Raw genomic sequence first — 112,545 nt, 5'->3', positions numbered from 1 at the left:
CGCGCTTCCTGGCGCTCGGCCGGCCCCTGCCGGGATGGCACTTCGCCGCCCTCGACACCCCGCTGGACTTCGCCGCGCTGGACAGCCGTCACCCGCACACCCTGTTCCTGGCCCAGGCGCGCACCGAGGCCCTGCTGGCCGAACGGGCGCACGGGCTGGGGGTGCGGATACACCGCGGGCACGCGCTCACGGGCCTGCGGCAGAACGTGGACGGGGTCGAGGCGGAGGTGCGCGGGCCGGACGGGGACCTGCGGATGGTTCGCGCCGCCTACCTGGTCGGATGCGACGGCGGGCGCAGCTTCGTCCGGCAGGCGGCCGGAATCGACTTCCCGGGCACGGACGAGACCCTGACCGGAGTGCTCGGCGACTTCGCCACCGTCGGGACCGACCCCGCGGCCCTCGCGACCGCGCGCACGGCGGGCGTCCTCGCCGTCCCCCTGGAGGACGGGCTCACCCGCTTCGTGTACATCGATCCGGAGCAGATGCGGACGCCGGCGCGGGTACCGGTGACCCTGGAGGAGTTCCGTACGGCGCTGGTGCGGATCTGCGGCTCGGACTTCGGGGTCGACCGGCCCCGCTGGCTCTCGCGCTTCGGCAATGCCACCCGGCTGGCCGCCGCCTACCGCTCCGGCCGCGTTCTCCTGGCGGGCGACGCCGCCCACATCCACTTCCCGGCCGCGGGCCAGGGCCTCAACACCGGGCTCCAGGACGCCATGAACCTCGGCTGGAAACTGGCGGCGGAGGTGCACGGCTGGGCCCCGCCCGGTCTCCTCGACACCTATCACGCCGAGCGCCACCCCGTCGGCCGGGCCGTCACCGAGAACACCGAGGTGCAGACGCTGCTGGCGGAGCTGCCGCTGGTGGCCCGGTACCGGCGGCCGGCCGCCGCGCTGCGCGGGCTCTTCGAGGAACTGCTGGGAATGCCCGAGGTCAACCGCCGCCTCGCCGACCAGGTGTCCGCGCTCGGCACCACCTACCCGGCTGTCCACCCGGCCGCCTCCCCCGACGCCGATCCGCTGGTCGGCCGCCGGATGCCCGACATCGGCCTGAGCGTGACCGGCTCGGACGGCTCGGCCGGTTCGGACGGCTCGGACGGTTCGGACGGCTCGGACGCGACGCGGGTGTACGAGCTCCTGCACCGGGGCGGCTTCGTCCTGCTCCGGCTCGCGGACGCGCGGGACCCGCAGCCGGAGGCGTACGAGGCCCCCGCCGCCGGACGGGGCCCGCGGATCGCCGCCGTCACCGCCCGCGCCGCCGGGGAACACCCGGAGCTCGGCGGGGTCCGCGAGGTCCTGGTCCGCCCCGACGGGCACGTCGCCTGGGCCACCAGGAGCGCCGACGCCGGGCTGCGCCGCACCGGGCGCGAGCGCGCGCTCGCCGCGTGGGCGGCGCGGGCCGCCGCACCGTGAGCATGGGTGTGCCGCACCCGGGCAGAGGGCGGCCTGGTTGCCGGCTCCCCGCGGGCCGAGGCTGAGGGTCCGCATCCCCTCACGTCAGGACCTCCGCATGCCCCGCAACGACACCACCAGCACCGCCGTCCTCGATCGGATCCGGCTCCGGTCCACCGATCCGGGACGGCGCGTCCTGTTCACCGGCGCCACGATCGTCACGATGGACCCGGACCTCGGTGTCCTCGACCACGCGGACCTGCTGGTCGTGGGCGATACGGTCGCGGCGGTCGGGCCCGGCCTGAACCGGGACGGCGCCGTGGTCGTCGACGCCACCGACACGATCCTGACGCCCGGCTTCGTCGACACCCACCGTCACGCCTGGCAGACCCAGCTGCGCCGGATCATGCCGGACGTGGACGATCTCGGCGGCTACGTCTCGGCCACCCTGGCCGGCTACGCGCCGGTCTACCGGCCGCAGGACATGTACGCCGGCACCCGCCTGGCCGCACTGTCCGCCATCGACAGCGGCATCACCTGCATGCTGGACTTCTCCCACAACGCACGCACGCCCGAGCATTCCGACGCCGCCGTCCAGGCGCTGCTGGACACCGGAATCCGAGGCGTCCACGCCTCCATGGGACCGCACTTCGGGGACTGGGACCGGCAGTGGCCCGGCGACCTGGCCCGGCTCAAGCGGCGCTGGTTCAGCAGCGACGACCAGCTCCTGACCCTCCGCGTGGCCGCACTGGCCACCGACGAGATCGCCGGTCCCGCTCTCGCGTACGGCCCTGAACTCGCGCGTGCGGCCCGTGATCTGGGGGTCGGTGTGAGCGTGGACGCGGTCTTCGGTGCCCCCTCCTCCCGCGCGGTACTGCGGTGGGCGGCGGACGGCCTGCTCGGCCCCGGCCTGACCCTCATCCACGCCACCGGTCTGACTCCGCAGGCCTGGCAGGCGATCGGAGAGAGCGGCACGACCATCGCCCTGGCCCCTGCCTCGGACGCGCAGATCGGACTGGAGACCGCGGTACCGGCCGTCGACGAGGCCCTGGCGGCCGGCATCCGGCCGGGGCTGAGCATCGACGTCGAAGTCGCCCTGGCCGGAGACATGTTCACGCAGATGCGGACCTTGCACACGGTCCAGCGGATGCGGGCGGTGAACGCCGTCCACGGCACCGGCGTGCAGCCGGTGCGCATCACCACCCATGACGTCCTGGATTTCGCCACCCTCCAGGGCGCCCGTACCAACGGCCTGGACGCGGTGACCGGCTCCCTCACCCCGGGGAAGAAGGCCGACCTGCTGGTCATCCGCGCCGAGGACCTCAACAACATGCCCCTCAACGATCCGATCGGGACCGTCGTCCTCGGCTCGGACGCCCGCAACATCAGCGCCGTTCTCGTGGGCGGCACGCCCCGGAAATGGAACGGGCAGGTCCTGGACGTGGACCTGCCCGCCCTGCGCGAGGAGGTCCAGGCGTCCCGCGCGTACGTGCTCGGCGCCGCGGGCGGCCGGGCCGCCGGGCGGTCATGACGTCCGGCGGTCATGACCTCCGGCGCGTGGCGTGCAGGCTGCCGAGCAGGGCGAGGCCCCGGGCGCTAGGGCTTCCCGGTTCGGCGTGGTAGATCACCAGTTGCTGGCCCGGCGCGCCGAGCACGGCGAAGGCCTGGAAGCCGAGCGAGAGCGGTCCGACGTCGGGGTGGTCGAGCTCCTTGGTGTCCTGGGTCTTGCCATGGACGGTGTGAGCGGCCCAGAGTGCCGTGAACTCCGCGCTGACCTGCCCGAGTTCACGGATCAGGGCGCCCAGGCGCGGGTAGTGCGGATCGAGGCCGGCCGCGTGGCGCAGGCCGGCCACCACCGCCTCGGCCGCGCGGTCCCAGCGGACGAAGAACGGCCGGGCCGCGGGGTCGAGGAACGTCATGCGCGCGAGGTTGTCCCGCTGCGCGAACGGGGAGAACAGCGCGTCGGCCATCGCGTTGGCCGCCAGCATGTCGGCGGCAGGATTCAGCACGAACGCCGGGGTGCCCGTGTACCCGTCCAGCAGTTGGCGCAGGGGGGCGGCGATCGACTCCCTCGGCTGCGGCCGGTCACCGTCCGGCGCGGTGCCCGCCAGCCGGAAGAGGTGTTCCCGTGCCGCTTCGTCCAGGCGCAGGGCGCCGCTGATCGCGTCGAGGATCTGCGGGGAAGGGCCGCGTTCGCGCCCCTGTTCCAGCCGGGCGTAGTAGTCGCTGTTCATCCCGGCCAGGACCGCGACCTCCTCGCGGCGCAGCCCTGCCACGCGGCGGCGTCCGTAGGAGGCGAGCCCCACGTCGTCGGGCCGCAGGCGTGCGCGCCGGGCACGCAGGAAGTCTCCGAGATCGCTGCTGGTCACGGCTTCAGACTAGGGCGCGCTCCCGAGCGGTGCCTGGGTACGGCGCACCCAGGCAACTGCCCCGCCCCGCCCCGCCCCGGCGCGGAGCGCCGCGCCGCCGACGGGAACGGGAAATGCGAGGCGGCTCGCCCGTGTGGCTGAACTGCCGTTCGTAATTGGCGCGTTCCCGCTCATACCGACGGCCGATCCGTCGGATGATCTTGCGTAGGCTCGTGTCGTCCGATCCGTACGACCCCCCACCGGAGGAGCATCGTGCCCCTGCCCATGAACCGTCGTCTGGCCTTCAGTGCGGCCCTGCTGGCGGTGATGGCCGCCCTGGCTCCGGCGACCACCGCCCACGCCGCCCCGACCACCCCCGATCTCGAAGCGCTGACCCAGGCGTTGCGGAACACGACCGCCGCCGGTGCGCCGGGCGCCCTGGCCCGTTTCAGCGGACCCGACGGGGTCAGTGTCCGGACCGAGGGGGTACGCGACAGGACCACGGGCTCGGCGATGGACCCGCAGGCCCGCTTCCGGATCGGGAGCGTCAGCAAGACGTTCTCTTCCGTCGTCCTGTTGCAGCTGGTGAACGAGGGCCGGATCGACCTGGACACCGCCGTCAACCAGTACCTGCCCGGACTGCTGCCCGACGACCGGATCACGGTGCGTCATCTGCTGAGCCACCGCAGCGGGCTGGCGGACTACACGAACGCCATGTTCGAGCACACCGTGCCGGGCTTCGAGGCCGTGCGCAACAAGGTGTTCAGCTACCAGGAGCTGGTGGACCTCTCGCTCCGCGAACCCCGCACGACCGAGCCCGGCGTCGCGTACAAGTACTCGAACACCAACTTCGTCGTCGTCGGCATGCTCATCGAGAAGGCCACCGGCAACGGGGTGGCCAAGGAGTACGAGCGGCGCATCTTCAAGCCGCTGAAGCTGCGCAACACCTCCTACGTGCACCCCAGCGCGCAGATCAAGGGGCTGCACACACGCGGCTACCTCCACCCCGACGAGGCCGGTGCGCCGCTGGTCGACTCCACCGAGCAGACGGTGTCGTGGGCCCAGTCCGCCGGAGCGGTGATCTCCAATCCCGCCGATCTGAACACCTTCACGTCCGCGCTGCTCGGCGGGCGACTGCTGCCCGCCGGCATGCTGGACGCCATGCTCACGGCGACGCCGACGGACACCACGAACACCCGGTTCTACGGGCTCGGCCTGCGCCGCTACGACCTGTCGTGCGGTACCTCGGTCTACGGGCACACGGGTACCGTGCAGGGCTTCTACACCTACGCCTTCTCCACCCGCGACGGGCGCCGCTCCCTCTCCGCGATGGCGAACACCTCGAACAAGGGGGAGGCGAACACGGCCCTCGGCGGGACCCTCGAAGCGGCGTTCTGCGGCAAGCCTGCCCCGAAGGCCACGGCACGCGGATTCGGGATCGCCCCGGCCGAGATGGACCTGCTGGAGCACAGCGCGCGCTGACGCACGGCGCCGTCGCCCCGGGCGGGGCGGACCCGGCTCGCGCACTCCTGCACCTACCGCGCCGAGCCGGGCCGCTCCGCCGCCCTCCCCATCACCGTCCCCATCTCCGTCCCCATCTCCGCCCCGCTGCCGCCGTCGACGCCGAATCGACAGCGGAACGGGCCCGGCGTACGCTCGAAGTCGAAGCCTCATCGCCTTCCCGCGCCGTGCCCGTTTCCCCGGGCGGAGTCGGCGGCCCGGACAGCGCGCGGACCATTCCCCCTTCGGCGGTCCTCGGACCGCGCTGCCCCGGGGCAGGTCCCGGACCCATCGCACGGGGAGCTTCGATGGCCACCTTCTACGACGACTCGGCCAAGGCCCACATCACCTCGGACGGCGCCAACGTCACACGCGTCCGGCACAGCGAGGGCCTTCCGGTCAGCGACGCGAACGACCCCGTCGAGGCGGCGAACGCCTACCTCCGGGACTCCGCCGACCTGCTCGGGCTGGAGCGGCCACAGCTGACCAACCTGCTGGCGCGGGCCGGGTCCATGGCGCCCGAGCCGAGGGGCATCGAGTACCGGCTGGAGGACGACAAGCGGCTCTTCGACGCGGCGACCGTCTCCTACGCCCAGACCTACTTCGACGTGCCGGTCTTCCGCCGGGGCATCGCGGTCGAGGTGAAGCAGGGGCCGAACCGGATCGTCGGCGTCACGAACAACACCGAGCCCGGGCTGGAAGGTGAACTGCCGAGCGAGGAGCGGATCGCCTTCTACCGCAGGCTCTTCGAGGACGGCGCCGGATTCCTGGGCCGCCTCACGCGGGGCGGGAGTGCGGGGGCCGCGGTCCCGGCCGAGGTGAAGGAGGCGACCCGGACCGTCCGGCGCGCGCTCGGGCTCCCCGGCACGGCGACCGCCCGGAAGCGGACGGGCGGCGGCGCGACCGCCTCCGCCACCGCCTCCACCCCCGCGTCCGGCACCGGCACCGGCACCGGTCTGATGAACGGACGTTTCGTCGCCTACCGCTACCGGCCGGAGCGCCGCTTCGCCGGCAAGCCGGAGCCTCCCCGACCCCCGGACGCGGAGGAGGGCGCCGAGGCCCGGGCCGTGGAGGACACCGCACCGCCGTTCCCGGACATCGCCCCGGTCGACCCGTCGATCGAGCCCGGACGTACGTACCTGTGCGCCGAGATGACCGTCCGGCACGACCTCCCCCGTTTCGGCGCACTGGTCTGGCTCCTCCTCGCCGAGGTGGAGACGGGCTCGGTCCTCTACATCGAGTGCCAGACCTGCTTCGTCAACGGCATGGTCTTCCGGGTCGACCCCAATGTCGGCAGCGGCGACCTGACCGTCACCTCCGACGACGGCGACGCGATCCTGCAGAACCACGATTCGAGCGAGCCGCTCCACGACCTGGACCCGCCCGTCGCGGGGGTCCAGAACCTGCGGGGCACCTATGTGGTCATCCGGGACGTCGAGCCGCCGGCCGTGTCCCCGCCCACGCGGCCGGCAGGCTCGGACTTCAACTTCCGGCCGAGGAGCGACGACTTCGCCGCGGTGAACGCCTACTACCACCAGACCCAGCTGTTCCGCAGGATCGCCGACCTGGGCTTCCCGATCGCCGGCTACTTCGACGGTACGGACTTCCCCATCCCGGTCGACCACCGCGGGACGGGCGCGGACACCGTCAACGCCCACTGGTCCCCCAACGGATCCGGCGGCACCGGCCACCAGTGCTACGCCCTGTGCGACCTCACCAACACCGCCCAGCCCCTGGGCCGGGCGGTCGATCCCTGGGTGCACTGGCACGAGATGGGCGGCCACGGGTCCCTCGGTGACCACGTGGGCGGGGGTACCTTCGGCTTCGCGCACAGCGCCGGCGACGGCCTGGCCGCCCTGCAGATGGACCCCGCGTCCGCGTTGCGGGGGACCTCCGAGCGGTTCCGCTACGCGCCGTTCCGGCCGTCCGTGTCGCGCCGTTTCGACCGTACCTGGCGGTGGGGAGGCCCCGAGGACGACGAGGAGTACCAGAGCGAGCAGATCCTGGCCACCTGCCACTTCCGGATCTACCGCGCGCTCGGCGGCGACCACGAGGACCGGGGCAGGCGGCTGTTCGCCTCCCGCGCCGCGACGTATCTGATCCTGCGCGCCATCGGGCAGCTGAGTCCCGGCACCAACCCCTCGAACGAGGACCCGGTCACCGGGCTCCGGGTCCCCGGCCGCGGCGCCCAGCTGTGGTGCGAGCAGTTGCAGGCGGCGGACGTGAACAACTGGGTGTCGGAGGGCCTGTCGGGCGGCGCCTACAACAAGGTGATCCGCTGGGCGTTCGAGAAGCAGGGGTCCTACGGCGGCGAACCCCCGGCCGTCGACGTGTACGTGGACGACGGGCGCGCCGGGGAGTACGGATTCCAGCAGGTTCACTGGGCCAATCCGTCCATGTGGAACCGGAACACGCCCGACGGCCTGCCGGGACACCAGCCCGCCGTCGTGGGGGCGAAGAACTTCTTCTACGTGAAGGTCAGGAACCGCGGTGCCTCGGCGTCGGGGGTGGTGACCGTCCAGGGCTACCATTGCCTGCCCGGAGCGGGTCTCACCTGGCCGGGCGACTTCACGCCGATGTCACCGGCGGCGGGTCTGACCGCGTCCGGTGTCCCGGCCGACAGCTCCGGGGAGGTCGTGTTCGGTCCGTTCGAGTGGACGCCCGCCGAGAACGTCCACGGCCACGACTGCGCGCTGATGATCGCCTCCACGGCGGGCGACCCGAGCAACGTCGCCCGGTTCACCGGATCGGAATCGATCCAGGAATGGCGGCTGGTTCCGTGTGACAACAACATCGGCCAGCGCAACGCCACCCCGGTGCCCGGCGGCGCGGGACCCCAGGCCCTGGTCTCGGCGATGACCGACGCGGTCTTCGTGGCCCGCAACAACCTGCCGCGGCCCGCTCGCATGGAGCTCAGGGTCTCCCTGCCCGGGGTCCTCGCCGGGAAGGGATGGACGCTCGACATCGGTGACGCGGCGAACGGATTCCGGCTGGACCCGGGCGCGAGCCGCCGGCTGAAGCTGCGTCTGGTACCGGGTGCGCCCTTCACGGCCGGCGAACTGAGGGCGGCCGGCGAGCAGCCGATCGATGTGGCCCTGCTGGCCGACGGCATGGAGACCGGCGGGATGCGCTACACCGTCGACCCCGGCCTGGGAGCGGTCACCGAGGCCGGGCCGAACCGCCTCCGGGCCGTGCGCGCCGACGCGGACGCCGCCGGGCACACGGTCAGGGACCGGGACAGGGACGGGGACCGGGACGGCGACAGGGACCTGACGCGTGACCTGCTGGAGCGCCTCGGCGTGGACGGGGCGGACGTCACGAAGGTCACGGTGCGGAAGATCAGCCTGGACATCGAGTTCGGTCCCGACTCCGGCTGACCCGGCCCGTGGGTGATGCGTGGGCCTTGTGAAGGAACGGCCCATCTGATGAATCATCAGGTCAGCTGTCCCGGACTATTGACTCTGTCGACGGCAGTCGCGATTCTCGTCCCACCGATTGTGGGGTCCATGACAAGCCACGCCTGTGGCCGTGGCTCGTCATGTCCCCGAACGGATCCGGCTCCTCGACCGCGCCATCCGGCTGACCTTAAGACGTGAGTGATGACCATTTCTCGACACACGCACCACAGGCGTAGGCCCCTGGCGGTCCTGTCATTGCTCCTCGCCGTGGTGGCCATGGTGCTCGGCCCCGTACCCGCTTCCGCCGCCGACCCCGGCTGGTGGAACCCGGTCGCACGGCCCGCACCCGACTCCGACATCAACGTCACGGGCGAGCCCTTCAAGGGGACCGACTCCCAGGGACGGGTCCGGGGCTTCGTGGACGCGCACGACCACCTGATGTCCAACGAGGGCTTCGGCGGCCGCCTCATCTGCGGCAAGCCGTTCTCCGAGGCGGGGGTGACCGACGCGCTCAAGGACTGCCCCGAGCACTACCCCGACGGCACGCTCGCGATCTTCGACTTCATCACCAAGGGCGGTGACGGCAAGCACGACCCGAACGGCTGGCCGACCTTCAAGGACTGGCCCGCCCACGACTCGCTGACCCACCAGCAGAACTACTACGCCTGGGTCGAGCGGGCCTGGCGCGGCGGTCAGCGCGTGCTCGTGAACGACCTCGTCACCAACGGCGTCATCTGCTCGGTCTACTTCTTCAAGGACCGCGGCTGCGACGAGATGACCGCCATCCGGCTCGAAGCGCAGAAGACCTACGACATGCAGGCCTACATCGACAAGATGTACGGCGGCCCGGGCAAGGGCTGGTTCCGGATCGTCACCGACTCCGCGCAGGCCCGCGACGTCATCCAGCAGGGCAAGCTGGCCGTGGTCCTCGGGGTCGAGACCTCCGAGCCCTTCGGCTGCAAGCAGATCCTGGACATCGCACAGTGCAGCAAGGCGGACATCGACCGCGGCCTGGACGAGCTGTACCGTCTCGGGGTGCGCAGCATGTTCCTGTGCCACAAGTTCGACAACGCCCTGTGCGGGGTCCGCTTCGACGAGGGCGCCCTGGGTACGGCCATCAACGTGGGCCAGTTCCTGTCGACCGGGACCTTCTGGAAGACCGAGAAGTGCACCGGCCCGCAGCACGACAACCCCATCGGACTGGCGGCGGCCGCGCCCGCGGTGCAGAGCAAACTCCCCGCTGGGGTGGCGGTCCCGTCCTACGGCGCCGACGCCCAGTGCAATACGCGCGGACTCACGGAACTCGGCGAGTACGCGGTGCGCGGCATGATGAAGCGCAAGATGATGCTCGAGGTCGACCACATGAGTGTGAAGGCCGCGGGCCGGTCCTTCGACATCATGGAGTCCGAGTCGTACCCGGGTGTGATCTCCTCGCACAGCTGGATGGACATGGACTGGACCGAGCGGGTCTACAAGCTCGGCGGTTTCATCGCCTCGTACATGAGCGGCGCCGAGGGATTCAGCGCCGAGGCGAAGCGGACGGACGCGCTGCGCGACAAGTACAACGTCGGCTACGGGTACGGCACCGACATGAACGGCGTCGGCGGCTGGCCCGGACCGCGCGGGGCCGACACCCCGAACCCGGTGCGCTACCCGTTCCGCAGCACCGACGGCGGCTCCGTCATCGACCGGCAGACCACCGGCTCGCGTACGTGGGACCTCAACACCGACGGCGCCTCGCACTACGGTCTGGTCCCCGACTGGATCGAGGACATCCGCCTCGTCGGCGGCCAGGGCGTGGTGGACGACCTGTTCAAGGGCGCCGAGTCCTACCTGACCACCTGGGGGAACTCCGAGAAGCACAAGTCCGGGGTGAACCTCGCCACGGGCTCCCCGGCCTCGGCGTCGAGCGCGGAGTGGTGGAACCCCTTCGTGAACTTCTCCGCGGGCCGGGCCGTGGACGGGGACTCGGGCACCCGCTGGGCGAGCGAGTGGAACGACAACCAGTGGCTGCGCATCGACCTCGGGTCCGCGAACCGGGTGGGGCGCATCACGCTCGACTGGGAGGCCGCGTACGGGAAGGCGTACCGCATCGAGGTCTCCACGGACGACACGAACTGGCAGACCGTCTGGTCCACGACCGCGAGTGACGGCGGCCTGGACACGGCCCGCTTCTCCGGGGTGCCGGCCCGCTACGTCCGCGTCCAGGGACTCCAGCGCGGCACCCAGTGGGGGTACTCGCTCCACGAGGTCGGCGTCTTCAGCAGCTGATCGCGCCGAAAGAAGTCCAGGGGCCGGGGCCGGCCGGATCTGCTGATCCGGCCGGCCCCGGCCGCCATGGCATCGCGCACCACGCACCACGCACCGCAGCACGAACCGAAAGGAACGCCCATGGCACGGATGCCCTCGGCCGAGCGGCGCCGGCAGCTGACCGAGGCCGCCATCCGCGCGATGACCCGCGACGGCGTCGCCGCGACGACGACCAGGTCGATCGCCGCCGAGGCGGGCGTGTCCCTGAGCGTCTTCCACTACTGCTTCGACTCCAAGCAGGCGCTGCTCGAATCCGTCATCGCGGCGATCACCGACCACAGCGTCACCCTGGTGAGGGAGGCGATCCAGCCGAAGGCCACCCTTCGGGAGACCGTCCGGGCGGGCTTCCAGGCGTACTGGGACCATGTGTCCGCCCACCCGGGCGAACACATGCTCACCTACGAACTCACCCAGTACGCCCTGCGCCGACCGGACTTCGAGCACCTGGCACGGCGGCAGTACGAGCGGTACTGCGACACGTACACCGAGCTGATCGAGCAGCTCCGGCACCACATGGCCTTCGAACTCCGCGTGCCCGTGAGCGTGCTGGCCCGCTATCTGGCCGCCATGACCGACGGGCTGACGCTGCACCATCTCGCTCTGGGCGACGACAGGATCTCGGCGGACATCCTCGACATGATCACCGACCATGTGGCGGGCCTCGTCGGCGACGGCAGTCCGGAAGAGGCGGCCTAGACCTCGGCGCGTACCTGCCGGGCCGCCTCGACCAGGTTCTCCAGGGAAGCCCTGGTCTCCGGCCAGCCCCGGGTCTTCAGGCCGCAGTCGGGATTGACCCACAGCCGCTCCGCCGGGATGGCCTCCAGCCCCTTGCGCAGCAGAGCCGTCGCCTCGGCCACGGAGGGGATCCGCGGCGAGTGGATGTCCCAGACGCCGGGGCCGACCTCGCGCGGGTAGCCGGCGCCCGCGAGTTCACCGGCGACCTGCATGTGGGAACGGGCGGCCTCCAGGCTGATGACGTCGGCGTCGAGGTCCTCGATGGCCTCCACGATGTCGCCGAACTCGGCGTAGCACATGTGCGTGTGGATCTGGGTGTCCGGGCGGACTCCGCCGGTGGTGAGCCGGAAGGACTCGGTGGCCCAGGCGAGGTAGGCGGCGTGGCCGGCGGCCCGCAGCGGGAGGGTCTCGCGCAGGGCGGGCTCGTCGACCTGGATGACCGGGGTGCCGGCCGCCTCCAGGTCGCCCACCTCGTCGCGCAGGGCGAGCGCCACCTGGCGGGCGGTGTCGCCGAGGGGCTGGTCGTCGCGGACGAAGGACCAGGCGAGCATGGTGACGGGGCCGGTCAGCATGCCCTTGACCGGCTTGGACGTCTGCGACTGGGCGTACGTGGTCCAGCGCACGGTCATCGGGTCGGGGCGGGAGATGTCGCCGGCCAGGACGGGCGGGCGGACGTAGCGGGTGCCGTAGGACTGGACCCAGCCGTGCTGGGTGGCCAGGTAGCCGGTGAGCTGCTCGGCGAAGTACTGGACCATGTCGTTGCGTTCGGGCTCGCCGTGCACCAGGACGTCGATGCCGGCCTTCTCCTGGAAGGCCAGGACCTCCCGGATCTCGGCCCGGATGCGGTCCTCGTAGCCGGCGGTGTCGATGTGCCCGGCCCGCAGGCCGGCGCGGGCCGTACGCAGTTCGGTGGTCTGCGGGAACGATCCGATCGTGGTCGTCGGAAGCAGCGGGAGACCCAGGTGCGCCCGCTGGGCGGCGGTCCGCTGCGCGTACGGCTGGGCGCGCCGCCCGTCCGCGTCGGTGACGGCGGCGGTGCGGGCCCGGACCGCCGGATCGTGGGTGAGGGCGGAGCCGGCGCGGGAGGCCAGGTCGGCCCGGTTGGCGGCGAGTTCGGCGGCGATGGCGTCCGTGCCGCGGGCCAGGCCCCGGGCGAGGACGGCGACCTCCGCGGTCTTCTGGCGGGCGAAGGCGAGCCAGCGCCGGACCTGCGGGTCGATGTCCCGTTCTGCGGCGGCGTCCAGCGGCACGTGGAGCAGGGAGCAGGAGGCGGCCACGTCCACCCGGTCGGCGAGCCCCAGGAGGGTGCCGAGGGTGGAGAGGGACTTCTCGTAGTCGTTGATCCAGATGTTGCGGCCGCCCACGACACCGGCGACGAGGCGCTTGCCGGGCAGGCCCCCCACGGCGGCGAGGTCGTCGAGGTTTGCGGCCGCGGCCTCGGTGAAGTCCAGGGCGAGCCCCTCGACGGGTGCCTTGGCCAGCACGGGCAGAGCCTCGCCGAGCCGGTCGAAGTAGGAGGCGACGAGCAGCTTGGGCCGGTCGGTCAGGCCGCCGAGCTCCCGGTACGCGCGGGCGGTGGCGTTCAGCTCGGCCGGGGTGCGGTCCTGCACCAGGGCGGGCTCGTCCAGTTGCACCCACTCGGCTCCGGCGGCGCGCAGGTCGGCCAGGACCTGGGCGTAGACGGGCAGCAGCCGGTCGAGCAGGGCCAGCGGATCGAAGCCGGCGGCGACGCCGGGGGCGGGCTTGGCCAGCAGCAGGTAGGTGACGGGTCCGACCAGGACCGGGCGGGCGGTGTGGCCCAGCGCGAGCGCTTCCTCCAGCTCGGCGACCTGCCGGGTGGAGTCGGCGGTGAAGACGGTGTCGGGGCCGAGTTCCGGGACCAGGTAGTGGTAGTTGGTGTCGAACCACTTGGTCATCTCCAGCGGCGCCACGTCCTGGGTGCCGCGCGCCATCGCGAAGTACCCGTCGAGCGGGTCGGCCGCGACGGCGGCGCGGTGCCGCTCGGGGACGGCGCCGACCATCACGCTGGTGTCCAGCACGTGGTCGTAGTACGAGAAGTCACCGGTCGGCACCTCGGTGATGCCTGCGTCGGCCAGCTGCTGCCAGTTGGTCCGGCGCAGGTCGCGGGCGGTTTCCCGGAGGGCGTCGGCGGCGACGCGGCCCTTCCAGTAGCCCTCGACGGACTTCTTCAGTTCGCGGTTCTGGCCCTGGCGGGGGTAGCCGTACACGGTGGCCACGGTGGGCCGTCCTGCGGCGGCGGGGGTCGTGCGGGTCACGGAACTCTCCTTCGCGAGCGTTCTCCTGTGGACCCGGTGAGGGCCGAGGGCGCGAAGGGATGACGAACCGGGCGGATCCCGACCGGGTACGGGTACGTGCAGCTGCACGCGCCCGCGGTCGTCCGCCTGATGTGTCGCCGACCCGCCCACGAGGTCACCGGGATTTCCGTGCGCGATCGGTCGCGTACGGGCAACGGGCAGGTCTTCGGACTCGCGGGCACGTCTCGTCGTACGGATGCCGTACGAGACTCCTACTGGCCGTCGCTTCCCAGGCCCGTCCGGGCCCAGTGCGTATGACGGCGGTCGTTCCCGCTCACCGCTGCGGGGCAGTCCCGGATTCCCACCGGGTTCCCTCTTACGACGCATCCCGCCTGGCGGACGGGGCGAACCAGCTGCCCGGCCAGAGTAGACGGCGTTCCCTGCCGGCGCGCGGAGTTGTCCGGCATCCGGATGGTGGGGTGAGACCCACGAGGGTCGAAATCCAGCCATTGAGTGAATTGCATCACTGAGGCGCGAGTTGTGTCCCTCTTGTCCGTTTACCGGATCGAACTGCCCGGTCAGGGCAGTACGTTGCAGCTCTCTGCATCGAGATCGCTCGATGACCACCGGAAGACCGAGGAAGTATGGGTTCCCCGATGAGCGCCCGCCCGAGGGCTGCCCTCGTCGTACGCGCCGCCCTGGTGTCCGTGCTGGCCTGGGGCGGTCTCACCGCATGTGCCGCCGGCGAGGAGGAGCTGCGGTACGCGACCGACTACGCGGGCCACGAACCGCTGGGCGTGGTCGGGTACCCCACCTCCGAGTCCCTCAGGATCACCCAGAAGCTGATCTGGCGGCTCGCCGACGGCAAGGCCGAGGAGGTGGAGTCGCTCGCCGCCGACCCCGATGACGCGAAGGGGGACGTCGAGCGGACCGCCCGGAACTGGATCCGGGCCTTCCACGAGGGGGCCAAGGGGAAGGTGACCGCAGAGTTCTACGACGAGGGCTCGGTGCGGCAGCTCGTCGTCGTGTACTTCCACGACACCGGCCAGACCAAGTCGTTCGTGGTGCGCCTCACCGGAAAGACCGGAGAGGACGGCTGGCGCGTGACCATGCGGGAGCCGGACCCGAAGCAGGCCTCGGCGGTCCCCGACTGGGTTCCGAGGACACCCGGGGGCCTCGGCTCGAAGACGGCTCGATGACCCGGTCCGGCATCGTCGCCAGGTGAAAGGCGCCGTCCCGCGGATCACTCCGCCGGACGGCGCCCTCGGTCTCCGCGGCAACGGGAGCGGTCGGATCAGGACCGGTGCAGCAGCGTGGTCAGGACCGCGTGGAGGACCGCTGCCGGATCCGCCACCGCCTGCGGCGAGCGCCAGGCCACGAAACCGTCCGGGCGGACGAGGATCGCGCCTTCCGGAGTCGTGCCGTGCACCTCGGTCCAGTCGCCGCCGTTCGCCGGGATCAGGTCGGCCTCCGGGCCGGTGCCGATCGCGTACACGTCCAGGGGCAGGCCCAGCTGTTCGGCGACGGACCGCCCCGCGGCACGCCACGGCGTGTCCTCGGAGCACAGCAGAACGAAGGAACGCTCGTAGAGGTCCACGGTGGACTTCGGCTCCGGATCCCCCGGACCGCAGAGCCACATGTGCGGTGCACGGCTGCCCGGATCGCCGCAGAGCCGCATCCGTTCGGGCACGACGGGCCGGTCCGGGTCGGCTCCCAGCACCGCGCCCCGGTTGTAGCGGTAGCCCATGGCCACGGAGAGCACCCCGCCCTGCCGGCCGCCGCCGGCGCCACCGCCCGGCGCGGAGTCCGGCGCGGAGTCCGGCGCGGAGTCCGGCCCGGCCGCGGGTGCGGGCGCGGCCCCGGAGGTGGACCCGGGCTCGGGGTCGGGCTCGTACCCCGGGTGGCTGTGCTCCGCCGAACGCGCCGAGGCGCGCTCGCTCGTCGCCCGGGCCACCGGCAGCCGCTCGGCCTCGTAGGTCTGCAGCAGCCCCGGCCCGGCCGAACCGTCCAGCACCGCGGCGAGCTTCCAGGCGATGTTGTGGGCGTCCTGGATGCCGGTGTTCGAGCCGAACGCCCCGGTGGGGGACATCTCGTGGGCGGAGTCACCGGCCAGGAAGACCCGGCCGGCCCCGTACCGCTCGGCGACCCGCTCGGCGGCGTGCCACGGGGCCTTCCCGGTGACCTCGACGTCCAGGTCGGGAGCGCCGATGGCCCGGCGGATGTGCTCCACGCAGCGCTCGTCGGTGAAGTCCTCCAGCGTCTCGCCCCGGTCCGGGTGCCAGGGCGCGTGGAAGACCCACCGCTCGCCGTTGTCGACCGGCAGCAGGGCGCCGTCGGCATCGGGCTTGGTCAGGTAGCACACGATGAATCGCCGGTCGCCGACCACGTGGGCCAGCATCTGGGACCGGAAGGTGATGCTCACGTTGTGGAACAGGTCCCCGGAGCCGCTCTGGCCGATCCGGAGCGCCTCCCGCACGGGGCTGCGCGGCCCGTCGGCGGCGACGAGGTAGTCCGCGCGCACCGTGCTGTGCTCCCCGGTCTCCCGGTTCTTCACGATCGCGGTGACCCCGCCCGGGTCCTGGTCGAAGGAGAGGAGTTCGGTGGAGAACCGCAGGTCGGCTCCGAGTGAGGGGGTCACGGACATCAGGACGGGCTCGATATCGTTCTGGCTGCACAGACACCATGCCGCCGGACTGAAGCGCGCGAGCGCGCCACCCGGGTCGATTTCCTCGAAGAGCCACTCCTGATCGTCACCGGTCAGCGAGCCGCCCTGCATGATGCCGTGGTTGTCCGCCAGGACCGAGGCGGCCTCGCGGATCCGGTCCTCGACACGGGCGACCCGGAACAGTTCCATCGTCCGTACGTTGATACCGCGTCCGCGTGGGTGCATCGAGGTACCCGCGTGCTTCTCGACCACCATGTGTCTGATGCCATGCCGGCCGAGGAAGAGCGAGGTGCACAGACCCACCAGCGAGCCGCCCACGATGAGGACCGGGACGTGGTGGTCGACGTTTTCCTTCATGGCTCTTCCATGCCCTGTACGAGCCCGGTTCCCTCGCTCGTTCACCCGCTTGGTTCTCTCCTCTCGCGCCGCAGGGATTACGGGACAACGATCGGTTCGGGTGGCGCCGCCCCGTGGCGACCGTGTGGTCTCGAAGGAGTGTGAACGATGACAACCTTGTCGGAACGGATATCCCAGTCCGCCTTCGACGGCTCGAGGCTTCGGGTCGTGCTGCTGCTGGATCTGTACGACGGTGCGCAGAATCAGTTCCTGGAGGTGTACGAACATCTCCGCAAGCAGGTGTCCTCCGTCCCCGGACACATCAGCGACGAGTTGTGCCAGTCGATCGAGAATCCGTCGCAGTGGCTCATCACCAGCGAATGGGAGAGCGCACCGCGGTTCTTGGCCTGGGTCAACAGCGAGGAACACGTCGCGTCGGTGCAGCCGCTCCACGGCTGCGTACGGGACACCCGCTCGCTGCGTTTCAGCGTGCTGCACGTGACCGGCAAGGGGCCGGGCCCCGGCACCCTCTCCCCTGCCGGCCCGCCCTCCGCCGCCTCTTCACCGGGCGCCGCGGACCGGGCCCGGGACAGCCTCCAGGTCGCTCCGCGGCGCGGTGACGGCGTGGTCCGCCACGCGCTCACCTTCACCGTGAAGCCCGGCAGCGAGCCGGTGGTGGCGGAACTCCTGGCCGGGTACACCTCCCCGCAGGCCCAGGTCGACGAGAGCACCCGGCTGCGCCGCACCTCGCTGTTCATGCACGGCAACCGTGTCGTGCGGGCGGTCGAGGTCGAGGGCGACCTTCTCGCGGCCCTGCGCCATGTGTCCCAGCAGCCCGAGGTACGGGCGCTGGAGGAGGCCATCAACCCGTACCTGGAGCAGGACCGGGATCTCAGCGACCCCGGATCGGCCCGGATGTTCTTCACCCGTGCGGCGCTCCCGGCGGTGCACCATGTGGCGGCCGGCGGCCGCGAGTCCGCGGACGTCAGGCGGCACGCCCTGTTCTACCCCGCGAAGGACGGGTGCGGCATGGCGCTCGCCCGGCTGCTCGCCGGGCAGGACGAGGCGGCCGTGGACGACCCGACGAGCCCCATCGAGGGCAGCACCGTCTTCCAGCGCGACGACATCGTCGTGCGCCTCCTCGACCTGCGCGGCCCGCTCGACGCGCGCCCCGCACTGGCCCTCGGCGTCGAGGGCGACCACAAGGCGGCCGTGCTCGCCCGGCTGCTCGACAGCGCCAAGGACGGCGTCCCCACCACCGACCAGGAGATCTCCCGCTTCCTCGCGCGCTCTGAAATGCGCCTGATCACCGACCGGCGTGCGCCGGTCCAAGCCTGAGGAGTTGTCCCTCATGACCGCTCGACTGACCATGGAAGAACTGGCCGCCCTGATGAAGAAGGGGGCCGGCGTCACCGTCGACCCCGCGGCCATGGCGAGCCGCCCCGACTCGGGCTTCGACGAGTGGGGGCTCGACTCCCTGGGACTCCTCGGCATCGTCGGTGAGCTGGAGAACCGGCACAGCAAGCCGCTGCCCGCCGACGCGGACCGGTGCAAGTCGCCGCGCGAGTTCCTCGACCTCGTCAACAACGCCCTGGCGGCCTGACGCCTGCGCCCGGGACACCCGGTAACGCCCTCGAGACCGGCTTCGTGCCGGTCTCGAGGCGTTGCGGTCCTATGCCGGCCGGCGTCACCCGGGCACGGTGCACTCGAACGCGTGCAGGTACGCGTTGACCGGCCGGATCTCGCCGATCACCAGTCCGGCGTCCTCCATGCGGGCGCAGAGGCTGGCCTTGGTGTGCTTCGCGCCACCGACGTTGAGCAGCAGCAGCAGGTCCATGGCCGTGGTGAACTTCATCGACGGGGTGTCGTCGACCAGGTTCTCGATGATCACGACCCTGGCCCCGGGGCGGGCCGCCTCGACGACGTTGCGCAGGGTTCTGCGGGTGCTGTCGTCGTCCCACTCCAGGATGTTCTTGATGATGTACATGTCGGCGTCGACCGGGATGGCCTCACGGCAGTCCCCGGGGACGATGTCGGCCCGCGCGGCGAGCGGACCGTCCTCGCGCAGCCGCGGATCCGCCTTCGCCACCACGCCCGGCAGGTCGAGCAGGACGCCTCGTACCGCCGCGTGCTTCTCCAGCAGGCTCGCCAGTACGTGTCCCTGGCCGCCGCCGATGTCCGCGACGACCGAGATCCCGGTGAGGTCGAGGAGCTCCGCGACGTCCAGCGCCGACTGCATGCTGGAGGTGGTCATGGCCCGGTTGAACACGTGGGCCGACTCGTGCGCGTCCTGGTGCAGGTAGTCGAAGAACCCCTTGCCGTACAGCTCGTGGAAGACGCTGCCGCCGGACCGGACGGCGTCGTCGAGCCGCGGCCAGGCCTGCCAGGTCCAGGGCTCCGTGCACCACAGGGCGATGTAGCGCAGGCTGTGCGGGTCGTCCTCGCGCAGCAGTCGCGACATCTCCGTGTGGACGAACTTCCCGTCCTCCGTCTCCGCGAAGATCCCGTAGCAGGACAGGGCGCGGAGCAGCCGTTGCAGGGGCAGCGGCTCGGAGTCGACCGCCACCGCGAGTTCGGCGGCGGTGGCGGGCGACTCCCCGAGGGCGTCGGCCACCGCGAGGCGGGCCGCGGCCCGTACGGCGGCGGCGCAGGCCGCTCCGAAGACGAGCTCCCGCAGGCGCATGGCCGGCTGGGGGGTGTGCTGGGGGGACGGGATCGGGGTCGGGGTGGGACTTACCGTGGTCATGAGGCCTCGATTCTGCTGATCAGGGAGGTCACGCGTCAGCACATCCCGGCCGGCACGGAAGATGCGCACCGGTTGTTGACGAACTGGTTGCCCGTGCCGGTCCCCTGGTTGGCCAGGTCCGCCGGCTTGTTGTCGCGCACCACGTTGTCCCGGATGACGTTGTCGGTGTTCGTCGCGCCCACGAAGCTCTTGAACAGCAGGATTCCGCCCGACAGCGGGGAGGCTCCGACGTTGCCGCGGATGTCGTTCGAACGCACGACCGTTTCCTCGGCTCCGGTGAGGACGATGCCGACGCCCTGGATGTCGGGGAGGCGGCTGTTGCCCTTGCAGAACTTGTTGTTCTCGTGGATCCGGTTGTTGCGGATGGTCATGTCCCCGGCGCCGGGCTCACCCTCGTCGCCGACGACGAAGATGCCGCCGCAGTTGCCGGTGAGGGTGTTGCCGTAGACGGAGAGGTTCCGGACGCGCCGGACGGTGACGCCGATCCGGTTGCCGGTCAGCGTGTTCCTGCGGACCACGGCGCCCAGGGTGTCGGTGGCACCGCCCTCCCGGTCGACGGTGTTGGCGATGAAGAGGCCCGACTCCACGTTGTCGCGGGCGGTGTTGTCGCGGAAGAGCCCGCGGGTGGAACGCTCCTGGGCGATGCCCCAGGTGCCGTTCTTCTCGGCGATCACCCGCTGGACGCTCAGCCGGTCGGTGTAGGAGGCCCAGATGCCGTTGCGCTTGAAGCCCGAGACGGTCAGCGACCGGATGTCCACGCCGACGACGGGCTGCTCCGCCGTCCCCATGACGCAGATTCCGGTGTCGGCCTGCGAGCAGGCGAGCGCCCGGCCGGACGGTGCCGTCGCCGCGGTCGGCGTCGCGGCCGCTCCGGGTGCCACCGGCGCCGCCGACGCGCCGGGGGCCGGCGCCACCGGGGCGACCGGCGTGACCGGCGTGACCGGTGTGGCAGCCGTGACCGGCGGCTTGATCACCGTACGGGCACCGAAGCCGCGCAGGGTCAGCCGCTTGGTGATCAGCACGTTCTCGTAGTAGGTGCCGGGCATCACGGTGATGATGTCGCCCGGCCTGGCGTAGTTCACCGCGTCCTGGATCGAGTCGCCCGGGTGCACTCTGCGTCCGGCCTCGGCGGCGGCGGTCGGCGCGAGCACGCCGAGACCTGCGGCCATGACGACTGCGATGCACGTGAGGGACTTGATTTGTCGGTTCGTCACGATTCTGAAGTTATGGGCGATTACGACCTATTGCCACACCGCATGGGCGGATGGATACATCTCGTGGGCAAACGGCCGCATTTTGCCGTCCGGAGGAGTGGATAGTCGTACTCCGGGAGACGGCCGAACGGGGTGACGCCCGATCAGCTCCGGCCCTACGGCGTGTCGCCCGGCCCGGACGGACCCCGGAGGCGCGTCACACGGCGGCGAGGCTCGCCGCTCCGAAGGAGACGTCGAAGCGGTCGCACCAGATGGTGACGCTGGTGAACTCGGCGACGTTCACGTCGGCGGGCACCGGGTAGTTCTGGTCCCCCTTGTTGCCCTTGAGCTTGCCGAGGCTCACGTGCTTGCCGTCGTCGAAGACGCGCCAGCCCGCCACGCCCTCCTTCACCGGGGCATCGGTCAGCCACACTCGCAGGTCCGGGCCGTTGCTGGTGTCGAGGTTCGCCAGCCGCAGGGTGTGGGACCCGTCGGGGAGCCGGATGAGCTCCACCGCGCCGGTGGTGCTGTGCTCGTGGCTGATGAGCGTCCCGCGGGCCACGGTCACCGCGGCGGCCGGGGCACCCGGTACGGCCGCGGGCGCGCCCGGGCCCGACGGCGCGGCGGCGGCCGGGAGCGCCTCGCGGACGGTCTCGTCCTGCCACAGCTTCCACGGCTGCAGCCAGTACAGCGCCACCGCCAGCACCACCGCCGCCGCGATCGATGCTCCGCCCCACAGCCGTCCGCGCCTTGTCCGTGTCACTGCCGTTCCCTCTTCTTCGCCTTTGCCGGTCACTACGTACGGATTCAACGCGGCCGGGCCGCCGTGCGCCATGCCCGCACCGATGACGAAAGTCTTACGCCGCTCCGCCCGGCGGTTGCCCGCCGCTCTGCGCCCGGGCTGGTGGCAGGGGGTTTCCCGGGCGCTGCCGCGATGGTCAACGGGCAACCCGTCGACCCCGGTGCGGGCCGGGGGCAGGCTGGAGCCGTCAGCACGAGGCCAGCACCACAAGGGGAAATCATGCGCAAGATGTTCCGCGGCGCCGCCGCGCTCGCCACCTCCGTCGTGGCCGTGATCGCGCTCAGCGGTACGGTCGAGGCCAAGCCGGCCGACGCGTGGGCCGGCTGCCCGGACGGGGCGGTCTGCATCTACCCTCAGAACCAGAACCCCGCCGTCAAGCCGACGCACGTCTTCTACACCTACGGGGCGCACAAGCTGACGAATCAGTTCGGGAACCACTGGGTGCTCAACAACCAGTACGGCGGTGCGACCGCACATCTGTGCACCGGCACCGGAGGCTCGGGCTGCGGCAGCCCCATCGCCGCCAAGACCGGTGTCTACGCCGACCTCACGCCCGTCAACTCGGTCCGGCTCAACCCGTAGCGGCACCCCCTTCAGGGCGGCGTGCGGAGCCGTCGGCCGGGCGGCTCCACACATTTGTGTGCTGGTCATACCGGTTCGAAGGGGCGGCCGTCCGCCCCACCCCCGCTGTAGCCTGGGCGCTCCCGTACCGCTGCCTGGGCGCGCACTGCCATGGGGGATGTCTTGGGGGATCCGGACCGCCGGCGGAAGACCGACCGCCCGCACGAGTCCGACGACGCCGCGATGCCCTTTCCCGCACAGCTGAGACGTCTGCGGGTGCAACGTGGCCTGTCCCTCGCGGACCTCGCCCGGCAGACCCATTACAGCAAGGGCTATCTGAGCAAGATCGAGACCGGCTCGAAGCGCGTCACCGTCGACGTCGCACGACGCTGCGACGACGTACTGCGGGCCGGGGGTGAACTGGTGCGGATGGTCCGGGAAACGGGGCCGCGCGGCGACGGCGGGGCCGACGGCAGCGGCGGCAGCGGCGCCGGTCCGCAGGCCGACGGTGCGTGCCCCTACCGGGGCCTGCCGGCCTTCACCGCACGGGAGGCCGGCTGGTTCTTCGGCCGGGACCGGGCGACGGCCGAGCTGATCGAGCGCGTCTTCGAACGGATCGGCGACGGGCCGCTGATGCTGCTCGCCCCGTCGGGCGCCGGCAAGTCCTCCCTGCTGAACGCCGGTCTCGTGCCGGCGCTGCGCGGGGGCGGCTTCCCGATGCCGGGCTCCGACACCTGGCCCGTGCTGCGGTTCACGCCCACCGCACACCCGCTGGGGGAACTGCTGGACTGCGCCGCGAAAGCCCTGGGCGGCGATCTCGGCATCACCGTGGGCGAGGTCCGGAACCGGCCGCACGCGCTGCTCGAAGCCGTCCGGCGGCGCTCGGGCGGTCCCCCGGCGGACGGACCGGACCGGACGCCGCCGCCCCCGCGTCCGGTGCTGCTCGTCGACCAGTTCGAGGAGCTGTTCACGCTGTGCTCCGACGAGGACGAGCGGCGGGCGTTCGTCCGGGTGCTGTGCGCGCTGGCGGCCGCGCGTCCCGAGCCGGACGGCCTCGAAGCAGAGGCTGTCGACCCCGCCGTCGTGGTGCTCGGCGTGCGGGCCGACTTCTCCGGGGACTGCCTGGACCTGCCGGAGCTGGCCACGGTCTTCACCCGGGGGCTGTTCGTCCTGCCCCCGATGTCCCTGGCGGAGCTGCGGGAATCGATCACCCGCCCGGCGGACCTCGCCGGCCTCACCCTCGAACCGGGCCTGTTCCCGCTGCTGATGCGCGATGCCGGACTGCGCGACGACCATCCCGACCGGACTCCCTCCGGGGTGCTCCCCCTGGTGTCGCACGCCCTGCTGGCCACCTGGCGCCAGCGCGAGGGCGCCACCTTGACCGTCGACGGGTACGAGCGCACCGGCGGCATCCAGGGGGCGATCGCCCGCACCGCCGAGGAGGTGTTCACCCGCCTGTACCCGGCCGAGCAGAACACGCTCCGCCGCGTCCTGGTGCGGCTGGTGCACGTGGCCGACGGTACGGGCGCCACGCGCCGCCGGATGAGCCGGACCGCCCTGATGGAACAGCTGGCCGACGCGGGCCCCGCCGCGGCCGCGCTCGACACCTTCGTCCGGGCCCGCCTGATCACCATGGACAGCGACACCGTCGAGATCACCCACGAGGCCCTGCTGCACGCCTGGCCGCGGCTGCGCGGCTGGATCCGCGCCGACCGGGCCGGGCTGCTGGTCCACCAGCAACTGGCCCACGCCGCCGCCGAATGGGGGCGCGAGGGCCGCGATCCGTCGGCGCTGCACCGCGGGACCCGGCTGGAGACCGCCCGGGCCTGGGCCGACGAGCACGACGGCAGGAGTCGGCTCGGCCCGCTGGAGGCCGCCTTCCTGCGGGCGAGCCAGGACGCGCAGGACAGCCGTGAGCGGCAGGCCGGGCGGCAGGTGCGGCTGCGGCAGTGGACGCTGGCCACGCTCGTGGTCCTGCTGGTCCTCGCGATGGGCGCGGGCGGGCTCGCGTACCAGCAGCGCGCGGGCGCGCTCGGCCAGGAGCGCGTCGCCCGTTCGCGGGCGCTCGCCCTGGAGTCCGCGGCGCTGGCCGCGGGCCGGCCCGAGGCCTCGATGCTGCTCGCCGGGGAGGCGTACCGGACCTCGGCGACGAGCGAGGCCCGCGGGGCGCTGCTGAGTACCCAGTCCCAGCCGTTCGTCGCCCGCCTGGGCGGGCACGGCGGGCCGGTCAACGCGGTGGCCTTCGGCCCGGGCAACGGCACGCTGGCGACGGCCGGTTCCGACGGGACGGTGATCCTGCGGCGGGTGGCCGACCGCCGGACGATCGCGACCTTCACCATGCCCGGGCGGGTGCGCGCGGTGGCCTTCAGTCCCGACGGCTCGATGCTCGCGGCCACGTCGACGGACGGGCCGGCGCGGCTCTGGGACACCGCCGGACGCGGCGCGGGGGCGCAGCTCCCGGCGAGTACGGCGGGTGCCCGGGCCGTGGCCTTCGCGCCCGACGGGCGGAGCCTGGCCGTCGCCGGTGCCGACGGGACGATCGGGCTGTGGGACGCCGCCGGGGACCACCACGCCCTCGCGTCCCTCACCGGCCACACCGGGCGGGTGAACGCCCTGGCGTACGCCGCCGACGGCCGGACGCTGGTGTCGGCCGGCGCCGACCGGACCGTACGGCTGTGGGATCCGGTGGAGGCAGGTCCCACGGCCGTCCTCACCGGGCACACCGACGAGGTGCTGGGCGTGGCCTTCGCCCCGGACGGCCGTACGGTCGCCACAGGGGGCGTCGACCGCACGGTACGGCTGTGGGACGTGGCCGGGCGCCGGACGACCGCCACGCTGACCGGGCACAGCGACGACGTGAACGGGGTCGCCTACACCCCGGACGGGACGACGGTCGTCAGCGCGGGCGGCGACGGTACGACCCGGCTGTGGGACGTGGCCGGGGGCCGGGCCACGGCCACGCTCGCCGGCCACACCGACTACGTCCTCGGGGTGGCCGTGGACAGCGGTGGCGCGGTGCTGGCCACCGCCGGTTTCGACCAGTCGGTGGTGCTGTGGGACCTGCGGGGCGCGGTACTGACCTCGCGGCCGTTCACGGAGGTCTGGCACGCCGCGTACAGCCCGGACGGGAAGTGGCTGGCCACCGCGGAGTCCGATCACGCGGTACGGCTGTGGGACGTCGCGGGGCGCCGGGTGCTGGCCACGTTCGCGGGGCACAGCGAGACGGTGTTCTCGGTGGCCTTCGCGCCCGACGGGCGGACCCTGGCCTCGGCCGGCTCCGACGGCACGATCCGGCTCTGGGACACCGCGGCCCGCGGCCGGTCCACCGTGCTCGACGGACCGGGCGGGACCGTGTTCGCGGTGGCCTTCTCCCCGGACGGGCGGACCCTGGCCTCGGCCGGTTCCGACGGCGCCGTCCGGCTGTGGGACGTGGCGGGGCGCCGCCCGCTCGCCGTCCTCACCGGTCACACGGACTTCGCCAACGATGTGGTGTTCAGCCCCGACGGGCGCACTCTGGCGAGCGCCGGGGACGATCTGACGGTCCGTCTGTGGGACGTGGCGGGGCGCCGCCCGCTCACCGTCCTCACCGGCCACCGGGGCGCGGTGCGCGGTGTGGCCTTCAGCCCGGACGGGCGGACGCTGGCGAGCAGCGGCAACGACGGGACCGTCCGGCTGTGGGACGCGCGGCGCCACCGCTTCCAGGCGGCGCTGGCCGGGCACACCGGCTCGGCGCGGGGCCTCGCCTTCTCCCCCGACGGCCGCACGCTCGCGAGCAGCGGCAACGACCGCACGGTCCGGTTGTGGGACGTGGCCGGGCGCCGGACGCTGGCCACGCTGTCCGGCCACGCGAACGCGGTGTGGGGCGTCGTCTTCGCCCCCGACGGGCGGACGGTGGCCAGCAGCAGTACGGACGGCACCGTACGGCTGTGGGACCTGGACGTCGGGGCGCGGCTGGCGGCGGTCGACAGGCTGCGAACGTCCGGGCCCGGGGGGCGGGACGGGGGGCGGGACGGGGGGCCAGCCTGAGGGGGGCCTTGCCGGTCGGGCTCAGGCGTTCGCGACGACGAGCAGGGTGCGTGCCGCGGCCGGGCCCGACAGGCGGCAGCGGTGCGGGAGTTCGCCCCGGTGGTGGGCGCTCTGGCCCGCGCGCAGGGTCAGCGGGTCCTCGCCCTCGACCTCCAGGACGATCTCGCCCTCCAGGACGTAGAGGAAGTCCTCTCCGGGGTGTTCGAACCAGCCGCGCTCGCCCCGGCCGGGCTCGAAGTGGTGCTCGTAGGCCTCCATCACGGTGCTGCGCCCGCCGGGGATGAGCACCTGGGCGATCTGTCCCGCGGCCTCGTTCACGCGGATCACCTGGGGGTCGCTCTCGTGGCTGACGGCGCCGGGCCGGTCGGGCGGCCGCAGGAAGGTGCCCGGGGTGACGTCCAGGGCCTCGGCGATCCGGTAGATCGAGCTGAGGCTGGGCGTGGCGAGTCCGCGTTCCAGCTGGCTGAGGAAGGGCTGGGAGAGGCCTGAGCGGGCGGCGAGTGCGGCCATGGAGACGCCGCGCTGCTTGCGGCAGCCGCGGATCACCCGTCCGACCTCGATCGCTTCGGGGGTGGGTTCTGGGCGAGACACGCAGGTGAACGTACCTCATCGGGTCCGGCGTGCCGGGGGCCGCGGGAGGTTTCGCACGGCCGCAACACTCTCGTCATAAGCGTGGTCAATTATTGACCTCACTTATCAACGCGTCGGAACGGACGCGCCGGAACAAACGAGGAGCCGCCCCGTGCACGCCACCCCCTCACCCCCCGGCCGGGGCCTCGCCGGACTCGGCCCGGCCCTGGGCGCGGCCGGTGTCGTACTCGCGCTCTGGTACCTCCTCGCCCACTCCGGCGGCGTCGCCCCGGGACTGCTGCCCACACCCGGGCAGACCGCGGCCGCCCTGGCGGACAGCGCCCGCAGCGGCACCCTGGTCGCCGACCTCGGCGCCAGCCTGGCCCGGGCCGGACAGGGCTTCGCCCTGGGCGCCGTCATCGGCAGCGCGCTCGGCTTCACCACCGGCTACCTGCCGAAGGTGTCCGCGGCCGTCACCCCGGTGATCTCCTTCCTGCGGCCGATCCCGGCCATCGCGCTGGTCCCGCTCGCGACCGCCTGGTTCGGCATCGGCGAGAGTGCCAAGCGCCTGCTCATCGCGTACGCCGTCCTGCTCGCCGTCTGGCTGTACGTCCACGACGGGGTGTCCCGGGTGCCGGTCTCCCATCTGCGGGCGGCCCGGTCGCTGGGGGCCCCGCTGCACCGGCGGTTCACCGAGGTGCTGCTGCCCGCCGCCGCTCCCGCCCTGCTCGCGGCACTGCGCTACGGGGCCTCGGTGGCCCTGCTCGCGCTGGTGGCGGCCGAACTGGGCGGCGCGGACAGCGGACTGGCGTACCGGCTCCAGGTGGACGGCCAGTTCCTGCGGGTGGACCGGATGTTCGCGGGGCTGCTCGTGCTCGGGCTGCTCGGGGTGGCCGTCGACCTCGTACTGGCCGCCGTGGGCCGCCGGTTCGTGCACTGGAGCGCGTCATGAGCCTGGAGGTACGGCTGGAGGGGCTCTCGGCGGGCTACGGGGCCGGTGCGCCGGTACTGGAGCACACCGACCTGGAGTTCGCGGCGGGCTCGTTCACGGCGCTGCTCGGGCCCAGCGGATGCGGCAAGTCCACGGTCCTCAACACGGTGGCCGGCTTCGTACGGCCCACCGCCGGGCAGGTGACCGCGGGCGCGGTGCCGGTGCGCGGGCCCGGCCCGGAGCGGGGCGCGGTGTTCCAGCATTACGCGCTGTTCCCGTGGCGCACGGCCCGCGGCAACGTCGAGTTCGCCCTCAAGCGCCTCGGACTGCCCCGCGCGGAGCGCCGCCGGCGCGCCCTCGCGGCGCTGGCCGAGGTGGGGCTCGCGGACGGCGCGGAGAAGTACCCGGCCCAGCTGTCGGGCGGCATGCAGCAGCGGGTGGCGCTGGCCCGGGCACTGGCCGCGGAACCCGAAGTGCTGTTGATGGACGAGCCGTTCGGAGCGCTGGACGCGCTGACCCGGACCCGGATGCAGACCCTGCTGCGGGAGCTGTGGCAACGCCGAGGCACCACCGTCCTGTTCGTCACGCACGACATCGACGAGGCGCTGGCGCTCGCCGGGCGCGTGATCGTCCTCGGCGGGAGTCCCGGGCGGGTGCTCGCCGACCACGCCGTGCCGGCCGGGCCGCCCGATCCCGACCTGCGCTCCCTGATCGCCCGCCACCTCGGCTCCGAATGATCCCGCTCATGTCCACGGAAGGACCGTTCACCATGCTCAGACCCCGCGCGGTGGCCGCCGTACTGCTGGCCGCCCTGCTCTCCCCGCTCGCCACGGCCTGCGCCGGTGCCCCGTCGGGCCCGGCGGACGGCGGCCGTCCGGCCGTCACCCTCGCCGCGAGCGACCATCTCGGCGGCGCCCCCGTCCACGTGGCCGAGGAGCGCGACCTCTGGTCGGCCGAGGGCATCGAGGCCACCGTCACCACCCAGCCCACCGGCCGGGACGCGCTGAACGCCGTACTCGGCGGCCAGGCCCAGCTCGGCGTCGTCGGCGATCTGCCCGCCGTGACGGCCGCGCTGAGCGGGCGCGAGCTGCGGGTCGTCGCCGACCTGTCCCGGTTCTCCGACTGGCGCCTGCTCACCCGGACCGACCGGCAGATCACCGGCTTCGCCGCACTGAAGGGCCGCAAGGTCGGAGTCCCGCAGGGCACGAACGTCGAGTACGCGCTGTCGCGGATGCTCGCCTCGGCACAGCTGACCGCGGCGGACATCACCGTGGTCAACCTCGCCCCGAACCAGGTCACTTCGGCCCTGGCCCGCGGGGACATCGACGCCGGGGTCACCTTCCCCAGCTTCTACGACGCCGCGCGCACCGCCCTGGGCGGCTCCTACGCCGAGCTCCCCTTCACCGGGTACACGGCCAGGACCCTCCTCGTCGCCGGACCCTCGGCGAACGAGGAGAGCACCACCGCGGTCCTGCGCACGCTGCTGCGCGCCCAGCGGGAGCTCGGCGCCGACCCGGCCGGGGCGCGCAAGGCCCTACTCGCCCAGTCCAGGGGCGTCCTCCAGGCCGCCTACGTCGACACCTACCAGCCGCGCTACACGTACGGCGCCACCCTCTCCCCCGAACTTCTGGCGCAGCTGGAGGAGGAGGCCGCCTGGGCCAAGGCCGCCCAGAACCTGCCCGGCGCCGCCGACCGCGCCGCACTGCTGCGGTACCTGAACGCCGGCCCCCTGACGGCCGTCGACCCGGCCGCCGTCACCGTCCGCTGACCACGCACACGCTCACGCAAGCGCAAGCACACACGCACACACACCCAGGAGAGATCCCATGACCGTCGACCAGAACACCCTGCGCCGCCGCGGCGTCGGCCTGATCGCCCACGACGCCGAGCGCAGCTACGGCGGACTCACCCTCTACACACCGATCACCAGCGCCGGCGAGATCCACCTCGTCGACATCGAGGGCCGGCCGGTCCACACCTGGAACTCCCCGCACCCGCCCGGCCGCCAGGCGCAGATCCTGCCGAACGGAAACCTCTTCTACGCGGCCAAGGACACGAGCGGCCCGACCCTCTTCCCCATCTGGGACGTCTACCACGGCGGCATCTTCCAGGAGCTGGCCCCGGACTCGACCGTGATCCGCGAGGTCCGGCACCCCTTCCACCACCACGACGCCTCCCTCCTGCGCAACGGCAACCTGATCATCGGGGCCGTCGAGCCGCTGGGCCCGGCCGACGCGGCCCGGATCCGGGGCGGCATCCCCGGATCGGAGGCGCCCGGCGGCGTGATCTACGGGGACGTGGTGTACGAACTGACCTGGGACGGGGAGATCGTGTGGCGCTGGGCCGCCATCGAGCACCTGGACCCGGAGGAGGTGCCGCTGAACCCGCACTTCGCCCGCAACCACTGGCCGATGGCCAACACCGTCAACGAGAGCGCGGACGGCTCGATCGTGGTGGGCTTCCGCAGCGCGTCCACCACCGTGTCGGTGGACCGCGCCGACGGGTCCGTGCGGTGGCGCATCGGCCCGGACGTGCTGGCCCAGCAGCACCATCCGCACGAACTGCCCGGCGGCACCCTGCTGGTCTTCGACAACGGCACCTACCGCGACACCACTTCGGTGCCGTACTCGCGGGTGCTGGAGCTCGACCCGTCCACCGGCAAGGAGGTGTGGGCGTACGAGGACAACCCGCCGCAGAACTTCTTCAGCCCGTACATGTCCAGCGCCCAGCGCCTGCCGAACGGCAACACCTTCATCGCCGAAGGCTCCTTCGGACGGCTCTTCGAGGTGACCCCCGGCGGGGAGGTCGTGTGGGAGTTCGTGGTCCCGCAGTTCCGGTCCTTCGGGGAAGGCGTGGGCCTGGAGTCCTCGGCCGGCGCCCAGAACTCGGTCTTCCGCGCCCACCGGTACGCCGCGGAGCAGATCCCCTGGCTGTGAGGCACACCCTCACACCCCTCACACCCCGTCAGTCCCCCCACACCCCACACACTCCACGCACCCCGAATTATTTCACCGGAAGGCGTTTCATGTACGGCTGATTAAATTGCCGCACGCTTATCCGGATACCGGTCAGGAGCGTTGACAGCCCTTCTCCCGGCTGCCCAGTTTACGCCGCAGATAACGACATCGGCGGCCTCTTCTTTCCGGCATGACGGCTGCCTTTCGATTCTTCGATTTGTCGAAGCTGCCGGAGTGTCCGTGACCGAATCCCTTGTCCTCGCCGCGCCCACCGGCCCTTCCGGCCCGCCCGCGCCGGCCGAGCGGGTCCGCCCGCTCCGCCGGCCCGGGCGGTGGCTCGCCACCGGCGTCGTGCTGGTGCTCGCCTCCCAGGCCGTGCACGGGCTGCTCACCAACCCGTTCTACCCATGGGACCGCTTCGCCTACTGGTTCCTGCGGCCCGTCATCCTCGACGGGCTGCTCATCACCCTCCAGGTGGCCGCGTACAGCGCGGTGCTGGGCCTGGCCGGCGGTGTTCTGTTCGCCCCCGCCAGGCTCTCCGCGAACCCGGTGCTCCTGGACCACCCGGCCTGGGCCTCCCTGTCCGGCGCGCACACCGCCTTCGCCGAGCACCCGGCGGGCGGCGGCACCCGCGCCGCCCGGTACTCCCCGCACGTCTCGCCCTTCGCCGCCCTCGCCGACCCGGACGACCCGCGTTCCTGGGCCGACCTGCGCGCGCTGGTCGGCGACGGCGAGGTCGCCTCGCTCGCCGGGGTGCTGACCCCGCCCGACGACTGGGAGACCGTCGGGCGGATCCAGGGCGTCCAGCTCGTCGACACCTCGCTGCGCGCCGAGCCGGCCCCGGAGGCGGTCCGGCTGGGCGCCGCCGACGTGCCGGAAGTCCTCGGGCTGATCCGGCTGACCGAGCCCGGGCCCTTCCTGCCCCGTACCGTCGAGCTGGGCGGCTACCTCGGCATCCGCCGGCAGGGCCGGCTGGCCGCGATGGCCGGGGAGCGGCTGCGTCCGCCCGGCTGGACCGAGATCAGCGCGGTGTGCACCCATCCCGACCACCGGGGCCAGGGCCTGGCGACGAGGCTGGTGCGGGCCGTCGCCGCGGGCATCCGGGAGCGGGGCGAGGTCCCGTTCCTGCACACCGCGGCGAGCAACACGCGTGCGATCCGGCTCTACGAGTCGATCGGCTTCACCCTGCGCCGCCGGCCCTTCTTCCTGGCCGTCCGGGCCCCGGGCAACACCGCTGCCAACTTCTCTTAATATTCCCGTCATTGTATGGCACCGCTATCGGGCGTAGCGTTTTCGAAGAAATTGATGACGGGCCGAATCAAGTGTTCCCGCATCGGCTTCCCCTTTCCGTACGCCGAGCAGGAAGGCGCAATTCTCCGTGTCCGTTTCCTCATCGTCCCCGGCGCCCCTGCACCTCGCCGTCGCCCTCGACGGCGCGGGCCGTCACCCGGCCGCCTGGCGCGAGCCGGGTGCCCGGCCCGCCGAGCTCTTCACCGCCCGCTACTGGGCCGGTCTCGCCGCCGAGGCCGAGACCGGACTGCTCGACTTCATCACCTTCGAGGACGGCCTCGCCCTTCAGTCCTCCTCGCCCACCGGACCCGACGCGCGCACGGACCGGGTCCGCGGGCGGCTGGACGCGGTGCTCACCGCCGCCCGTGTCGCACCCCTGACGCGGCACATCGGGCTCGTCCCGGCCGTGACGGCCACCCACACCGAGCCCTTCCACATCTCCAAGGCGATCGCGACGCTCGACCACGTGAGCCGCGGCCGGGCCGGTCTGCGGATCCAGGTGTCGGGGCTCGCCCACGAGGCACGGCACTTCGGGCGGCGGACCGCTCCGTTCGCGGACGGGGAGCTGTACGCGGAGGCCGCCGACCACGTCGAGGTGATCCGGCGGCTGTGGGACAGCTGGGAGGACGACGCCGAGATCCGCGACGTGGCCACGGGCCGGTTCGTCGACCGCGAGAAACTGCACCACATCGACTTCGAGGGCCGCCACTTCAGTGTGAGGGGTCCGTCGATCACCCCGCGCCCGCCACAGGGACAGCCCGTCGTCAGCGCGTCCGGCGACGGCGAGGCCTCGTACGCGCTCGTCGCCCGGTCCGCCGAGGTCGGGTACGTGGCCGCGCACGACGGCGACGGTACGCGCGCCGCCGTGTCGGCGATCCGGCGCGCCCGGGAGGCGACCGGGCTCGCGGCGGACCCGCTGCACCTCTTCGGGGACCTCACGGTGTTCCTCGACGCGGACGCTCCGGCGGCCGCCGCACGCCTGGAGCGCCTCGACGCGCTCGCGGGTGTCGCGTACGCCGGTGACGGCGCGGTCTTCACCGGGAGCCCCGGGCAGTTGGCGGACCTGCTCCTGGATCGGCGTGCGGCAGGCCTGTCGGGCTTCCTGCTGCGGCCGGGCGTGATCGCCCACGACCTGCCCGCCCTCACCCGGGGGCTGGTGCCGGAGCTGCAGCGGCGCGGGGCCTTCCGCCAGGAGTACGAGGCGGACACCCTGCGCGGCCTGCTCGGGCTGGACCGCCCTGCCAACCGTTACGCGCGGCCCGCAGCCTGATCACGGCCCGGCCCGCCGCCCGACCCGGACCCTCCGGAAGGACGAACCATGAGCAGCAAGCCGCTCAAGCAGATCCATCTCGCGGCCCACTTCCCGGGCGTCAACAACACCACCGTGTGGAGCGACCCGGCCGCCGGCAGCCATATCGACTTCGACTCGTTCATCCACTTCGCGCAGACGGCAGAGCGCGCCAAGTTCGACTTCCTCTTCCTCGCGGAGGGGCTGCGGCTACGCGAACAGGGCGGTGAGATATACGACTTGGACGTGGTCGGCCGGCCCGACACCTTCACGGTGCTCGCCGGTCTGGCCGCGGTGACCGAGCGCCTGGGCCTGACCGGCACCATCAGCTCCACCTTCAACGAGCCCTATGAGGTGGCCCGCCAGTTCGCCACGCTCGACCACCTCTCGGAGGGCCGGGCCGCGTGGAACGTGGTCACCTCCTGGGACGCCTTCACCGGCGAGAACTTCCGGCGCGGCGGATTCCTGCCGCGCGAGGACCGCTACACCCGTGCCCAGGAGTTCCTGGCCACCGCCACCGAGCTGTTCGACTCCTGGGACGGCTCGGAGATCGCCGCCGACGCGGGATCCGGCACCTTCCTGCGGGACGCGCGGGCCGGGGCCTTCGCCCACCGGGGCCGGCACTTCGACATCGAGGGCCACTTCAACGTGCCGCGCAGCCCGCAGGGCCGTCCGGTGATCTTCCAGGCGGGCGACTCCGACGAGGGCCGGGAGTTCGCCGCCGCCGGCGCCGACGCGATCTTCGGCCGCTACGGAACCCTCGACGCGGGAAGGGAGTTCTACGCGGACGTCAAGGGCCGGATCGCCAGGCACGGCCGTACGCACGACCAGTTGAAGATCCTGCCCGCGGCCACCTTCGTCCTCGGGGACACCGACGCGCAGGCACGGGAGATCGCGCACGAGGTGCGCCGCCTCCAGGTCAGCGGGCAGACCGCGATCAAGTACCTGGAACACGTCTGGAACCGGGACCTGTCCGCCTACGACCCGGACGGTCCGCTGCCCGAGGTCGACCCCCGGGTCGGGGAGAACACCATCGCCCTCGGGCGGGCGAGCGTACGGCAGTTCCGTGATCCGCTCGCCACCGCCCGGCAGTGGCGCGAGCTGGCCCGGGCCAAGAACCTGTCGATCCGCGAGCTGGTCATCGCGACCACCGCCGACCAGACCTTCGTCGGCTCGGCCGCCACGATCGCCGAGTCGATCAATACGCTGGTGCAGGCGGACGCCGCCGACGGTTTCATCCTGGTCCCCCACATCACCCCGGGCGGTCTGGACGGCTTCGCGGACTCCGTCGTACCGCTGCTCCAGGAGCGGGGGGTCTTCCGCACCGAGTACGAGGGCACCACCCTGCGCGACCACCTCGGCCTCGCGGTTCCGGCGCCGCCCCCGGCTTCGGCCCCGGCTCCAGCTCCCGCTCCGGCCCCGGCCCCGGCCTCGTGAAATTCCTCGCGATCACCCTGATCACGGACTCCCCCGACCCGGCGACGGGTGGCCTGAGGCCCACCCGGGAGCGGTTCCGTGAGGTGGTCGCCGCCGCGCTGCTGGCGGAGGAGCTCGGCTTCGACGGCTTCGGCGTGGGCGAGCGCCACGAGCGGCCGTTCCTGTCCTCCTCGCCGCCCGTGGTGCTCAGCCACATCGCCGCGCTGACCCGCCGGATCCGGCTGTTCACCGCCGTCACCACCCTGAGCCTGCTCGACCCGGTGCGGGCGTACGAGGACTACGCGACGCTCGACCACCTCAGCGACGGCCGCCTGGAGCTGATGATCGGCAAGGGCAACGGCACGGCGCAGCGCGAGCTGTTCCAGGTCTCCCCCGAGGACCAGTGGGAACGCAACGCCGAGGGCTACGAGCTGTTCCGCCGGATCTGGCGGGAGGACAAGGTGAGCGCCGAACCGCGCTTCCGGCCCGCGCTGAGCGGTGCGGAGGTGCTGCCGAGGCCGTTCCAGCGGGCCCTGCGGGTCTGGCACGGCAGTGCCACGAGCCGGGAGTCGGTCGATCTCGCGGCGCGTTACGGCGACCCGCTGTTCTCTGCGAACGTCACCCACCCGATCGGCCCGTACGCGGAACTGATCCGCCACTACCGGGAGCGCTGGGAGCACTACGGGCACGATCCGGCCCGGGCGGTGGTCGGCGCGGGCACGGCCGGGTACCACGCGGCCCGCACCTCGCAGCAGGCGGTCGCGGCGTACCGGCCGGCGTTCGCGCGCTACCTCGCCTTCCACCAGCAGCTGGGCACGGCCCCCGTCTTCCCGACCCTGGAGGACTTCGTCGAGCGGAGCTCGGCACTGATCGGCAGCCCCCAGCAGGTGATCGAGAAGGTGCACCGCTACCACGAGGCCTTCGGCCACACGGCCCTGCACCTGCGGGCAGAGGCGGGCGGGCTCGCCGAGGCGGACCACCGCGCCTCGCTCGAACTCTTCCAGTCGGACATCGCGCCGGTCCTGCGCCGTGCGATACCCGACCCCTGCTTCCCCGACCTTTAAGGAGCCCGGACATGCCCGGCATCCCCCTCGGGGTCCTCGACCTCGTCCCCGTCCCGTCCGGTTCCACCGCCGCCGAGGCCCTGCGGCACAGCATCGATCTCGCCCGGCGGGCCGAGGAGTTCGGCTACGCCCGCTACTGGTTCGCCGAGCACCACCTCAATCCCGGGGTGGCCGGAACCTCCCCGGCGGTCGTGCTCGCGCTGACCGCGTCCGCGACCTCGGCCATCCGGCTCGGCTCCGGCGCGGTGCAGCTCGGGCACCGCACCGCGCTGTCGACCGTCGAGGAGTTCGGCCTGATCGACGCGCTGCACCCCGGGCGCATCGACCTGGGGCTGGGCCGCTCGGCGGGCCGGCCCCCTCGGCCGTCCGACGGTCCGGGCCCGCGGCCGCCGGTCACCCCGGTCGTGGACGGGTACACCCCGAACGGGCTGCGGATCCCCGACCCGTTCTCCTTCGCCCATCTGCTGGGCCATCCGCGGGTGGCCCTCCAGCAGAAGCTGCTGAACCTGCCGGGGGCCCAGCCGCAGGAGTACGGCGAGCAGGTCGACGACGTGCTCGCGCTGCTGCGGGGCGAGTACCGCTCGCCGGAGGGGGTGGAGGCGCATGCCGTCCCCGGCGAGGGGGCCGACGTAGAGGTGTGGATCCTGGGCAGCAGCGGCGGGGTGAGTGCGGAGACGGCGGGTCGCAACGGGCTCCGGTTCGCGGCCAATTACCACGTCAGTCCGGCGGCGGTGCTGGAGGCGGCCGCGGGGTACCGGGCCGCTTTCAAGCCCTCGGCCGAGCTGGAGCGGCCCTATCTGACGGTGTCCGCCGATGTGGTGGTGGCCGAGGACGATGAGGCGGCGCGCGAACTGGCCACCGGGTACGGGGCCTGGGTACGCAGCATCCGGACGGCCGAGGGGGCCATCCCCTACCCCACCCCGGCCGAGGCGCGGGCCCTGCCGTGGACCGACGCGGACCGGCGGCTGGTGGCCGACCGGGTGGAGACCCGGTTCGTCGGCTCCGCGCGGACCGTCGCCGATCACCTGGAACGGCTCCAGGAGGCGACCGGCGCGGACGAGCTGCTGATCACCACGATCACCCACGGGCACGCGGACCGGGTGAACTCCTACCGGCTGCTCGCCGAGGAGTGGCACCGCCGGGCAGCGCACTGACGGGGTCACACGCCGTGGCGCACTGGCTCCGGCGGCGCGTCGGAGGACGCCGGGGCCCGGCCGGTGCGAGCGGCGAGCACCCTCGGCAGGACGACCAGGGCGAGGGCGATCAGCTCCAGGCATACGCCCGCCCACGCCAGGGCGGCCGGTGAGAGCCGGTCGAGCACCGCGCCGCCGACCGCGCCGCCCAGGGCCACCCCGAGGTACGAGGCCGAGCTGTTGACGGAGATGGCCACGCTCGGGGCCGTCGGCGCCAGGTCGAGCACGCGGTGGATGGCGGTGGGCGGTTCGGCCCAGTAGACCGTGCCCCAGGCGACCGTGACGGCGAGGAAGACCACCACCACGAGCCCCGAGCCGGAGGCGAAACAGCTCGCGAGCACGGCCAGCAGCGCCATGCTGACCACGACGCCCGACACCGATCCGGCGAAGGTGCGTTCCGCCCCGATGCGGTCGCTGAGCCGGCCGCCGATCACATTGCCGAAGGCGCCCGCGACACCGAACACCAGCAGGACGAGGCTCACCCGGGCGTCGTCCATGCCCGTGGTGGCGCGGGTGAAGGCGGCCAGGTAGGTGAAGACAGTGAAACAGCCCGCCACCGCGAACAGGTTGGCGAGGACGGCCAGCATCACGGGCCGCTGCGCGCCGGTCCGCACCCGGTCGCGCATGCTGATCACGGGCGGCTGGGGCACGGGGGGCAGCACCAGGAACAACCCGATGAACACGGGCACGGCCAGTACCACGACCAGCGCCAACGTGAGTCTCCAGCTGCCGAGTTGCCCGACCAGGGTGCCTCCGGGCACCCCGAGCGCGGTGGCCACGGTGAGTCCGCCGATGATCAGGGAGACCGCGCGGCCCCGGTACCGCTCCCCCGCGAGCGCGGTCGCGGTGGCCGCGGCCGTGTTCATGTAGAGCGCGGCGCTGATCCCGGCCAGGATCCGGGCCGCCATCAGTACCCCGTACGTCGGGGCGAAGGCGCCCAGCAGGTTGGCGAGCAGGAAGGCGAGCATCGAGCCGCGCAGCATGACGCGCCGGGACAGGCCGGCGGTCACGGTCATCAGGACCGGGGCGCTGATCGCGTAGCTCAGCGCGAAGGCCGTGACGAGCTGTCCGGCCATCGGTTCGGACACGTCCAGCTCACCGGCGATGAGGGGAAGAATCCCGCTGATGACGAAGCCGTCGGTGCCGACGGCGAAGGAGCCGATGGCGAGAAGCGCCAGAATCACCTTGTGGGGCATCACGCCTCCGGTCCGGTGGCCGGCCGCGGTACCTCGACGACGAAGAAGAGGAAGGTGGTGTGGGTCGAAAGGTCACGGAAGCCGTCGGGGAACAGCTCGCGGGCGGCCGTGTCGGGTTGCGGCTCGCTGATGACGGTGAGGCGGAAGCCGGCGCTGGTGAAGGCATCGGTCATCGCGTGCAAGGGCCTGCGCCAGAACCTCATCGGGACGGCCTGCCCGTCGAACGTCCAGTCGAAGGTATAGCTGGTGGTCGCAAAGTAGTCGGGCCGGGGATCCTGGATCGTGTAGGCCACGAACGGGTGGTCCACCGACGCGATCAGCCGCCCGCCGGGCCTGAGCACCCGCCGTAACTCGGCCAGCGCCGGCCCCCAGTCCTCCAGGTAATGCAGCACCAGCGACGCGATCACGTCGTCGAACGCGCCGTCGGCGAACGGCAGGCGGTCGCGCAGGTCGGCCACGTGCAGGGCCACGCCCTCACCGAGCCGTCGCCTTGCCAATGCGAGCATCCCGGCGCTGGCGTCGATTCCGGTGACGACCGCGCCGCGGTCGCGCAGTGCGGCGGTCAGAGGGCCCGACCCGCAGCCGGCGTCCAGGATCCGGCGACCGGCCACGTCGCCGGCGAGGGCTAACATCGCGGGCCGCTCGTAGTACGCGTTCACGAGGTTGTTCTCGTTCTCCGCCGAGTACGCCTCGGCGAAACGGTCGTAGTCGTTCACCCGGGCCGGTTCGGCAGACAGGGCGCGGGCCTCGGGTGTATCGGTTACTCGGTCCATCGACGCAGCCTAGTAGTCACATGATCCACCGGGCAGGCCTCCTCGGACCCGACGGAGATCGTCGAGCCCGAGTGGAACGGCGCGGACGGTGCCTGATCACGGGTACGGCCGCCTGGATCAGGACCGGGCTATTCAGTGTTGCCAAGTACCGGTAGTCAGCGAGGGGCCACCGCGCAAGGTGTACTCCCTGAACGCGCCGCGAGCCGCCCACTGCCGGAGGCGTCCGGCGGCGGGCGGCTCGTCCGTCAGTTGTCGCGGACCGCGACGATGCCGTTGAAGACACCGACGTACGCGGTGCCGTCGGGGCCGAGGGTGATCGGGGCCCAGTTGTTGTCGTAGAGCGGACCGGTGCCGGTCAGCTGCCGCCAGCGGCGCTCACCCGTGCGGAAGTCGACGGCCGTGAGGTACCAGGCGTCGATGCCCCAGGCGTTCGGCTCCTTCTCGTAGAAGTAGAGCAGCCCGTTGGCGGTGGAGAGCTTCGGGACCACGGAGGGAGCGCGGATCGCGCTCTCCCAGACCGTGTCGCAGCCGCTGCCGTCGGCGCGGACGTCGATGCGGGCCACGCCGCCCACGACGGACTTGCCCAGCAGCAGGGTGGTGGGGTTCTCGTAGCCGTAGTTGTTCTCGACGACGATGCTGTTGCCCCAGGTGATGAGGGAGTTGTCGGTGGTCGAGGCGCCGGAGCCGAACACCGGCACCTTGCAGACCAGCCGCCGGTCGGCGGGGACGTCCACGCCCCGCTGGTAGACCAGGACGTTCATCCGGTCGTCGGCGTTGTCGGTGATGGCGACGTAGCCCTGGCCGAAGAGGTCCGGGGTGGTGCCCGAACCCTGGTTGACCGAGCCGGGCTTGGACGCCGTGCCCCGGTCGTACGCTTGGCGCCACTGGATCTCGGGGGTGCCGTCGGTACCGGCACGGAAGCTGTAGAGCGCGTGGTCGGAGACGATGGAGACACCGTCCTCGGCGACCGAGAAGGAGTTCTGGATCTCCTCGCCCCGCAGCTGGACGGAGCGGATCTGCGAGGTCGCCGGATCCACCGTGCCGACCCGGCCCTGTCGGGTGACCCACCAGATGCGGCCGTTCCAGTCGGGCATCACGGAGGTGACGGGGTCACAGGTACCGCTGGGCCACAGGTTGGTCCAGGTCACACAGTCGTGCGGGACCTGCCCGGTGAGGTCCCAGTCGTCGTCGACCGTGAACTTCCAGCTTCCGTCGGGGTTCTGGGAATGGGCCAGGCGCAGGATGTGCTGGCGGGAGTCGGCCAGCACGGCGCGGTCCAGGTTGTCCAGGTAGAAGTAGGCGCCGCCCGAGGTGTCCTTGAAGATCTTCGCGAAGTCGAGCGAGGTGATCGCCTCGACCGTCGAGGAGCGCTGCGGGAGCTGGTGTTCCGCGAGCGTGGCGAGCGTACGGGGCTCCAGGAGCTTGACCTTGAAGCCGGAGAAGGTGCCGCACACCGTGACGAGCCGGCCGGCCGAGTCGAAGGTCGCGGTCGCGCACTCGCCGCCGAGCGCGGCGATCTTCTCGCTGGTCACCTTCGGGTTCTTGCCGAGCGGCCCCGCCCAGGGGGAGGTGGCGCTGCCCGCCGCGTCGGAGTGCATGCCGCTGCGGCCGTTGGGCGCGAGGAAGGGGTGCTGCGGCGGCGCCTCGCCGGGCAGGGGGGCGGCGGCCGCGGGGGCGCCGTCGTAGTGGGTGACGAGTCGGTGGCCGGGGGCCTTGGGTATCTCCTCGGCCTGGGCCGGCGAGCCGCCGTACATCACCGTGAGTGCGGCGACGACGGGCAGCACGGCGCAGTTCAGCGATCTTCGGAACATCCGGGCTTCCTCCATGTCTCTCAGCGTTGTTGACATTGCGTCTGATGTCGCGCCGCCGCCAGACGCTAGATCGCACCGCTCGAGGAGTCCATGGATGGGCCGGATGATTCACGAAGGCGCAACAGTCGATCAAGGGTGGAGGCTGGACACGACGTTCGCGGTGGCCGTCAGGCCGTTGTGGATGGTCGCGGCCAGGCTGCTGCTCGCGAGGTAGAAGCCGAGGAGCGCACAGACGAGGGCGTGCGAGAACTTGAGGCCGCCGCTGCGCAGGAAGATCCAGGCCAGGATGAGGAGCAGGACGACCGCCGAGAGGGAAATCACCATCGAAACCTCCTTACTCGCCGCCATGGTGGCGCAGGAGGGGGTGCCTTCGGGCGAAAGACGTGTCCGCCGTACGGGTGTTGACCGTCCGTGACGGCCGGTCGGTCCTTGACGAACTCGTCGCGGACCGGCCGCCCGTCGCCGGCCGCGCGGGCCCGCGGGCGAGCAGCTCGCTGCCGCGGCCCGACGGCTGCCCGGGAGCAGGCCGCAGCCGCTCTCCCCGACGGGGGCCGGGCAGAGGCTCGCGTCGGCGCCGGACGGGAACAGAAGAAGACGAACCCGGGCACGCCGCGGGCCGCCTGGCGCAGGGGTCTTGTCGGGCTCCCGCCCGCCGTGCCATATATGTCTAGACCATTAAGGAAGCCGAGGAAGGCACCCCGTGCGACGCAGCGCCCCCACGCTCGCCCTCTGCCTGGCCGTCGCAGGCATCACCGGCATCACCGGCATCACGGCCTACACCGCGCCCGACACCGAACCCCCGCCCGCCCCCGCCGGACTGACTGCCCAGGCCGGCAGCGCCACCAGCGTCCACGTCATGTGGGACGCGGCGGCCGACCGGGACGGGGTGACCGGCTACCAGGTCTTCGAAGCCGACCGCCTGGTCCGCGAACTCCCCGCCGAGAAGACGATGGTGGACATCACCGGCCTCGCCCCGCAGACCGGTTACGCCTTCACGGTCCGGGCCGGGGACGCCGCCGGGAACCTCTCCGGACCCGGCCCGGCCGCCCGGGTGACCACCCCGGCCGCCAAGGCCGAGGACCGCACGGCCCTCACCGCCCCGGCCACCACCACCGCCCGGGCGACCGGGCCCCGGTCCGCCCAGGTGTCCTGGACGGCGGCGACCGACGACTCGGGCGTCACGGCCTACGACGTGTACCAGGGCGGCGTCCGGATCCACACCGCCGGCCCCGGCGAGAGCGCCACGGCCCTGAACAACCTGCGGCCGGACACCGTCTACACCTTCACCGTCCGGGCCCGCGACGGGGCGGACAACTCCTCCCCCGACGGCCCGGCGGTGGACGTGACGACCCCGCCCGCTTCCGGCGACGGTCCCGGCACGGCCCCCGCCGAATTCGCCGCGACCGCCTCCCCGGGCGCCGTCACACTCACCTGGACCGCCCCGGACACCGGCGGCGAGACCACCGAGTACGAGCTGTACGTCAACGGACTGCCCACGACCGTCATCCAGTTCGGAGCGGGTGCGGTGCCCAGCGGCCGGGCGGAGCACCGGCTCACGGTGGCCGAGCCGGCCGGCACGGTCTGGGCCGTGAAACTGCGCGCCAGACTCCCCGACGGCAACTGGGGATCCTTCTCCGCGGAGCGGCGGATCACACTCGTCGCATGAAAGAAGACACCGATCCGGCCTGAACGGCACGGCCGCACCGGAAGATCGCGCACAATACATCCGTGTTCGGTGAGTACTCGTTCAATGACAATCAGGCAGACTCGACGGACGGCGATCCCGGACCGGGCCCCTGCCCGGTGCCCGGCAACCTGCCCCCGGAACCTGCGAGCTTCGTCGGCCGGGAGGATGAACTCCGGCTGCTCGACGGCCTGTTGAACGAGCGAAGACTGATCACCCTCACCGGGGTGGGCGGTGTCGGCAAGTCACGGCTCGCCCTGCGCGCCGTCGCCGCCGCCCGCCAGGCGCGCCCCGACGGGGTCTGGTGGGCGGAGCTGTCGCCCCTGCGCGATCCGAGCCTGCTCACCGCCACCGTCGCCCACACCGTCGGCCTCGCCGACCACTCCCCGCGCCCGCCCGACGAGGAGCTGTGCGCGTGGATGGCCGACAAGGAACTGCTCCTGGTGCTGGACACCTGCGAGCACCTGGTGGCCGACTGCCGCCATCTGGTCGGCGAACTCCTGCAGTCCGCGCCCGGTCTGACGATCCTGGTCACCTCCCGCGAGCCGCTCGGCATGCCGACCGAGGAGGTCGTCGAGGTCCGGCCGCTGCCCTGCGAGGGGCCCGACAACGACGCCCTCACGCTCTTCCGGGCGCGCGCCCTGGCCGCGACCCCGCGGGCGGCGGCCGTCTTCACCGACCCCGCGCGGACCGCGGTGGCCGCCGAGGTGTGCCGGCGCCTGGACGGCATCCCGCTCGCGCTGGAACTCGCGGGCGCCCGGCTGCGGTTGTGGACGCTGGAGCACATGGCCGAGCGGATCGGCGAACGCTTCGAGGTGCTGTCCGACGCCCGGGCCGCGCTGCCGCGCCGCCACCAGACCATGCGGACCACGATCGGCTGGAGCCACGAACTGTGCGAGCCGCTGGAACGGCTGCTGTGGGCCCGGCTCTCGGTCTTCACCGGTGACTTCGACATCGCCGCGGCGCGCGCCGTCTGCTCGGGCGGGCCGCTGGCCGCCGCCCGGGTGGAGCGTGTACTGGCAGGCCTCGCCGCCAAGTCCGTGGTCCTGCGCATCGAGGAGCGCGGGACCGGTGCCCGCTACCGGATGCTGGACACGATCCGCGAGTACGGGCAGGACTGGCTGGGCGAGCTCGGCGAGGTGGAGATCGTCACCGACCGGCACGCCCACTGGTACGCGGCGCTCTCCCAGGCCGCCGACCGGGGGTGGATGGGCCCGGGGCAGGTGGACTGGTACCGCAGGATCACCGCCGAGCACGCGCAGTTGCGTACCGCCCTGGAGCACTTGATCGCCGCCGACCCGACGGCGGCGCTGGAGATGGCCGGGGCCCTGTGGTTCTACTGGTTCGCATGCGGGCACGTGCACGAGGGCCGCGGCTTCCTGGAACGGGCCCTGCGCGCCGCTCCGCGCACGGGGGTCGCGTACAACCAGGCCGTGTGGGCCCTCGGGCTCACCGCGCTGCTCCAGGGCGACATGGACGCGGCGCAACAGCTCGGCGACGAGTGCACGCGCGACGCGGCCCGGCTCGCGGACCCCGAGCGGGAGCTGCGCGCCGCCTATCTGGCGGGGGCGTCCGTCCTCATGCCCGGCGACCCCGTACGGGCCCTGCGCCTGGCCGGCCCCCGGGCCCGGGCGGGCCACGGCGGGCGGACCAGCGGTACGGGCTGGCTCATGTGCCGGCTGGTCAACAGCTATGCCCTGTGCGACCTGCGGCGCTTCGACGAGGCGACCGCCGAGGCACAGGCCCTGCGGGAGGCCTGCGCGGAGCTCGGCGAGCGCTGGCTGCGGGCGTACGCGGACTACGTCCTGGCCGTGGCGGCGCTGGGCCTCGGCGACCACGGGGAAGCAGCGCGGCACGTACGGGCGATGCTCTCGGGGAAACGGCTGCTCGGCGACCGCTTCGGCATCGCGCTCGGCCTGGACCTGCTGGCCGCGGCGGTGGCCGGGCTGGGCGACGGGGAACTCGCGGCGCGGCTGCTCGGCACCGGGCACGCCTGGTGGCGCACGGTGGGCCGGCCGCAGATGGGCTCACCCTCGCTGACGGCCCTGCGGGACCAGGGCGAGCGGCAGGCCCGCGCGGCGATCGGGGACGCCGCCTACGAGGCGGCGTTCCTGGGCGGCGCGGCTGCGCCCACCGGCTGAGTCCCGGCCGGTGGGTCTTGAGTACGGCCTAAATCCTGGGCTCCCGTCAGTACGGGAGGGGTCTGCCCGACGGTGTGCGCAGGTCCAGGTCTCGGGGGGCGGGCTTCGGGACGGGCTTACGGATCAGCTGCTGGCGCATGCTGCCTCCTCGCTCAGACCAGGGCCGGGCGGCGGGGTTCCACCGTGCGGCTGTCGGGGAGCAGTTCACCGGTGTCGTCGAACACCACGACTCCGTTGCACAGCAGGCTCCAGCCCTGTTCAGGATGGGAGGCCACAATGCGGGCGGCGTCGTGATCGGCGCTGTCGGCAGTAGGGCAGGGTGGCTGGTGGGAGCACATGGCGCACCTCCTCGCGAAGTGGGGCGGCAGCGCCGGTGGTCACCCGGTCGAATCCGCGATCCACGGTGGCGGTGAGTATTACTGATCGCCACCCCCGGACGGAACCCATATCCGCCGTCCAGTTCACGGTGTGTATGCCCGATTACCATGCGCTCATGCCCGCTATCCGGATCGTTCACCGCACGTCTTTGCCGCCGGTCGAGGCGTGGCCGATGCTCACGGACTGGGAGCGCCACGGCGAGCAGGTCCCGCTCACCCGGACGATCATCGAGACGGCTCCCCCGACCCACGTCGGAACGATCTTCACGGCCCGGACCGGCGTGAGCAGGATCACATTCGACGATCGCATGGAGGTCGTCGTGTGGCGACCCCCTGCGGAGGATTCGCCGGGATTGGTCCGGCTGGAGAAGCGCGGCCGGTCGGTGACGGGCTGGGCGGAGATCGAGATCCGCCCTCTCGTCACGGGCGGCGCGGAGATCCACTGGCGGGAGGAGCTGCGCCTGCGCGGCCTCCCGCGCGCCCTGGATCCCGTGGTCGCGGCGGCGGGCCGTCTTCTCTTCGGCCGGGCCCTCGCACGGCTGCTGCGGCCTTAGGGTTTCCTGATCACCGTGCCGGTGATCACGAAGCGACCGAGGAGATCTCCGTGGCCACTCCGCCACAGCCGCAGCAGCAGGGCGCCGGCCCGTACAACCCCTACACCGCGCCCGTCCCGCAGCAGGGCGGCCCGGCCGGCCCCGGGTACGCGGGACCGCAGCCCCACGGCGCGTACGGCGCGTACGGCACGTACCCGGAGCCCGGCCGGTACGGCTGCCGGCTGTGCGGGGCCTGGCCCGCCGCGCACGCGACCGTACGCGGCCATCAGGGCCTGATCGTGCTGATGCGGTTCCTGAGCCTGCGCGGACCGTTCTGCCGCGACTGCGGGCTGGCCACCTACCGCCGCATGTCCTCGGACACCCTGTGGCAGGGCTGGTGGGGGCCGCTGTCCGCCTTCATCACGCCCGTGACCCTGCTGATGAACCTCGGCCCGCGGGCGGCCTTCCGCAAGCTCGCGCCCCCGGCGGGCGGCTACCGGCCCGCGCTCGACCCGGGCCGGCCGATGTGGCGCCGGGGCCCGGTCCTGCTCTTCCTGTTGCCGGTCCTGCTCGTCGTGCTGGCCGTCCCGGCCCTCTTCGTGGCCGCCGCGGTGTTCGGCGAGCCCAGGCTGTCCGCGGGGCAGTGCGTACGCAACGAGGGCAACTGGATCGAGCAGGAGCTGGAGATCGAGTCCTGCTCCTCGTCCCGCGCCGAGTTCCGGGTCACCGAGCGCCCGGGCACGCCCGGTGCGCGCTGCGCCGCGGGCGACTACGTCTCCGACCCGAAGTACAGCCGGACCGATTTCACCACCTTCTGCCTCACCCCGCTGGGCTGAGGAGCGGGGTGCGGGGTACGGGGCATTGCGCCCGCACCCCTCACCCCGCCCGTCCCGGCCGGGCCCGTCGGCTAGCGGATCGGCATGCCGGAGATCGTGCGGGCGATCACCAGGCGCTGGATCTCGCTGGTGCCCTCGAAGATCGTGTAGATGGCGCTGTCCCGGTGCATGCGCTCCACCGGGTACTCACGGGTGAAGCCGTTGCCGCCGAGGATCTGAACCGCCTGGGCGGTGACCTTCTTGGCGACCTCGCTCGCGAAGAGCTTCGACATCGAGCCCTCCGCCGACTCGAACGGCCGGCCCGCCACCGCCATCCAGGACGCGCGCCACACCAGCAGCCGGGCCGCGTCGATCTGCGTCCGCATGTCGGCGAGCTGGAAGGCCACGCCCTGGTTGTCGATGATCGGGCGGCCGAACTGGGTACGGGTCTTCGCGTAGTCGAGGGCCACCTCGTACGCCGCGCGCGCGGTGCCGACGGCCATCGCGCCGACCGCCGGCCGGGAGGCCTCGAAGGTGGCCATGGCCGCGTTCTTCACCCGCTCGCCGCCGCCGCTGCGGGCGCGCTCGTGGGCCCGCGCGAGGCGCTCGTCCAGCTTCTCCTTGCCGCCGAGCAGGCAGGAGCCGGGGATCCGTGCGTCTTCCAGCACCACCTCGGCGGTGTGCGAGGCGCGGATGCCGTGCTTCTTGAACTTCTGGCCCTGGGACAGGCCGGGGGTGTTCGGCGGGACGATGAAGGAGGCGTGCCCCTTGGTCCCCAGCGCGGGATCGACGACCGCGACCACGATGTGGACGTTGGCGATGCCGCCGTTCGTCGCCCAGGTCTTGGTGCCGTTGAGCACCCACTCGTCCTTGGCCTGGTCGTAGACCGCCCGGGTGCGCATCGAGCCGACGTCGGAGCCGGCGTCCGGCTCGGAGGAGCAGAAGGCGGCGACCTTCACGTCGTCGGGGGTCCCGTACATCTGCGGGATCCAGGTGCCGATCTGCTCCTCGGTGCCGTTGGCGACGACGCCGATGGCCGCGAGCCCCGTGCCGACGATGGACAGCGCGATGCCCGCGTCGCCCCAGAAGAGCTCCTCCATCGCCATCGGAATGCCGAGGCCGGTCGGGTCGAAGAACTGCTGGGCGTAGAAGTCCAGGGAGTAGATGCCGACCTTGGCGGCCTCCTGGATGACGGGCCAGGGAGTCTCTTCGCGCTCGTCCCATTCCGCGGCGGCGGGGCGCATCACATCGGCGGCGAAGCCGTGGATCCAGTCCCGCACCTGCTTCTGGTCGTCGTTCAGCTCCATGGTGAACTCCGCCATGTCCCCTCCACCTGTCTGTACTCGGCCCTGCGGAAGTTACTAGCGGTAACCTACGCGAAGAGCACAGTCTGTTACCGGCGAGTAAGCACTGTCAAGCACCGTCCGCACCGGCCACGACGGCGGACGGGGTGACCTCCGATTCGATCGACGGGGTGCGCGGGGTGTTACGTTGCGTGGGCGTCACGCACATCGCAAGGGCGGGGAGAGAAACACGTCATGGAGACCACTCAGCAGGCCGGCGAGCCGGGAGCGGCCGAACGCCGCCGGCGGGAGCTGCTCGAAGCCGCCGACCGGGTCGTGCTCAGGGACGGCCCCAAAGCCTCCATGAACGCGATCGCGGCGGAGGCCGGCATCACCAAACCCATCCTCTACCGGCACTTCGGGGACAAGGCCGGTCTCTACCAGGCCCTCGCCGTCCGGCACACCGACGCCCTGCTCGACTCGCTGCGGGCCGCGCTCGACGCCCCCGCCGAGCGGCGCCGCCGGGTGGAGGCGACCCTCGACACCTATCTTGCCGCCATCGAGGCCCGTCCGCAGGTCTACCGTTTCCTCATGCACCCGGCCGAGGACTCCCACAGCGCCGAACGCGGCTTCGACGTCGGCCTGCACTCGGCCCCGCTGCTGCGCCGGCTCGGCGAGGAGCTGGCCGAGGTGATCGGCGAACGCGTGGACCTCGGCCCGGGGGGCGAACGCCTCGCCCGGATCTGGGGCCACGGCATCGTCGGCATGATGCACGCGGCCGGCGACTGGTGGCTGGGCGAACGGCCCTGCGAGCGCGCGGACCTGGTCGCGGGCCTCACCGACCTCCTCTGGGGCCGCCTGGCCACCGCCGGCAACCGCAAAGACGGCCCGGGCTTCTAGCCCCGCCCCTCCCGCCTCGCTGGCCACTCCAGCCCTACCGGGACGCATCCAGCTTCGCCGGGGGCACATCCCAGCCTCGCCGGCGTTTGAGGCGCGGGGTCTGGGGCGGAGCCCCAGGAAACCCGGCTCCGCCGGGCACCGGGATCCGCCCGGACCTTCCCCCGGCCACCGCTGGGAGGTGCCCCTGCTCAAACGCCGGAGGGGCTGGACGTGCCCGGCGAAACCGGATCGGCGCCGACGAGGCGGAACGTGCTCCCGGCGAGGGTGGATCGGGCTAGCTGCGCAGCGCCTCGGCTCCCCAGGGGGTCTTGCGGATGGCTCGCCGCAGGCGACGGGCGCGCAGGCCCGTCACGCGGTCCGCGTACACCGTCCCGTCGAGGTGGTCGCACTCATGCTGCAGGCACCGCGCGAAGAACCCCGTCCCGGAGATCCGGACAGCCGCCCCGTCCGACGTGACGCCTTCCACCACCGCGTGGTCGAAGCGGGCCGTCCCCGCCTCCAGCCCCGGCAGGGACAGGCACCCCTCCGGCCCCAGGAACTCGTCCCCGTCGGCCGTCACCAGCCGCGGGTTGACGATGTGCCCGACGTGGCGGACGTCCTCGTCGTCGGGGCAGTCGTAGACGAACACCCGCTGTCCGACGCCGATCTGGTTCGCCGCGAGCCCGACGCCCTCGGCGGCGTACATCGTGGCGAACATGTCCTCGATGAGCCGGTCGAGTTCCGGGCCGAATGCGGTGACTTCCGCGCACGCGGAGTGGAGCACCGGATCACCCAGCAGGCTCATGGTGCGGACGAGGCCGGTGGTACCGGGGATGGGGCGCTGTCGCATGGCCTTAAGCCTACGACGGGCGACTATATGAGGAGATCCGCGGCGGGGCGGGGGGCGCCGCGGTCAAGGCTCCGGCCGGTACTGGATAGGCTGGGGCCGACCGACGCAAGGAGGACAAGGGACGATGGCAGGCAACACGGAGCCGCTTTCGCCGCGGGCCAAGCTGGCCGTGACGGCGGGCAAGGCCGCGGCGGCGGTGTCGCGGGCCGCGGGACGCGGAAGCGGATCGGTGATCGGTGGCAAGGTCGCACTCAGGCTCGACCCCGATCTTCTCGGCGCGCTGGCGCAACATCTCGATGTCGTCCTCGTCTCCGCGACGAACGGCAAGACCACGACGACCCGACTGATCGCGGAGGCCCTGCGGGCCAGCGGTCCGGTCGTCTCCAACGCCCTCGGGGCCAACATGCCGGCGGGCATCACCTCCGCGCTGGCGGGCGGCTCGGACGCCAAGTACGGCGTCATCGAGGTCGACGAGAAGTACCTGGCCGGAGTGGCCCGGGACGTCACCCCCAAGGTGATCGCCCTGCTCAACCTCTCCCGCGACCAGCTGGACCGCGCCGCCGAGACCCGCATGCTCGCGGAGAAGTGGCGCGAGGGCCTCCAGGGCTCCAAGGCGGTCATCGTCGCCAACTGCGACGACCCGCTGATCGTGTGGTCCGCCTCCTCCTCCCAGAACGTGGTGTGGGTCGCGGCCGGCCAGGAGTGGAAGGACGACGCCTGGTCGTGCCCCTCCTGCGGCGGTGTCATGCAGCGCCCGGGCGACGACTGGTTCTGCGGTGAGTGCGGATTCCGGCGCCCGATCCCGACCTGGGTGCTCTCCGGCGACCACGTCCTGGACCCGCACGGCTCGGCCTGGCCGATCCACCTCCAGCTGCCCGGCCGCGCCAACAAGGCCAACGCCGCCACCTCGGCGGCCGTGGCCGCCGTCTTCGGCGTCCCGCCGCAGGTCGCGCTGGAGCGGATGTACCAGGTGCAGGCCGTCGCCGGCCGCTACGACGTGGTGAGCTTCCAGGGCCGTGAGCTGCGGCTGCTGCTCGCGAAGAACCCGGCGGGCTGGCTCGAAACGTTTTCGCTGATCGATCCCCCGCCGACCCCGGTGATCCTCTCGGTGAACGCGCGCGGTGCCGACGGCACCGACACCTCCTGGCTGTGGGACGTGGACTACCCGCGGCTGGCCGGTCACCCGATCTTCGTGATCGGTGACCGCAAGCTGGACCTCGCGGTCCGCCTGGAGGTCGCGGGCCTGGACTTCCGGGTGTGCGACACCCTCGACGAGGCCGTGCAGCTCGCGCCGCCCGGACAGATCGAGCTGATCGCCAACTACACCGCCTTCCAGGACGTGCGCCGCCGCGTCGGCAACTAGTACCCATAAAGGACAAGAGCATGAGCGACAACAGCCTGCGTCTGGTGTGGGTCTACCCCGACCTGCTGAGCACGTACGGAGACCAGGGCAACGCCCTCGTGGTGGAGCGCCGGGCGCGCCAGCGCGGCCTGGACGTACAGCGCGTGGACGTGCGCAGCGACCAGCCGATCCCCACCTCGGGCGACATCTACCTGATCGGCGGTGGCGAGGACCGGCCGCAGCGCCTGGCCGCGGAGCGCCTGCTGCGCGACGGCGGCCTGGAGCGGGCCGTCTCGAACGGGGCGATCGTCTTCTCCGTCTGCGCCGGGTACCAGATCCTCGGCCAGGAGTTCGTCAACGACCAGGGCCAGCGTCAGGAGGGCCTCGGCCTGCTGGACGTCGTCACCGTGCGCGGTGAGGGTGAGCGGTGCGTCGGCGACGTCCTCGGGGACATCGACCCGCGCCTGGGCCTGCCGCAGCTGACGGGCTTCGAGAACCACCAGGGCGTGACCCACCTCGGCCCGACGGCCAAGGCGTTCGCCCGGGTGACCATGGGCCGTGGCAACGGCACCGGTGACGGCACCGAAGGCGCGTACAACGACACGGTGTTCGGCACGTACATGCACGGTCCCGTGATGGCCCGCAACCCGCAGATCGCGGACCTGCTGCTGAAGCTGGCCCTCGACGTGAACGCGCTGCCGGCCATAGACGACCGGTGGTACGAGGCGCTGCGCGCGGAGCGCATCGCCGCCGCGACGCAGCCCGCGTAGCGCCCCGCGGACCGCTCATCGGGGCGGCCCCCGCATCATGTGTTCGGCCCGGTTTTCCCTAGGGGGAACCGGGCCGACGTCATTTCGTACGACGAGTACGACCAGCATGTGGAGGATGGTTCAGTCCACCTCTCCACCGCTTGTAGGGTGGCCTCAGTTCCAACCGGACGACGTGGTCCGGTCGTCGGCCCACGTTGCAAAGGTCCGTTCCTGCCATGCGCATAGGTGTGCTCACTTCCGGTGGCGACTGCCCCGGTCTCAACGCCGTCATCCGCTCCGTCGTGCACCGCGCCGTGGTCGACCACGGCGACGAGGTGATCGGCTTCCTCGACGGCTGGAAGGGCCTGCTGGAGGCGGACTACCGCAAGCTCGACCTCGACGCCGTCGGCGGCATCCTCGCCCGCGGCGGCACCATCCTCGGCTCCTCCCGGGTCCAGCCCGCGCACCTGCGCGACGGCGTGGAGCGCGCCCGCGGCCACATCACGGACCTCGGCCTCGACGCGATCATCCCGATCGGCGGCGAGGGCACGCTGAAGGCCGCGAACCTGCTCGCGCAGGCCGGTCTGCCCATCGTCGGTGTCCCGAAGACCATCGACAACGACATCGCCTCCACGGACGTCACCTTCGGCTTCGACACCGCCGTCGGAGTGGCCACGGAGGCGCTGGACCGGCTGAAGACCACCGCCGAGTCCCACCAGCGCGTGATGGTCGTCGAGGTCATGGGCCGCCACACGGGCTGGATCGCCCTGCACTCGGGCATGGCCGCCGGCGCGCACGCGATCGTCGTGCCGGAGCGCCCCTTCGACATCGAGCAGCTGACGGAGATCGTCGGCGAGCGCTTCTCCGCGGGCAAGCGGTTCGCGATCGTCGTGGTCGCCGAGGGCGCCAAGCCGAAGCCGGGCTCGATGGACTTCGAGGAGGGCGGCACCGACATGTACGGGCACGAGCGGTTCGCCGGCATCGGCAACCGGCTCGCCGTGGAGCTGGAGCACCGCCTGGGCAAGGAGGCCCGGCCGGTGATCCTGGGCCACGTCCAGCGCGGTGGCACGCCCACCGCGTACGACCGCGTCCTCGCCACCCGCTTCGGCTGGCACGCGGTGGAGGCGGCGCACCGGGGCGAGTTCGGCATGCTGACCGCGCTGCGCGGGACGGACATCGTGATGGTGCCGCTCTCCGAGGCGACCTCGACCCTCAAGACGGTTCCGGCCGACCGGTACGACGAGGCGCAGACCGTTCTCTGACGTCCCTTTTGTACGCCCCCTCTATCCTGGGCCGCCCCCGCGCGCAAGAGCGTGCGGGGGCGGCACTACTGTGGTGGGGCACCACGGTCAAGGGAGTGAACAGATGGATCACAGCGGGCACGGCATGGACATGCACATGGACATGGACCTGCCGCCGTTCACTCTCGGGCGCGGACTGGAGTTCTCCTTCGACGCCTTCTTCCTGATCGGCTCGCTGGTCGGGCTCGCCCTGTACGGGTGGGGCGTGCTGCGGCTGCGTCGGCGCGGGGACTCCTGGCCGCTGGGCCGGACCATCGCCTTCACCGTGGGCGTGCTGACCGTGATCCTCGTGATGTGCACCAAGCTGAACGACTACGGCATGGTCATGTTCAGCGTGCACATGGTCCAGCACATGGTGATCAGCATGGTCACCCCGATCCTGGTGCTGCTGGGCGCCCCGGTGACGCTGGCACTGCGTGCGCTGCCGCCCGCCGCGCGCGGTCACAAGGGGCCGCGCGAGCTGCTGCTGATGCTCCTGCACAGCCGGTACATGAAGGTGATCACCCACCCGGCCTTCACGATCCCGATGTTCATCGCGAGCCTGTACGCCCTGTACTTCACCCCGCTCTTCGACTTCCTGATGGAGAGCCGGACCGGGCACATCGCGATGATGGTCCACTTCCTCGCGGTCGGCCTGATCTTCTTCTGGCCGATCATGGGCATCGACCCGGGTCCGCACCGGCCGGGCTACGTCATGCGGATGCTGGAACTGTTCGCGGGCATGCCCTTCCACGCCTTCTTCGGCATCGCCCTGATGATGGCGAGCCAGCCGATGATCAAGACGTACGCGAACCCGCCGGCGTCCCTCGGCATCGACCCGCTGCTCGACCAGCAGTGGGGCGGCGGCATCGCCTGGGCCTTCAGCGAGATCCCCTCGGTGCTGGTCCTGATCGCCCTCGTCTACCAGTGGTACCACTCCGAGCAGAGGGCCGCGCGGCGGTCCGACCGGGCCGAGGACCGCAGTGGTGACAAGGAGCTGGCGGCGTACAACGCGTATCTCGCCTCGCTCCAAGCGCGTGGCCAGTAGCGCGACACCGCCTTCGCGCGCCACCATGGGGCATGACCGGATCCGTTAAGGCGATGGCTGTCATGACCTTCGCCGCTCTGGTGGCCGTCGCCACGTATTCCGTGGCCCTCGGCAGCAACGGCTGGCTGTGGTTCGGCTGGGTGGTGCTGGGGCTGCTGACCGCGGGGATGGCCGCCACACGCAATGTCTGAGTAAGGTCCCCTCCGCCCCCTGCATCCCATGGCTCACCGTCCGTAAAATGGCTGTGACAACGGGATATCGACAGGAGCGGCCTGGTGTTCTACCACTTGCTCAAGCACGTGTTGCTCGGCCCCCTGCTGCGGCTGCTGTTCAGACCTCGGATCGAGGGTCTGGAGAACATCCCCGCCGAGGGTGCCGCGATCGTCGCGGGCAATCACCTGTCCTTCTCCGACCACTTCCTGATGCCCGCCATCCTCAAGCGGCGGATCACCTTCCTGGCGAAGGCCGAGTACTTCACCGGTCCCGGGGTCAAGGGCCGGCTCACCGCCGCCTTCTTCCGCAGCGCCGGGCAGATCCCCGTGGACCGGTCGGGCAAGGACGCCGGGCAGGCCGCCCTGCGCGAGGGGCTGGCGGTCCTGGCCAAGGACGAGCTGCTGGGCATCTACCCGGAGGGGACGCGCTCGCACGACGGCCGGCTCTACAAGGGCAAGGTGGGTGTGGCGGCGATGGCCCTGGGCGCCGGGGTGCCCGTGGTGCCCTGCGCGATGGTCGGCACCTTCGAGATCCAGCCGCCCGGGAAGAAGCTCCCGAGGATCCGGCGGGTGACGATCCGCTTCGGCGAGCCGCTGGAATTCTCCCGGTACGCCGGGATGGAGGGCGAGCGGGCGGTCCTGCGGGCGGTCACCGACGAGATCATGTACGCGATCCTCGGACTGTCCGGCCAGGAGTACGTCGACCGGTACGCGGCCGAGGTCAAGGCCGAGGAGGAGGAACAGCGGAAGAAGGCCCGGCGCACCGCGCGCTGAGCCTTCTCCCGCTCGTCCTGGCCGGTCCCGCCCGTCCTTAACGGACGGCGGGGAGCTCCTCCGGCGCCGGGAGGACCGAGGACTCGGCCGGCGCGTCGGACGACAGGGACTTCGCCGCGGCCGGGGCCGGGGCCACGGGGGTGGCGTGCGGGGCGCACGTCACGTCCTTGGCGTCGACCTTGCCGGTGAGGAGGTAGCTGTCCACCCGGGTGTTGATGCAGGGGTTCAGCAGGCTGGTGACGCCGTGCGAGCCCGCGCTCTTCTCGGTGATCAGCCGTGAGCCGGCGAGGCGGCGGTGCAGCTCGACCGCGCCCTTGTACGGCGTGGCCGCGTCGCGCTCGGACTGGACGATCAGTACGGGCGGCAGACCGTGCTTGGCGCCGACCGCGATCGGGGTGCTCTGCTTGGCCTTCCAGGTCGCGCAGGGGAGGTTCATCCACGCGTTGGACCAGGTCAGGAACGGGTACTTCTGGTGCAGCTTGCTGTTGTCCCGGTCCCACTTGGACCAGCTGGTGGGCCACTTCGCATCGGCGCACTCGACGGCGGTGTAGACGGCGTTGCCGTTCTCCGACGCCGCGTTGCCCTTGATGTCCGTCATGTCCGGGGCGATGGCGTCGACGAGCGCCTGCTCGTCGCCGGCCGCCCAGGCCGCGAAGGTCTGGGCGACGGGCACCCAGGAGGAGTCGTAGTACGGGGCGCCCTGGAAGAAGCCGATGAGCTCGGCCGGGCCGACGATCCCGCCGAGCGGCTTGGCCTTGGCCTTGGCGCGCAGCTCCTGCCACTTGGCCTCGACCTTGGCGCGGGTGTCGCCGAGGTGGAAGACGGCGTCGTTCTTGGCGACCCAGTCCTGCCAGTCGTTCCAGCGCATCTGGAAGGCGACGTCCTGGCCGAGGTTGGCCTCGTACCAGATGTTGTCCTGCGACGGGTCCACCACGCTGTCGACGATCATGCGGCGCACGTGGGTCGGGAAGAGCGTCGCGTAGACCCCGCCCAGGTAGGTGCCGTAGGAGACGCCGAGGTAGTTCAGCTTCTTCTCGCCGAGGCCGGCCCGGATCACGTCGAGGTCGCGCGCGGTGTTCGGCGTGGTCATGTGCGGCAGCATCTCGCCGCTGCGCTCCTTGCAGCCGTCCGCGTACTCGGCGGCGAGCTTGCGCTGGGCGCGCTTGTCGGCCTCGGAGTCCGGGACCGGGTCCGCCTTGGGGGCCTTGACGAACTCCTGCGGGTCGATGCAGGAGATCGGCGCCGAGTGGCCGACGCCGCGGGGGTCGAAGCCCACGAAGTCGTAGGCCTTGGAGGTGTTGACCCACAGCGGGCTCTTCGTGGTGACGCGGCGCGGGAAGCGCATGCCGGAACCACCGGGACCGCCGGGGTTGTAGACGAGCGCGCCCTGGCGCTCCTCCTTGGTCCCCGTGCTGCCGATCCGGTCGACGGCGATGTCGATGGTCTTGCCGTACGGCTTCGCGTAGTCGAGCGGGACCTTCACCCAGCCGCACTGGATGGGCTTCTCGAAGCCCCAGTCCGCCGGGCAGTCCTTCCAGTCGATCCCGGTGCGGGCGGCGCGGGCGGCGGCGATCTGAACGCCCAGCGCCTCCGGCAGCCTTCCGTCGCTGCCGGCGGAGGCCGCCGCGGCCGGCGGGGCCAGCAGCAGGCTCGCCGCGAGTGTGCCGGTGATCAGTGTGGCGGCGCTCCCCAGCGCCGCGTTGCGTATCACGTGGTTGTTCCCCCTGCGTCAGGTGCCGCCGTGGGCGGCCGGGTTGGTCGGGTTCGGTCGTCGGCGTGCAGGGGGATCCTGTCGTCTGACCGGGACCCGGCGACAGGGCCGGATCGACTTCTTTGCCAACCCGATAACCGGAAAGGCGTGTACCGCTGAGCGGTGCCTGTTGCGTCCCGCTTTCACCACCCGTAGGTACGGCAGGCCGCGTCGAGCAGCTCGCGCACCAGCAGGGCGTCCGCGGCCAGGGCCGTCACCAGGACGGCCGGACCGGCCAGCGGCGTCACCGCGGCGAACTCCCCCAGGACCGCCGCGGCGGGCGGATCCTCGGCGAAGGCGGGGTCCACGACGAGGAGTTGACCGAGAGCCCGGTACCCGGCCAGGCCCGCCGGGCCGTCCCAGCCGCCGGGTGCGCCGGGGCCGCAGGCGAGCTCCTGGTCCAGCAGCGGACGGCCCCCGCGGTCGACGGTGAGACGGCTGCTCAACAGGCCAGGAACCTCCCCGGTGCGGCCCAGCACCTGCTCCTCGCGCAGCACCAGCCGTGCCGTGGGGGCGAGTCGGACCCGGGTGCGCACCCTCAGGTCGCTGCCGCGCACCGAGACCAGCGGCTCGGGCAGCCACCGCACCGACGCCCCGTCCCCCAAGGCGAGGTGTACGTCGTAGCGCGCGGGCGCGCCGGACCGGCCGGGCAGCGCCAGGGTGGCCGCCGCCGAGGCGAGGGCGAGCTGAGCCCCGGGCCCGGCGGTGGCCTCGACGGTGAGGTGGTCCCCGCCGAGCGGGGCGCTCATCGCGCCGACCAGCATGACCCCGGCCTCGGCGGCCGACGCCGAGCGGGTGCGGCGCAGCGCGAGGGGTCCCTCCCCGGCGAGCAGCGGCAGGGCGGTGCCGCCCCGCCCGTCGGCGACGGCGTGGATGCGGGCGGTGGCCCGCAGGCCCGCCGGGGGCGTCGGGGGTGTCGGGGGTGTCGGCGCCGGGTCGGTGGTGGTCGCGGCGTTCACCGCGAGGACCAGGCGGCGATCCGCTCGCGCACCCAGGCGGCCACCGGGCCGACCCCCTCGGGGCCGCGCAGCGACTGGAAGGCGACGGGGAGTTCGCCGCGCTGTGCGGCGGCGTCGCGGGCCATCCGGTCGAGGTCGGAGCCGACGTGGGGGGCGAGGTCGGTCTTGTTCACGACGAGGAGGTCGGCGGTGGTGACGCCGGGTCCGCCCTTGCGGGGGATGTCGTCCCCGCCGGCCACGTCGATGACGAAGATCTGGGCGTCGACGAGTCCGCGGGAGAAGGTGGCGGTGAGGTTGTCCCCGCCGGACTCGACGAGGATCAGGTCCAGCCGGCCGTTCTCCCGGAAGGCGTCCTCCAGTTCCTCCACGGCCTCCAGGTTGGCGGAGATGTCGTCGCGGATGGCGGTGTGCGGGCAGGCCCCGGTCTCGACGGCGGTGATCCGTTCGGGCGGCAGGACGGCCTCGCGGAGCAGGAACTCGGCGTCCTCGCGGGTGTAGATGTCGTTGGTGACGACGGCCATGGACAGTTCGGTGCGCAGCGCGCGGCACAGGGCGGCGACGGTGGCGGTCTTGCCGGAGCCGACGGGTCCGCCGAGTCCGATGCGCAGGGCCCGCCGGGTGCCGTCGGACCGCAGGGGATCGGCGCTGTGGGTGTGCCGGTGGGGGTAGGTCACGGCATGGTCGAGGTGCATGGGGGGTCTCCTTCAGGGGATTCAGGAAGCGAAGAGGCGTACCGGCCAGTCGGCATGGACCTCCGCCGAGATGTCCAGCAGCGGCGAGGAGGCCGCGGGCAGCGCGTCCGGGCCCTGTGAGCGGGCCCGCAGCGCGGCCCGCTCCGCCCGGGCCGCGACGGCGTCGAGCTCGGGGGCGAGCCGGGCCAGTACCCCGCTCGCCTCGAAGGGGTCCAGGCCGAGCAGCCGCACGGTCGCGGTGGCGGGTCCGCCGACGCTCTCGTACGCCGCCACGTGCGCGGCGTCCCCGGGCCCGAGCCCGGCCGCCCGGGCGGTGACGCCGAGCACCACGGGCTGGTGGGCCCCGCGCGGGAACGCCGCGGCCAGGGATTCCAGTTCGGCGGCGGGCCAGGTGGCCCGGGCGGCGCGCAGCAGCTGCCGCCCGAGCCGCCGGGCGGCGGTGCGCAGCGCCGGCGAGGGGGTCCGGGCGTCGGCGGCGGCGTCGAGCACGGCCGGGTCGAGCCCGAGGGCGGCGGCCGCGGCGAGCGCGGCGGCGGTGAGGCCGGTGGTGTGCAGCCGGCCCCGGCAGAAGTCCTCCAGGGTGGCGGCGTCATGGATCCGGCCCGCCTTGCAGGCGGCCTCCGCCCCGCCGGAGTGGGCGTGGCCCCCGGCGGGGAAGCGGCCGTCCGCGAGGACGAGCAGCGCGGCGCGGCTCATCGGCAAGGACCTCGTCTCAGAACAGGAAGTAGCGCTGGGCCATGGGCAGTTCCACCGCGGGCGCCGGTTCCACGGCCTCCCCGTCGATGGTGACCGTGAAGGTGTCGGCGTCGACCTCGACCCTCGGCATGGCGTCGTTGTTGCGCATGTCGGCCTTGCTCAGCTTGCGGGTGCCCTCGATGGCCACGAACTGCTTGCCCAGCTGGAGCCGTTCGGGCAGTCCGTCGTCGAGCGCGGCCTGGGCGGTGAAGTTCAGGGAGTTGAGGCCGGGGGCGCGGCCGTGGCTGCCGAACATGGGCCGGGGCAGGACGGGCTGCGGGGTGGGGATGGAGGCGTTGGCGTCGCCCATCTGCGCGTAGGCGATCTGACCGCCCTTGATGACGAGTTCGGGCTTGACCCCGAAGAAGGCCGGGTTCCACAGCACCAGGTCCGCGAGTTTGCCGGTCTCGACCGAGCCGATCTCGCGGGCGAGTCCCTGGGCCACTGCGGGGTTGATCGTGTACTTGGCGACATAGCGGCGGGCCCGGTGGTTGTCGGCGGGTCCGTCGCCGGGCAGGAAGCCGCGCCGCTTCTTCATCACGTGGGCGGTCTGCCAGGTGCGCAGCACGACCTCGCCGACCCGGCCCATGGCCTGGGAGTCGGAGGAGATGATGGAGATGGCTCCGAGGTCGTGCAGGACGTCCTCGGCCGCTATGGTCGAGGGCCGGATCCGCGATTCGGCGAAGGCGAGGTCCTCGGGGACGGCCGGGTTGAGGTGGTGGCAGACCATCAGCATGTCGAGGTGTTCCTCGACGGTGTTGACGGTGTGCGGCCGGGTGGGGTTCGTGGAGCTGGGCAGGATGTTCGGCTCGGAGACCACGGTGATGATGTCGGGCGCGTGCCCGCCGCCCGCGCCCTCGGTGTGGTACGAGTGGATGGTCCGCCCGGCGATGGCGGCGAGGGTGTCGGCGACGAATCCGGCCTCGTTGAGCGTGTCGGTGTGGATGGCGACCTGGGCGCCGGTCTCCTCGCACACCGAGAGGCAGGCGTCGATGACGGCGGGGGTGGCCCCCCAGTCCTCGTGGATCTTGAATCCGAGGGCGCCGCCGCGCAGTTGGGAGTGCATCCCCTCGCGGGACATGGTGTTGCCCTTGCCGAGCAGGCCGATGTTGACCGGGTAGGCCTCCAGGGCCGCGAACATCCGGGCCAGGTGCCAGGGCCCGGGGGTGACGGTGGTGGCCTTGCTCCCTTCGGCCGGTCCGGTCCCGCCGCCGACGAGGGTGGTGATCCCGGAGGCGAGCGCCTCCTCGATGATCGTCGGGGAGATGAAGTGCACGTGGGCGTCGATGGCGCCGGCGGTGACGATCTTCCCGTTGCCGGCGATGATCTCGGTCTCGGGGCCGATGACCAGGGCGGGGTCGACCCCGTCCATGGTGTCGGGGTTGCCGGCCTTGCCGATGCCGCAGATCCGGCCGTCGCGGATGCCGAGGTCGGCCTTGACGATGCCCCAGTGGTCGAGGACGACGACCCCGGTGATCACGGTGTCGGGGGCGCCCTCGGCCCGGGTGGTGCGGGCCTGCCCCATGGATTCGCGGATCACCTTGCCGCCGCCGAAGACGGCCTCGTCGCCGGCCCGCCCGGGGCCGCCGCCGAGGTCCTGCTCGATCTCCACGAAGAGGTCGGTGTCGGCGAGCCGGATCCGGTCACCGGCGGTCGGCCCGAAGAGGTCGGCGTACACCTGGCGGGAGAGCTCAGCCATCGAGCGGCCCCCCGGTCTCGCCGCGCAGCCCGGGTACGGTGCGCAGGCCCCCCAGCGGTACGAGTTCCACCGCGACCGGGATGCCCGGCTCGAATCGGACGGCCGTACCGGCGGCGACGTTGAGCCGGAGCCCGCGGGCTGCGGAGCGGTCGAATTCGAGGCCGGGGTTGGCCTCGGCGAAGTGGTAGTGGGATCCGACCTGGACCGGCCGGTCGGCCGCGTTCAGCACGGTGAGACGGGTGACGGGGCGGCCCTCGTTGAGGGGTACCGGGCCGTCCCCGTAGGCGATTTCGCCGGGGATCATGCGGGGGTACTCCGTTTCAGACGATCGGGTCGTGGACCGTGACGAGTTTGGTGCCGTCCGGGAAGGTCGCTTCGACCTGGACGTCGTGGATCATCTCGGGGATCCCCTCCATGACCTCCTCGCGGGTCAGTACGGTGCGGCCCGAAGCCATCAGCTCGGCCACGGTCCGGCCGTCGCGGGCCCCCTCCAGGAGGTGCGACGTGATCAGCGCGATCGCCTCCGGATGGTTGAGGCGGACCCCGCGCGCCCTTCGCTTCTCGGCCACGTCGGCGGCCACGTGGATGAGCAGTCTCTCCTGCTCGTGCGGTGTCAGTTGCACTCGTATCACCAAGCTTCCGGGACAAGATCAACAAGGGGCGGGGCGACCCTACCGGCCTTCAACACTCCGTTGACCTGCGCATATCCGAACCAAGCGCCTCTTGCCCAACACAGGGAAAGGCTTTCCGCCCCGACCACCGCCGCTTTACCGGATCATGGGTGATCGTTGGCGGTCGAACGTGGCCGCCACGCTAAGCGCTGCGCTTTTCCGTTGAGTTAACCCACGTTTCGGGCAGGTACCCGGTTCAACTCCGATACCCCACGGACCCGATTCCGTATACGGCTCCGCGCACGGATCCCCCATCGAGGAGACAGATGTTCGTCAACCCCGTCCGGCACATCACCTTCGACGCCCTCGACCCCTACCGGGTCGCCGAGTTCTGGTCCGCGGTGACCGGGTTCACGATGCATCCCGACGACGTGGAGGGTGACGACGAGATCATGCTGGAGCCCGGCCGGCCCGGAGTGCCGGGCCTGCTGTTCATCCGGGTCCCGGACGCCAAGTCCGTCAAGAACCGGGTCCACTTGGACATCCAGCCGCCCACCGGCACCCGGGACGAGACCGTCGAGCGTCTGATCGGGCTCGGCGCGAAGCTCGTGGACGACCGCCGCGACGCGGACGGCGTCGCGGGCTGGGTCGTGCTCGCCGACCCCGAGGGCAATGAGCTGTGCATCGAGCGCAGCGCGGTCGAACGCGGCCTCGCCTGAGCGGGTCCCGTTCCAGGCCGGGGTCCGCGGGGTCCCCGTTCCGGGTCCGGGTCCGGGTCCGGTTCCGGGTCCGGTTCCGGGTCCGAGTCCGGCAGGTCAGTAGCCGGTGACGCTCCGCGCCGGGGCCCCGACGCTCCAGGGCAGCGCGATCCACACCGTCTTGCCGCCGTCCTCGGTCGGCGTGACCGAGAGCCGGCCGCCCGCCTCCGCCGTCAGCCAGCGGATGATGACCATGCCCCGGCCGTTGTCCTGCTGGACGGCGGCCGGGAGCCGCTTGGGCCAGCGCGGGTGGCTGTCGGTCACCCCGACGCGCAGCCACTCCTGGCGCTCCAGCCGGACGTCGACGGTGAAGGTCGGCGACTGGCCGAAAGTGTGCTGTACGGCGTTGGTGGCGAGCTCCGAGACGATCAGCCGGACGCTGTCGGCGGTGTCGGCGTCATCGGGGAGTCCCCACTCGCTCAGCACCTCCGCGACATAGCGTCGGGCAGCGGCGACCGAGGCGGGATCGCTCGGCAGAGTGACGGATGCTTCCTGGTGATCTGCCATGGCGACGGTCCCTTTCCCACCGGGGCGAAAAGCCCCGGATCTGTGCTGGACGCCAGAGTGCCACCCATCGTGCCGCCACATCTGCCTTTCCCCCAAGATATGCATATATCTGTCGCTCGATGCGGTGAACTCTGCTACGGAAGAGCGTATTTGGACGGCAGACTGGTGCGAGCTGTGCCGGTGGAAGGAGGCGGGTGTGCAGCACGGTCCCGCGGTGCGCCGACGCAAGCTCGGCGAGGAACTGCGTGCCCTGCGCGACCGGTCCGGACTCACCAGTGGTGAGGCGGCCCGGATCATGGGGTGGCACCAGTCGAAAATCAGCCGCATCGAGACAGGTCGCAGCGGTGTGAAGCCGCAGGACATCCGGCTCCTCCTCGATGCCTACGGGGAGATCGTCAGCCCCGAGCAGCGCGCGCTGCTGGAGGCGCTGTCGGCCTCGGCCGCCGGCCCCGGCCCGGTGGGCGACACCGGGCGCGGCCGCCAGTGGTGGCACGACTACCGGGGGCTGCTGCCCCAGGAGTACCGGGACTTCATCAGCCTGGAGGCGGGGGCCAGGTCGGCCCGCACCGTGGAACTGTCCGTGGTGCCGGGGCTGCTGCAGACCCCCGGGTACGCGCGGGCCGTGACCCGGGCCGCGCTGGGCGGGCTGCCGGAGCCGAAGGTGGACGCGCTGGTCGACGTACGGCTGGCCCGGCAGTCGGTGCTGCGGGCCGATCCCCCGCTGGAGCTGAGCGCCGTGCTGGACGAGGCGGTGCTGCGCCGGCAGATCGGCGGGCCCGGGGTGATGGCCGAGCAATTGAGGCACCTGGCGGAGGTGTCGAAGCTGCCTCAAGTGCGCCTGCAGGTCCTTCCGTTCAGCGTCGGAGGGCATCTCGGCCTGACCGGACCGTTCGTTATTTTTTCATTTCCGGACATCGCTGATCTGGATGTGGTGGTACTCGACCATTTGACGAGTAGCCTCTATCTGGAGCGGAAGGAAGACCTTGAGGCGTACGGCGCCGCGTTCCGCACCATCCAGGCGCACGCCCTCCCGCCCCAGGACTCGTCGGATCTCATCAGCTCACTCGCTGACGACGCGTAAGGAGGCACCCCCGTGTCCGCAACCCCCTTATCCAACAGCGGACTTCTGATCAGCGCGCGGTGGCGGCGGAGCAGCCGTAGCACCGGAATGAACAACTGCGTGGAAGCGGCCGTCCTGGACGGCGGCCTGCTGGCCGTCCGTGACTCCAAGCGGACGGACGGCCCGGCCGTGCTCTTCACCGGGCCCGCCTGGACCGGCTTCCTCGCCTCGGTACGGGCCGACGCGCACGCGTAGCCCGTCCGGGACCACCCGGGAACGCCCAGGACCCCGGCCGGATACGGCCTACCGGCCCTGGCCGTCCGCGGCTCCCGCGGGTGCGGTCGCCAGGATCGTCGCGACCGCCCGATCGATCTCGTCCCCCGTGAGATCGGCCCGGGCGGTCAGCCGCAGCCGGGAGATGCCGTCCGGCACCGACGGCGGACGGAAGCACCCCACGGACAGACCCGCCTCGCGGCAGTCGGCGGCCCAGCGCAGTGCCGCCGACGCCGACGGGGCCCGTACCGACACCACGGCCGCGTCCGGCCGGGCCGCGGTCAGGCCGGACGTGGTGAGTCGCCCGTACAGCTGGGCGGCCACCTCGCGGGCGCGGTCCGCGCGCTCCGGTTCCCGCCGGAGCAGGCGCAGGCTCGCCAGCGCGGCCCCGGCGGCGGCCGGGGCCAGTCCGGTGTCGAAGATGAAGGTGCGCGCGGTGTTGACCAGGTGCCTGATCACCCGGGCCGGGCCGAGCACGGCTCCGCCCTGGCTGCCCAGGGACTTCGAGAGCGTCAGGGTGGCGACCACGTACGGCGCGCCCGCGAGCCCGGCCGCGTGCAGCGCGCCGCGGCCGCCCTCGCCCAGCACGCCCAGCCCGTGGGCGTCGTCGACGAGCAGGGCGGCGCCCTCGTCCCGGCAGGCGGCGGCGTACTCGGCCAGCGGGGCGGCGTCCCCGTCCACGGAGAACACCGAGTCGCTGACCAGCAGCGCACGGCCCTCGTGCGCGGCGAGCGTCTTGCGCGCGGTGTCCGGGTCGGCGTGCGGGACCACGGCCGTCTCGGCGCGCGAGAGCCGGCAGCCGTCGACGATCGAGGCATGGTTCCCGGCGTCGGACACGACCAGCGTGCCCCGGCCGCTGAGCGCGGTGACGGCGGCGAGATTGGCCGCGTAGCCGGAGGACAGGACGAGCGCGGCCTCGAAACCGCAGAAGGCGGCGAGCTCCCGCTCCAGCTCGGTGTGGAGCTCGGTCGTACCCGTCACCAGCCGCGAACCGGTGGCTCCGGCACCCCAGCGCCCGGCCGCCTCCTGCGCTCCCCGGACGGTCTCGGGGTGCCGGGTCAGGCCGAGGTAGTCGTTGCTCGCGAGGTCCAGCAGCGGCGAGACCGGCGGCCGGGGGCGCAGCGTGCGGACGAGGCCGGCCTCCTCCCGCGCGCGCTCCGCGTCATCGATCCACGCGAAGACGTCCACCGGGTCGGGAGTGAGCTCGGGCATCGGCACGTCCTCGTGTTTTGTCGGCAGTCCACAGACCTGCCCCGACCCTAGCTCGCGTGACCGCTGCGCCAGGTGTGGTGATACACACACACCCATCCGGCCATGTTGTGCGATCTCTCCTTGGCCGGGAGCGGGGGTGTGGTCCAGGATCGGGTTCATGGACCTGCTGAACACCCTGGTGGACAAGGGGCTGCGGCGAGAGCTGCCGACCCGCGAAGAAGCGCTCGCCGTACTGGCGACTTCTGACGACGAACTGCTCGACGTGGTGGCCGCGGCCGGCAAGGTGCGCCGCCAGTGGTTCGGCCGTCGGGTCAAGCTGAACTACCTGGTCAACCTGAAGTCGGGCCTGTGCCCGGAGGACTGCTCCTACTGTTCCCAGCGCCTGGGGTCGACGGCCGGCATCCTCAAGTACACGTGGCTGAAGCCCGAAGAGGCCTCCCAGGCCGCCGCCGCCGGTGTCGCGGGCGGCGCGAAGCGGGTCTGCCTGGTCGCGAGCGGCCGCGGGCCGACGGACCGGGACGTGGACCGCGTCGGCAAGACGATCGCGGCGATCAAGGAGCAGAACGAGGGCGTCGAGGTCTGCGCGTGCCTGGGCCTGCTCTCGGACGGCCAGGCGGAGCGGCTGCGGGACGCGGGCGCGGACGCCTACAACCACAACCTGAACACGTCCGAGGCGACGTACGGGCAGATCACCAAGACCCACACCTACGCCGACCGCGTCGACACCGTGCAGAAGGCGCACGGCGCCGGTCTGTCCGCGTGCTCGGGTCTGATCGCCGGTATGGGCGAGAGCGACGAGGACCTGGTCGACGTCGTCTTCTCGCTGCGCGAGCTGGACGCGGACTCGGTGCCGGTCAACTTCCTGATCCCGTTCGAGGGCACGCCGCTGGCCAAGGAGTGGAACCTCACCCCGCAGCGCTGCCTGCGCATCCTGGCGATGGCGCGGTTCGTCTGCCCCGACGTCGAGGTCCGCCTCGCCGGCGGCCGCGAGGTGCACCTGCGCTCGATGCAGCCGCTGGCCCTGCACATCGTCAACTCGATCTTCCTCGGCGACTACCTGACCAGTGAGGGCCAGGCCGGTCAGGCCGACCTCGACATGATCGCGGACGCCGGTTTCGAGGTGGAGGGCGCCGGTACGTCGACCCTTCCCGCGCACCGCTCCGACGTCGCGGCCGCCGCCACCGGCGGGGGCTGCGGTTCGAACGGCGGCGCCTCGCTCTGCGGTTCGGGCGCGCCCGCCGAGGGTGAAGCCGCGGGCTGCGGCTCTGCGTGCGGCGGCTGCTCCGGCCACGCGCCGGCGGACCGGACGCCCGTACCGGTCCAGGCCGAGGCCGGCGAGGTCCGCCCGGAGCTGGTGGCGGTCCGCCGACGCGGTGCGGGGACGGACGTCGCCCCCAATGCCTGATCAGCGTGCACCGCTGGCCGCCGGCGCGGAACTGCTCGCACTGGACCGGCAGCACGTCTGGCACCCGTACGGCCCGATGCCCGGGCGGCAGGAGCCGCTGATCATCGCCTCCGCCTCGGGGGTGCGGCTGCGGCTCGCCGACCCGTCCCAGGGACACGGTCACGAAGAGCTGGTCGACGGCATGTCCTCCTGGTGGTCGGCGATCCACGGCTACAACCACCCGGTGCTCAACGAGGCCGCCACCGCGCAGCTGGGCCTGATGTCGCACGTGATGTTCGGCGGGCTCACCCATGAGCCCGCCGTCCGGCTCGCCGCGAAGCTCGTCGAGATCACCCCGCCGGGGCTGGAGCACGTCTTCCTCTCCGACTCGGGCTCGGTGTCCGTCGAGGTCGCGGTCAAGATGTGCCTGCAGTACTGGCGTTCGCTGGGACGGACGGGCAAGACCCGGCTGCTGACCTGGCGCGGCGGCTACCACGGGGACACCTGGCAGCCGATGGCGGTCTGCGACCCCGACGGCGGGATGCACGAGCTGTGGCAGGGTCACCTGCCGCGGCAGGTCTTCGCGGACGCGCCGCCCGCCGGTTTCGACACGCCCGTGGACCCGGCGTACGCCGACCATCTGCGCGCGACTGTCTCCGCACACGCGGACGAGCTGGCCGCGGTCATCGTGGAGCCGGTGGTGCAGGGCGCGGGCGGTATGCGCTTCCACCACCCCGGCTACCTGCGGGTGCTGCGCGAGCTGTGCGACGAGTACGGGGTCCTGCTGATCCTGGACGAGATCGCCACGGGCTTCGGCCGTACGGGCGCGCTCTTCGCGGCCGACCACGCGGGGATCACCCCGGATGTGATGTGCCTGGGCAAGTCGCTGACCGGTGGTTACCTCACGCTGGCGGCGACCCTGTGCACGGAGCGGGTGGCGAGCGGCATCTCCCAGGGCGAGGTCCCGGTGCTGGCGCACGGGCCGACCTTCATGGGCAACCCGCTGGCCACGGCCGTGGCCCTGGCCTCGGTCGAGCTGCTGCTCGGCCAGGACTGGGCGACCGACGTCAAGCGGATCGAGGCGGGGCTGCGCGAGGGCCTGTCGGCCGCGGCCGGCATCCCCGGGGTGAAGGACGTACGCGTCCTGGGCGCCATCGGCGTGGTGCAGCTCGACCACGAGATCGACGTGGTGGCCGCCACCCGGGCGGCGGTTCGGGAGGGCGTGTGGGTGCGCCCGTTCCGGGACCTGATCTACGTGATGCCGCCGTTCGTGACCGGTGACGAGGACGTGGACCGTATCTGCCGTGCGGTGTGCGCGGCGGCGCAGGAAGGCTGAGATGTCCGTACTGATGGTGTCCGGGACGGGTACCGAGATCGGCAAGACGGTGGTCACGTCGGCGATCGCGGCCGCCGCGGTGGCCGCCGGCCGTTCGGTGGCGGTGCTCAAGCCCGCGCAGACGGGTGTCGGCCCGCAGGAGCCGGGGGACGCCGCGGAGGCGGTCCGGCTGGCCGGTCCCTCCGTCACGGCGGTGGAACTGGCCCGCTATCCGGAGCCCTTGGCCCCGGACACGGCGGCCCGCCGCTCGGGGTTGCCGACGCTGTCCCCGGCACAGATCGCGGAGGCCGCGGAACGGCTGTCGCTGGACCACGACCTGGTCCTGGTGGAGGGTGCGGGCGGGCTGCTCGTCCGCTTCGACGAGTCGGGCAACACGCTGGCAGACGCGGCCCGCCTGCTCGGCGCGCCGACGCTGATCGTCGCCCAGGCGGGTCTCGGCACGCTCAGCTCCACCACCCTCACGGCGGAGGCCCTGCGGGCCCGGGAACTGACCCCGCTGGGTGTGGTGGTCGGCAGCTGGCCGCAGAACCCGGATCTCGCGGCGCGCTGCAACCTGGCGGACCTCACGAAGTCCTCGGGCCTGCCGCTGCTGGGCGCCGTCCCGGAGGGCTCGGGAACCCTCGCGCCGGACCGTTTCCGCGCGTCGGCCCCGTCCTGGCTCGCCCCGTCCCTGTCGGGCACCTGGTCGGCGGAGTCCTTCCTGTCCACCTGGCCCCCACCGTCCTTCACCCCCGCCGCCACAAACCCCAGCCCCGCCGGCGTTTGAGGCGCGGGGTCCGGGGCGGAGCCCAGCCGACGTCAAACCCAGCCCCGCCGGCGTTTGAGGCGCGGGGTCCGGGGCGGAGCCCAGCCGACGTCAAGCCCAGCCCCGCCGGCATTTGAGGCGCGGGGTCCGGGGCGGAGCCCAGCCGACGTCAAGCCCAGCCCCGCCGGCATTTGAGGCGCGGGGTCCGGGGCGGAGCCCCGAATCCTTGAGGTGCGGCCGCCCGACCACGGTCAGCCGCACCCACCGGCCCAGGCCCAGGCACGGGCACCGGCACCGGCACCGGCACCGGAGGCTAGCCGAGCGGCTTGACCCAGCGCGTCCACAGCTCCTGCGGCCGGTAGCCCACCGCCTCCCACACCCGGTGCGCCCGCTCGTTGCGATCGAGCACCCTCGCGTCCCCGCGCCGCCCGCCCAGCGCCACGAACCGCTCCTCGGCGGCGGCGAGCAAGGCGGCCCCGATGCCCTGCCTCCGGTACGCGGGGTGCACGGCGAGCCGGTAGAGGTGACAGCGCCACCCGTCGAACCCGGCGATCACCGTGCCGACGAGTTCCCCGTCACGCCGGGCGAGCAGCAGCGCCTCGGGGTCGCGATCGTGCAGCCGCTCGACCCCGGCGAGATCGTCGCTGATACTCGTTCCCTCCGCGGCGGTCTTCCAGAAGGCCAGGACCGCGCCCAGGTCTGCCGCCGCCGCGGAGCCGATATGAAGATCAGTCATGGCCGAATCCCATCATCCGGCCGCGCTCCGCCAAAAGAATGATCCGTTCCCTTTGCCCGTCCTTTACCATGTGGTGAAAGGTCCCTCTTGAGCGAAAGGTGTGAGCGTCCGCCCATGGGCGAGCCTCCCAGTCCACGACATACGCGTTCGCGACATCGCGCGGTACCCCACCTCCTGGCCGATCCTGGGACGGAGGTGATCGACCGATGACCGAGGTGCTCCTGCTCGTCGTGGCACTGCTGCTCTGCCTTGCCTGCGGAGTCTTCGTCTCGGCCGAGTTCTCGCTCACGACCGTCGAGCGCAGCGAACTCGAACAGGCCGTTGAACGCGGCGAGCGCGGGGCCGACAGCGCCCTGGCCGCCGTCCGCACCCTGACGTTCCAGCTCTCCGGCGCCCAGCTCGGCATCACCGTCACCGGCCTGGTCATCGGCATGATCTCCAAGCCGTCGATCTCCGCCCTGCTCCAGGGCCCCTTCGAGGCCATGGGCCTGTCGGCCGGCACGGCCTCCTCCGCCGCCCTGATCCTCGGCACCGCGATCTCCACCGTCGTCCTGATGGTCGTCGGCGAGCTGGTGCCCAAGAACTGGGCGATCTCCTCCCCGCTGGCGGTCGCCAAGCGCGTGGCGACCACGCAGCGGGTCTTCAGCCGGGCCTTCAAGCCCCTGATCAGCCACCTCAACACCACCGCGAACCACCTGGTGCGCCGCTTCGGCATGGAGCCGGCCGAGGAGCTGGCCTCCGCGCGCACCCCGCAGGAGCTGGTCGCCCTCGCGCGTCACTCCGCGAAGGCGGGCGCGCTGGAGAAGGACACGGCCGAGCTCTTCGTCCGGACCCTGAACCTCGCCGACCTGACCGCGGAGAACGTGATGACCCCGCGCGTGCAGGTCACCGCCCTCGACGTGCAGACCACCGCCGAGGACGTGGCGAACGCGACGCTGGCCACCGGCCTGTCCCGCTTCCCGGTGTACCGGGGCAGCCTCGACACGGTCGTCGGCATCGTCCACATCAAGGACGTCCTGGCCCTGCCGGCGGCGGAGCGCCGCCGCCGTCCCGTGTCGCAGCTGCTGCGCGAGCCCCTCCTCGTACCGGAGTCGCTGACCGTGGACCGGCTGCTGGACCGGCTGTCCGGCAAGCAGACGATGGCCGTGGTCATCGACGAGTACGGCGGCACGGCCGGGGTGGCCACGCTGGAGGACATCGTCGAGGAGGTCGTCGGCGAGGTCCGCGACGAGCACGACCCGCACGAGACCCCGGACCTGGCCCCGGCCGGTACGGACGACTCCGGGCGCCTGCTCTACTCCGCCGACGGCGCGGCGCGCACCGACCAGCTCCGGCGGATCGGACTGCACGTACCCGACGGTCCGTACGAGACCCTGGCAGGCCTGATAGCGACCGAACTCGGCCGGATCCCGGCGGTCGGCGACCACATGGAACTGAACGGCTGGCAGCTGAACGTGGTGGACGCCGGCGGGCGACGGGCCGCGCGCGTGCTGCTGCACGCCCCGGCCGGGCCCACCGCGGGAACGGAGGAGGCCCGATGACCGTCATCCAGCTGTTGATCGGCCTGTTGACCCTGGTCGTCAACGCCTTCTTCGTCGGTGCGGAGTTCGCGCTGATCTCGGTCCGGCGCAGCCAGATCGAACCGTACGCCGAGCAGGGCGACCGGCGGGCCCGCGCCGTCCTGTGGGGACTGGAGCACGTGTCGGCGATGATGGCTGCGGCCCAGCTGGGCATCACGCTGTGCACCCTGGTGCTGGGTGTGGTGGCCGAGCCGGCCATCGCCCATCTGCTGACCCCGCTGTTCGACCTCGTCGGGGTACCGGCGGGCGTGACCCACGCGATCTCCTTCGTGGTGGCGCTGACGCTGGCGACGTACCTGCACATGCTCTTCGGCGAGATGCTGCCGAAGAACGTGGCGCTGTCCGAGCCCGTGCGCACCGCCCTGCTGCTCGGGCCGCCGCTGGTGACCCTCACGCAGGTGCTGCGGCCGGTGATCTTCGCGATCAACGCCTTCGCCAACGCCCTGCTGCGGCTGCTGCGGGTGGAGGTCAAGGACGAGGTCGCGGCGACCTTCTCGGACGACGAGCTGGCGCGGATGGTCAAGGACTCCAGTGACGCGGGGCTGCTCGACGACCGGGCGAGCGAGCGCCTGCACGACGCGCTGGAACTGGGCCGGCGGCCCGTGACCGATGTGGTGCTGCCCGCGGACCAGGTGGTCCCGGCCCGGGAGGGCATCACTCCGGCCGGGCTGGAGCTGCTGTCGGCCGATTCCGGGTACTCCCGGTTCCCGGTGATCGACGCGCAGCACAAGATCCTGGGCTACCTGCACGTGAAGGACGCCCTGGACGCGGACGACGAGGAGCGGGAGGCGCCCTTCCCGGTGACGGCGCTGCGGCCGATCGCCCAGGTGCGGGCGGAGACCCCGCTGGACGACGTGCTCACCGCCATGCGGCGCAGCCGTACGCACCTGGCGGCGGTGCTCGGGACGGACGGCGCCATGACGGGCCTGGTGACGATGGAGGACGTCCTGCGGGAGCTGTTCGGCAGGCCCGCCTCCACGTGATCCTTCGAGGCGTGCGGTCCCCGGCCCCGCGAGGCCGGGGTACCGCGCGGTAACATCACTCCGCCATGGAGATGAATGCCTCGTACACCAGTTTTGTCGCGATCGGTGACTCCTTCACCGAGGGCATGTCCGACCTGCTTCCGGACGGCTCCTACCGCGGCTGGGCCGATCTGCTGGCCGCCCGCCTCGCCGCCCGGGAGCCGGGCTTCCGCTACGCGAACCTCGCGGTCCGCGGCAAGCTGATCGGCCAGATCTCCGAGGACCAGGTCCCGGTGGCGGCGGCGATGGGCGCCGACGTGGTGACCCTGGTGGGCGGACTCAACGACGCCTTGCGCCCCAAGGTGGACATGGGCCGGGTCCGCGACCACCTGGAGTCGGCGGTGGAACTCCTCGCCCCCTCCTGCAAGCGCCTCGTCCTGATGCGCTCCCCCGGGCGCAACGGGCCGGTGATGGAACGCTTCCGGCCGCGCATGGAGGAGCTCTTCGCCATCATCGAGGAGCTCGCCGCCCGGCACGGTGCCGCGGTGGTGGACCTGTACGGGGCCTCCGTGCTCGCGGACCCCCGGATGTGGGACGTCGACCGGCTGCACCTGACCGCCGAGGGCCACCGCCGGGTGGCGGAGGCCGTCTGGCAGGCCCTGGGCCTGCCCGCCGAACTGGACTGGCGCACCGAACTGCCCGTCTCCGCTCCCCCGGGCTGGACCGTACGCCGGGCCCAGGACCTGAGCTTCGCCCGGCAGCACCTGCTCCCGTGGATCGGCCGCCGCCTGACGGGCCGCTCCTCCGGGGACGGCCGCCCTGCCAAGCGCCCCGAGCTGCTGCCGTACGGGGACGCGCCGCTCTCGTAGCAAGGCACAATCCCGAGCGGTGGCCCTACCTGCGTAAACACACAGCGGTGGCCCAAGTAGAATCCCTCCACTGTTCTACTCCTGGAGTCATCTACGCAGGTCAGAGGGTTGTGAATGGATGTGTGAGAGATCATTTCTCACAATCTCTCACACGAGCTCTTTTTGATCTCCGCCGTGGAAGACGTCCAGGGCGGCCGCGGCGCCCCTCATGTCCTCGGCTTCGATGGACACGTACTTGCGCTTGGTGAAGGCCGCGTTCGTGTGGCCGGCCCACGCGGCAAGAATGACGTCGGGCACGCCGCTGAGCGCCAGGGCCTTGAGGACGGAGTGGCGGGCGTCGTACAGCCGCACACGGCGGAGCTTCAGGTCCGCCATCATCTGGTACGCGTACTCCCGTAGCTGCCGCGTGTTCAGCGGGATGCCCAGCTCGTTCACGGCGACGTACCCGGCGTCCGTGTACGCCTCGCCTGCAGTCTCCTTCTCGCGGCCCTGCTGTAGGCGCAGGGCCCGCAACGCCTCCCACGGGCCGCGGGGCAGCGGGAGGACGCGCTCACCGGATGCGGTCTTGGTGTCCTTCTCCAGCACCCGGTGATTGCCGATCATCGTGCGGGTTTGGGTGATGGACAGCAGGCCGTCCTCGAGGTCGACGTCGACCCATCGCACGCCGCACACCTCAGCCGGCCGAAGCCCCATCAGCGACAGCAGCAGCGGCGCGAATAGACGGTCCTGATTGATGCCACGGATGAACGTCTGGACTTCCGCCACGGTCCACGGCTTGACCCTGTCCCGCTCCCGCTTATCCGTCTTCTTGTCGGCGAGCGAAGGCCGCACCTCGGCGGCCACGTTGACGGCAACCAACTTCCGGACGACAGCCCGGGACAGCGCCCCCCGGAGTCGGGTCAGGACCCCCTCGACCGTGGACACCATCAGGCGCGTGCCCTTCTCCCCGCCCCTGCGGCGGCCGCCAGCCACCAGCTCATCAACGAAGTCGCGGACGTCGTCCTCGGTCAGCTCCTGGAGACGGATGTGCCCGAGCTGGTCGTAGACGTGCACCAGGGCCAGGCGGTACGTGCGGATCGTCGTCTCCTCGACGTCGCGCCGCTTGTACTCCAGCCACTGATCGAGCCACTCGCCCAGCGTGATCTTATTCGGGACGATCAGCGTGCCCGCGGCCCGCCCTGCCTCGATCCGCGCACGCTCGGCCCGGACTTCCTTTTGGGTGTCCCGGGTGATGGTGAGCTGGATCCGTTTGCCGGTCTCGTCGCGGCCGGCGTCGACGACCGTGCGATACCGAACCGCCCCGTCTCGCAGGACGATCCGCTTGGGCTCAGCCATCGCCGCCCCTCCGTTCCCTCATGGCTCCGGGGATGCGGTCGTCGCCCTGCGGCGCGAAGAGTCCGATGGGTCGCGAGTAGAGCAGGAACTCGGTCAGGTACCGGTGGGCCTCCTCATCGTCGACTCCGTCCGGGAAGCGCAAGGGGTCGTTGCACCACGCCCAGTGCCAAGCCGCCTTGGCGTCGACCTGGCCCGCCCCTGTGACCTCCGTGGACTGCCGCGCATCGACGGGAAGCAGGAGCGTCACCGGAGATACCCCTAGAACCACGGCAAGCGCCATCAGATCGTCGACAGACACCTGCCTTTCGCCCCGCTCGATCTTGGCCACCGCCGACGGGGCGATCGGCCGGCCAGCCTTGGCGAGCCTTCCTGCAAGCTCATAGGTCGACCATCCGCGCACGTCATCCCGCAGGCGACGCACGTTCGCGGCCACCGTTGCGGCGGTCGCTCCCATCTCCACGGCGCCGCGGCGCTTCTTCTGCTCGTCAGTCATGAACAGAAGACTAGGAGTCAATTGAATCTTTCTCCGCGTCGGGGTGTCTGCTACTTTTGGCTTCATGGACCCAGTCTAGGGTCACACGAACCTAGATTCAACTCGCTTGGAGGCATAATGGCCGAGGAGTTCCTGACTCCCAGGCAGGTCGAAGGGGAGTACGGCTTCCGCGTTCAGACGCTCGCCCAGTGGCGGTGGATGGGCCTGGGGCCCGAGTACATCAAGCAGACACCCGGCAGGGGCGGGCGCATCAAGTACCGGCGCAGCGCCATCGAGGCGTGGCTGCTGGCCCAGACCGTCCAGACCGGAGGTGCCGCGTGAAGAAGTCCTCACAACCCACCCTGGCCGACGTCCGCAAGTGGCCCGCCACCGTCAGCGTGGCCGAGGCCGCGCGCGCTATCGGTTGCAGCCGCAGCCACCTGTACGAGCGGGTGAAGTGCGGCGAGAGCCCCGTCAAGACCATCCCCGTGGGCACCCGCCATGTCGTCATCACGGCCGACCTTGTGCGGCTGCTGTCCGGGGAGGCGCGGGAAGCAGCATGAACGGAAACGCAAAGAAGGGCCGGCTGGACCCCGGCCCTTCTCAGGAAGTCTCCGCGCCTGGCGGGTCGACTGAGGCCAGCTTGCCACAGCAGCAGCCCGCCCGGGTACCCGGCGCGTGGCCGACCCTTCCGCCGATTACCAGCTGGCCGGTGTACGGCACTCCCGAGTTCTACGCCGCTGACCCGCTCAGCCGGGAGAAGCGGTTCAGCGTGTTCGTCGCCGCCGAACAGTGGCGGCTGCAGGGCCAGGCCCTCGAGCAGCTCGACGACGTCGACTGGTACGTCCACGTCTTCGGCGACGCACGACGGCTCGCCGCACAGATCCTCGCCGCCACCAACCGCATCCGCGGCTTCCAGGAGATCCGGGAAGCCCGCCAGGTGAAGCGCGAGCCGCACCAGCTGCAGGCCACCCCCGGATGGCCGCCCATCCGCGTCCCCGGCGGCGACGGCCGCTACCTCACCTACGCAGACGAGAGGGGGATGGCCGCGTGACCAACCCCGAAATGTGGCCGGAGGACTGGGGGGCAGGGCCGCCCGACGTTCCCCGCCCCGGGGTGCCCGAGCCGCGACTCGCCGTCGCCGAAGCCCCCGCCGTCCCAGTGCCCACGTGGCGCCCCCGGGACCTGCAAGACGTCCTCGACGGCACGTACAAGGCGCCGCAGCCCACCATCGGTCGCCGCAATGACGGCGTACCGCTCTTCTACGCGGGCCGCATGCACTCCGTCGTCGGCGAGTCGGAGGGCGGCAAGACCTGGTTCGCCCTCATGTCCGTGGCCTACGAGCTGGCAGTCGGGAACGCGGTCGTCTTCATCGACTTTGAGGACGACGCGCCCGGGGTCGTCGGCCGGCTGCTCGCCCTCGGCGCCAGCATCAAGGACATCAGCGACCGGTTCGCGTACATCCGGCCCGAGGAGCCGCTGACCATCGGCCTGAACCGGCTGGAGATCGGCCAGGCCCTCAACGACCTCCGGCCCACGTTCGTCCCCATCGACGGCGTCACCGAAGGCATGGCCATGCACGGCCTTGAGCTGAAGGACAACACCGACGTCGCCAAGTTCGGCCGCATGCTGCTGCGGCCCATCGCTGAGATGGGCGCCGCGGTCACCACCCTCGACCACGTCGTCAAGGACAAGGAAGGCCGCGGCCGGTACGCCATCGGAGGCGTCCACAAGCTCAACGGGCTCAACGGCGCCATGTACGTCCTTGAGAACCGGTCGCCGTTCGGGGTCGGAGTCACGGGCAAGTCCACGGTGCGGATCGCCAAGGACCGGCCCGGCCAGCTCAGGCGCCACGCCCTGCCTCATCAGAGCGGCCTCCACTGGTTCGCCGACTTCGTCCTGAAGTCCCACGACCCCACCTTCACCGAAGGGATCCTCTACCCGCCCATCGAGAACGACGGACCCATCCGGCACGCGGACGTTATGAAGAAGATCTCCGACGCCATCGCGAACGCAGGCGAGCAGCTGAACGTCCGAGGGCTCGAAGCCCGCGTCGGCGGCCAGAAGGCCGTGCTGGCGACAGCTCTGGCTGCCCTCGTAGACGAGGGGTTCGTCGCGGTCGAGCAGGGGCCGAACCGGTCCAAGCTCCACACCCTCATCAAGCCCTTCGAGCCGGAGGAGTAGCAGGTGTCCCCGTGTCCCCCGAGTGTCCCCCCGGTGTCCCCGGGGGACACGGTCCCACCGGTGTCCCCGTGTCCCCCGTCCCCCTATAGGGGGGACACGTGGACGGGGGACACCAAGCCTCCAGAAGAAGAGCTCTCAGACGTCCCCCGTCCCCCTCTTTCTTGCTGCCGCCTTTCGACAGCCACCACAGACGAGGAGTAGACGCATGATCCCCGCCACTCAGCCGTTCCAGGCGCGCTACCGACAGGGTGCCAATCGTCCGGACGGAACCGAGGCCACCTACTTCACGACGAAGCAAGTCGTCGCCTGGGACGACGACGGCCACCCGCTCGTCGTCGGACGCAACAACACGCTGTGCCGGGCCGACTGCTGGAGCAACTACGAGGACGTCTGCCCCGAGAACGGACCCGTCGTGGCAGCCATCCCCGGCGGCGGCTGGCGGGCCCAGTTCAAGGACGGCGACGACATCTTCACCATGCCGGTCGTCGCATGGCTCATCACCGACGACGGCTTCTGCAGGCCCACCAGCGCGGACACGCAGGGCTTCTGCGACGACCCCCGCGACTCCGTCAACTTCGTGCAGCTGATCGAACCCGAGCCGTCATGACCCGCCGGGTGCCTCTCTTCTGTACTGCCTGCGGGCACCCCGTCCGCCGAGGCAAGTACCGGCTCTGCCTGGCCGGCTGCGGGGCCCGGATCCACACCGACCGGCGCAGCCCCTGCCTCGACGCACACGCCCCCGTCTGCCCCAACCACACCCCCCACCCCCTCGCCGAATAGCCCCCTCCCCGGGGTGCCACCCCACCCCGGGGCTCAACCTGACCCACCAGCAGCAGCACGTTCTACCGGAGGAGACATGACCGACGTCAACGACCTCGTCGAGCAGCAGATCGACGCAGCCAAGCGCAGACGGCAAGCGCAGCAACAGAGACGAGCAGCACTCGACACAGCACGGCAGCACGGACTCACCGCACGGCACCGGGCCAAGCTCGCCCGCATCAACACCGTCGAGCAGCACGGTGCACGACTTGCACTCGCAGCACTACGACGCGACAGCATGGGCGTCGCCGTCCTCCTGGAGGCCCTCGACCCGGCCACCAGCCGCCAGGCCGCCGCGATAGCCCTCGGCGCGCTCGCCGAGCTCGGACTGTCCGGCCGGCCCGGCAACGTCGTCAAGGCACGCGACGCGCTCGCCCGCATGGAAGCCAGCGGACCCGACCCCGCAGCCTGACGGGTAGGGGAGTTCAGATCGCGAGTTGTGTTCCCTGGGGGCCCGCCGCGGTCAGAGAAAAACACCGCTGCTCAGATCGTGAGGTAGGGGGGCCTAAGGAGGAACCATGGCAGAACAGACAGTCGACGAGGGCGAGCAGGAGAAGCCCGCGAAGAAGCGAAAGCCCCTGAAAGTGCCCGTGGACAAGCCGCACTGGCTGACCGGCAGGCACTACGAGTTCGTGGAGATGGATCCCACGTCGCCCGGCATTCAGCACTGGGACGAACGCCTTTGGAGGCAGGCATGAATGTGAGAACGGTGGACGGCCCGGAGGGTTCGGGCGCGCTCCTGGCCCTGGATGTGCTGGAGCACGCGGAGAGCGTTCCGGCGGGCCCGTGGACGGTGCAGCTGGGCATGGCCGCGGTGCTGGATGGCGCCGGCGCGGTGTGGTTCGTCGAGGACGGCCAGGTGTCCCGCGTGGTTCTCATGGCGTGCACCTGCGAGCACGCCGAAGTGACGACGTACAAGAACGGGTTGGAGATCTGCCGCTCCGTGGCATCTACCAGCTAGAATGATCGCAGGTTGATCGATGGCCGCTATGGTCCGCGAGATTCCCACTCCGTGAGCGTGACGCTCGCGAGAGGCCAGCAGTTCGGCCGGCTTATCCCGTCCGCCCGACTGTCCGCCTCTCGCCAGCCGCCGCCGGGTGGCTCGCCCGCCAGAGTCCGCGCGTCCACGCCCCCGGCTTCCCCTGTCGAGCCAGCGATGCTCCGGCCGCCTCTCCATAAGGCCACCGTCGAGCCGCCCGTTCCAGCCAGCCGGGAAGACACCCACGACTTCCCGAAGGAACATCACCATGCAGAAGAACGCTGAGCAGATCCGCGACGAGTGGACTGCGACCCTCAAGGCTGCCCAGGACATCGCTGCCAAGGCCGAGTCGGAAGGGCGCGACTTTTCCGCGGCGGAATCCGCCGAGGTGCAGCAGGCCATCGACGACGCCAAGCGCCTGAAGTGCGAGTACGAGCGCGCCAAGGCGACGGAGACGATGCGGGGCGCCCTGAACGCGCTCGGCGAAGGCCTCGAGCCGGGCGCCGGCCAGAAGGACGCCACGATGCACCCGCGGGTGAAGGCGTCCGGCGGTACAGACTGGGCCGACACGATGCTGAAGCAGCTGGGCGGCGCCCAGGGCTACAAGGGCATCCTCGCCGGCGGCACGATCGCCGTGAACGTCCCGCTCAACCCGGACCCGGTCCGGATCGACGTGCCTGTGCTGTCCCTGCGGCAGCTCATCCCGACCGTCCAGAACTCCAGCGGCCGCTTCGCGTACCTGCGGCAGACCGTCCGGACGAACAACGCGGCCGTCGTCGCCGCGGGCGCCCTGAAGCCGACGTCGGTGTACACGCTGGCCCGGGTCGACGACCGCGTGCGGACGATCGCGCACCTGTCGGAGCCGATCGCCAAGCAGGATCTCGACGACATCGGCATGCTGCGGCAGTTCATCGACCAGGAGATGCGCCTGGGCCTCGACATCGCCCTCGAGGAGGAGATCCTGGAAGGCTCCGGGTCGGGCGAGCACATGACCGGCATGGCCAACGTGTCGGGCTCCCAGTCGCAGGCCTTCGCCACGGACATCCTGACGACGGCGCGTAAGGCGGTGACGAAGCTCGAGCGGTACGGCTACCTGGCGCGCGCAGGGTTCGTCATGACGCCGGAGGACTGGGAGGCGTTCGAGCTCCTGCAGGACAACGAGGGCCGCTTCTACTACAACGGCCCGGCGGGCCCGGCGGTGAACGCGGCCACCCGCCGCCTGTGGGGCGTGCCCGTGGTCGTGTCCGACGCGGCGACGGCCGGTACGGCGCACCTGGCGGACTTCTCCCAGATGCGGCTGCAGGTGCGCCAGGAAGGCGTCCTCGACTGGTCGGAGAACGTCTACCGCCCGGACGGCATCAGCGAGGGTGTCGGCGCCTCGGACTTCGAACGGAACCTGGTCACGTTCCGGTTCGAGGGCCGGTTCGGTCTGGAGATCCTCCGGCCGTCCGCGATCGTCGAAATCGACCTGACCGCGTAAGGGGCTGGCTATGCCCAACGTGGGCTATGCCACCATCCAGATCATCCCCTCAGTCCGTGGGATAGGCGGGGCCATCCGGCAGCAGCTGGAAGGCCCCGCCGGCCAGGCGGGCAGTGCGGCGGGTGACGCGGCGGGTGGGCGGCTGAAAGATTCGCTGAAGGCCGGCGCTGCGGCGGCCGGTGTGCTGGCCGGTGCTCTCCTGGTGAAGGGCATCACCGACGCGGTCGGCCAGATGAACGCCAAGAGCATGCTGCAGGCGCAGCTCGGCACCACGGACAAGGTGGCAGCCCAGCAGGGCAAGGTCGCAGGGAAGCTGTTCGCGTCCGGGGTCACCGACTCCTTCCAGGGCGCCGCGGACGCCATCAAGAGCGTTATGCAGGCCGGGCTGGCCCCGCCCGGGGCGACCGAAAAGCAGCTGCAGGCCATCGCCACGAAAGCGTCGGACGTGGCGACGGTATTCGGGCAGGACCTGGGCGGCGTCACGAACGCCGTGTCGCAGCTGCTGCGTACAGGACTGGCCCCGTCCGCCGAGCAGGCCTTCGACCTCATCACGCGCGGCTTCCAGTCGGGTGCGGACAAGGGTGGCGACCTCCTCGACACGATCAACGAGTACGGCGTCCAGTTCAAGAAGGCCGGCCTGGACGGCTCCGCAGCGGTGGGGCTCATCAACCAGGCGATCCAGGCGGGCGCCCGCGACTCCGACGTGGCCGCCGATGCCATAAAGGAATTCAGCATCCGCGCAGTGGATGGATCGAAGACCAGTCAGGACGGCTTCAAGGCGCTCGGCCTGTCCGCCGACGACATGGCCGCCAAGTTCGCTGCGGGAGGCGCCACCGCGAACGGGGTGCTGGATCTGACACTCGACCGCCTGCGGGACATCAAGGACCCGGTCCTGCAGGCGCAGACCGCGGTCGCCCTCTTCGGCACCCAGGCCGAAGACCTGGGCTCGGCGCTGCTGGCGATGGATCCGTCGACTGCCGTGGCTGGCCTGGGACAGCTCGACGGGGCTGCGAAAACCGTGGGCGACACCATCCGGTCGGGCCCGGCACATGAGGTCGAGGTGTTCACAAGGAACCTGCAGCAGGGGTTCGTCGAGGTTCTCGGCGGCACGGTCATCCCGGCCGTCGTCGACCTGGCTCACTGGCTGAAGGACGGCCTGACCGGGTCCCTGCGCGTCATCAACGACGCGATCGGCAGCACGGTCTCCTGGTTCAAGGAGTGGGGCATTCTCCTCAGCCCCCTCGTGGTCCTCGTGGGCGCCCTGACAGCGTCGATGATCGCCTCGGCTGTTGCGGCCGGCGCGGATGCTGTCGCGATCGGCATCGTTACCGCCGTCATGCGTACAGCGGGGGCCGTCACCAAGGGCTTCGCCGCGGCGCAGGCCCTGCTGAATGCGGTGATGGCTCTCAACCCGATCACGCTGATCGTGATTGCGCTCGTCGCCCTGGCGGCCGGTCTGGTCGTGGCGTATCAGAAGTCGGAGACGTTCCGGGCGATCGTGCAGGGAGCATGGGCGGGAATCCAGACGGCGGCCGCCTACGCCTGGTCGATCCTGAAGCCGATCCTCACAGCGATCGGCGAGGCGGTCGTGAACCTGGCAACGCTGTTCATCACCGTCTTCATCACGCCGACGATCGCCGCGATCAAGCTCCTCAGCCCGGTCGTCACCTGGCTGTGGGAGAGGGCCATCAAGCCCGCATGGGACGGGATCGCTGCAGGGGCGAAGTGGCTGTGGCAGAACGGCATCAAGCCGGCGTTCGACAGCATCATGTTGCAGATCCGGCTGCTCGGCAGCGCGGCCATGTGGCTGTGGCAGAACACGATCAAGCCCGCGTGGGACGGTATCGGCACCGCGATCCAGTGGGTGTGGCAGAACGCGATCAAGCCCGCCTTCGACAACGTATCCAAGGGAGTCGGGTACGTCCGCGACGCCTTCTCGACCGGTGTCAGCGCCATCGGCCGAATCTGGGAGGGTCTGAAGGACATCACCCGCAAGCCCGTCCAGTTCATCATCGACACCGTCTACAACAACGGCATCCGGAAAGTCTGGAATCAGGTAGCTGAGTTCACCGGTTCCAAGCAGCTCGGCGTCCTCACGTTCGCCTCGGGCGGCTCCGTGTTCGGGGCCGGCACCGCCACCTCCGATTCCATCCCCGCACTGCTTTCCAACGGCGAGCACGTTTGGACGGCGCGCGAGGTACGGGGCGCCGGCGGACACGGCGCGGTCGAGGCACTCCGGGCACGGGCTGCCAGCAGCGGATCCGCCTTCGCCAAGGGTGGCGCAGTCGGCCTGCCCCGGTTCGCCGACGGCGGTGTCGTGGACTGGCTGTCCGGCAAGGCCCGCCAGATCGGCAGCGCCCTCATGGACGGCATCGAGTTCATGACCAGCCCGAGCAAGGCCTGGGATGTCGCGACCAAGTTCATCCGCGACCAGATCGGCTCCAGCCTCTCCGGCTCCCAGTGGGCGCAGGCCCTGTCCCAATTCCCGATCAAGATGCTGCAGAGCCTGAAAGAGAAGGTCGTCTCGGCCGCCGAGAACCTGATCGGCGGATCCGCGTCCGGGTCCGTCGCCGCAGCCATGGGCTTCGCCCGGTCACAGGCCGGCAAGCCGTATCAGTGGGGCGGAGCGGGTGATCCCAGCTGGGACTGCTCCGGCTTCATGTCTGGAATCCAGAAGGTCATCCAAGGCCTCAGCCCTGGCGGCCGCCTGTGGTCGACGTTCTCCTTCCAGGGGGACACGGCCCCGGCCGGCTGGAAGCGCAACCTGCGAAGCCCGTTCATGATCGGCATCACGAACGACGGCGTCGGCCACACCGCGGGCACCCTCGCTGGCATGAACGTCGAGTCCCGGGGCGGGGACGGCGTCGTCGTGGGCGCACGCGCCCGCGGCTACAACTCGCCCCTCTTCCACGACCGGTACGGCTTCGCGCCCGCGCTCCGGAAGTACGACAGCGGCGGATGGCTCCAGCCAGGAGTCACCACCGCAGTCAACGCGACCGGCCGCCCGGAGGCCATCCTCACCGCACCCCAGTGGCAGGCCGTCTCCTCGCTCGCCAAGCGGGGGACCGACCAGCGCAGCTACCACTGGACGGTCGAAACCTCGGAGAAGACCGCGGCGGAAGTCATGGCCGACATGGAACGCCGCATGCAGTTCGTCGGCTGAGAACGCAAAGAGGGGCCCTGCGGCGTACTGCCACAGGGCCCCTCTACCGTCGTTACCTTGCAGGTCAGGGGCCTCTACCGGCCCCGCTACCGGGGTAAAGAGGCCCCCCTACTTTGGGGCCCTCCGGGAAGGGGGCTGGACCTGCGTAACGCAGGCCCGGATCGGGGCCTTGGTAGAGCTCGCCCCGCTACCCGGTGAAGGGCACTGCGCCCTCGATGTCGCGCCGCTGGTACCCGGCGCCGTTCACTCCGTCGATCTTCACCTGCTTGCTGGAGCGCTTCACACCAGCCGCGTCGAGATCCTTGGCGAGGCGCTCGGCGTCGTAGTCGCCATAGGTGTCCTCGTCCATGTTGGACAGCCGGTCGAGGAGATCCCGCGTGTACATGCGCGGTGAGTGCTTCATGACCTCGAGGACGTCGGAGATGATGGCCGGCACCCGGAAGCCCTGCTCCTCGGCCCCGGTGACGACGTCTCCGGCGGCGTCGCCGGTGAGCTGCCCGATCGCCTTCCGCATTTCGCGGCCCTTGGCGCACATGGCGTTGAACGCGGCCGTGGTCAGCAGGTCGTTCTTGACGGTGGCGAACGACGCCGGGCCGGTCACCAGGACAACGACGCCCCTGTGGTCCTCCGACAGCACCGACGCGTCGGCGCCCATGGACGCCTTGCCCTTGCCCAGCACCATGTCGGAGGACGTCTGGTCAGTGACCTGGGTGCACGCGCGGATGGTGATGATCTCCCTCAGCTTGGTCGGGACGGATTCGGCGTCGGGGCGCTGGCTGGCGTAGTTGGAGATGAATCCGGCGGCCGGCCCGCGGCGGGCGATGCGCGCCATGTCGTCGATGACGGCCTTGCGTTCCTTCTCGTCGCCGATCGCGATGAAGCATTCCTGCAGCTCATCGACGGTGAAGAAGATGAACGGCATCTTGTACTTCTCGACGATGTACGGCGTCAACTTGCCCTCCGGGCAGACGGACGTGGGGAGTTCCCGCAGGATCGCGAAGCGGCGCTCCATCTCGGTGAGCAGCTCTTGCAGCATGGCCTTGAAGGCTTCGATCGCGTCGTCCTCGGCGCCGAGGACCAGGCGGTGGGCGACCTGCCGCATCTGCATCCAGTCCTGGCCGCCCTTGAAGTCGGCGACGTAGTGCCGCACCCACGGGTCGAGGAGGCCGGCCGCGGTCAGCAGGCGTTGCGTGAACGTCTTGCCGCGGCGGGGCAGGCCACCGAAGAACATCGACTGCCACACCACCGGTACGGCGACCCGGTTGCCGCGGGCATCCTGCCCGAACGGGACCGCGTCCCACACGGAGAAGCGCTCCATCTTCTCCAGCGGCGACGGGATCGGGTCGGCCAGGTACGGGTCATCGTCGGCCACCCACATCGACACCCGGGAGGCGTTGCCGCCCTGGGCGGCCCGGACGCGGGACATGACCACCTGGATTTCGTCTACGCCGAGCTCGGCGGCGAGGGTGGTCCGCTTGGCGAGGACGTCCGCAGCAGTCTTCCCGCCACCCTTCGGCAGGTCGAAAACCACCGCCCAGCCACGGCCGTCACGGACCGGCCCCATGACGCAGATGACTTTGGGTGCGTCCTCGTCGCCCTTGCCGCTTTTCAGGAGGCCGGCGGCGCGCAGCGCGTCATTGAGCTGCTGGGCGTTCATGTCGACGCGCAGCGGGGGGACGCCGTGGTCGAGGAGCTGCGTCTTGCCGCCGCGGCCGAGGTAGGCGAGCGGGGTGACGACGGCGCCGGTCATGCCGGTCAGCAGCAGCGGCGGCGCCAGGTAGAAGCCGAGCGCGGCAGCCGCCACACCAGCGGCGGCCGCTCCGAAGCGCCAGCGGCGGGTCTGGGTGCGTGCGGCGTGAGCCATCTGCAGACGGACCGCCAGGTCGACGTCCTCGGGCTTCAGCTTCGCCTGCGCCTTCAGCGCCTTCACGGCGGCCGTGTGGTCCTGCGCCGACAGCGTCGGCCACAGGCCTACGGTGGCCCGGTAGAAGCCGCGGGAGGCCAGCCACAGCGTCTTGGCCGCGTACTTGGGGACCCGGATGCCGTGGAAGCGGGTGTGCCACCAGCACAGCCGGCCTAGGGCCAGGGTGTTGGCCTTCAGCACGGCCGGGGTGCGGGCCCACGCGGGCAGCACGGGCGCGTCGGGAACGGTCAGCCAGTCCGCGAGCGGGTTGTCCGGCCGGTCGACCGCCTCGACGACCGGGGCTTCTTCTGGGATCGCAGAAGGTTTCTGGTCGGGGACGTGTACGGGCTTGAGAAGGTTCGTGATCGTGTGGCCGTTGACCGGTCCGACGATGGTGTCCGTCATGCTGGAGCTCCTGCTCTCTCCGGAGTGGCGGGGTGCACGGGGCGGCCGGTGACCTTGCCGGGATAACGGCCGCCCCGTGGCGTAGCTACTTGCGCTTGCGCTGCTCTTCCTCGCGCTTACGGGCGCCTTCGATGACCTTCTCGACCTTCCGCTCGAGGTCGCCCTGGTAGACGGTCTGGGAGGCGATGCCCCGCTTGGCCATCCGGGCCGTCAGCCACGTCAGCTTGGCGACCTCACCGACGGTGAACTTGGGATCGGCCATTACCGGTACCCCGCACTGTCGAGCTTGTTCCGCTCACGCCGCACGGTCGCCTCGACGGACGCCTGCTTGGCGTCCGGGACCTTGGCGAGGATGGCTTCTACGGCGTCCTTCTTGGACGCTCCGGCGGTCAGTTCGACGCGCGCCAGGTGCGAGATGTTCGGGCCCTGCTCGACCTGTTCGCGAACCGTGTTCGCCCTGTTCAACACCGGTTCGGGAAGCCCCGAACCGTCCTCGTGTTCGCGGACCTGTTCGGCCGTGATCTTCGCGGCAGCGGGAAAGTGATCAAGCCCGGCGATCTCGTTCAGCTCCCGCTCGGCGGCCAGCAGCTCGAGGCGTGCGGCGACTTCCGCTTTCGCAGCCTGGCGGCGGACACCGGCGATCGCGAGCTTCGCGTTCGCCTTCGACATCTCCGCGGCGACCCACTGCGAGTCGGCCGGAGAGAGGTCCTTGTCGATGTGCTTGAACACCGCCCACCAGAGGACCTTGGCGACCACCGAGACGGCCGCACCGACGGCCGCCATCTGCCAGCCGCCGGCCAGCATGCCCTCCAGGAAGATGGCACCCGCGGCCACCAGAGCCAGTGCCCAGCCCACCTTGCGGGGGAAGTCCCGCTTGGCCGGGTCGAACCGGGCCAGCCACTCCAGCAGGAGGACGGCCAGCCACGCCGCGTCGAAGACCATGCCGGCCGCGTAGCCGACGCCACCGCCGAGCAGCTGCCCGATGCTGTACGTCGACCAGACGATCGCCACGAGCGTGAGGGCCAGGACGAGGGCGCTGACGCCGACGAGCGCCATCGCGTCCCTGTCCTTGGGGAGCTTCGGCATGCGGACCGTGTACGGCTCCGACACCTGGTTGGTGGTGCCGTCGATGGTCCGGTCGACGAGGCGGTGCCGCGTCTCGGTCAGGAACTTCATCGGGCCTCTCCGTTCTTGTCGTCGCGGTCGCCGGGCGCCCAGATCCAGGACTCGCCCATCCACTTCGGGTCGTCGTCCGGGTCGGGGTTGTGGGTGGCCGCGTGCTGGCCGGCGAGAGTGCGGAAGTAGCGGGCGGATTCGGGAGTGACGCTGCGGAAGCAGATCGACCAGCTGCAGACCTGGCAGTCCAGCCGCTCCTCCGGCCGCCGGCGGGCCCACAGGTCGGGCACGATGCGCCACAGGGCGCAGGCCAGGACGACCGTGGCGAGGACGTCGAGCACAGTGCTCATTCGGAGACTCCTTCGGCTACGCGCACCACGCGGTGGGCGGCCAGGTTGGCGCCGTGCCGGTCCGAGACACGGTTCGCGACGATCAGGGCGGCCATGAGGGCCGGAACGCTGGGGAGGGGCCGGGCCGACCGGCCGACGGAACGCAGCGCGGCGTTCTCCGTCGGCCGGCGGATCGGCCAGTGCGAACTCACTCGCCCAGCGACTGCAGGCGGGCCTGCAGCGGGAGGAGTCCGCACAGCACGTGCGTGGCGATGGCGGCGGCCAGATCGCCGAGGCCGTCGGAGTCGAACTCGTGGTGCTCGCCGTCGATCTCGACTACGACCGTCACGTCGCGGCTGCTGTGCTCGGCGAACGGGAACTGCTGCAGGTTCGCCTTCAGAAAGTCGATCCGGCCGTAGCCGGGGACGTTCACCGAGGCGGCGTGCTCGACGCCGTCGTGGCGGATGCCCGAGCGGTGGTTGCCGTCCTGGTGCTCGATGACGCACCAGGACGGCTCGACGAGGAGGACCGGTCCGTGGTCGAGGGTCTGCACGGTCACGGTGTGCGGGGCGCTCACAGCTGTACCCGGCCCTGCTCGCGCAGCGCGGTCAGCTGGGCATGCACCTCACGGAACGTCGCCAGCTGGGACTCGAGGGTGAGGATGACCGTGGCCAGCCCGTCCGGGTCGAGGCCCTCCATGAAGTGGCTGTCGGTGATCTCGACCTGGGCGTGCGGGACCCGCTCGTGCATGTTGCGGGAGAACGGCTCCTGTCGGATGAAGACGCTGAGGACCTGCAGCGGCTCGACGTCGCGGCCAGCGACGGCCAGCGGCAGGGAGACGTTGATGCTGTCGGTGCAGCACCAGATGTCTTCGCGGTGGGTCGGCGTCTCGCGGTCGAGGTCGTGCCTGGCCGTACAGCCGGGCAGGCAAGTGATCTGCAGCAGCTCGCTGGTGTCGCTGTCGATGAACGACCACGTGCGGGCCGGCGGCTCGGCGACGAACTCGGCGGCCAGGGGGAACTGCGCGTCGACGGACCGCTGCGCGGCAGCCAGCTCGATGGCCTCCCGCTCGCTGGCCGTCGGCTGGGTGGGGACCGCGGACAGCTTCGGCTCGGGACGGAACATGCGGGGCAGGTCGGCGGGTACGGTAGAGCTCATGGTTCGACTCCCTCTCATCAGGGTTCGGATCCAGGCCCCGGTAGGCGTTGGTAGCGCCCGCCGGGGCCGTCCTCGTTTCCGAGGCGATGGCTTCACTATAGGTCCAAGCGAACCTATATTCAACTCATTCATCGACGCTCATCCCCATCGCAGATTGCGTCGGGGACGTCTCACACCCGTCTCACGGACGGACTTGAGGGGACGGACCGGAAGTCGCTCTGACCTGTACGTTCCTACGTCGCATGGACGGTACTGGTCTTGTATGGACGGCCTGTAAACTCCCTCCACGTGACTGCCAAGCCCCGCATCCCCAATGTCCTGGCCGGCCGCTACGCCTCCGCGGAGCTCGCCGTCCTGTGGTCCCCCGAGTACAAGGTGACGCTGGAGCGGCGGCTGTGGCTCGCCGTGCTGCGCGCCCAGAAGGACCTCGGTATCGAGGTCCCGGACGAGGCCCTCGCCGACTACGAGCGCGTCCTCGAGACCGTCGACCTCGCCTCCATCGCCGAGCGCGAGAAGGTCACCCGGCACGACGTGAAGGCCCGCATCGAGGAGTTCAACGCCCTCGCCGGTCACGAGCACGTCCACAAGGGCATGACCTCCCGCGACCTGACCGAGAACGTCGAGCAGCTGCAGATCCGGCTCTCGCTGGAGCTCGCCCGGGACCGCACGGTCGCCGTCCTCGCCCGTCTCGGCAAGCTGGCCGGCGAGCACGCCGAGCTGGTCATGGCCGGTCGCTCCCACAACGTGGCCGCGCAGGCCACCACCCTGGGCAAGCGCTTCGCCACCGCGGCCGACGAGCTGCTGGTGGCCTACGACCGCCTCGAGGACCTGCTGGGCCGCTACCCGCTGCGCGGGATCAAGGGCCCGGTCGGCACCGCCCAGGACATGCTCGACCTGCTGGGCGGCGACACCGCCAAGCTGGCCGACCTGGAGCAGCGGATCGCCGCCCACCTCGGCTTCGCCCAGGCCTTCACCTCGGTCGGCCAGGTCTACCCGCGCTCGCTCGACTACGACGTGGTCACCGCGCTGGTGCAGCTGGCCGCCGCCCCGTCGTCGATCGCCAAGACCATCCGCCTGATGGCCGGCCACGAGCTGGTGACCGAGGGCTTCAAGCCCGGCCAGGTCGGTTCCTCGGCGATGCCGCACAAGATGAACACCCGCTCCTGCGAGCGCGTGAACGGCCTGATGGTCATCCTCCGCGGCTACGCCTCGATGACCGGCGAGCTGGCCGGCGACCAGTGGAACGAGGGCGACGTCTCCTGCTCCGTGGTCCGCCGGGTGGCCCTGCCGGACGCCTTCTTCGCCTTCGACGGCCTGCTGGAGACCTTCCTGACGGTCCTCGACGAGTTCGGCGCCTTCCCGGCGGTCGTCGCCCGCGAGCTGGACCGCTACCTGCCCTTCCTCGCGACCACCAAGGTCCTGATGGGCGCGGTGCGGGCCGGCGTGGGCCGCGAGGCCGCCCACGAGGTCATCAAGGAGCACGCGGTGGCCTCCGCGCTCGCCATGCGCGAGCAGGGCGCCGAGCGCAACGAGCTGCTGGACAAGCTGGCCGCCGACGAGCGGATGCCGCTGGACCGGGCCCAGCTCGACGCCCTGATGGCCGACAAGCTGTCGTTCACGGGGGCCGCGGGCGACCAGGTCGCGGTGGTGGTCTCCCGTATCGAGACGATCGCCAAGCAGCACCCGGAGGCCGCCGGGTACGCGCCGGGGTCGATCCTCTGACCCCCGACGAGCTGAACGCCGCCCGCGACCGCGTCCTCCCGGACGTGGTCGCGGGCGGTCTGCGTGTGCTCTTCTGCGGAATCAACCCCGGACTCCTCTCCGCCGCGACGGGCCACCACTTCGCCCGCCCCGGCAACCGGTTCTGGCCTGTCCTGCACCTCTCGGGCTTCACCCCGCGCCGCCTCGCCCCCGCGGAGCAGGAAGAGCTTCTGACCTACCGGCTCGGCATCACCAACGTCGTGGCCCGCGCCACGGCCCGCGCCGACGAGCTGAGCGCCGAGGAGTTCCGCGAGGGGGGCCGCATCCTGACGGCCAAGGTGGAACTGCTGCGCCCCCAGTGGCTGGCGGTCGTCGGCGTCACGGCCTACCGCACCGCCTTCGGCGAGAAGAAGGCGCAGATCGGCCCCCAGGAGCGGACCATCGGCTCCACCCGCGTCTGGGCCCTCCCCAACCCGAGCGGTCTCAACGCCCACTGGACCGCCGAGTCCATGGCCCAGGAGTACGCCCGCCTCCGCACCGCCGCCGAGGCCTCGGACGCCCTCTAGGCCTCCTTAGGGCGGGTCGGTGACCGTGACCCCTGCCATCAGCTGGTAGGGGTCCTCGCCGGCCCACTGCGCCACGTAGACCACCAGCCAGTGGGCGCCGACCCGCCACAGGTGCACGTGGTCGGTGCTGCTGCCCAGCTCGTCCCACGGCTGCGGTATTTCCTCCCCGGCGAATCCGCGGTCCCTCAGCGTCCCCAGGCTGAAGACCTGCGGCTCCCCCCACAGGTCGGTCGCGGCCTGGGCGAGCGCCCCGTACTCGGCACCGATCTGGTCGGCCGCCTCGATCCGGCCCGAACCGTCGTCGTCCCAGAAGCCCCGCGTCCGGGCGAGCTGGACCAGGTGGAATCCCGGGCCGCTGCTGTTTCCTCCGGTCCGGACCGGCTCGGGCGGGAACTCCCTCACCCGGAGCCGGTCGATCGTGTCGAGGTGCTCTGCCGTGGTCATACCGTCAGTATCCCGAGGGCCACTGACAACTGGCCCGGCGTCACGCGTCGCGGCGGCGCACCGCCAGCCAGCCCCCCAGCACCGCGGTCAGCGCCCACAGCGCCAGCACTCCCAGCCCGGCCCACGGACCGAGGTCGCCGTACTGCTGACTGCGCATCATCGCCTGCCCGGCTCGGTCCGGCATGAACTGCCCCACCCCGGTCGCCGCTGCCCCCACGATGAAGGACACCATGACGACGAAGGGTATGAGGATGCTCAGGACGGCCACCCCGCTGCGCAGCACCGCCGTGAGCCCGGCCGCGAACAGCGTCATGAGCGTCAGGTAGAGACCGCAGCCGACAACGGCCCGCACGGTGCCGGGGTCGCCCAGCTCAAGGGCGTCATGGCCCATGAACGATTGTCCGGCCACGAAGGTCAGCAATCCCGCGAGCTGGCCGGCCACGAGGGCGAGCCCGCCCAGCATCGAGATCTTCGACAGGTAGAACCGCGTGCGGTCGGGCACAGCGGTGAGGCTGGTGCGCAGGGCTCCGTTGTGGAACTCGGCGGAGAAGGCGGTGGCCCCGAAGGCTATGGCCGCTATCTGCCCGAAGTTGAGTCCGTAGAAGGCGGCGAGGAGCGGGTCGTCCCCCATGCTGCCCTCCTCGGCCCGGCCCAGGGCCGCAGCGGCCAGCGCCTGGATGCCCACGGTGAGGACGAGGACGGATATCAGCGACCAGAAGGTGCCCCGGAGAGACCTGATCTTGATCCATTCCGAGTGCAGTACGGGGGTTGTGGGCAGTGCGGCGCTCATGGCGAAGCCTCCTGGGGGTACGGGATCGGGTGGACGGTCAGTGGGCCGCGCTGAACTGCGCGTGATCGACGGTGAGGTCGAGGTAGGCCTGCTCCAGCGAGGCGCGCTCGTCGGACAGTTCCAGCAGGGGAACCCCCTCACGGGCGGCCAGGCCGCCGAGCTGCCCGGCCCGTATGCCTTCGACGGTCCATCGCCCGTCGTCCGCGGCCACCAGCTCGAAGCCGTCCCGGGCCAGTGCGGCCCGCAGCCGGACCGGGTCGGAGGTCCGCAGGCACGCTCTCGGGGTGCTGCGGGCGTCGATGAACGCCTCCATCGAGGTGTCGGCCAGGAGCTTGCCCTTGCCGAGCACGACCAGGTGGTCGGCCAGCGCCGAGGTCTCCGACATCAGATGGCTGGAGACCAGGACGGCGCGTCCTTCGGCAGCGAGGGAGCGCATCAGCTCGCGGATCCAGATGATGCCCTCGGGGTCGAGGCCGTTCGTGGGCTCGTCCAGCAGCAGTACTCCGGGGTCGCCGATGAGAGCGGCGGCGATACCGAGGCGCTGGCGCATGCCGAGCGAGAAGGACTTGATCCGCCGCTTCGCGACGGAGGCTATGCCGGTCTGCTCCAGGACCTCGCCCACCCGGCGCATCGGGATCCGGCCGGCCGCGGCGAGCAGGCGGAGGTGGTCGTGGGCGGTGCGGCCGCCGTGGGCCGCCTGGGCGTCGAGGAGGGCCCCGACCCGGTGCAGCGGGTCCGTCAGGTCCAGGTAGTGCAGGCCGCCGATCGTGGCCGTGCCGGAGGTGGGCCGGTCCAGGCCCAGGAGCAGGCGCATCGTCGTGGACTTCCCCGCGCCGTTGGGGCCCAGGAATCCGGTCACCCGCCCGGGCAGGACATCGAAGGTGAGGCCGTCCACCGCACGGTGGGTGCCGTATCGCTTGGTGAGTTCTCGGATCTCGATGCTGTTCATGGCTCAAGACTCGCCGCCGGCCCCACCCCCTTCCCTCCCCCATGCGAGGGTGGCGTCTCCCCCACGTGGGGGAGACGGCCGTGAACAGGACGCTGCCACCATGGAGTCATGAACCGACTGCTGCGCGCTCCGTTCCAACCGGTGACCTATTCACGCTGGTTGCATCTCTGCGTGCCGCTGCTGCTGGTGGCCATATGGATGTTCATCATGCCCGAGTGGCCGTGGGGGCCTCTGCTGGTCATCCTGCCCTTCGGGCTGGTGCCCTGGGTGCGGCTGGCGGAGGGTCTTCAGGCGCAGTTCCTGCTCACGCCGTACGGCAGCGACTCCTCCGACAGCGCCATAAGCCTGGCACCGTCGGCCCATTGGGGGGACCGCTGGCGCACGGTGCTGTGGCTGGAGGCGCGGATGGTCATCGCGGTCGGTGCGGTCGGCGCCTCCGTCTGGCTGCCCACGATCGCCGTGGAGCTCATCGCGATCGCGGTCGGGCATCCCCTGGGCGCCGAAATCCTTCCGTTCATGCCCGATCGATGGCTCGCCGCGCTGCTCGCGCCCGTGCCGCTGCTGCTCCTCATCGTCGTCGTGTCCCTGCTCGGCGAGTTGATCACCGCGGTCGCCACCCGCTTGCTCAGCCCGTCCGCCGCCGAACGGCTGACCGCGCTGGAGGCACGCACGGAGCAGTTGCTGGAGCGCACCCGCATCGCGCGGGAACTGCACGACTCCATCGGGCACGCGCTCACCGTGGCCGTCGTACAGGCGGGAGCGGCGCGCGCCGCGGGTGATCCCGCCTTCACCGATCGGGCCCTGTGCGCGATCGAGGAGACGGGCCGGGCCGCGCTGGAGGATCTGGAGCGGGTGCTGGGGGTGCTGCGGGAGTCGGGACAGCGGCCGTCGCAGTGGCCGACGCTGGCGGAGGCCGACCGGCTCCTGGAGTCGGCCCGGGCCTCCGGCTCCGTGGTGGACGCGCAACTGAGGGGGCCGCTGGAGAAGTTGCCGGCGCCGGTCACCCGGGAGGGTTACCGGATCCTGCAGGAGGCACTGACCAACGTACTGCGCCATTGCGGCCCGGTGCCGGTGCGCATTCGGGTGGAGATGACCGCGGGCCGGCTGGACCTGGAGGTGACGAACCCGCTGCCGGAACGCCCCGGTGTCACGGTCGGCGGCGGCAGCGGCCTGCGCGGGATCCGGGAGCGGGCCTCGCTGCTCGGCGGGGAGGCCGAGACCGGGCTGTACGAGGGGGGTTGGAGGGTGCGCGCCCGGCTGCCGCTGGAGCGAATACGCTGACCGGATGCCGGTTACCGTACTGCTCGTCGACGACGAACCCCTGGTACGCGCGGGTCTGCGCGCCGTCCTGGATGCCCAGCCCGACATCGAAGTGGTGGGTGAGGCGGCCGACGGCGCCTCCGTGATCCCGCTGGTCCGGCAGTTGCGGCCGGATGTGGTGGCCATGGATGTGCGGATGCCGCTCCTCGACGGGATCGAGGCGACCCGGGCGGTGCTGCGGACCGTGGACTCCCCGCCGAAGATCCTCGTGGTGACCACCTTCGAGAACGACGAGTACGTCTACCAGGCGCTGCGGGCGGGAGCGGACGGGTTCCTGCTGAAGCGGGCCCGGCCTTCGGAGATCGTGCACGCGGTACGGCTGGTGGCGGAGGGCGAGACGCTGCTCTTCCCGGCGGCCGTGCGGGCCCTGGCCGCGGCGTACGGGAACCGGCAGGCCCGGGCGGTGCTGGAGCGGGCGGCCCTGACCGAGCGGGAGGAGGCCGTTCTGCGGCTGATGGCGCGGGGGCTCACCAACGTGGAGATCGCCGCCGAGCTGATCATCGGCACGGAGACGGTCAAGTCCCACGTCAGCGCGATCCTGGCGAAGCTGGGGGCGCGGGACCGGACGCAGGCGGTGATCACGGCGTACGAGTCGGGGTTCGTCTCCCCCGCATGAGGGAAGGTCTGCTTCCGGCCGATGGGGGGCTGATTCTCGCCGACGCACCGGGCGGGCAGTACGATCCGGCTGACAAGCTCGCTACCTGGGAGGACACACGTTGGGGCAGCTGACCGGCGGGGACCCCTCTCTGCTCCGGCGGATCAATTCCGCCGTGGTGCTGCGCGCACTGCGGACGGCCGGATCGCCGACCCTCACCGACCTCACCCGGCTGACGGGGCTCTCCCGGCCGACCGTCGAGGGTGTCGTGGAGGGGCTGATCGGGACCGGGCTCGTCGTCGAGGCGGACGCGGAGGAGGGCGCGCGGCGGCAGGGCCGCCCGGCCAGGCGGTTCCGCTTCCGGACCGAGGCGGGGCACCTGCTGGGCATCGAGATCGGCTCGCACCGGATCGCGGTGCTGCTGTCCGGGCTGGACGGCCGCGTCATCGGTGCCGGTACCAAGGACGTCGCGGAGACGGCGTCCGCCGATGAGCGGCTGGAGCGGGTACGGGCGGCCGTCGCCGATCTGCTGCGCCGTGCCGGGGTGCCACGGGACTCGCTGCGGGCGGTGGGCGTCGGCAGCCCCGGGATCGTGGAGGCGGACGGCACGGTCCGCCTCGGCACCGCGCTGCCCGGCTGGACCGGGCTGCCGCTCGGGGAACGGCTGCGGCGCTCGTTCCGCTGCCCGGTCCAGGTGGAGAACGACGCCAACGCGGCAGCGGTCGCCGAGCACTGGAAGGGGGCCGCACGGGACACCGGCGACATGGTGTTCGTGATGGCCGGGCTCAGCCCCGGCGCCGGCTCGCTGATCGGCGGCAGGCTGCACCGCGGCTTCGGCGGGGCGGCCGGCGAGATCGGCGCCCTGCACCTGCTGGGCCGTGAGGTCACGCCCGAGCGGTTGCTGTCGACCACCGGTGAGCCGCTGCATCCGCTGGACGAGCCTGCCGTCGCCGAGGTCTTCGCGATGGCCAAGCGGGGCGACGAGCGGGCGGTGGCCGCCGTGGACCGGTTCCTGCAGCGGCTGGTGCACGACGTGGCGGCGCTGGTCCTGGCCATGGATCCGGAACTGGTGGTCGTCGGCGGCTGGGCAGCCGGTCTGGACGGGGTCCTGGAGCCCCTCCGCCAGGAACTGGAGCGCTACTGCCTGCGCCCGCCGAGGGTGGCCCAGTCCTTGCTCGGCGAGGCCGCCGTGGCGACCGGCGCCCTCCGGCTCGCGCTGGACCACGTCGAGGAGGAGCTGTTCGCGGTGGAGAAGACGGTCACGGCCCGCCGCTGACCCCGCCGCGCGCCCTCCCGTACACGCAATTACGGCCCGGCCCCAGCAGTGGCTGGGGCCGGGCCGTCACCGCGTCCGCGCACTCAGAAGGATCGGGGACCGGAGTCGTCGCCAGCGGCGTCAGGAGGCGACGCGCGGCTCGTGGGTGATCTCGACGTTGCCCGAGTCACCGAAGGTGAGGCGGCAGGTGTCCGCACGGTAGGTGGCCACCGAGACCGCCGCCGTGCCCGCGGTGGTGAAGTAGCGCGTGGTGACCACGAGCACCGGGGCGCCGGGCAGGCGGTCCAGTTCCTTGGCGTCGTCGGCGCGGGCGGAGCCGAGCTCCACCGAGCGGTCCTGGCCGTCGAGCACCAGCCGCTGCAGTTCGCGCAGGACGGCGCGGGCGCGGGCCGGTCCGGCCGGTGCCTCGATGGCGGGGAGTCCGGGCACCGACGCGGCGGGGACGTAGAGCAGTTCGGCGGCGACGGCCTGGCCGTGGGTGACCCTGGTCCGGCGCACCGTGTGCACCGGCTGGTCGGCAGCGAAGGCGCCCCCGGTACCGAGGAGTTTCAGCACCGCGGCCGTCGGCAGGGTCTCGGCCGCGTCGAGCGGCTCCCAGCCGTCGACGCTCTCGCCGGGCCAACTGTGCTGTGCGCTGCCCACGGCGACACCGACGCGCGGCGGGGCGACGGTGGTACCCACGCCACGGCGGCGCTGCAGCCGGCCTTCGAGCTCCAGCTGCTCCAGCGCCTGACGCAGCGTCGCGCGGGCGACACCGAAACGGGCCGCGAGCTCACGCTCGTTGGGCAGCACCTCGCCGACGGCGAAATCCTGGTCGAGCGCCTCGCTGAGGACGGTCTTGAGGTGCCAGTACTTCGGCTCCGGTGCCGTTTCGAGCTGCGTGGTCCCCACCCTGACTCCTCCTGCCATCGCTGCACTCGCCGTGTGTTTCAGCGGCAGTTCCGCGCCTTTGTTTATTAAAGGTTCCTGCACTATCCCTGCGACGATAGGACGGCACACCCCCTTGGTCAAGACCAATGCTCATACCTTTGCCGGGCAGAACGGGCATACGTATCAAGCCGTTCATAGGATGTTCTCGTAGGCGCGAAAGGCTTGTAGTCAAGGGCTACCGGACGGTAATCATGGCGGTAGGCACTACTGACATCCTGTCTCGCACGCGTCCAACCGACGAGGAGCAGCATGACCGCCACGGTCTCCTTCACGATCGATTCGCCGCTCGGCCCCCGCCCCACCACCGTCGCCTACGAGCGCAAAGGCGCCGGTGAACCGCTCCTCCTGCTGCACGGCATAGGCCATCACCTCCAGGCCTGGCACCCGGTGATCGACATCCTGGCCGCCGAGCACGACGTGATCGCCGTCGACCTGCCCGGCTTCGGCGCCTCGGAGCCCCTGCCCAAGGGCGTTCCGTACTCCCTGGGGACCGTGGCTCCGGCCCTCGGAGCCCTCTGCACGGCCCTCGGCGTCGAGCGACCGCACGTCGCGGGGAATTCACTCGGCGGTCTGCTCGCCCTCGAAATGGGCCGGAGCAACCTCGTCCGCTCCGTCACCGCCCTCTCCCCCGCCGGGTTCTGGACCGAAGCCGAGCGCCGCTACGCCTTCGCCACCCTCCTCGCGATGCGCGCCGGCGCCAAGGCGCTGCCCCTGTCCGCCGTACGGCGGCTCTCGCGTACCGCCGCCGGCCGCGCCGCGCTCACCGGCACCATCTACGCCCGCCCGTCCCGCCGCCCGGCCGAGGCGGTCGTCGCCGAGACCCTCGCCCTGCGCGATGCCACCGGCTTCGAGGACACCCTGGCCGCGGGCGGCTCCGTACGGTTCACCGACGACGTGCCCGGCCTGCCGGTCACCATCGCCTGGGGCACCCGCGACCGGCTGCTGCTGCGCCGCCAGGGCATCCGTGCCAAGCACACCGTCCCCGGCGCCCGGCTGGTCCGGCTCCCGGGCTGCGGCCACGTCCCGATGAACGACGATCCGGCGCTCGTGTCCCGGGTGGTGCTGGACACGGCTCGCAGCGTGCGGCTCGTGGCCGCCTGAAGGACCGGACCGGGCAGGACCGAGCAGGACCGGACCGGGCAGGCCGGGCGGACTGGGCGGGCCGGGGGACCGGGCACGACGGATCCCGGACCGACCGAGTCGGCCGAGTCGGCTGAATCGATTGAATCGGCCAAACACCTGAACAGATGAACGAATGAGCTGCTGACGGCTGTTCATCCGCGGTTCGCGTGGGCGACGCGGCCGGGCCGGTGTGCGACGGCACGCTGGTCCGACCCGTCCTCGCCGGCCCCAGGAGACGTACCGATGGCATCGATCCCGCACACCCGACGGTCCCTCATCGGCGGTTCCCTCGCCCTGTCCTCCGCGCTGATCGCCGCCCCGGCGCTCGCCGTCCCCGCCTTCGCCCGCTCCGGCCGGCCCAGCGCGCTCTGGGGCGTCCAGTCCGGCGAGATCACCGCCCACTCGGCCACCGTGTGGACCCGTTCCGACCGCCTGGCGCGGATGTACGTCGAAACCTCCCCGAGCGAGGCGTTCCGCTACGCCGTACGCCGCCACCGCGGCCCGCTGCTCGGCCCGTCGAGCGATTTCACCGGAACCACCGTGCTGCGCGACCTGCCGCCCGGCCGGCAGGTCCACTACCGGGTCGTCCTGACCGACCCCGACGACCCCCGCCGCAGCTCCGCGCCGGTCCACGGCACCTTCCGCACCACCCCCGTCTCCCGCCGCCACGACGTGCGCTTCCTGTGGTCCGGCGACCTGGCGGGCCAGGGCTGGGGCATCAACCCCGATCTCGGCGGCTACCGCGTCTTCGAGGAGATGCGGCTGCGCAACCCCGACTTCTTCCTCTTCAGCGGGGACACGATCTACGCCGACGGGCCGATCAAGGCCACCGCCCCGCTGCGCGACGGCAGCCTCTGGCGCAACGTCACCACCGAGGAAAAGGCGAAGGTCGCCGAGACGCTCGCCGAGTTCCGCGGGAACTTCCGCTACAACCTGCTCGATCGCAATCTGCTCGGCTTCAACGCCCAGGTCCCGGTCCTCGCCCAGTGGGACGACCACGAGGTGCGCAACAACTGGTACCCCGGCCAGCTCATCGACGACCCCCGCTACACCGTCAAGGAGGCCGACACCCTCGCCGCCCGCGCCCGCCGGGCCTTCGGCGAGTACTTCCCCGTCACCGACCTGCGCGGAGGCCGCACCGAGGGCCGGATGTACCGGGTGATGCGGTACGGCCCGCTGCTCGACGTGTTCGTGCTCGACATGCGCACCTACCGGAACGCCAACTCCCCCGGCACCCAGACCGAGGACCCCATCGGCATCCTCGGCCCCGAACAGCTGGCCTGGGTCAAGCGCGAGCTGTCCCGCTCCCGCGCCACCTGGAAGGTCATCGCCGCCGACATGCCCCTGGGCATCGTCGTCCCCGACGGGGCCGCGAACTTCGAAGCCGTCGCCCAGGGCGACCCGGGCGCTCCGCTGGGCCGCGAGCTCCAGATCGCCGAACTCCTGCGGCACATCAAGCACCAGCGCATCACGGGCGCCCTCTGGGTCACGGCCGACGTCCACTACACCGCCGCGAACCACTACGCGCCCGAGCGGGCGGCCTTCACCGACTTCGCGCCGTTCTGGGAGTTCGTGTCCGGCCCGATCGGCGCCGGCGGCTTCCCGGCCGGGCGGCTCGATGCCACCTTCGGCCCGGAGACGGCCTACGTGCAGTCGGCCCCCTTCGCCAACATGTCACCGTCCGAGAACCCTCCGTACTACGGCGAGGTCGACATCGACGGCGGCAGCGGGGAACTCACCGTCCGCCTGCGCCGTCAGGGAGGGGACGTACTCTTCACCCGGACGCTGCAGCCCGGGCGCGTGGGCCAGTAACGCTCGGAAGCATCGGCCCCTCCGATCTGCAATCCGGAAATGGTCCCGAAAAGTGGGTGAAATCGGCCAGATGGACACTTAACCAGTCGGTCACAGATCGTTCGTGATCACGCAACACCCCTGCGCCACAGTGGTGTGCATGACTGACCGTAACCCCGCCTCCGCCCACCGTTCCCACCGTCACCACTGGCGCCGCGACGTCGTCGAACTCGCCGCAATGTTCTGCGCCGTCGCGGTGGCCGACGCCATCGCCAATCTCGTCGTGCACGGCCCGAGGGGCCCGGTGCTGCTCGTGGCCTCGGCCGTCGTACTCCTGGTGACGGCGGCCTTCCACACCTGGTGGGCACGGCGCCACAGCCATGCGCCCCCGCCGCGGAGCACAGCCCCCACCGATCCGGAGCCGCTCCCGTCGACGAGCTCCGGCGCGACCGCGGCAGCAACCGCGACCGCGACCGCCAGCAGCACCGCCCTCTGGCGGATGCGCACGACCGTACGGGACGAGCCGGGCTCCCTGGCCTCCCTCTGCACCGCCCTCGCCCGCAACGGCGTCGACATCCTGACCCTCCAGACGCACCCGCTCCCCGAGGGCGGCACGGTCGACGAGTTCCTGCTGCGCGCCCCGCAGGAGCTGCCCGCCGCCGACCTCGCCCGGGCGATCTCCCGGGCCGGCGGCCACAGCACCTGGATCGAGCGCGCCGACGCCCACGACCTGGTCGACACCCCGACGCGGGTCCTCGGCCTCGCCACCCGCACCGCTCTGGACGCCGCCGAGCTGCCCCTCGCCCTGCGCCAGCTGCTCGGCCGCTGCACGATCCACTCGATCCCGGCGACCACCCTCTCCGGCCGCCCCAACGCCGGCGCGGACGCCCCGGTCGAGGGGGTCCTGGAGGCCACGGTCATGCGGCTGCGCGACCCCTCCGGCGGTGCGATCACCGTGGAGCGGCCCTACCTCCCCTTCACCCCGACCGAGTTCGCCCGGGCCCGCGCCCTCGTCGAGCTCGACGCCCGGCTCGGCCCCCGCGTCCCGCGCAGCCAGGACGTACTGACGCTGCCCGAGGGCAACGAGATCACCGTGCGCCGCGCCGACGGCTCCGACCGGCCGGCGGCCCGCGCCATGCACGACCGCTGCTCCGAGCGCACCCTGTCACTGCGCTACCACGGCCCCGTCCACGACGCCGACCGCTACCTCGGCCACCTACTGAGCCCCCGCTTCGGCCGCACCCTCGCCGCGACCACCGCCTCCGGGAAGCTCGTCGCCCTCGGCCACCTGCTGTGGGACGGCGACGAGACCGAGGTCGCCCTGCTCATCGAGGACGACTGGCAGCGCCGCGGCATCGGCTCCGAGCTGCTGCGCCGGCTCATCGCGATGGCCGTCGAGGCCGGGTGCGACAGCGTGTACGCCGTCACCCAGGCCTCCAACACCGGCATGGTCGCCGCCATGCGCGGCCTCGGCCTCCCCCTCGACTACCAGATCGAGGAGGGCACCCTGGTGATCACGGCCCGGCTGGACGCGACCCCGGTCAGCTCCCGGCTGCCCTACGAACTTCCCTGCGAGCATCCCCGCGAGCTCCCGAACGAGCTCCCGCACGAGCAGGCGGCTCCGCGGCGCCGCCCTTGACGATCCGCCCGGACCCGAACCCGGACCCGGCCCCCGACCGGGTGCCGGCTCCGGCGGAATCCGGCCAAGCTACGAGCGGCACGTCCCCGGCGGCCTACGCCCCGGGGACGTGAAGTCGCTTGTCCGGCAAGGTGGTTGAAGATTTCTCGCACGCGTTGCCGACCCTGCTCCGGCCCACGTCAGCAGTCCGGCGGCAATCGGTGATGACGGGAACCCGTCCCGCATACGAAGATGTCCGCATGTCAGAGACCCTCCACAACGGCAGTGCACACCGGCTGCCCCGCCAGGTGGCCGACGCGTACGTCGACGACCTCATCGCCCTCGACCCGATCACGGGCACCTACCTCGGTGTCGCCGCGAGTTCGAGCAAGCTCCCGGACTTCTCCCCGGCGGGCCGTGCGGCCGTAGCCGAGCTCATCCGCGAGACCCTCACGCGCCTCGACGCCGCCGAGTCGGCGCCCGGTGCCGACAGCGACGCCGAACGCCGCTGCGCCCGGCTGCTGCGCGAGCGCCTCGACGCCGAGCTCGCCGTACTCGAGGCCGACGAGGACCTGTGCGCGGTCAGCAACATCCACAGCCCCGCGCACTCCGTCCGTGAGATCTTCTCCCTGACTCCCGCCGACACCGACGAGGACTGGGCGGCGATCGCCGAGCGCCTGCGCGCCGTGCCCGCCGCCTTCGACGGCTACCGCGAGAGCCTCGGACTCGGCCTGGAGCGCGGCCTGTACGGTGGCCCCCGCGCCACCACCACCATGATCGGCCAGCTCACGACCTGGGTCGGCCAGGACGGCTCCGAGGCCCCCTTCTTCGAGGGCTTCGTCTCCGCCGGTCCGGACTCCCTGCGCGCCGAACTGGACGCCGCGGCCGCCGGCGCGACCGCCGCCGTCGTCGAACTGCGCGACTGGATGAGCTCGGTGTACGCCCCGGCCGTCGAGGGCAAGCCCGACACCGTGGGCCGCGAGCGCTACGCCCGCTGGGCCCGTTTCTTCAACGGCACCGACCTGGACCTGGAAGAGGCGTACGCCTACGGCTGGTCGGAGTACCACCGGCTGCTCGCCGAGATGCAGTCCGAGGCCGCCAAGATCCTCCCGGGCGCCGGCCCCTGGGAGGCGCTGAAGCACCTGGACCAGCACGGCACCCACATCGAGGGCGTGGACGAGGTCCAGGCCTGGCTGCAGGGCCTGATGGACGAGGCCATCGAGAACCTCGACGGCACGCACTTCGAACTCGCCGAGCGTGTCCGCAAGGTGGAGTCCCGCATCGCCCCGCCGGGCGGCCCCGCGGCCCCGTACTACACATCCCCCTCCGAGGACTTCTCCCGCCCGGGCCGCACGTGGCTGCCCACCATGGGCCTGACCCGCTTCCCCGTGTACGACCTGGTGTCCACCTGGTACCACGAGGGCGTGCCGGGCCACCACCTGCAGCTCGCGCAGTGGACGCACGTGGCGGACCAGCTCTCGCGCTACCAGGCCACAGTCGGCATGGTCAGCGCCAACGCCGAGGGCTGGGCGCTGTACGCGGAGCGGCTGATGGACGAGCTGGGCTACCTCAAGGACGCCGAGCAGCGCCTGGGTTACCTGGACTGCCAGATGATGCGTGCGGCGCGGGTCATCGTGGACATCGGCATGCACGTGGGCCTGGAGATCCCGGCGGACTCGCCGTTCCACCCGGGCGAGAAGTGGACGGTGGACCTGGCGCAGGAGTTCTTCGGCCTGCACAGCGGCCGGCCGGCGGACTTCGTCGAGAGCGAGCTGACCCGCTACCTGTCGATGCCGGGACAGGCGATCGGCTACAAGCTGGGTGAGCGCGCCTGGCTCCTGGGCCGGGACAACGCGCGTGCCGCGCACGGCGATTCCTTCGATCTGAAGGCCTGGCACATGGCGGCGCTGTCGCAGGGTTCGCTGGGACTGGACGATCTGGTGGACGAGCTGTCGAAGCTCTGACAACTCGGCTCGACTCGGCGCCCGCGCGGCGGCGAACGACGGACGGGCCGCTCATCCCCGAGGGGGACGGGCGGCCCGTCCGCGTGGGCCCGGCACAGGCAATCGGCCCGTACCGGCACTCGGCCCGGCACAGGCGCTCGGCCCAGTACCGGCACTCGGCCCCGTAAGGCGCTCACCTCAGCAGCCGCAGTCGTCCGAGTCGGTCGGCGCGGTCAGCGGGTCGGCCTCGGCGCGCTGCCGGCTGCCCTGCCAGGTCTCGACCTCGAAGCCCTCGCGGATCCAGTACTCGATGCCGCCGAGCATCTCCTTGACCTGGAAGCCGAGTTCGGCCAGGGCGAGGGCGGAGCGGGTGCCTCCGTTGCAGCCGGGGCCCCAGCAGTAGGTCACCACGGGGACGTTCCTGTCCAGGAGCCGCTCGGCCTGCTCGGGGATGAGGGCGGTGGGCAGGTGGACGGCGCCGGGCACGTGGGCCTGGTCCCAGGACGGGGTGGAGCGGGAGTCGACGAGCTGGAAACCGAGCTCGGCGCCCTGCTCGCGGTGGGTCTTGAAGGCGGCGGCGACGTCCGACACGTCCGCGTGGAAGGCCAGGCTCGCGGCGAAGTACGCGGCGGCCGCGGCCGGGGAGGCCGGGGGCACCCGGAGCACGGGGTTGGTCGTGGCGGGGGCGGCGGAGCCCGGCTGATTCGTGTGCGTCTGGGTCGTCGTCATGGCAAGAAATCTACGATCTGTTGATCATCATCGGAAGTGGGTTTCCCCGGCCTTTTCCTTGTCCGACCGGGGAATCCCCTGCTAGACCTGCACCATGACCGACTATTCCCCTGACGCCACCGACTGGCGGATCCTCGAGGCCCTCCAGCGGGACGGCCGCGCCAGTTTCACCGAGCTCGCCCGCTCCGTGTCCATGTCCGCGAGCGCCGTCACCGAGCGGGTCCGCCGGCTGGAGGAGACCGGCATCATCACCGGCTACACGGCCGTGGTGGACCCGGAGAGGCTCGGCAAGTCGATCCTCGCCCTGGTGCGGCTGCGCTACCCGCACGGCAACTACAAGCCCTTCCACGACTTCCTGGAGGCCACCCCGGAGATCCTGGAGGCCCACCACGTCACGGGCGACGACTGCTTCGTCCTCAAGGTCGCGACCCGCTCGATGTCGCACCTGGAGGAGGTCACGGGCCGGATCGCAGGGCTCGGTTCGGTGACGACGAGCGTCGTCTACTCCTCTCCGCTGCCCCGCAGGCCGCTCAGTCCGTGAGCGCCGCCGTCCGGTGGCGCACCACGGAGCCGCCGCGCTGCTTGACGATCTCCAGCTGGGCCTGGACCCGCGTCCGCAGGTCGGCGACGTGGCTGACGATGCCGACGCTTCGGTCCCGCTCGCGGAGCGAGTCCAGGACGTCGAGGACCTCGTCCAGCGCCTGGTCGTCGAGGCTGCCGAAGCCCTCGTCGATGAAGAGGGTGTCCAGGCGCATCCCGCCCGCCTCGTCGGTGACCACGTCCGCGAGGCCGAGCGCCAGGGCGAGCGAGGCGAAGAAGGTCTCGCCGCCCGACAGGGTGGCGGTGTCCCGCTCGCTGCCGGTCCACGCGTCGACCACGTGAAGTCCGAGGCCGGAGCGCCCCCGTCCGCTTGCCCGCGCGTCGGAGTGGACCAGGGTGTAGCGGCCGCCGGACATGCGCAGCAGCCGTACCGTCGCGGCGGCGGCCACCTGTTCCAGGCGGGCGGCCAGTACGTAGGCCTCCAGGCGCATCTTGCGCTCGTTGTCGGCGGAGGTGCCGGCGGTGAGCCCGGCCAGCCGGGCGACCCGGTCGTAGGCCTCGCGCAGCGGGCCGAGCGCGCGCAGTTCCTGCTCGGCCTGCCGGGAGAGCCGGTCGAGCTCCGTGCAGCGCACCCGGGCCGCGTCGGCCGCCGACCCTGCCGTACGAAGCTTCGCCGCGGCCCTGGCCTCGTACGCCTCGGCCGCATCCGGCGCGGCCGGAGGCAGGGCTGCCGCTTCGGCGGCGCCGGTCTCGCGACGGCGGTCCGCCAGCAGGGCCTCCTCCGTCTGCCAGGCGTCCAGCCGGTGTTGGAGCGCGGTGCGTTCGTACTCGGGGAGCACCGCGTCGGCGGCGGCCTCGACGGTGTCGAAGCCGGCCTTGAACGCGGCGTCGGCGAGCTGGTCGTCGGCCTCCTTCAGCCGGGCCGCGGTGGTCTCGGCCCGGCGCAGCGAGGTGGCCGCGCCGGAAACCATCCGGACCCGGTCCTCCAGGGTGCGGGCGCGGGCCGCGACGCTGGGCGCGCCGTCCCGTACGAGGGCGAGTTCGGCCTCCAGCCCGGCCTGTTCGCGGTCCAGGGCCTCGCGCCGGGAGGCCCTGGCGGCGGCCCGGGTCTCGGCGCCCTGCCGGTCGGCGCTGCGCGCGGCGTGCTCCCGCTCGGCCCGGGCGAGCTGCTCACGGGCGGCGTGCAGGCCGGCGGCCGCGGCGTGGGCGGCGGCATGGCGGGCGCTCAGGTCGGCGGTCAGGTCCAGGAGTTCGGCGGTGGTGGCCTCCCCGGCGGCGGCCGCGGCCTCGGCACGGGCCTCCTGCGCGGCGGCGAGCCGGCGCTCGACGGCGGCCCGGGTCTGCTCGGCCCGTTCGAAGTGGGCGTGTGCCGCGTCCTCGGCCGCGCGGTCCACGTGGCCGGGGGCCGGGCGGGCCGGAGCGGGGTGTTCCGCGGACCCGCACACGGTGCAGGCCTCCCCGGCCACCAGTGCTTCGGCGAGCTCGGCGGCGATCCCGCGCAGGCGGGCCTCCTTGAGCTCCAGCCAGCGCTCCCGGGCGGCGGCCGACTCCTCGCGCAGGGTGAGCAGTTCGGCCGAGGCGCGCGCCGCGTCGGCGTCGAGCTCGTCCCGCCGGCGGGCGGCGGTCAGCTGCATGCGGGCGGGTTCCAGCCGGCCCGCGAGCTGCTCGGCCAGGGTGGCGGCCTGCTGGGCGGCGTCCGCGCGCTCCTGCAGCGCCGTCCGGGTCGCCTCCCAGCGCTCCAGCCACTCGGCGGACTCCTGGTGCTGCTCCTCGGCGGCCCGGGACTCCCGTTCCAGGTCGGCCCGTTCACGGCCGATCTCGGCGCTGCGCTGTTCGGTCCGCTGCGCCGCGCCGAGCGCGCCGAGGGCCTCGCGCAGCCGCTGCTCGACGTCGGCCAGCTGCCCGGCTCCCGCCTCCTTCAGCGTGGGCGGGAGCTGCGCGCGGGCGGAGGCCTCGGCGTGCGCGGCGGCGAGGTGCGCGGCGGAGGCGGCGCCGCGCAGTTCCAGCGCGGGGGCCACCAGGGCGCCGCGCCGGGCCCGGTCCAGCAGGCCGCGCACCCGGTCCCGCTCGGGCGCCGCCTCGGCGAGCAGGGCGGCCCGGCGGAGGGTCTCCGCGTGCCTGCGCTGGAGCCGGTCGAGCTCCCGTGCGTCCTCGGCGGCGTGCCGGGCGGCGGCGTGCCGGCCCTCGACGGCGGCCAGTGCGTACTCGGCGACGTCGAGGCGCTCGCGCGCCGCGCACCGGGCGACGGCCGCCCAGGCCCGGACGGCCTCGGCGAGCCCGGGGTCGCCCGGCTGGTGTCCGGGCATGGGCCAGGCCCGCATGTCGGTACTGTCCCCGGCGGCCTGCGCGAGCCGCTGGGCCGTGTGGAGCACCTTCTCGTCTCCGGCCCGGACCTTGGCCTCGGCGGCCCGGCGGCGCTCGCCGAGCAGGGTCTCGACGGCGGCGAAGCGGCGGGTGTCGAAGAGCCGGCCGAGCAGACGGCCGCGGGCCGCCTCGTCGGCGCGCAGGAAGCGTGCGAACTCCCCTTGCGGCAGCAGTACGACCTGGCAGAACTGCTCGCGGCTCATGCCGAGCAGCTGCTCGATCTCCTCGCCGATCTCCTGGTGGGAGCGGCTGAGCGGCTCCCAGCCCTCGCCGGTGTGCTCGCGCAGCCGGCTCTGGGCCTTGTCCTTGGTGGTGCCCGTGCCGCGCTTCTTCGGGCGCTCCTGTTCGGGCCGCCGGGTGATCTCCAGGCGGCGGCCGCCCGCGGTGAGTTCGAGGGTGACCTCGGTCGGGGTGTGGGCGGCGGCATGGTCGCTGCGCAGGCTCGTGCCGGGGGCCTGGCGGGGGCCGGGCACGGAACCGTAGAGCGCGTAGCAGACGGCGTCGAGCACGGAGGTCTTCCCGGCGCCGGTGGGTCCGTGCAGCAGGAAGATGCCGGCGCCGGACAGGGCGTCGAAATCGATCTCCTGGGGCTCGGCGAACGGTCCGAAGGCGGTCACGGCCAGCCGGTGCAGCCTCATCGGTGGGTCTCCCGGTGGCTGTCGTCGGCGCGTACGTCGTCGAAGGCGCCCTGGAGGACGGCCCGTTCGGCCTCGTCGGCGTGGCCGCCGCCGCGCACGTGGGCGACGAAGTCCTCGGCGATCTCCTGGTCGCTGCGACCCTTGAGCCGCTGGGCGTAGGAGGCGCCGGTCTCCTCCTGGCGGCCCTCGGGGTCGAAGGCGAGGGTGAGGGTGTGCGGGAAGCGTGCGGCGAGGCGGGCCATGGGGTCGTCGGGGCGGACCGGATCGGTGAGGGTGGCCTCGACCCAGGCGTCCTCGTGGACCTGGTGCGCCGGATCCCGCAGCAGGTCCTCCAGCCGTCCGCGCAGCCGGGCGAGGGTGCGCGGGACGGGGGTGTCGATGCGCTCGGCGGCGGCGATCTCCCCCTGCGCGCCGAGTTCGATCAGCCACATGGTCTTGCGGTGGTCGGCCTCGGAGAAGGAGTAGGCGAGCGGGGAACCGGAGTAGCGGACCCGTTCGTTGATCGCCTGGCAGCCGTGGAGGTGGCCGAGGGCGGCGTAGTCCACCCCGTCGAAGACGGAGGCGGGTACGGCCTCGACGCCGCCGACGGTGATGTCGCGTTCGCTGTCACTGGCCTGTCCGCCCGTGACGAAGGCGTGCGCGAGGACGATCGAACGGGTGCCGGGCGCGCGGGTGGCCAGGTCGGCCCGGATCCGGTCCATGGCGACGCCGAGGACCGCCTCGTGGCTCACCTTCTCCGCGCTGAACTGGTCCTTGACCAGGGCGGGCTCCAGGTACGGCAGGCCGTACAGCGCCACGTCACCGTGTACGTCGGCCAGGACGACGGGGTCGGCGCAGCCGGCCGGGTCGGTCCGCAGGTGGATCCCGGCCCGGTCGATCAGCCCCGCGCCGACGCCGAGGCGGCGCGCGGAGTCGTGGTTGCCGGAGATCATCACGGTGGGTACGCCGAGGGCGGCGAGGCGGTGCAGGGCCCGGTCGTACAGCTCGACGGCGGGCAGCGGGGGCACGGCCCGGTCGTAGATGTCACCGGCGACGAGGACGGCGTCGACCTCGCGCTCGCGCACGGTCTCGACGAGGTGGTCGATGAAGACCGCCTGGGCGCCCAGCAGGTTGACCCGGTGGAACGCCCGGCCGAGGTGCCAGTCGGAGGTGTGCAGGAACTTCACTCGCCGGCCCCGCCGCGCATGCCGTCTCCCCCTGGTCGTCTCCCGCTCGCTGAACCCCTCTACGCTAACCCGTCCCCGGGGGCGCTCAGGGCGCGTACGTCTCTCCGCCGAGGGTGAGACCGGCGCTGCCCGCGGTGGTGTCGGCGAGCCAGGCCTCGAAGGCGGGCAGGTCCGCCTCCGGGAGGGCCACCTCGATCTCGACCTCGGCCCCGTAGCGCAGGTCCACCACGGTCCGGCCGGTGGAGCGCAGATCGTTCTGGGTCTTGCCGGCCCGCTGGTGGTCGACGGTGACGGTGGCCAGCCGGTAGCGGCGCCGGGTGACGGTGCCGAGCTCGTCGAGGGCCTCGCCGACGACCCCGCCGTAGGCCCTGATCAGGCCGCCGGCGCCGAGCTTCACGCCGCCGTAGTAGCGGGTGACGACGGCGACCGCGTAGCGGATGTCGCGGCGCATGAGCATCTGCAGCATGGGCACCCCGGCGGTGCCGCCGGGCTCGCCGTCGTCGCTGGCCTTCTGGACGGACGCGTCGGCCCCGACGACGTAGGCGAAGCAGTTGTGCGTGGCGGTGGGGTGCTCCTTGCGGATGCGCGCGACGAAGTCCTGGGCCTCCTGCTCGGTCGCGGCGGGCGCGAGCGAGCACAGGAAGCGCGAGCGGTTGATCTCGGACTCGTGCACGCCCGCACGGGCCACCGTCACGTACTGGTCTGCCTTCACCTCACCACCCTAAGCGGTGCAGAACGGGCCCCCGCCCGTCCGCCCGTCCGCCCGTCCGCCCGTCCGCCCGTCCGTAGCAGGGTCGTGGGTAGGTTGGCGGACATGGAACTGCGGGGGTGGAACTACCGGTACGTCGGACCGGCCGGGCTGAGGGCGCTCGTCCGGCCGGAGGGCGAGGGCCGGAGCATCCGCTCGGCCGCGGAGTTCGAGGACTGGGCCTCGGGCCCGGCGGCGGCCGAGCTGTCCGAGCCCGTCACGTTCGTCGTGGATCGCGCCGGTGTGCTGCGGCTCGCGCCGCGGCGGAGCGAGCACGTGGTCTGCGCCGGCGGCGGCACGGTGCTGAGCGCCGGGGAGATCACCTTCGGGCGGGAGTCCGGGCGGTGGATGGTCCGTGCGGTGAGCAACCAGTCGACCGGATACTGCCCGGACACCAGCTCGTGGCCGGCCGTCGCGGACGCCCTGGAAGCGGCCGGACTCGGCGTGCGCCCGGTCGGCTTCACCCACGAGGTGGTCTTCCGCCGCTGCCCGGCCTGCGCGCAGCTGAACATCGTCCGGGACGAGCACTTCGTCTGCGTCTTCTGCGACGCATCCCTGCCGCCGGCCTGGAACGTGGACCCGTCAGCCGCCGGGTAGGCGGCCCGGCACGGCCCGGAAGCCGGCGCCGCCGGCCGGGTTCCGGTCCTCCGGCAGACCCATGGCGGTGGGTGCGGCGTGACCGCAGGACAGCGCGTGGCCGACCGGGGAATGGCGCCCGGGGGTTTTCGGTTGATGCGGCTGAGCGCCGGTCCGGCGTGGTGGAGAAGCAGCGGACAGGACCGGCGGGGACAAGGGCATCAGGAGGCGGCACACGTGTACGGCGATCCGGCAACCATCCGCAAGATCCTCACCGAGCTCGGCGACACCTGGGCCGTGGTGGGGCTCTCGAACAACCAGGACCGCGCGGCCTACGGGGTGGCCCGCGTGCTCCAGCGGTTCGGCAAGCGCGTGATCCCCGTGCACCCCAAGGCCGAGACCGTGCACGGTGAGCCCGGGTACGCCTCGCTGGCGGACATCCCGTTCAAGGTGGACGTGGTGGACGTCTTCGTGAACAGCGAGCTGGCCGGCCCCGTCGCCGACCAGGCGGCGTCCGTCGGCGCCGAGGCCGTCTGGTTCCAGCTCGGCGTGATCGACGAGGCCGCGTACGCCCGCACCCGCGAGGCGGGGCTGACGATGGTCATGGACCGCTGCCCCGCGATCGAGATCCCCGCGCTCTAGCCGGCGGACGCGCCCGTTGCGGGGCCGGTGGCGGTACCGGTGCCGGTGCCCCCGTGCGCGTGTGCGGGGGCATGCGCGGGCACCGGAGCCGAGACCGGCGGGACCGACACCGCGAGGGTCATCTCCATCGGGACGGAGCCGTCGTTGCGGTAGGAGTGGGCGAGGTTCGCCTCGAAGGCGGCCGCGCCCCCGGCCGGGACGCGGAACTCCTCCTCGCCGACCACCAGGGTCAGCTCCCCGGCCGTGACGTGCAGCATCTCGATGGTGCCGGACGGGTGCGGGACGGAGTCCGTCCCCTCGCCCGGCACCAGGTGCCAGGTCCACAGCTCCATCGGCCCGCGCTCGTCGGTGCCGATCAGCATCGTCGTCGAACTGCCCGACTCGCTGGACCAGATCCGCACGACCTGGTCCGGCGGGACGACGCGCACCTGCGGGCCCCGGTCGTGGTCGAGGAGCGCGGAGATGCTGACGCCCAGCGCGTCGGCCAGCCTGACCGTGGTGCCCACGCTGGGGTTGGTACGGGCCTGCTCGATCTGGATGATCATCCCGCGGCTCACTCCCGCACGGGCCGCCAGGGAGTCCAGGGTGAAACCGCGCTCGCCGCGCCACCGCTTGAGGTTCCGGGCGAGCGCCTGGGTGAGCTGTTCGAGATCCGACACCATTCCGTCCAATATTTTGGATGACACAGTCCAACAGAGTGCACTAACGTGTTCTGTGTTCGATGCTGCACTCCAGCGTTCACTGCACTGTACTGCGAGGCCCCATGACCGCCCTCTTCGCCCTGGCCACAGCCGTGCTGTGGGGGCTCGCCGACTTCGGCGGCGGGCTGCTGACCCGCCGGATCCCGGCGCTCACGGTGGTCGTCGTCTCGCAGATCGTGGCCGTGGTCGTGCTCGGCGCGGTGGTCCTCGGCACCGGCGCCTGGCGGGAGGCCGGTCCGCAGCTGTGGTTCGCGGTCGGGGCGGGCCTGGTCGGGCCGGTCGCCATGCTCAGCTTCTACAAGGCGCTGGCCCTCGGCCCGATGGGCGTGGTCTCGCCGCTGGGCTCCCTCGGCGTGGTCGTGCCCGTCACCGCGGGGCTGCTCCTGGGCGAGCGGCCCGGCCTCGGCCAGTTCGCGGGGATCGCGGTGGCCGTCGTCGGCATCGTCCTCGCGGGCGGCCCGGAGCTGCGCGGCGCGCCCGTCCAGCGGCAGGCCGTCATCCTCACCCTGGTCGCGGCTTTCGGCTTCGGCGCGGTGATGGCCCTGATCTCGGAGGCGTCCAGCAGCATCACCGGACTGTTCCTCGCGCTGTTCGTGCAGCGGGTCACCAATGTCGCCGTGGGTGGCGCCGCCCTGTGGACGCAGACCCGGCGCGGCATACCCGCTCTTCCGGCCGGCACCGGCCCGAAGCTCCTGTGGGGGCTGCTGCCCGCCCTGGCCTTCGTCGGCCTCGCGGACGTCGCGGCGAACGGCACGTACTCCATAGCCGCCCAGAACGGCCCGGTCACCATGGCCGCCGTACTGTCCTCGCTCTACCCGGTGATCACCGCGCTCGCCGCCTTCGCCGTACTCAAGGAACGGCTGCGCACGGTCCAGGCCGCGGGCGCCGGCCTGGCCCTCGCCGGAACGGTTCTCCTGGCGGCGGGCTGACCGGCAGGACATCCAGGGCATCCCCTACTAGGAGTGCTCGGCCTCCGCGAGCTCGGCCAGACCGCGCAGCTGCTCCGGGGTCATCCCGTCGGGGATCGGCACCGGTGTCGGCGTGCGCAGCGGCGGCTGCCAGCCCGTCTCCGGCTCCCAGCGCCGTACGATGCGCGCCGGCGCCCCCGCCACCACGGCGTGGTCCGGTACCTCGCCCCGTACGACGGCGCCCGCGGCCACCACCACGTTGCGGCCGAGGCGTGCGCCCGGCAGGATCACCGCGCCGGTGCCGAGCCAGCACCCCGGGCCGATCTCCACGGGTGCGCTGCGCGGCCACTGCCGGCCGACGGGCTCGTGCGGGTCGTCGTAGCTGTGGTTGGTGGACGTGATGTAGACCCCGGGGCCGCAGAAGGTGTTCGACCCGATGGTGATCCGGGCATCGGCGATGACATGGCTGTTGCGGCCTATGACCACCCCGTCGCCGAGCACCAGCATCGGCTCGGAGCCCAGGTCGAGGTCCGGCATCATCCCGGCGGTGAGGGTGAC

At 71.9% G+C, this 112,545-nt stretch carries 105 protein-coding genes, 1 pseudogene and 1 riboswitch (2 of these 107 cut by a window edge); of the genes and pseudogenes, 63 read left to right on the top strand and 43 right to left on the bottom strand.

From position 1 onward, the window contains the following. Both ACFY04_RS30800 and ACFY04_RS30795 read left to right on the top strand, forming a co-directional pair. On the top strand, positions 1–1,409 hold the 3' portion of the coding sequence (locus ACFY04_RS30800; RefSeq protein WP_389121728.1) for a monooxygenase. Its footprint begins 181 nt before the window's first position; only the last 1,409 of its 1,590 coding nucleotides appear in the window; its start codon lies beyond the left edge, outside the window; its stop codon occupies positions 1,407–1,409. Between the two features lie 97 nt (positions 1,410–1,506). Further along, positions 1,507–2,919 carry an amidohydrolase family protein gene (locus ACFY04_RS30795; RefSeq protein ID WP_389121726.1) on the top strand — a complete coding sequence of 471 codons (1,413 nt, stop codon included), beginning with the start codon at positions 1,507–1,509 and terminating at the stop codon, positions 2,917–2,919. A gap of 10 nt (positions 2,920–2,929) precedes the next feature. Here the strand turns inward: ACFY04_RS30795 and ACFY04_RS30790 are convergent, their stop codons facing one another. Next, entirely contained in the window at positions 2,930–3,757 is an 828-nt protein-coding gene (locus tag ACFY04_RS30790; RefSeq protein ID WP_389121724.1) for a helix-turn-helix transcriptional regulator, read from the bottom strand. A gap of 264 nt (positions 3,758–4,021) precedes the next feature. Here ACFY04_RS30790 and ACFY04_RS30785 point away from each other — a divergent pair, with 264 nt between their 5' ends. The 4 genes from ACFY04_RS30785 (at position 4,022) to ACFY04_RS30770 (ending at position 11,640) form a co-directional block, all read left to right on the top strand. Beyond that, positions 4,022–5,218, top strand: coding sequence for a serine hydrolase domain-containing protein (locus tag ACFY04_RS30785; RefSeq protein ID WP_389121721.1), 1,197 nt, complete (start codon positions 4,022–4,024; stop codon positions 5,216–5,218). A 326-nt stretch (positions 5,219–5,544) separates the two neighbouring features. Further along, positions 5,545–8,613, top strand: a complete 3,069-nt coding sequence (locus tag ACFY04_RS30780) for a hypothetical protein (RefSeq protein ID WP_389121718.1) — start codon at positions 5,545–5,547, stop codon at positions 8,611–8,613. Positions 8,614–8,835: 222 nt separating this feature from the next. Continuing rightward, positions 8,836–10,905 (top strand): discoidin domain-containing protein, encoded by a 2,070-nt coding sequence (locus ACFY04_RS30775; protein WP_389121715.1) that lies wholly within the window; start codon positions 8,836–8,838, stop codon positions 10,903–10,905. A 120-nt stretch (positions 10,906–11,025) separates the two neighbouring features. After that, positions 11,026–11,640: a TetR/AcrR family transcriptional regulator gene (locus ACFY04_RS30770; RefSeq protein ID WP_389121712.1), complete on the top strand. Its 615-nt coding sequence runs from the start codon at positions 11,026–11,028 to the stop codon at positions 11,638–11,640. On the opposite strand, the gene metE is transcribed toward ACFY04_RS30770, so the two are convergent. Next, positions 11,637–13,955, bottom strand: coding sequence for a 5-methyltetrahydropteroyltriglutamate--homocysteine S-methyltransferase (gene metE / locus ACFY04_RS30765; RefSeq protein ID WP_389121710.1), 2,319 nt, complete (start codon positions 13,953–13,955; stop codon positions 11,637–11,639). The genes ACFY04_RS30770 and metE overlap by 4 nt on opposite strands. Positions 13,956–14,133: 178 nt before the next feature. After that, positions 14,134–14,363, bottom strand: a riboswitch (cobalamin riboswitch). A 227-nt stretch (positions 14,364–14,590) separates the two neighbouring features. Here metE and ACFY04_RS30760 point away from each other — a divergent pair. After that, positions 14,591–15,133, top strand: coding sequence for a hypothetical protein (locus ACFY04_RS30760; protein ID WP_389121708.1), 543 nt, complete (start codon positions 14,591–14,593; stop codon positions 15,131–15,133). A gap of 95 nt (positions 15,134–15,228) precedes the next feature. Here ACFY04_RS30760 and ACFY04_RS30755 read toward each other — a convergent pair whose 3' ends face one another. Beyond that, positions 15,229–16,956 carry an FAD-dependent oxidoreductase gene (locus ACFY04_RS30755; RefSeq protein ID WP_389121705.1) on the bottom strand — a complete coding sequence of 576 codons (1,728 nt, stop codon included), beginning with the start codon at positions 16,954–16,956 and terminating at the stop codon, positions 15,229–15,231. A 147-nt stretch (positions 16,957–17,103) separates the two neighbouring features. Between ACFY04_RS30755 and ACFY04_RS30750 the strand changes: the two genes are divergently transcribed. Together ACFY04_RS30750 and ACFY04_RS30745 are read left to right on the top strand one after the other, a co-directional pair. Next, positions 17,104–18,273, top strand: a complete 1,170-nt coding sequence (locus ACFY04_RS30750) for a SchA/CurD-like domain-containing protein (protein WP_389121703.1) — start codon at positions 17,104–17,106, stop codon at positions 18,271–18,273. Positions 18,274–18,286: 13 nt separating this feature from the next. Then, on the top strand, positions 18,287–18,538 hold the full coding sequence (locus ACFY04_RS30745) for an acyl carrier protein (protein WP_314251526.1): 252 nt from the start codon (positions 18,287–18,289) through the stop codon (positions 18,536–18,538). A gap of 84 nt (positions 18,539–18,622) precedes the next feature. Here ACFY04_RS30745 and ACFY04_RS30740 read toward each other — a convergent pair whose 3' ends face one another. From ACFY04_RS30740 to ACFY04_RS30730, 3 genes are all read right to left on the bottom strand, one after another. Further along, a complete protein-coding gene (locus ACFY04_RS30740; RefSeq protein ID WP_389121698.1) occupies positions 18,623–19,681 on the bottom strand; it encodes a methyltransferase in 1,059 nt (352 codons plus the stop codon). A gap of 35 nt (positions 19,682–19,716) precedes the next feature. Next, the gene (locus ACFY04_RS30735; RefSeq protein WP_389121695.1) at positions 19,717–20,895 is read right to left on the bottom strand and encodes a nitrous oxide reductase family maturation protein NosD; all 1,179 of its coding nucleotides are present in this window, start codon (positions 20,893–20,895) and stop codon (positions 19,717–19,719) included. Between the two features lie 196 nt (positions 20,896–21,091). Further along, a complete protein-coding gene (locus ACFY04_RS30730) occupies positions 21,092–21,637 on the bottom strand; it encodes a DM13 domain-containing protein (RefSeq protein ID WP_389121693.1) in 546 nt (181 codons plus the stop codon). 258 nt (positions 21,638–21,895) lie between these two features. Here ACFY04_RS30730 and ACFY04_RS30725 point away from each other — a divergent pair, with 258 nt between their 5' ends. Together ACFY04_RS30725 and ACFY04_RS30720 are read left to right on the top strand one after the other, a co-directional pair. After that, positions 21,896–22,258: a hypothetical protein gene (locus ACFY04_RS30725; protein ID WP_389121690.1), complete on the top strand. Its 363-nt coding sequence runs from the start codon at positions 21,896–21,898 to the stop codon at positions 22,256–22,258. A gap of 162 nt (positions 22,259–22,420) precedes the next feature. Then, entirely contained in the window at positions 22,421–26,263 is a 3,843-nt protein-coding gene (locus ACFY04_RS30720) for a helix-turn-helix domain-containing protein (RefSeq protein WP_389121688.1), read from the top strand. Between the two features lie 21 nt (positions 26,264–26,284). Here the strand turns inward: ACFY04_RS30720 and ACFY04_RS30715 are convergent, their stop codons facing one another. After that, entirely contained in the window at positions 26,285–26,854 is a 570-nt protein-coding gene (locus ACFY04_RS30715; RefSeq protein ID WP_389121686.1) for a helix-turn-helix domain-containing protein, read from the bottom strand. Between the two features lie 151 nt (positions 26,855–27,005). Between ACFY04_RS30715 and ACFY04_RS30710 the strand changes: the two genes are divergently transcribed. The 9 genes from ACFY04_RS30710 (at position 27,006) to ACFY04_RS30670 (ending at position 36,933) form a co-directional block, all read left to right on the top strand. After that, positions 27,006–27,785 (top strand): ABC transporter permease, encoded by a 780-nt coding sequence (locus tag ACFY04_RS30710; RefSeq protein ID WP_389121683.1) that lies wholly within the window; start codon positions 27,006–27,008, stop codon positions 27,783–27,785. Further along, on the top strand, positions 27,782–28,501 hold the full coding sequence (locus ACFY04_RS30705; RefSeq protein WP_389121681.1) for an ABC transporter ATP-binding protein: 720 nt from the start codon (positions 27,782–27,784) through the stop codon (positions 28,499–28,501). Before ACFY04_RS30710 ends, ACFY04_RS30705 begins: the two co-directional genes overlap by 4 nt. Positions 28,502–28,509: 8 nt before the next feature. Then, the gene (locus ACFY04_RS30700) at positions 28,510–29,532 is read left to right on the top strand and encodes an ABC transporter substrate-binding protein (RefSeq protein ID WP_389121678.1); all 1,023 of its coding nucleotides are present in this window, start codon (positions 28,510–28,512) and stop codon (positions 29,530–29,532) included. A gap of 58 nt (positions 29,533–29,590) precedes the next feature. Beyond that, entirely contained in the window at positions 29,591–30,700 is a 1,110-nt protein-coding gene (locus tag ACFY04_RS30695; RefSeq protein WP_389121676.1) for an aryl-sulfate sulfotransferase, read from the top strand. Between the two features lie 522 nt (positions 30,701–31,222). Further along, positions 31,223–31,972 (top strand): GNAT family N-acetyltransferase, encoded by a 750-nt coding sequence (locus ACFY04_RS30690; RefSeq protein ID WP_389121749.1) that lies wholly within the window; start codon positions 31,223–31,225, stop codon positions 31,970–31,972. 127 nt (positions 31,973–32,099) lie between these two features. Next, positions 32,100–33,281, top strand: coding sequence for an LLM class flavin-dependent oxidoreductase (locus ACFY04_RS30685; protein WP_389121674.1), 1,182 nt, complete (start codon positions 32,100–32,102; stop codon positions 33,279–33,281). Positions 33,282–33,329: 48 nt separating this feature from the next. Then, positions 33,330–34,736, top strand: coding sequence for an NtaA/DmoA family FMN-dependent monooxygenase (locus ACFY04_RS30680; protein ID WP_389121672.1), 1,407 nt, complete (start codon positions 33,330–33,332; stop codon positions 34,734–34,736). Then, positions 34,733–35,779 (top strand): LLM class flavin-dependent oxidoreductase, encoded by a 1,047-nt coding sequence (locus ACFY04_RS30675; RefSeq protein ID WP_389121671.1) that lies wholly within the window; start codon positions 34,733–34,735, stop codon positions 35,777–35,779. Before ACFY04_RS30680 ends, ACFY04_RS30675 begins: the two co-directional genes overlap by 4 nt. Positions 35,780–35,790: 11 nt before the next feature. After that, positions 35,791–36,933, top strand: coding sequence for an LLM class flavin-dependent oxidoreductase (locus tag ACFY04_RS30670; protein ID WP_389121670.1), 1,143 nt, complete (start codon positions 35,791–35,793; stop codon positions 36,931–36,933). Between the two features lie 5 nt (positions 36,934–36,938). Here the strand turns inward: ACFY04_RS30670 and ACFY04_RS30665 are convergent, their stop codons facing one another. The 4 genes from ACFY04_RS30665 to ACFY04_RS30650 all read right to left on the bottom strand — a co-directional run bounded on the left by ACFY04_RS30665 (position 36,939) and on the right by ACFY04_RS30650 (position 41,076). Then, on the bottom strand, positions 36,939–38,168 hold the full coding sequence (locus ACFY04_RS30665; protein ID WP_389121669.1) for an MFS transporter: 1,230 nt from the start codon (positions 38,166–38,168) through the stop codon (positions 36,939–36,941). Further along, positions 38,168–38,941, bottom strand: a complete 774-nt coding sequence (locus tag ACFY04_RS30660) for a class I SAM-dependent methyltransferase (protein WP_389121667.1) — start codon at positions 38,939–38,941, stop codon at positions 38,168–38,170. Before ACFY04_RS30660 ends, ACFY04_RS30665 begins: the two co-directional genes overlap by 1 nt. 245 nt (positions 38,942–39,186) lie before the next feature. Next, positions 39,187–40,752, bottom strand: coding sequence for a hypothetical protein (locus ACFY04_RS30655; RefSeq protein WP_389121665.1), 1,566 nt, complete (start codon positions 40,750–40,752; stop codon positions 39,187–39,189). A gap of 129 nt (positions 40,753–40,881) precedes the next feature. Further along, positions 40,882–41,076, bottom strand: coding sequence for a hypothetical protein (locus ACFY04_RS30650; protein WP_389121663.1), 195 nt, complete (start codon positions 41,074–41,076; stop codon positions 40,882–40,884). A gap of 376 nt (positions 41,077–41,452) precedes the next feature. Between ACFY04_RS30650 and ACFY04_RS30645 the strand changes: the two genes are divergently transcribed. Continuing rightward, the gene (locus ACFY04_RS30645) at positions 41,453–42,418 is read left to right on the top strand and encodes a fibronectin type III domain-containing protein (RefSeq protein ID WP_389121661.1); all 966 of its coding nucleotides are present in this window, start codon (positions 41,453–41,455) and stop codon (positions 42,416–42,418) included. 62 nt (positions 42,419–42,480) lie between these two features. Further along, entirely contained in the window at positions 42,481–44,577 is a 2,097-nt protein-coding gene (locus ACFY04_RS30640) for an ATP-binding protein (RefSeq protein WP_389121660.1), read from the top strand. A gap of 152 nt (positions 44,578–44,729) precedes the next feature. Here ACFY04_RS30640 and ACFY04_RS30635 read toward each other — a convergent pair whose 3' ends face one another. Then, complete coding sequence (locus tag ACFY04_RS30635; protein ID WP_030011808.1) at positions 44,730–44,915, bottom strand: DUF5999 family protein; 186 nt, start codon at positions 44,913–44,915, stop codon at positions 44,730–44,732. 155 nt (positions 44,916–45,070) lie between these two features. Between ACFY04_RS30635 and ACFY04_RS30630 the strand changes: the two genes are divergently transcribed. Together ACFY04_RS30630 and ACFY04_RS30625 are read left to right on the top strand one after the other, a co-directional pair. Continuing rightward, a complete protein-coding gene (locus ACFY04_RS30630) occupies positions 45,071–45,508 on the top strand; it encodes an SRPBCC family protein (protein WP_389121659.1) in 438 nt (145 codons plus the stop codon). Positions 45,509–45,558: 50 nt separating this feature from the next. Further along, on the top strand, positions 45,559–46,323 hold the full coding sequence (locus ACFY04_RS30625; protein WP_389121657.1) for a hypothetical protein: 765 nt from the start codon (positions 45,559–45,561) through the stop codon (positions 46,321–46,323). 71 nt (positions 46,324–46,394) lie between these two features. Here ACFY04_RS30625 and ACFY04_RS30620 read toward each other — a convergent pair whose 3' ends face one another. Next, positions 46,395–47,624 (bottom strand): acyl-CoA dehydrogenase family protein, encoded by a 1,230-nt coding sequence (locus ACFY04_RS30620; protein ID WP_382518712.1) that lies wholly within the window; start codon positions 47,622–47,624, stop codon positions 46,395–46,397. A gap of 216 nt (positions 47,625–47,840) precedes the next feature. On the opposite strand from ACFY04_RS30620, the gene ACFY04_RS30615 reads away from it, so the two are divergent. Continuing rightward, positions 47,841–48,485: a TetR family transcriptional regulator gene (locus ACFY04_RS30615; RefSeq protein ID WP_030011804.1), complete on the top strand. Its 645-nt coding sequence runs from the start codon at positions 47,841–47,843 to the stop codon at positions 48,483–48,485. Between the two features lie 274 nt (positions 48,486–48,759). Here the strand turns inward: ACFY04_RS30615 and def are convergent, their stop codons facing one another. Beyond that, positions 48,760–49,314, bottom strand: coding sequence for a peptide deformylase (gene def, locus ACFY04_RS30610; protein WP_389121653.1), 555 nt, complete (start codon positions 49,312–49,314; stop codon positions 48,760–48,762). 124 nt (positions 49,315–49,438) lie between these two features. On the opposite strand from def, the gene ACFY04_RS30605 reads away from it, so the two are divergent. The 6 genes from ACFY04_RS30605 (at position 49,439) to ACFY04_RS30580 (ending at position 54,719) form a co-directional block, all read left to right on the top strand. Beyond that, the gene (locus ACFY04_RS30605; protein WP_389121651.1) at positions 49,439–50,677 is read left to right on the top strand and encodes a MurT ligase domain-containing protein; all 1,239 of its coding nucleotides are present in this window, start codon (positions 49,439–49,441) and stop codon (positions 50,675–50,677) included. A 20-nt stretch (positions 50,678–50,697) separates the two neighbouring features. After that, the gene (locus ACFY04_RS30600; protein WP_328964293.1) at positions 50,698–51,426 is read left to right on the top strand and encodes a glutamine amidotransferase; all 729 of its coding nucleotides are present in this window, start codon (positions 50,698–50,700) and stop codon (positions 51,424–51,426) included. A 215-nt stretch (positions 51,427–51,641) separates the two neighbouring features. Then, complete coding sequence (locus ACFY04_RS30595) at positions 51,642–52,667, top strand: 6-phosphofructokinase (RefSeq protein ID WP_389121649.1); 1,026 nt, start codon at positions 51,642–51,644, stop codon at positions 52,665–52,667. 103 nt (positions 52,668–52,770) lie between these two features. Then, positions 52,771–53,733: a cytochrome c oxidase assembly protein gene (locus ACFY04_RS30590; RefSeq protein WP_373039141.1), complete on the top strand. Its 963-nt coding sequence runs from the start codon at positions 52,771–52,773 to the stop codon at positions 53,731–53,733. Positions 53,734–53,786: 53 nt separating this feature from the next. Beyond that, entirely contained in the window at positions 53,787–53,924 is a 138-nt protein-coding gene (locus ACFY04_RS30585) for a hypothetical protein (RefSeq protein ID WP_389121751.1), read from the top strand. A gap of 84 nt (positions 53,925–54,008) precedes the next feature. Beyond that, positions 54,009–54,719: a lysophospholipid acyltransferase family protein gene (locus ACFY04_RS30580; RefSeq protein ID WP_389121645.1), complete on the top strand. Its 711-nt coding sequence runs from the start codon at positions 54,009–54,011 to the stop codon at positions 54,717–54,719. Positions 54,720–54,756: 37 nt separating this feature from the next. Here ACFY04_RS30580 and ACFY04_RS30575 read toward each other — a convergent pair whose 3' ends face one another. From ACFY04_RS30575 to ACFY04_RS30545, 7 genes are all read right to left on the bottom strand, one after another. Beyond that, complete coding sequence (locus tag ACFY04_RS30575; protein WP_389121643.1) at positions 54,757–56,430, bottom strand: alpha/beta hydrolase; 1,674 nt, start codon at positions 56,428–56,430, stop codon at positions 54,757–54,759. A gap of 182 nt (positions 56,431–56,612) precedes the next feature. After that, positions 56,613–57,428 (bottom strand): urease accessory protein UreD, encoded by an 816-nt coding sequence (locus ACFY04_RS30570; RefSeq protein ID WP_389121640.1) that lies wholly within the window; start codon positions 57,426–57,428, stop codon positions 56,613–56,615. Then, positions 57,425–58,120 carry an urease accessory protein UreG gene (gene ureG, locus ACFY04_RS30565; RefSeq protein ID WP_389121638.1) on the bottom strand — a complete coding sequence of 232 codons (696 nt, stop codon included), beginning with the start codon at positions 58,118–58,120 and terminating at the stop codon, positions 57,425–57,427. Before ureG ends, ACFY04_RS30570 begins: the two co-directional genes overlap by 4 nt. Positions 58,121–58,141: 21 nt before the next feature. Then, positions 58,142–58,816: an urease accessory protein UreF gene (locus ACFY04_RS30560; protein ID WP_389121635.1), complete on the bottom strand. Its 675-nt coding sequence runs from the start codon at positions 58,814–58,816 to the stop codon at positions 58,142–58,144. Between the two features lie 16 nt (positions 58,817–58,832). Then, the gene (locus ACFY04_RS30555; RefSeq protein ID WP_389121633.1) at positions 58,833–60,554 is read right to left on the bottom strand and encodes an urease subunit alpha; all 1,722 of its coding nucleotides are present in this window, start codon (positions 60,552–60,554) and stop codon (positions 58,833–58,835) included. Next, positions 60,547–60,858, bottom strand: a complete 312-nt coding sequence (locus tag ACFY04_RS30550) for an urease subunit beta (RefSeq protein ID WP_389121631.1) — start codon at positions 60,856–60,858, stop codon at positions 60,547–60,549. The genes ACFY04_RS30555 and ACFY04_RS30550 overlap by 8 nt, the downstream gene beginning before the upstream one ends. Before the next feature lie 16 nt (positions 60,859–60,874). Next, positions 60,875–61,177 (bottom strand): urease subunit gamma, encoded by a 303-nt coding sequence (locus ACFY04_RS30545; RefSeq protein ID WP_030011137.1) that lies wholly within the window; start codon positions 61,175–61,177, stop codon positions 60,875–60,877. Positions 61,178–61,491: 314 nt separating this feature from the next. On the opposite strand from ACFY04_RS30545, the gene ACFY04_RS30540 reads away from it, so the two are divergent. After that, the gene (locus ACFY04_RS30540; protein ID WP_389121629.1) at positions 61,492–61,884 is read left to right on the top strand and encodes a VOC family protein; all 393 of its coding nucleotides are present in this window, start codon (positions 61,492–61,494) and stop codon (positions 61,882–61,884) included. Between the two features lie 96 nt (positions 61,885–61,980). Here the strand turns inward: ACFY04_RS30540 and ACFY04_RS30535 are convergent, their stop codons facing one another. Then, positions 61,981–62,430: an ATP-binding protein gene (locus ACFY04_RS30535; protein ID WP_389121627.1), complete on the bottom strand. Its 450-nt coding sequence runs from the start codon at positions 62,428–62,430 to the stop codon at positions 61,981–61,983. Between the two features lie 196 nt (positions 62,431–62,626). On the opposite strand from ACFY04_RS30535, the gene ACFY04_RS30530 reads away from it, so the two are divergent. Beyond that, on the top strand, positions 62,627–63,511 hold the full coding sequence (locus tag ACFY04_RS30530; protein WP_389121626.1) for a helix-turn-helix domain-containing protein: 885 nt from the start codon (positions 62,627–62,629) through the stop codon (positions 63,509–63,511). A gap of 12 nt (positions 63,512–63,523) precedes the next feature. Then, the gene (locus ACFY04_RS30525) at positions 63,524–63,745 is read left to right on the top strand and encodes a DUF397 domain-containing protein (RefSeq protein WP_373039133.1); all 222 of its coding nucleotides are present in this window, start codon (positions 63,524–63,526) and stop codon (positions 63,743–63,745) included. Between the two features lie 48 nt (positions 63,746–63,793). Here the strand turns inward: ACFY04_RS30525 and ACFY04_RS30520 are convergent, their stop codons facing one another. Then, the gene (locus ACFY04_RS30520; protein WP_389121624.1) at positions 63,794–64,975 is read right to left on the bottom strand and encodes an 8-amino-7-oxononanoate synthase; all 1,182 of its coding nucleotides are present in this window, start codon (positions 64,973–64,975) and stop codon (positions 63,794–63,796) included. Between the two features lie 157 nt (positions 64,976–65,132). Here ACFY04_RS30520 and bioB point away from each other — a divergent pair, with 157 nt between their 5' ends. Genes bioB through bioD form a run of 3 tightly spaced genes read left to right on the top strand, consistent with a single transcriptional unit; the run spans position 65,133 to position 68,461 of the window. Then, complete coding sequence (gene bioB, locus ACFY04_RS30515) at positions 65,133–66,380, top strand: biotin synthase BioB (protein ID WP_389121621.1); 1,248 nt, start codon at positions 65,133–65,135, stop codon at positions 66,378–66,380. Then, a complete protein-coding gene (locus ACFY04_RS30510; protein ID WP_389121618.1) occupies positions 66,373–67,695 on the top strand; it encodes an adenosylmethionine--8-amino-7-oxononanoate transaminase in 1,323 nt (440 codons plus the stop codon). The genes bioB and ACFY04_RS30510 overlap by 8 nt, the downstream gene beginning before the upstream one ends. A gap of 1 nt (position 67,696) precedes the next feature. Next, entirely contained in the window at positions 67,697–68,461 is a 765-nt protein-coding gene (gene bioD / locus ACFY04_RS30505; RefSeq protein WP_389121616.1) for a dethiobiotin synthase, read from the top strand. A gap of 292 nt (positions 68,462–68,753) precedes the next feature. Here bioD and ACFY04_RS30500 read toward each other — a convergent pair whose 3' ends face one another. Further along, positions 68,754–69,176 (bottom strand): GNAT family N-acetyltransferase, encoded by a 423-nt coding sequence (locus ACFY04_RS30500; protein ID WP_389121614.1) that lies wholly within the window; start codon positions 69,174–69,176, stop codon positions 68,754–68,756. A gap of 206 nt (positions 69,177–69,382) precedes the next feature. Between ACFY04_RS30500 and ACFY04_RS30495 the strand changes: the two genes are divergently transcribed. The 3 genes from ACFY04_RS30495 (at position 69,383) to ACFY04_RS30485 (ending at position 72,587) form a co-directional block, all read left to right on the top strand. Further along, a complete protein-coding gene (locus ACFY04_RS30495) occupies positions 69,383–70,717 on the top strand; it encodes a hemolysin family protein (RefSeq protein ID WP_389121612.1) in 1,335 nt (444 codons plus the stop codon). Then, positions 70,714–71,739: a hemolysin family protein gene (locus ACFY04_RS30490; protein ID WP_389121611.1), complete on the top strand. Its 1,026-nt coding sequence runs from the start codon at positions 70,714–70,716 to the stop codon at positions 71,737–71,739. Before ACFY04_RS30495 ends, ACFY04_RS30490 begins: the two co-directional genes overlap by 4 nt. A 65-nt stretch (positions 71,740–71,804) precedes the next feature. Further along, on the top strand, positions 71,805–72,587 hold the full coding sequence (locus tag ACFY04_RS30485) for an SGNH/GDSL hydrolase family protein (protein WP_389121608.1): 783 nt from the start codon (positions 71,805–71,807) through the stop codon (positions 72,585–72,587). 147 nt (positions 72,588–72,734) lie between these two features. On the opposite strand, the gene xerC is transcribed toward ACFY04_RS30485, so the two are convergent. Together xerC and ACFY04_RS30475 are read right to left on the bottom strand one after the other, a co-directional pair. Further along, entirely contained in the window at positions 72,735–73,922 is a 1,188-nt protein-coding gene (gene xerC, locus ACFY04_RS30480; protein WP_389121607.1) for a tyrosine recombinase XerC, read from the bottom strand. Next, a complete protein-coding gene (locus ACFY04_RS30475; RefSeq protein WP_389121605.1) occupies positions 73,915–74,415 on the bottom strand; it encodes a helix-turn-helix domain-containing protein in 501 nt (166 codons plus the stop codon). Before ACFY04_RS30475 ends, xerC begins: the two co-directional genes overlap by 8 nt. A 117-nt stretch (positions 74,416–74,532) precedes the next feature. Here ACFY04_RS30475 and ACFY04_RS30470 point away from each other — a divergent pair, with 117 nt between their 5' ends. The 10 genes from ACFY04_RS30470 to ACFY04_RS30425 all read left to right on the top strand — a co-directional run bounded on the left by ACFY04_RS30470 (position 74,533) and on the right by ACFY04_RS30425 (position 83,019). Further along, a complete protein-coding gene (locus ACFY04_RS30470; protein ID WP_389121604.1) occupies positions 74,533–74,736 on the top strand; it encodes a helix-turn-helix transcriptional regulator in 204 nt (67 codons plus the stop codon). Next, positions 74,733–74,957 (top strand): helix-turn-helix transcriptional regulator, encoded by a 225-nt coding sequence (locus tag ACFY04_RS30465; protein WP_389121602.1) that lies wholly within the window; start codon positions 74,733–74,735, stop codon positions 74,955–74,957. The genes ACFY04_RS30470 and ACFY04_RS30465 overlap by 4 nt, the downstream gene beginning before the upstream one ends. 149 nt (positions 74,958–75,106) lie before the next feature. After that, entirely contained in the window at positions 75,107–75,448 is a 342-nt protein-coding gene (locus tag ACFY04_RS30460) for a hypothetical protein (RefSeq protein WP_389121600.1), read from the top strand. Beyond that, positions 75,445–76,578, top strand: coding sequence for an AAA family ATPase (locus tag ACFY04_RS30455; RefSeq protein ID WP_389121599.1), 1,134 nt, complete (start codon positions 75,445–75,447; stop codon positions 76,576–76,578). The genes ACFY04_RS30460 and ACFY04_RS30455 overlap by 4 nt, the downstream gene beginning before the upstream one ends. A gap of 205 nt (positions 76,579–76,783) precedes the next feature. Beyond that, positions 76,784–77,185 carry a hypothetical protein gene (locus tag ACFY04_RS30450; RefSeq protein ID WP_389121597.1) on the top strand — a complete coding sequence of 134 codons (402 nt, stop codon included), beginning with the start codon at positions 76,784–76,786 and terminating at the stop codon, positions 77,183–77,185. A gap of 249 nt (positions 77,186–77,434) precedes the next feature. After that, positions 77,435–77,809 carry a hypothetical protein gene (locus ACFY04_RS30445; protein WP_389121596.1) on the top strand — a complete coding sequence of 125 codons (375 nt, stop codon included), beginning with the start codon at positions 77,435–77,437 and terminating at the stop codon, positions 77,807–77,809. A 106-nt stretch (positions 77,810–77,915) separates the two neighbouring features. Next, on the top strand, positions 77,916–78,095 hold the full coding sequence (locus ACFY04_RS30440) for a hypothetical protein (protein ID WP_389121594.1): 180 nt from the start codon (positions 77,916–77,918) through the stop codon (positions 78,093–78,095). Continuing rightward, on the top strand, positions 78,092–78,358 hold the full coding sequence (locus ACFY04_RS30435) for a hypothetical protein (RefSeq protein WP_389121593.1): 267 nt from the start codon (positions 78,092–78,094) through the stop codon (positions 78,356–78,358). Before ACFY04_RS30440 ends, ACFY04_RS30435 begins: the two co-directional genes overlap by 4 nt. A 286-nt stretch (positions 78,359–78,644) precedes the next feature. Beyond that, complete coding sequence (locus ACFY04_RS30430; protein ID WP_389121590.1) at positions 78,645–79,856, top strand: phage major capsid protein; 1,212 nt, start codon at positions 78,645–78,647, stop codon at positions 79,854–79,856. A 10-nt stretch (positions 79,857–79,866) separates the two neighbouring features. Beyond that, positions 79,867–83,019 (top strand): phage tail tape measure protein, encoded by a 3,153-nt coding sequence (locus tag ACFY04_RS30425; RefSeq protein WP_389121588.1) that lies wholly within the window; start codon positions 79,867–79,869, stop codon positions 83,017–83,019. Positions 83,020–83,206: 187 nt separating this feature from the next. Here ACFY04_RS30425 and ACFY04_RS30420 read toward each other — a convergent pair whose 3' ends face one another. From ACFY04_RS30420 to ACFY04_RS30390, 7 genes are all read right to left on the bottom strand, one after another. Continuing rightward, positions 83,207–85,327 carry a cell division protein FtsK gene (locus ACFY04_RS30420; RefSeq protein ID WP_389121586.1) on the bottom strand — a complete coding sequence of 707 codons (2,121 nt, stop codon included), beginning with the start codon at positions 85,325–85,327 and terminating at the stop codon, positions 83,207–83,209. Positions 85,328–85,412: 85 nt separating this feature from the next. Beyond that, complete coding sequence (locus tag ACFY04_RS30415) at positions 85,413–85,589, bottom strand: DUF6257 family protein (protein WP_389121583.1); 177 nt, start codon at positions 85,587–85,589, stop codon at positions 85,413–85,415. Beyond that, positions 85,589–86,503 carry a hypothetical protein gene (locus ACFY04_RS30410; protein WP_389121581.1) on the bottom strand — a complete coding sequence of 305 codons (915 nt, stop codon included), beginning with the start codon at positions 86,501–86,503 and terminating at the stop codon, positions 85,589–85,591. The genes ACFY04_RS30415 and ACFY04_RS30410 overlap by 1 nt, the downstream gene beginning before the upstream one ends. After that, a complete protein-coding gene (locus ACFY04_RS30405) occupies positions 86,500–86,793 on the bottom strand; it encodes a hypothetical protein (RefSeq protein ID WP_389121579.1) in 294 nt (97 codons plus the stop codon). Before ACFY04_RS30405 ends, ACFY04_RS30410 begins: the two co-directional genes overlap by 4 nt. Beyond that, positions 86,790–86,984, bottom strand: a complete 195-nt coding sequence (locus ACFY04_RS30400; RefSeq protein WP_389121577.1) for a hypothetical protein — start codon at positions 86,982–86,984, stop codon at positions 86,790–86,792. Before ACFY04_RS30400 ends, ACFY04_RS30405 begins: the two co-directional genes overlap by 4 nt. After that, positions 86,981–87,349: a DUF6907 domain-containing protein gene (locus ACFY04_RS30395; protein ID WP_389121575.1), complete on the bottom strand. Its 369-nt coding sequence runs from the start codon at positions 87,347–87,349 to the stop codon at positions 86,981–86,983. Before ACFY04_RS30395 ends, ACFY04_RS30400 begins: the two co-directional genes overlap by 4 nt. After that, on the bottom strand, positions 87,346–87,930 hold the full coding sequence (locus tag ACFY04_RS30390; protein ID WP_389121573.1) for a DUF6907 domain-containing protein: 585 nt from the start codon (positions 87,928–87,930) through the stop codon (positions 87,346–87,348). Before ACFY04_RS30390 ends, ACFY04_RS30395 begins: the two co-directional genes overlap by 4 nt. 288 nt (positions 87,931–88,218) lie before the next feature. Between ACFY04_RS30390 and purB the strand changes: the two genes are divergently transcribed. Both purB and mug read left to right on the top strand, forming a co-directional pair. Beyond that, positions 88,219–89,652, top strand: coding sequence for an adenylosuccinate lyase (purB, locus tag ACFY04_RS30385; protein ID WP_389121571.1), 1,434 nt, complete (start codon positions 88,219–88,221; stop codon positions 89,650–89,652). Next, on the top strand, positions 89,649–90,197 hold the full coding sequence (gene mug / locus ACFY04_RS30380; protein ID WP_373040121.1) for a G/U mismatch-specific DNA glycosylase: 549 nt from the start codon (positions 89,649–89,651) through the stop codon (positions 90,195–90,197). The genes purB and mug overlap by 4 nt, the downstream gene beginning before the upstream one ends. Before the next feature lie 6 nt (positions 90,198–90,203). Here mug and ACFY04_RS30375 read toward each other — a convergent pair whose 3' ends face one another. Genes ACFY04_RS30375 through ACFY04_RS30365 form a run of 3 tightly spaced genes read right to left on the bottom strand, consistent with a single transcriptional unit; the run spans position 90,204 to position 92,380 of the window. Continuing rightward, positions 90,204–90,641 (bottom strand): hypothetical protein, encoded by a 438-nt coding sequence (locus ACFY04_RS30375; RefSeq protein WP_389121569.1) that lies wholly within the window; start codon positions 90,639–90,641, stop codon positions 90,204–90,206. Positions 90,642–90,681: 40 nt separating this feature from the next. Then, entirely contained in the window at positions 90,682–91,431 is a 750-nt protein-coding gene (locus ACFY04_RS30370; protein ID WP_389121568.1) for an ABC transporter permease, read from the bottom strand. A 37-nt stretch (positions 91,432–91,468) separates the two neighbouring features. Next, complete coding sequence (locus ACFY04_RS30365) at positions 91,469–92,380, bottom strand: ABC transporter ATP-binding protein (protein ID WP_389121567.1); 912 nt, start codon at positions 92,378–92,380, stop codon at positions 91,469–91,471. A gap of 108 nt (positions 92,381–92,488) precedes the next feature. Between ACFY04_RS30365 and ACFY04_RS30360 the strand changes: the two genes are divergently transcribed. From ACFY04_RS30360 to ACFY04_RS30350, 3 genes are all read left to right on the top strand, one after another. Continuing rightward, positions 92,489–93,661 (top strand): sensor histidine kinase, encoded by a 1,173-nt coding sequence (locus ACFY04_RS30360; RefSeq protein WP_389121564.1) that lies wholly within the window; start codon positions 92,489–92,491, stop codon positions 93,659–93,661. A 4-nt stretch (positions 93,662–93,665) separates the two neighbouring features. Continuing rightward, the gene (locus ACFY04_RS30355) at positions 93,666–94,316 is read left to right on the top strand and encodes a response regulator (RefSeq protein ID WP_389121561.1); all 651 of its coding nucleotides are present in this window, start codon (positions 93,666–93,668) and stop codon (positions 94,314–94,316) included. Between the two features lie 100 nt (positions 94,317–94,416). Further along, complete coding sequence (locus tag ACFY04_RS30350) at positions 94,417–95,571, top strand: ROK family transcriptional regulator (protein WP_389121559.1); 1,155 nt, start codon at positions 94,417–94,419, stop codon at positions 95,569–95,571. Positions 95,572–95,691: 120 nt separating this feature from the next. Here the strand turns inward: ACFY04_RS30350 and ACFY04_RS30345 are convergent, their stop codons facing one another. After that, positions 95,692–96,462, bottom strand: coding sequence for a GntR family transcriptional regulator (locus tag ACFY04_RS30345; RefSeq protein ID WP_314251439.1), 771 nt, complete (start codon positions 96,460–96,462; stop codon positions 95,692–95,694). A gap of 288 nt (positions 96,463–96,750) precedes the next feature. Here ACFY04_RS30345 and ACFY04_RS30340 point away from each other — a divergent pair, with 288 nt between their 5' ends. The 4 genes from ACFY04_RS30340 (at position 96,751) to ACFY04_RS30325 (ending at position 102,996) form a co-directional block, all read left to right on the top strand. Continuing rightward, positions 96,751–97,602 carry an alpha/beta fold hydrolase gene (locus ACFY04_RS30340; RefSeq protein WP_389121556.1) on the top strand — a complete coding sequence of 284 codons (852 nt, stop codon included), beginning with the start codon at positions 96,751–96,753 and terminating at the stop codon, positions 97,600–97,602. 264 nt (positions 97,603–97,866) lie between these two features. Further along, a complete protein-coding gene (locus ACFY04_RS30335; protein WP_389121554.1) occupies positions 97,867–99,435 on the top strand; it encodes an alkaline phosphatase D family protein in 1,569 nt (522 codons plus the stop codon). A gap of 139 nt (positions 99,436–99,574) precedes the next feature. After that, positions 99,575–101,053: a GNAT family N-acetyltransferase gene (locus ACFY04_RS30330; protein ID WP_389121552.1), complete on the top strand. Its 1,479-nt coding sequence runs from the start codon at positions 99,575–99,577 to the stop codon at positions 101,051–101,053. Between the two features lie 239 nt (positions 101,054–101,292). Beyond that, on the top strand, positions 101,293–102,996 hold the full coding sequence (locus tag ACFY04_RS30325) for a DUF885 domain-containing protein (protein WP_389121550.1): 1,704 nt from the start codon (positions 101,293–101,295) through the stop codon (positions 102,994–102,996). 177 nt (positions 102,997–103,173) lie between these two features. Here ACFY04_RS30325 and ACFY04_RS30320 read toward each other — a convergent pair whose 3' ends face one another. Further along, positions 103,174–103,704, bottom strand: coding sequence for a rhodanese-like domain-containing protein (locus ACFY04_RS30320; RefSeq protein WP_389121548.1), 531 nt, complete (start codon positions 103,702–103,704; stop codon positions 103,174–103,176). 94 nt (positions 103,705–103,798) lie between these two features. Between ACFY04_RS30320 and ACFY04_RS30315 the strand changes: the two genes are divergently transcribed. Continuing rightward, the gene (locus ACFY04_RS30315) at positions 103,799–104,245 is read left to right on the top strand and encodes an Lrp/AsnC family transcriptional regulator (RefSeq protein ID WP_266599034.1); all 447 of its coding nucleotides are present in this window, start codon (positions 103,799–103,801) and stop codon (positions 104,243–104,245) included. Here the strand turns inward: ACFY04_RS30315 and ACFY04_RS30310 are convergent. The 3 genes from ACFY04_RS30310 to ACFY04_RS30300 form a co-directional block, all read right to left on the bottom strand. Next, positions 104,235–107,246 (bottom strand): AAA family ATPase, encoded by a 3,012-nt coding sequence (locus ACFY04_RS30310; RefSeq protein WP_389121545.1) that lies wholly within the window; start codon positions 107,244–107,246, stop codon positions 104,235–104,237. The genes ACFY04_RS30315 and ACFY04_RS30310 overlap by 11 nt on opposite strands. Further along, on the bottom strand, positions 107,243–108,412 hold the full coding sequence (locus tag ACFY04_RS30305; protein WP_389121543.1) for an exonuclease SbcCD subunit D: 1,170 nt from the start codon (positions 108,410–108,412) through the stop codon (positions 107,243–107,245). The genes ACFY04_RS30310 and ACFY04_RS30305 overlap by 4 nt, the downstream gene beginning before the upstream one ends. An 85-nt stretch (positions 108,413–108,497) precedes the next feature. Further along, positions 108,498–109,124, bottom strand: a complete 627-nt coding sequence (locus ACFY04_RS30300; protein ID WP_389121540.1) for a YigZ family protein — start codon at positions 109,122–109,124, stop codon at positions 108,498–108,500. Between the two features lie 102 nt (positions 109,125–109,226). Between ACFY04_RS30300 and ACFY04_RS30295 the strand changes: the two genes are divergently transcribed. Together ACFY04_RS30295 and ACFY04_RS30290 are read left to right on the top strand one after the other, a co-directional pair. After that, positions 109,227–109,757 (top strand): hypothetical protein, encoded by a 531-nt coding sequence (locus tag ACFY04_RS30295; protein WP_389121538.1) that lies wholly within the window; start codon positions 109,227–109,229, stop codon positions 109,755–109,757. 216 nt (positions 109,758–109,973) lie between these two features. Continuing rightward, complete coding sequence (locus ACFY04_RS30290; RefSeq protein WP_314251420.1) at positions 109,974–110,378, top strand: CoA-binding protein; 405 nt, start codon at positions 109,974–109,976, stop codon at positions 110,376–110,378. A 92-nt stretch (positions 110,379–110,470) separates the two neighbouring features. Here ACFY04_RS30290 and ACFY04_RS30285 read toward each other — a convergent pair. Next, positions 110,471–111,037: pseudogene (locus tag ACFY04_RS30285) on the bottom strand (helix-turn-helix domain-containing protein); the annotation flags it as partial. A 104-nt stretch (positions 111,038–111,141) separates the two neighbouring features. Between ACFY04_RS30285 and ACFY04_RS30280 the strand changes: the two are divergent. After that, positions 111,142–112,008: an EamA family transporter gene (locus ACFY04_RS30280; RefSeq protein ID WP_389121536.1), complete on the top strand. Its 867-nt coding sequence runs from the start codon at positions 111,142–111,144 to the stop codon at positions 112,006–112,008. Positions 112,009–112,035: 27 nt separating this feature from the next. On the opposite strand, the gene ACFY04_RS30275 is transcribed toward ACFY04_RS30280, so the two are convergent. After that, a protein-coding gene (locus ACFY04_RS30275; RefSeq protein WP_389121534.1) for an acyltransferase crosses the window boundary here: on the bottom strand, positions 112,036–112,545 show its 3' portion. 237 nt of this gene lie beyond the right edge of the window; the window shows 510 of its 747 coding nt (coding positions 238–747); its start codon lies off the right edge, out of view; it ends in the stop codon at positions 112,036–112,038.

Source organism: Streptomyces sp. NPDC001549 (genome assembly GCF_042894025.1).
In the GTDB taxonomy this organism is placed as follows: domain Bacteria; phylum Actinomycetota; class Actinomycetes; order Streptomycetales; family Streptomycetaceae; genus Streptomyces; species Streptomyces kutzneri.
The sequence above is the reverse complement of the archived record's forward strand: the minus strand, read 5'-3'. Positions and strand labels throughout refer to the sequence as shown.

Excerpts from the sequence above, each read along its gene's own strand:
- ACFY04_RS30410 (WP_389121581.1), bottom strand. The coding sequence starts at position 86,503 with ATGAAGTTCCTGACCGAGACGCGGCACCGCCTCGTCGACCGGACCATC.
- ACFY04_RS30550 (WP_389121631.1), bottom strand. The coding sequence starts at position 60,858 with ATGATCCCCGGCGAAATCGCCTACGGGGACGGCCCGGTACCCCTCAAC.
- ACFY04_RS30615 (WP_030011804.1), top strand. The coding sequence starts at position 47,841 with ATGGAGACCACTCAGCAGGCCGGCGAGCCGGGAGCGGCCGAACGCCGC.
- ACFY04_RS30695 (WP_389121676.1), top strand. The coding sequence starts at position 29,591 with ATGACCGTCGACCAGAACACCCTGCGCCGCCGCGGCGTCGGCCTGATC.
- ACFY04_RS30320 (WP_389121548.1), bottom strand. The coding sequence starts at position 103,704 with ATGACGACGACCCAGACGCACACGAATCAGCCGGGCTCCGCCGCCCCC.
- ACFY04_RS30335 (WP_389121554.1), top strand. The coding sequence starts at position 97,867 with ATGGCATCGATCCCGCACACCCGACGGTCCCTCATCGGCGGTTCCCTC.
- ACFY04_RS30630 (WP_389121659.1), top strand. The coding sequence starts at position 45,071 with ATGCCCGCTATCCGGATCGTTCACCGCACGTCTTTGCCGCCGGTCGAG.
- ACFY04_RS30280 (WP_389121536.1), top strand. The coding sequence starts at position 111,142 with ATGACCGCCCTCTTCGCCCTGGCCACAGCCGTGCTGTGGGGGCTCGCC.
- ACFY04_RS30560 (WP_389121635.1), bottom strand. The coding sequence starts at position 58,816 with ATGAGCCGCGCCGCGCTGCTCGTCCTCGCGGACGGCCGCTTCCCCGCC.
- ACFY04_RS30370 (WP_389121568.1), bottom strand. The coding sequence starts at position 91,431 with ATGAGCGCCGCACTGCCCACAACCCCCGTACTGCACTCGGAATGGATC.
- ACFY04_RS30430 (WP_389121590.1), top strand. The coding sequence starts at position 78,645 with ATGCAGAAGAACGCTGAGCAGATCCGCGACGAGTGGACTGCGACCCTC.
- ACFY04_RS30555 (WP_389121633.1), bottom strand. The coding sequence starts at position 60,554 with ATGGCTGAGCTCTCCCGCCAGGTGTACGCCGACCTCTTCGGGCCGACC.
- ACFY04_RS30475 (WP_389121605.1), bottom strand. The coding sequence starts at position 74,415 with ATGACTGACGAGCAGAAGAAGCGCCGCGGCGCCGTGGAGATGGGAGCG.
- ACFY04_RS30660 (WP_389121667.1), bottom strand. The coding sequence starts at position 38,941 with ATGGACCGAGTAACCGATACACCCGAGGCCCGCGCCCTGTCTGCCGAA.
- ACFY04_RS30315 (WP_266599034.1), top strand. The coding sequence starts at position 103,799 with ATGACCGACTATTCCCCTGACGCCACCGACTGGCGGATCCTCGAGGCC.
- ACFY04_RS30375 (WP_389121569.1), bottom strand. The coding sequence starts at position 90,641 with ATGACCACGGCAGAGCACCTCGACACGATCGACCGGCTCCGGGTGAGG.
- ACFY04_RS30310 (WP_389121545.1), bottom strand. The coding sequence starts at position 107,246 with ATGAGGCTGCACCGGCTGGCCGTGACCGCCTTCGGACCGTTCGCCGAG.
- ACFY04_RS30595 (WP_389121649.1), top strand. The coding sequence starts at position 51,642 with ATGCGCATAGGTGTGCTCACTTCCGGTGGCGACTGCCCCGGTCTCAAC.
- ACFY04_RS30745 (WP_314251526.1), top strand. The coding sequence starts at position 18,287 with ATGACCGCTCGACTGACCATGGAAGAACTGGCCGCCCTGATGAAGAAG.
- ACFY04_RS30540 (WP_389121629.1), top strand. The coding sequence starts at position 61,492 with ATGTTCGTCAACCCCGTCCGGCACATCACCTTCGACGCCCTCGACCCC.
- ACFY04_RS30495 (WP_389121612.1), top strand. The coding sequence starts at position 69,383 with ATGACCGAGGTGCTCCTGCTCGTCGTGGCACTGCTGCTCTGCCTTGCC.
- ACFY04_RS30775 (WP_389121715.1), top strand. The coding sequence starts at position 8,836 with ATGACCATTTCTCGACACACGCACCACAGGCGTAGGCCCCTGGCGGTC.
- ACFY04_RS30635 (WP_030011808.1), bottom strand. The coding sequence starts at position 44,915 with ATGTGCTCCCACCAGCCACCCTGCCCTACTGCCGACAGCGCCGATCAC.
- ACFY04_RS30600 (WP_328964293.1), top strand. The coding sequence starts at position 50,698 with ATGAGCGACAACAGCCTGCGTCTGGTGTGGGTCTACCCCGACCTGCTG.
- ACFY04_RS30295 (WP_389121538.1), top strand. The coding sequence starts at position 109,227 with ATGGAACTGCGGGGGTGGAACTACCGGTACGTCGGACCGGCCGGGCTG.
- ACFY04_RS30490 (WP_389121611.1), top strand. The coding sequence starts at position 70,714 with ATGACCGTCATCCAGCTGTTGATCGGCCTGTTGACCCTGGTCGTCAAC.
- ACFY04_RS30650 (WP_389121663.1), bottom strand. The coding sequence starts at position 41,076 with ATGGTGATTTCCCTCTCGGCGGTCGTCCTGCTCCTCATCCTGGCCTGG.
- ACFY04_RS30340 (WP_389121556.1), top strand. The coding sequence starts at position 96,751 with ATGACCGCCACGGTCTCCTTCACGATCGATTCGCCGCTCGGCCCCCGC.
- ACFY04_RS30670 (WP_389121670.1), top strand. The coding sequence starts at position 35,791 with ATGCCCGGCATCCCCCTCGGGGTCCTCGACCTCGTCCCCGTCCCGTCC.
- xerC (WP_389121607.1), bottom strand. The coding sequence starts at position 73,922 with ATGGCTGAGCCCAAGCGGATCGTCCTGCGAGACGGGGCGGTTCGGTAT.
- ACFY04_RS30795 (WP_389121726.1), top strand. The coding sequence starts at position 1,507 with ATGCCCCGCAACGACACCACCAGCACCGCCGTCCTCGATCGGATCCGG.
- ACFY04_RS30755 (WP_389121705.1), bottom strand. The coding sequence starts at position 16,956 with ATGAAGGAAAACGTCGACCACCACGTCCCGGTCCTCATCGTGGGCGGC.
- bioD (WP_389121616.1), top strand. The coding sequence starts at position 67,697 with ATGTCCGTACTGATGGTGTCCGGGACGGGTACCGAGATCGGCAAGACG.
- ACFY04_RS30485 (WP_389121608.1), top strand. The coding sequence starts at position 71,805 with ATGGAGATGAATGCCTCGTACACCAGTTTTGTCGCGATCGGTGACTCC.
- ACFY04_RS30700 (WP_389121678.1), top strand. The coding sequence starts at position 28,510 with ATGTCCACGGAAGGACCGTTCACCATGCTCAGACCCCGCGCGGTGGCC.
- ACFY04_RS30440 (WP_389121594.1), top strand. The coding sequence starts at position 77,916 with ATGGCAGAACAGACAGTCGACGAGGGCGAGCAGGAGAAGCCCGCGAAG.
- ACFY04_RS30355 (WP_389121561.1), top strand. The coding sequence starts at position 93,666 with ATGCCGGTTACCGTACTGCTCGTCGACGACGAACCCCTGGTACGCGCG.
- ACFY04_RS30415 (WP_389121583.1), bottom strand. The coding sequence starts at position 85,589 with ATGGCCGATCCCAAGTTCACCGTCGGTGAGGTCGCCAAGCTGACGTGG.
- ACFY04_RS30405 (WP_389121579.1), bottom strand. The coding sequence starts at position 86,793 with ATGAGCACTGTGCTCGACGTCCTCGCCACGGTCGTCCTGGCCTGCGCC.
- ACFY04_RS30605 (WP_389121651.1), top strand. The coding sequence starts at position 49,439 with ATGGCAGGCAACACGGAGCCGCTTTCGCCGCGGGCCAAGCTGGCCGTG.
- ACFY04_RS30325 (WP_389121550.1), top strand. The coding sequence starts at position 101,293 with ATGTCAGAGACCCTCCACAACGGCAGTGCACACCGGCTGCCCCGCCAG.
- ACFY04_RS30500 (WP_389121614.1), bottom strand. The coding sequence starts at position 69,176 with ATGACTGATCTTCATATCGGCTCCGCGGCGGCGGCAGACCTGGGCGCG.
- ureG (WP_389121638.1), bottom strand. The coding sequence starts at position 58,120 with ATGCACCTCGACCATGCCGTGACCTACCCCCACCGGCACACCCACAGC.
- ACFY04_RS30450 (WP_389121597.1), top strand. The coding sequence starts at position 76,784 with ATGATCCCCGCCACTCAGCCGTTCCAGGCGCGCTACCGACAGGGTGCC.
- ACFY04_RS30680 (WP_389121672.1), top strand. The coding sequence starts at position 33,330 with ATGAGCAGCAAGCCGCTCAAGCAGATCCATCTCGCGGCCCACTTCCCG.
- ACFY04_RS30520 (WP_389121624.1), bottom strand. The coding sequence starts at position 64,975 with ATGCCCGAGCTCACTCCCGACCCGGTGGACGTCTTCGCGTGGATCGAT.
- ACFY04_RS30770 (WP_389121712.1), top strand. The coding sequence starts at position 11,026 with ATGGCACGGATGCCCTCGGCCGAGCGGCGCCGGCAGCTGACCGAGGCC.
- ACFY04_RS30785 (WP_389121721.1), top strand. The coding sequence starts at position 4,022 with ATGAACCGTCGTCTGGCCTTCAGTGCGGCCCTGCTGGCGGTGATGGCC.
- ACFY04_RS30655 (WP_389121665.1), bottom strand. The coding sequence starts at position 40,752 with ATGTTCCGAAGATCGCTGAACTGCGCCGTGCTGCCCGTCGTCGCCGCA.
- ACFY04_RS30760 (WP_389121708.1), top strand. The coding sequence starts at position 14,591 with ATGAGCGCCCGCCCGAGGGCTGCCCTCGTCGTACGCGCCGCCCTGGTG.
- ACFY04_RS30510 (WP_389121618.1), top strand. The coding sequence starts at position 66,373 with ATGCCTGATCAGCGTGCACCGCTGGCCGCCGGCGCGGAACTGCTCGCA.
- ACFY04_RS30535 (WP_389121627.1), bottom strand. The coding sequence starts at position 62,430 with ATGGCAGATCACCAGGAAGCATCCGTCACTCTGCCGAGCGATCCCGCC.
- ACFY04_RS30470 (WP_389121604.1), top strand. The coding sequence starts at position 74,533 with ATGGCCGAGGAGTTCCTGACTCCCAGGCAGGTCGAAGGGGAGTACGGC.
- ACFY04_RS30620 (WP_382518712.1), bottom strand. The coding sequence starts at position 47,624 with ATGGCGGAGTTCACCATGGAGCTGAACGACGACCAGAAGCAGGTGCGG.
- ACFY04_RS30750 (WP_389121703.1), top strand. The coding sequence starts at position 17,104 with ATGACAACCTTGTCGGAACGGATATCCCAGTCCGCCTTCGACGGCTCG.
- bioB (WP_389121621.1), top strand. The coding sequence starts at position 65,133 with ATGGACCTGCTGAACACCCTGGTGGACAAGGGGCTGCGGCGAGAGCTG.
- ACFY04_RS30390 (WP_389121573.1), bottom strand. The coding sequence starts at position 87,930 with ATGAGCTCTACCGTACCCGCCGACCTGCCCCGCATGTTCCGTCCCGAG.
- ACFY04_RS30445 (WP_389121596.1), top strand. The coding sequence starts at position 77,435 with ATGACCGACGTCAACGACCTCGTCGAGCAGCAGATCGACGCAGCCAAG.
- ACFY04_RS30740 (WP_389121698.1), bottom strand. The coding sequence starts at position 19,681 with ATGACCACGGTAAGTCCCACCCCGACCCCGATCCCGTCCCCCCAGCAC.
- ACFY04_RS30780 (WP_389121718.1), top strand. The coding sequence starts at position 5,545 with ATGGCCACCTTCTACGACGACTCGGCCAAGGCCCACATCACCTCGGAC.
- ACFY04_RS30360 (WP_389121564.1), top strand. The coding sequence starts at position 92,489 with ATGAACCGACTGCTGCGCGCTCCGTTCCAACCGGTGACCTATTCACGC.
- ACFY04_RS30365 (WP_389121567.1), bottom strand. The coding sequence starts at position 92,380 with ATGAACAGCATCGAGATCCGAGAACTCACCAAGCGATACGGCACCCAC.
- ACFY04_RS30435 (WP_389121593.1), top strand. The coding sequence starts at position 78,092 with ATGAATGTGAGAACGGTGGACGGCCCGGAGGGTTCGGGCGCGCTCCTG.
- ACFY04_RS30705 (WP_389121681.1), top strand. The coding sequence starts at position 27,782 with ATGAGCCTGGAGGTACGGCTGGAGGGGCTCTCGGCGGGCTACGGGGCC.
- ACFY04_RS30330 (WP_389121552.1), top strand. The coding sequence starts at position 99,575 with ATGACTGACCGTAACCCCGCCTCCGCCCACCGTTCCCACCGTCACCAC.
- def (WP_389121653.1), bottom strand. The coding sequence starts at position 49,314 with ATGCGACAGCGCCCCATCCCCGGTACCACCGGCCTCGTCCGCACCATG.
- ACFY04_RS30425 (WP_389121588.1), top strand. The coding sequence starts at position 79,867 with ATGCCCAACGTGGGCTATGCCACCATCCAGATCATCCCCTCAGTCCGT.
- ACFY04_RS30420 (WP_389121586.1), bottom strand. The coding sequence starts at position 85,327 with ATGACGGACACCATCGTCGGACCGGTCAACGGCCACACGATCACGAAC.
- ACFY04_RS30590 (WP_373039141.1), top strand. The coding sequence starts at position 52,771 with ATGGATCACAGCGGGCACGGCATGGACATGCACATGGACATGGACCTG.
- ACFY04_RS30585 (WP_389121751.1), top strand. The coding sequence starts at position 53,787 with ATGGCTGTCATGACCTTCGCCGCTCTGGTGGCCGTCGCCACGTATTCC.
- ACFY04_RS30725 (WP_389121690.1), top strand. The coding sequence starts at position 21,896 with ATGCGCAAGATGTTCCGCGGCGCCGCCGCGCTCGCCACCTCCGTCGTG.
- ACFY04_RS30665 (WP_389121669.1), bottom strand. The coding sequence starts at position 38,168 with ATGCCCCACAAGGTGATTCTGGCGCTTCTCGCCATCGGCTCCTTCGCC.